At 65.4% G+C, this 112,433-nt stretch carries 111 protein-coding genes and 1 pseudogene (2 of these 112 cut by a window edge); 58 read left to right on the top strand and 54 right to left on the bottom strand.

What is annotated here, in order from left to right; translation table 11 throughout:
• Together QY325_03370 and QY325_03375 are read right to left on the bottom strand one after the other, a co-directional pair.
• Positions 1-14: the start of a PspC domain-containing protein gene (locus QY325_03370; GenBank protein WKZ66972.1), read on the bottom strand. The gene continues 1,717 nt to the left of window position 1, outside the view; only the first 14 of its 1,731 coding nucleotides appear in the window; its start codon is at positions 12-14; the stop codon falls past the left edge of the window.
• 21 nt (positions 15-35) lie between these two features.
• Positions 36-371, bottom strand: a complete 336-nt coding sequence (locus tag QY325_03375; GenBank protein ID WKZ66973.1) for a PadR family transcriptional regulator — start codon at positions 369-371, stop codon at positions 36-38.
• Positions 372-529: 158 nt separating this feature from the next.
• On the opposite strand from QY325_03375, the gene QY325_03380 reads away from it, so the two are divergent.
• The 3 genes from QY325_03380 (at position 530) to ettA (ending at position 4,255) form a co-directional block, all read left to right on the top strand.
• Positions 530-904 carry a hypothetical protein gene (locus QY325_03380; GenBank protein WKZ66974.1) on the top strand — a complete coding sequence of 125 codons (375 nt, stop codon included), beginning with the start codon at positions 530-532 and terminating at the stop codon, positions 902-904.
• A gap of 82 nt (positions 905-986) precedes the next feature.
• A complete protein-coding gene (locus tag QY325_03385; GenBank protein WKZ66975.1) occupies positions 987-2,513 on the top strand; it encodes a glycosyltransferase family 39 protein in 1,527 nt (508 codons plus the stop codon).
• Positions 2,514-2,560: 47 nt separating this feature from the next.
• A complete protein-coding gene (gene ettA / locus QY325_03390) occupies positions 2,561-4,255 on the top strand; it encodes an energy-dependent translational throttle protein EttA (protein WKZ66976.1) in 1,695 nt (564 codons plus the stop codon).
• A 103-nt stretch (positions 4,256-4,358) separates the two neighbouring features.
• Here the strand turns inward: ettA and QY325_03395 are convergent, their stop codons facing one another.
• On the bottom strand, positions 4,359-4,778 hold the full coding sequence (locus QY325_03395; GenBank protein ID WKZ66977.1) for a phosphoheptose isomerase: 420 nt from the start codon (positions 4,776-4,778) through the stop codon (positions 4,359-4,361).
• Between the two features lie 111 nt (positions 4,779-4,889).
• Between QY325_03395 and QY325_03400 the strand changes: the two genes are divergently transcribed.
• Positions 4,890-5,465, top strand: coding sequence for a DUF3365 domain-containing protein (locus tag QY325_03400; GenBank protein WKZ66978.1), 576 nt, complete (start codon positions 4,890-4,892; stop codon positions 5,463-5,465).
• Between the two features lie 6 nt (positions 5,466-5,471).
• Here QY325_03400 and QY325_03405 read toward each other — a convergent pair.
• From QY325_03405 to acs, 3 genes and pseudogenes are all read right to left on the bottom strand, one after another.
• Positions 5,472-5,651 (bottom strand): annotated as a pseudogene (locus QY325_03405) (hypothetical protein).
• Positions 5,652-5,907: 256 nt separating this feature from the next.
• Positions 5,908-6,123, bottom strand: a complete 216-nt coding sequence (locus QY325_03410) for a hypothetical protein (protein WKZ66979.1) — start codon at positions 6,121-6,123, stop codon at positions 5,908-5,910.
• Positions 6,124-6,143: 20 nt separating this feature from the next.
• The gene (gene acs, locus QY325_03415; protein ID WKZ66980.1) at positions 6,144-8,057 is read right to left on the bottom strand and encodes an acetate--CoA ligase; all 1,914 of its coding nucleotides are present in this window, start codon (positions 8,055-8,057) and stop codon (positions 6,144-6,146) included.
• A 165-nt stretch (positions 8,058-8,222) separates the two neighbouring features.
• Here acs and QY325_03420 point away from each other — a divergent pair, with 165 nt between their 5' ends.
• The 9 genes from QY325_03420 to QY325_03460 all read left to right on the top strand — a co-directional run bounded on the left by QY325_03420 (position 8,223) and on the right by QY325_03460 (position 17,356).
• Positions 8,223-8,390 (top strand): hypothetical protein, encoded by a 168-nt coding sequence (locus QY325_03420; protein WKZ66981.1) that lies wholly within the window; start codon positions 8,223-8,225, stop codon positions 8,388-8,390.
• A 135-nt stretch (positions 8,391-8,525) separates the two neighbouring features.
• A complete protein-coding gene (locus QY325_03425) occupies positions 8,526-9,761 on the top strand; it encodes a hypothetical protein (GenBank protein ID WKZ66982.1) in 1,236 nt (411 codons plus the stop codon).
• A 4-nt stretch (positions 9,762-9,765) separates the two neighbouring features.
• On the top strand, positions 9,766-10,833 hold the full coding sequence (locus QY325_03430) for a T9SS type A sorting domain-containing protein (protein WKZ66983.1): 1,068 nt from the start codon (positions 9,766-9,768) through the stop codon (positions 10,831-10,833).
• 67 nt (positions 10,834-10,900) lie between these two features.
• Positions 10,901-12,616, top strand: coding sequence for a M14 family zinc carboxypeptidase (locus tag QY325_03435; GenBank protein WKZ66984.1), 1,716 nt, complete (start codon positions 10,901-10,903; stop codon positions 12,614-12,616).
• Positions 12,617-12,692: 76 nt separating this feature from the next.
• Entirely contained in the window at positions 12,693-13,151 is a 459-nt protein-coding gene (locus QY325_03440) for a hypothetical protein (GenBank protein ID WKZ66985.1), read from the top strand.
• 46 nt (positions 13,152-13,197) lie between these two features.
• Positions 13,198-13,737, top strand: coding sequence for a hypothetical protein (locus QY325_03445; protein ID WKZ66986.1), 540 nt, complete (start codon positions 13,198-13,200; stop codon positions 13,735-13,737).
• 31 nt (positions 13,738-13,768) lie between these two features.
• Positions 13,769-14,518, top strand: a complete 750-nt coding sequence (gene fabG, locus QY325_03450; protein ID WKZ66987.1) for a 3-oxoacyl-[acyl-carrier-protein] reductase — start codon at positions 13,769-13,771, stop codon at positions 14,516-14,518.
• A 118-nt stretch (positions 14,519-14,636) separates the two neighbouring features.
• Complete coding sequence (locus QY325_03455) at positions 14,637-16,721, top strand: hypothetical protein (protein ID WKZ66988.1); 2,085 nt, start codon at positions 14,637-14,639, stop codon at positions 16,719-16,721.
• Positions 16,703-17,356 (top strand): YdcF family protein, encoded by a 654-nt coding sequence (locus QY325_03460; GenBank protein ID WKZ66989.1) that lies wholly within the window; start codon positions 16,703-16,705, stop codon positions 17,354-17,356. The genes QY325_03455 and QY325_03460 overlap by 19 nt, the downstream gene beginning before the upstream one ends.
• On the opposite strand, the gene QY325_03465 is transcribed toward QY325_03460, so the two are convergent.
• The 3 genes from QY325_03465 to uvrB all read right to left on the bottom strand — a co-directional run bounded on the left by QY325_03465 (position 17,357) and on the right by uvrB (position 23,492).
• The gene (locus QY325_03465) at positions 17,357-19,606 is read right to left on the bottom strand and encodes a trypsin-like peptidase domain-containing protein (protein WKZ66990.1); all 2,250 of its coding nucleotides are present in this window, start codon (positions 19,604-19,606) and stop codon (positions 17,357-17,359) included.
• Positions 19,607-19,698: 92 nt separating this feature from the next.
• Complete coding sequence (locus QY325_03470; protein ID WKZ66991.1) at positions 19,699-21,252, bottom strand: trypsin-like peptidase domain-containing protein; 1,554 nt, start codon at positions 21,250-21,252, stop codon at positions 19,699-19,701.
• A gap of 191 nt (positions 21,253-21,443) precedes the next feature.
• Positions 21,444-23,492: an excinuclease ABC subunit UvrB gene (gene uvrB, locus QY325_03475; GenBank protein ID WKZ66992.1), complete on the bottom strand. Its 2,049-nt coding sequence runs from the start codon at positions 23,490-23,492 to the stop codon at positions 21,444-21,446.
• A gap of 38 nt (positions 23,493-23,530) precedes the next feature.
• On the opposite strand from uvrB, the gene QY325_03480 reads away from it, so the two are divergent.
• Positions 23,531-24,556, top strand: a complete 1,026-nt coding sequence (locus QY325_03480; GenBank protein ID WKZ66993.1) for a quinone-dependent dihydroorotate dehydrogenase — start codon at positions 23,531-23,533, stop codon at positions 24,554-24,556.
• Positions 24,544-25,401 carry a hydroxymethylglutaryl-CoA lyase gene (locus tag QY325_03485; GenBank protein ID WKZ66994.1) on the top strand — a complete coding sequence of 286 codons (858 nt, stop codon included), beginning with the start codon at positions 24,544-24,546 and terminating at the stop codon, positions 25,399-25,401. Before QY325_03480 ends, QY325_03485 begins: the two co-directional genes overlap by 13 nt.
• 14 nt (positions 25,402-25,415) lie before the next feature.
• On the opposite strand, the gene QY325_03490 is transcribed toward QY325_03485, so the two are convergent.
• Together QY325_03490 and QY325_03495 are read right to left on the bottom strand one after the other, a co-directional pair.
• The gene (locus tag QY325_03490) at positions 25,416-26,669 is read right to left on the bottom strand and encodes a metallophosphoesterase (GenBank protein ID WKZ66995.1); all 1,254 of its coding nucleotides are present in this window, start codon (positions 26,667-26,669) and stop codon (positions 25,416-25,418) included.
• Between the two features lie 28 nt (positions 26,670-26,697).
• Positions 26,698-28,272 (bottom strand): hypothetical protein, encoded by a 1,575-nt coding sequence (locus QY325_03495; protein WKZ66996.1) that lies wholly within the window; start codon positions 28,270-28,272, stop codon positions 26,698-26,700.
• Between the two features lie 129 nt (positions 28,273-28,401).
• Between QY325_03495 and QY325_03500 the strand changes: the two genes are divergently transcribed.
• From QY325_03500 to QY325_03530, 7 genes are all read left to right on the top strand, one after another.
• Positions 28,402-29,865 carry a hypothetical protein gene (locus tag QY325_03500; GenBank protein ID WKZ66997.1) on the top strand — a complete coding sequence of 488 codons (1,464 nt, stop codon included), beginning with the start codon at positions 28,402-28,404 and terminating at the stop codon, positions 29,863-29,865.
• A 13-nt stretch (positions 29,866-29,878) separates the two neighbouring features.
• Positions 29,879-30,583 (top strand): hypothetical protein, encoded by a 705-nt coding sequence (locus tag QY325_03505; protein ID WKZ66998.1) that lies wholly within the window; start codon positions 29,879-29,881, stop codon positions 30,581-30,583.
• 32 nt (positions 30,584-30,615) lie between these two features.
• Entirely contained in the window at positions 30,616-31,764 is a 1,149-nt protein-coding gene (locus tag QY325_03510; protein ID WKZ66999.1) for a glycosyltransferase family 4 protein, read from the top strand.
• Positions 31,761-32,903 (top strand): glycosyltransferase family 4 protein, encoded by a 1,143-nt coding sequence (locus tag QY325_03515; GenBank protein ID WKZ67000.1) that lies wholly within the window; start codon positions 31,761-31,763, stop codon positions 32,901-32,903. The genes QY325_03510 and QY325_03515 overlap by 4 nt, the downstream gene beginning before the upstream one ends.
• Positions 32,900-33,508, top strand: a complete 609-nt coding sequence (locus QY325_03520; GenBank protein WKZ67001.1) for a WcaF family extracellular polysaccharide biosynthesis acetyltransferase — start codon at positions 32,900-32,902, stop codon at positions 33,506-33,508. The genes QY325_03515 and QY325_03520 overlap by 4 nt, the downstream gene beginning before the upstream one ends.
• Complete coding sequence (locus tag QY325_03525; protein ID WKZ67002.1) at positions 33,505-33,696, top strand: hypothetical protein; 192 nt, start codon at positions 33,505-33,507, stop codon at positions 33,694-33,696. Before QY325_03520 ends, QY325_03525 begins: the two co-directional genes overlap by 4 nt.
• Before the next feature lie 147 nt (positions 33,697-33,843).
• Entirely contained in the window at positions 33,844-34,692 is an 849-nt protein-coding gene (locus QY325_03530; GenBank protein WKZ67003.1) for a glycosyltransferase family 2 protein, read from the top strand.
• 98 nt (positions 34,693-34,790) lie between these two features.
• Here QY325_03530 and QY325_03535 read toward each other — a convergent pair whose 3' ends face one another.
• Together QY325_03535 and QY325_03540 are read right to left on the bottom strand one after the other, a co-directional pair.
• The gene (locus tag QY325_03535; protein WKZ67004.1) at positions 34,791-35,570 is read right to left on the bottom strand and encodes a glycerophosphodiester phosphodiesterase; all 780 of its coding nucleotides are present in this window, start codon (positions 35,568-35,570) and stop codon (positions 34,791-34,793) included.
• A 141-nt stretch (positions 35,571-35,711) separates the two neighbouring features.
• Complete coding sequence (locus tag QY325_03540) at positions 35,712-37,325, bottom strand: M23 family metallopeptidase (protein WKZ67005.1); 1,614 nt, start codon at positions 37,323-37,325, stop codon at positions 35,712-35,714.
• 280 nt (positions 37,326-37,605) lie between these two features.
• Here QY325_03540 and QY325_03545 point away from each other — a divergent pair, with 280 nt between their 5' ends.
• The 5 genes from QY325_03545 to QY325_03565 all read left to right on the top strand — a co-directional run bounded on the left by QY325_03545 (position 37,606) and on the right by QY325_03565 (position 43,003).
• Positions 37,606-37,893 carry a hypothetical protein gene (locus QY325_03545; GenBank protein ID WKZ67006.1) on the top strand — a complete coding sequence of 96 codons (288 nt, stop codon included), beginning with the start codon at positions 37,606-37,608 and terminating at the stop codon, positions 37,891-37,893.
• A 17-nt stretch (positions 37,894-37,910) separates the two neighbouring features.
• Positions 37,911-38,192, top strand: coding sequence for a cell division protein ZapA (locus tag QY325_03550; protein WKZ67007.1), 282 nt, complete (start codon positions 37,911-37,913; stop codon positions 38,190-38,192).
• A 59-nt stretch (positions 38,193-38,251) separates the two neighbouring features.
• On the top strand, positions 38,252-39,793 hold the full coding sequence (gene rny / locus QY325_03555; GenBank protein ID WKZ67008.1) for a ribonuclease Y: 1,542 nt from the start codon (positions 38,252-38,254) through the stop codon (positions 39,791-39,793).
• A gap of 390 nt (positions 39,794-40,183) precedes the next feature.
• Complete coding sequence (locus QY325_03560; GenBank protein WKZ67009.1) at positions 40,184-41,173, top strand: GDP-mannose 4,6-dehydratase; 990 nt, start codon at positions 40,184-40,186, stop codon at positions 41,171-41,173.
• Positions 41,174-41,206: 33 nt separating this feature from the next.
• Entirely contained in the window at positions 41,207-43,003 is a 1,797-nt protein-coding gene (locus QY325_03565; protein ID WKZ67010.1) for an SLC13 family permease, read from the top strand.
• On the opposite strand, the gene QY325_03570 is transcribed toward QY325_03565, so the two are convergent.
• The 12 genes from QY325_03570 to QY325_03625 all read right to left on the bottom strand — a co-directional run bounded on the left by QY325_03570 (position 42,991) and on the right by QY325_03625 (position 53,801).
• Positions 42,991-43,908: a hypothetical protein gene (locus QY325_03570; GenBank protein WKZ67011.1), complete on the bottom strand. Its 918-nt coding sequence runs from the start codon at positions 43,906-43,908 to the stop codon at positions 42,991-42,993. The genes QY325_03565 and QY325_03570 overlap by 13 nt on opposite strands.
• Positions 43,905-44,735, bottom strand: coding sequence for a formyltransferase family protein (locus tag QY325_03575; GenBank protein WKZ67012.1), 831 nt, complete (start codon positions 44,733-44,735; stop codon positions 43,905-43,907). Before QY325_03575 ends, QY325_03570 begins: the two co-directional genes overlap by 4 nt.
• Positions 44,735-45,961 carry a hypothetical protein gene (locus tag QY325_03580; GenBank protein WKZ67013.1) on the bottom strand — a complete coding sequence of 409 codons (1,227 nt, stop codon included), beginning with the start codon at positions 45,959-45,961 and terminating at the stop codon, positions 44,735-44,737. The genes QY325_03575 and QY325_03580 overlap by 1 nt, the downstream gene beginning before the upstream one ends.
• Positions 45,962-45,992: 31 nt before the next feature.
• Positions 45,993-46,841, bottom strand: a complete 849-nt coding sequence (locus QY325_03585; protein WKZ67014.1) for a DUF4846 domain-containing protein — start codon at positions 46,839-46,841, stop codon at positions 45,993-45,995.
• A gap of 37 nt (positions 46,842-46,878) precedes the next feature.
• Positions 46,879-48,324 carry a TonB-dependent receptor gene (locus QY325_03590; GenBank protein WKZ67015.1) on the bottom strand — a complete coding sequence of 482 codons (1,446 nt, stop codon included), beginning with the start codon at positions 48,322-48,324 and terminating at the stop codon, positions 46,879-46,881.
• Between the two features lie 77 nt (positions 48,325-48,401).
• The gene (locus QY325_03595; GenBank protein ID WKZ67016.1) at positions 48,402-48,839 is read right to left on the bottom strand and encodes a (4Fe-4S)-binding protein; all 438 of its coding nucleotides are present in this window, start codon (positions 48,837-48,839) and stop codon (positions 48,402-48,404) included.
• Positions 48,836-49,249 carry an OsmC family protein gene (locus tag QY325_03600; GenBank protein ID WKZ67017.1) on the bottom strand — a complete coding sequence of 138 codons (414 nt, stop codon included), beginning with the start codon at positions 49,247-49,249 and terminating at the stop codon, positions 48,836-48,838. The genes QY325_03595 and QY325_03600 overlap by 4 nt, the downstream gene beginning before the upstream one ends.
• Positions 49,250-49,291: 42 nt before the next feature.
• On the bottom strand, positions 49,292-50,719 hold the full coding sequence (locus QY325_03605) for a nucleoside recognition domain-containing protein (protein WKZ67018.1): 1,428 nt from the start codon (positions 50,717-50,719) through the stop codon (positions 49,292-49,294).
• A 78-nt stretch (positions 50,720-50,797) separates the two neighbouring features.
• A complete protein-coding gene (locus QY325_03610) occupies positions 50,798-51,598 on the bottom strand; it encodes a class I SAM-dependent methyltransferase (GenBank protein ID WKZ67019.1) in 801 nt (266 codons plus the stop codon).
• A 20-nt stretch (positions 51,599-51,618) separates the two neighbouring features.
• Positions 51,619-52,272 (bottom strand): hypothetical protein, encoded by a 654-nt coding sequence (locus QY325_03615; GenBank protein WKZ67020.1) that lies wholly within the window; start codon positions 52,270-52,272, stop codon positions 51,619-51,621.
• Positions 52,273-52,320: 48 nt separating this feature from the next.
• Positions 52,321-53,289 (bottom strand): SIMPL domain-containing protein, encoded by a 969-nt coding sequence (locus QY325_03620; GenBank protein WKZ67021.1) that lies wholly within the window; start codon positions 53,287-53,289, stop codon positions 52,321-52,323.
• Between the two features lie 44 nt (positions 53,290-53,333).
• Positions 53,334-53,801, bottom strand: a complete 468-nt coding sequence (locus QY325_03625) for a methylated-DNA--[protein]-cysteine S-methyltransferase (protein ID WKZ67022.1) — start codon at positions 53,799-53,801, stop codon at positions 53,334-53,336.
• A 68-nt stretch (positions 53,802-53,869) separates the two neighbouring features.
• On the opposite strand from QY325_03625, the gene QY325_03630 reads away from it, so the two are divergent.
• Positions 53,870-54,541 (top strand): DUF2461 domain-containing protein, encoded by a 672-nt coding sequence (locus tag QY325_03630; GenBank protein ID WKZ67023.1) that lies wholly within the window; start codon positions 53,870-53,872, stop codon positions 54,539-54,541.
• 51 nt (positions 54,542-54,592) lie between these two features.
• On the opposite strand, the gene QY325_03635 is transcribed toward QY325_03630, so the two are convergent.
• From QY325_03635 to QY325_03645, 3 genes are all read right to left on the bottom strand, one after another.
• Positions 54,593-55,255, bottom strand: coding sequence for a YceI family protein (locus QY325_03635; protein WKZ67024.1), 663 nt, complete (start codon positions 55,253-55,255; stop codon positions 54,593-54,595).
• Positions 55,256-55,353: 98 nt separating this feature from the next.
• On the bottom strand, positions 55,354-56,511 hold the full coding sequence (locus QY325_03640; protein WKZ67948.1) for a 3-hydroxyacyl-CoA dehydrogenase NAD-binding domain-containing protein: 1,158 nt from the start codon (positions 56,509-56,511) through the stop codon (positions 55,354-55,356).
• A 67-nt stretch (positions 56,512-56,578) separates the two neighbouring features.
• The gene (locus QY325_03645) at positions 56,579-58,474 is read right to left on the bottom strand and encodes an ABC transporter ATP-binding protein (protein ID WKZ67025.1); all 1,896 of its coding nucleotides are present in this window, start codon (positions 58,472-58,474) and stop codon (positions 56,579-56,581) included.
• Positions 58,475-58,660: 186 nt separating this feature from the next.
• Here QY325_03645 and QY325_03650 point away from each other — a divergent pair, with 186 nt between their 5' ends.
• The 6 genes from QY325_03650 to QY325_03675 all read left to right on the top strand — a co-directional run bounded on the left by QY325_03650 (position 58,661) and on the right by QY325_03675 (position 62,587).
• Entirely contained in the window at positions 58,661-59,761 is a 1,101-nt protein-coding gene (locus QY325_03650; GenBank protein ID WKZ67026.1) for a Glu/Leu/Phe/Val dehydrogenase dimerization domain-containing protein, read from the top strand.
• A gap of 24 nt (positions 59,762-59,785) precedes the next feature.
• The gene (locus tag QY325_03655; protein WKZ67027.1) at positions 59,786-60,736 is read left to right on the top strand and encodes a transcription antitermination protein NusB; all 951 of its coding nucleotides are present in this window, start codon (positions 59,786-59,788) and stop codon (positions 60,734-60,736) included.
• A gap of 97 nt (positions 60,737-60,833) precedes the next feature.
• A complete protein-coding gene (locus QY325_03660) occupies positions 60,834-61,340 on the top strand; it encodes a DUF1573 domain-containing protein (protein ID WKZ67028.1) in 507 nt (168 codons plus the stop codon).
• A 19-nt stretch (positions 61,341-61,359) separates the two neighbouring features.
• A complete protein-coding gene (yajC, locus tag QY325_03665; protein ID WKZ67029.1) occupies positions 61,360-61,683 on the top strand; it encodes a preprotein translocase subunit YajC in 324 nt (107 codons plus the stop codon).
• Positions 61,684-61,715: 32 nt separating this feature from the next.
• A complete protein-coding gene (coaE, locus tag QY325_03670; GenBank protein ID WKZ67030.1) occupies positions 61,716-62,303 on the top strand; it encodes a dephospho-CoA kinase in 588 nt (195 codons plus the stop codon).
• A gap of 17 nt (positions 62,304-62,320) precedes the next feature.
• Positions 62,321-62,587: a hypothetical protein gene (locus QY325_03675; protein ID WKZ67031.1), complete on the top strand. Its 267-nt coding sequence runs from the start codon at positions 62,321-62,323 to the stop codon at positions 62,585-62,587.
• A 253-nt stretch (positions 62,588-62,840) separates the two neighbouring features.
• On the opposite strand, the gene QY325_03680 is transcribed toward QY325_03675, so the two are convergent.
• From QY325_03680 to QY325_03715, 8 genes are all read right to left on the bottom strand, one after another.
• Positions 62,841-65,642, bottom strand: a complete 2,802-nt coding sequence (locus QY325_03680) for a M43 family zinc metalloprotease (protein WKZ67032.1) — start codon at positions 65,640-65,642, stop codon at positions 62,841-62,843.
• A 210-nt stretch (positions 65,643-65,852) separates the two neighbouring features.
• The gene (locus QY325_03685) at positions 65,853-67,049 is read right to left on the bottom strand and encodes an aspartate aminotransferase family protein (protein WKZ67033.1); all 1,197 of its coding nucleotides are present in this window, start codon (positions 67,047-67,049) and stop codon (positions 65,853-65,855) included.
• A gap of 28 nt (positions 67,050-67,077) precedes the next feature.
• Entirely contained in the window at positions 67,078-67,584 is a 507-nt protein-coding gene (locus QY325_03690) for a hypothetical protein (protein WKZ67034.1), read from the bottom strand.
• Positions 67,581-68,039: a hypothetical protein gene (locus tag QY325_03695; GenBank protein ID WKZ67035.1), complete on the bottom strand. Its 459-nt coding sequence runs from the start codon at positions 68,037-68,039 to the stop codon at positions 67,581-67,583. Before QY325_03695 ends, QY325_03690 begins: the two co-directional genes overlap by 4 nt.
• 31 nt (positions 68,040-68,070) lie before the next feature.
• Positions 68,071-68,628 (bottom strand): sigma-70 family RNA polymerase sigma factor, encoded by a 558-nt coding sequence (locus tag QY325_03700; GenBank protein WKZ67036.1) that lies wholly within the window; start codon positions 68,626-68,628, stop codon positions 68,071-68,073.
• Positions 68,629-68,650: 22 nt separating this feature from the next.
• Positions 68,651-69,604, bottom strand: coding sequence for a transketolase C-terminal domain-containing protein (locus QY325_03705; GenBank protein ID WKZ67037.1), 954 nt, complete (start codon positions 69,602-69,604; stop codon positions 68,651-68,653).
• A 6-nt stretch (positions 69,605-69,610) separates the two neighbouring features.
• The gene (locus tag QY325_03710) at positions 69,611-71,047 is read right to left on the bottom strand and encodes a VWA domain-containing protein (protein WKZ67038.1); all 1,437 of its coding nucleotides are present in this window, start codon (positions 71,045-71,047) and stop codon (positions 69,611-69,613) included.
• Between the two features lie 78 nt (positions 71,048-71,125).
• Entirely contained in the window at positions 71,126-72,004 is an 879-nt protein-coding gene (locus tag QY325_03715) for a transketolase (protein WKZ67039.1), read from the bottom strand.
• Positions 72,005-72,353: 349 nt separating this feature from the next.
• On the opposite strand from QY325_03715, the gene QY325_03720 reads away from it, so the two are divergent.
• From QY325_03720 to QY325_03740, 5 genes are all read left to right on the top strand, one after another.
• Positions 72,354-72,872, top strand: a complete 519-nt coding sequence (locus QY325_03720; GenBank protein ID WKZ67040.1) for a hypothetical protein — start codon at positions 72,354-72,356, stop codon at positions 72,870-72,872.
• Positions 72,873-72,957: 85 nt separating this feature from the next.
• A complete protein-coding gene (locus QY325_03725) occupies positions 72,958-74,310 on the top strand; it encodes a DoxX family protein (GenBank protein ID WKZ67041.1) in 1,353 nt (450 codons plus the stop codon).
• Between the two features lie 77 nt (positions 74,311-74,387).
• Complete coding sequence (tpiA, locus tag QY325_03730) at positions 74,388-75,152, top strand: triose-phosphate isomerase (protein WKZ67042.1); 765 nt, start codon at positions 74,388-74,390, stop codon at positions 75,150-75,152.
• A gap of 11 nt (positions 75,153-75,163) precedes the next feature.
• On the top strand, positions 75,164-76,414 hold the full coding sequence (locus tag QY325_03735; GenBank protein ID WKZ67043.1) for a DegT/DnrJ/EryC1/StrS family aminotransferase: 1,251 nt from the start codon (positions 75,164-75,166) through the stop codon (positions 76,412-76,414).
• 42 nt (positions 76,415-76,456) lie between these two features.
• Complete coding sequence (locus tag QY325_03740) at positions 76,457-77,539, top strand: iron-containing alcohol dehydrogenase family protein (GenBank protein ID WKZ67044.1); 1,083 nt, start codon at positions 76,457-76,459, stop codon at positions 77,537-77,539.
• Positions 77,540-77,561: 22 nt separating this feature from the next.
• On the opposite strand, the gene QY325_03745 is transcribed toward QY325_03740, so the two are convergent.
• Positions 77,562-78,692 carry a hypothetical protein gene (locus QY325_03745; GenBank protein ID WKZ67045.1) on the bottom strand — a complete coding sequence of 377 codons (1,131 nt, stop codon included), beginning with the start codon at positions 78,690-78,692 and terminating at the stop codon, positions 77,562-77,564.
• A gap of 61 nt (positions 78,693-78,753) precedes the next feature.
• Here QY325_03745 and QY325_03750 point away from each other — a divergent pair, with 61 nt between their 5' ends.
• Together QY325_03750 and QY325_03755 are read left to right on the top strand one after the other, a co-directional pair.
• Complete coding sequence (locus QY325_03750; protein WKZ67046.1) at positions 78,754-79,770, top strand: iron ABC transporter permease; 1,017 nt, start codon at positions 78,754-78,756, stop codon at positions 79,768-79,770.
• Positions 79,767-80,534, top strand: coding sequence for an ABC transporter ATP-binding protein (locus QY325_03755; GenBank protein ID WKZ67047.1), 768 nt, complete (start codon positions 79,767-79,769; stop codon positions 80,532-80,534). The genes QY325_03750 and QY325_03755 overlap by 4 nt, the downstream gene beginning before the upstream one ends.
• A gap of 44 nt (positions 80,535-80,578) precedes the next feature.
• Here the strand turns inward: QY325_03755 and mscL are convergent, their stop codons facing one another.
• The 8 genes from mscL to QY325_03795 all read right to left on the bottom strand — a co-directional run bounded on the left by mscL (position 80,579) and on the right by QY325_03795 (position 88,584).
• Positions 80,579-81,001 carry a large-conductance mechanosensitive channel protein MscL gene (gene mscL, locus QY325_03760; GenBank protein ID WKZ67048.1) on the bottom strand — a complete coding sequence of 141 codons (423 nt, stop codon included), beginning with the start codon at positions 80,999-81,001 and terminating at the stop codon, positions 80,579-80,581.
• A 58-nt stretch (positions 81,002-81,059) separates the two neighbouring features.
• Entirely contained in the window at positions 81,060-81,593 is a 534-nt protein-coding gene (locus tag QY325_03765; GenBank protein ID WKZ67049.1) for a DUF6265 family protein, read from the bottom strand.
• The gene (locus QY325_03770; protein ID WKZ67050.1) at positions 81,590-82,024 is read right to left on the bottom strand and encodes an acyl-CoA thioesterase; all 435 of its coding nucleotides are present in this window, start codon (positions 82,022-82,024) and stop codon (positions 81,590-81,592) included. Before QY325_03770 ends, QY325_03765 begins: the two co-directional genes overlap by 4 nt.
• Positions 82,021-83,757, bottom strand: a complete 1,737-nt coding sequence (locus QY325_03775; protein ID WKZ67051.1) for a DUF349 domain-containing protein — start codon at positions 83,755-83,757, stop codon at positions 82,021-82,023. The genes QY325_03770 and QY325_03775 overlap by 4 nt, the downstream gene beginning before the upstream one ends.
• Before the next feature lie 71 nt (positions 83,758-83,828).
• Positions 83,829-85,271 (bottom strand): PP2C family protein-serine/threonine phosphatase, encoded by a 1,443-nt coding sequence (locus QY325_03780; protein WKZ67052.1) that lies wholly within the window; start codon positions 85,269-85,271, stop codon positions 83,829-83,831.
• A gap of 72 nt (positions 85,272-85,343) precedes the next feature.
• Positions 85,344-86,963, bottom strand: a complete 1,620-nt coding sequence (gene pruA, locus QY325_03785) for an L-glutamate gamma-semialdehyde dehydrogenase (GenBank protein WKZ67053.1) — start codon at positions 86,961-86,963, stop codon at positions 85,344-85,346.
• A 135-nt stretch (positions 86,964-87,098) separates the two neighbouring features.
• Positions 87,099-88,058 (bottom strand): sodium-dependent bicarbonate transport family permease, encoded by a 960-nt coding sequence (locus QY325_03790; GenBank protein ID WKZ67054.1) that lies wholly within the window; start codon positions 88,056-88,058, stop codon positions 87,099-87,101.
• Positions 88,059-88,068: 10 nt separating this feature from the next.
• On the bottom strand, positions 88,069-88,584 hold the full coding sequence (locus QY325_03795; protein WKZ67055.1) for a mechanosensitive ion channel: 516 nt from the start codon (positions 88,582-88,584) through the stop codon (positions 88,069-88,071).
• 76 nt (positions 88,585-88,660) lie between these two features.
• Between QY325_03795 and QY325_03800 the strand changes: the two genes are divergently transcribed.
• Genes QY325_03800 through QY325_03810 form a run of 3 tightly spaced genes read left to right on the top strand, consistent with a single transcriptional unit; the run spans position 88,661 to position 91,733 of the window.
• The gene (locus QY325_03800; protein WKZ67056.1) at positions 88,661-89,359 is read left to right on the top strand and encodes a TetR/AcrR family transcriptional regulator; all 699 of its coding nucleotides are present in this window, start codon (positions 88,661-88,663) and stop codon (positions 89,357-89,359) included.
• Positions 89,356-90,816, top strand: a complete 1,461-nt coding sequence (locus tag QY325_03805; GenBank protein WKZ67057.1) for an NADP-dependent isocitrate dehydrogenase — start codon at positions 89,356-89,358, stop codon at positions 90,814-90,816. Before QY325_03800 ends, QY325_03805 begins: the two co-directional genes overlap by 4 nt.
• Before the next feature lie 38 nt (positions 90,817-90,854).
• A complete protein-coding gene (locus tag QY325_03810; GenBank protein ID WKZ67058.1) occupies positions 90,855-91,733 on the top strand; it encodes a hypothetical protein in 879 nt (292 codons plus the stop codon).
• A 3-nt stretch (positions 91,734-91,736) separates the two neighbouring features.
• On the opposite strand, the gene can is transcribed toward QY325_03810, so the two are convergent.
• From can to apaG, 4 genes are all read right to left on the bottom strand, one after another.
• The gene (gene can / locus QY325_03815; GenBank protein ID WKZ67059.1) at positions 91,737-92,372 is read right to left on the bottom strand and encodes a carbonate dehydratase; all 636 of its coding nucleotides are present in this window, start codon (positions 92,370-92,372) and stop codon (positions 91,737-91,739) included.
• A gap of 17 nt (positions 92,373-92,389) precedes the next feature.
• Positions 92,390-93,949: a SulP family inorganic anion transporter gene (locus tag QY325_03820; protein WKZ67060.1), complete on the bottom strand. Its 1,560-nt coding sequence runs from the start codon at positions 93,947-93,949 to the stop codon at positions 92,390-92,392.
• A gap of 72 nt (positions 93,950-94,021) precedes the next feature.
• A complete protein-coding gene (locus QY325_03825) occupies positions 94,022-94,315 on the bottom strand; it encodes a hypothetical protein (protein ID WKZ67061.1) in 294 nt (97 codons plus the stop codon).
• Positions 94,316-94,387: 72 nt separating this feature from the next.
• Complete coding sequence (gene apaG, locus QY325_03830) at positions 94,388-94,774, bottom strand: Co2+/Mg2+ efflux protein ApaG (protein ID WKZ67062.1); 387 nt, start codon at positions 94,772-94,774, stop codon at positions 94,388-94,390.
• Between the two features lie 197 nt (positions 94,775-94,971).
• On the opposite strand from apaG, the gene QY325_03835 reads away from it, so the two are divergent.
• Positions 94,972-96,009 (top strand): hypothetical protein, encoded by a 1,038-nt coding sequence (locus tag QY325_03835; protein ID WKZ67063.1) that lies wholly within the window; start codon positions 94,972-94,974, stop codon positions 96,007-96,009.
• Here QY325_03835 and QY325_03840 read toward each other — a convergent pair whose 3' ends face one another.
• On the bottom strand, positions 96,010-98,421 hold the full coding sequence (locus tag QY325_03840; GenBank protein WKZ67064.1) for a gliding motility-associated C-terminal domain-containing protein: 2,412 nt from the start codon (positions 98,419-98,421) through the stop codon (positions 96,010-96,012).
• A gap of 70 nt (positions 98,422-98,491) precedes the next feature.
• Entirely contained in the window at positions 98,492-99,370 is an 879-nt protein-coding gene (locus tag QY325_03845; GenBank protein ID WKZ67065.1) for a restriction endonuclease, read from the bottom strand.
• 132 nt (positions 99,371-99,502) lie between these two features.
• On the opposite strand from QY325_03845, the gene QY325_03850 reads away from it, so the two are divergent.
• Entirely contained in the window at positions 99,503-99,973 is a 471-nt protein-coding gene (locus tag QY325_03850; GenBank protein WKZ67066.1) for an Hsp20/alpha crystallin family protein, read from the top strand.
• Between the two features lie 106 nt (positions 99,974-100,079).
• On the opposite strand, the gene QY325_03855 is transcribed toward QY325_03850, so the two are convergent.
• Positions 100,080-100,556 (bottom strand): hypothetical protein, encoded by a 477-nt coding sequence (locus tag QY325_03855; protein ID WKZ67067.1) that lies wholly within the window; start codon positions 100,554-100,556, stop codon positions 100,080-100,082.
• 173 nt (positions 100,557-100,729) lie between these two features.
• Between QY325_03855 and ppsA the strand changes: the two genes are divergently transcribed.
• Positions 100,730-103,102, top strand: coding sequence for a phosphoenolpyruvate synthase (gene ppsA, locus QY325_03860; protein ID WKZ67068.1), 2,373 nt, complete (start codon positions 100,730-100,732; stop codon positions 103,100-103,102).
• Positions 103,103-103,264: 162 nt separating this feature from the next.
• Here ppsA and QY325_03865 read toward each other — a convergent pair whose 3' ends face one another.
• Positions 103,265-103,465, bottom strand: a complete 201-nt coding sequence (locus QY325_03865) for a dodecin family protein (protein WKZ67949.1) — start codon at positions 103,463-103,465, stop codon at positions 103,265-103,267.
• A gap of 115 nt (positions 103,466-103,580) precedes the next feature.
• On the opposite strand from QY325_03865, the gene QY325_03870 reads away from it, so the two are divergent.
• The 11 genes from QY325_03870 (at position 103,581) to QY325_03920 (ending at position 112,115) form a co-directional block, all read left to right on the top strand.
• Complete coding sequence (locus QY325_03870; GenBank protein ID WKZ67069.1) at positions 103,581-104,438, top strand: hypothetical protein; 858 nt, start codon at positions 103,581-103,583, stop codon at positions 104,436-104,438.
• Between the two features lie 54 nt (positions 104,439-104,492).
• Positions 104,493-104,618, top strand: a complete 126-nt coding sequence (locus tag QY325_03875; protein WKZ67070.1) for a hypothetical protein — start codon at positions 104,493-104,495, stop codon at positions 104,616-104,618.
• A 123-nt stretch (positions 104,619-104,741) separates the two neighbouring features.
• The gene (locus QY325_03880) at positions 104,742-105,431 is read left to right on the top strand and encodes an outer membrane beta-barrel protein (protein ID WKZ67071.1); all 690 of its coding nucleotides are present in this window, start codon (positions 104,742-104,744) and stop codon (positions 105,429-105,431) included.
• Positions 105,432-105,438: 7 nt separating this feature from the next.
• Positions 105,439-107,097, top strand: coding sequence for an acetate--CoA ligase (acsA, locus tag QY325_03885; GenBank protein WKZ67072.1), 1,659 nt, complete (start codon positions 105,439-105,441; stop codon positions 107,095-107,097).
• A complete protein-coding gene (gene pdhA / locus QY325_03890) occupies positions 107,094-108,074 on the top strand; it encodes a pyruvate dehydrogenase (acetyl-transferring) E1 component subunit alpha (GenBank protein ID WKZ67073.1) in 981 nt (326 codons plus the stop codon). The genes acsA and pdhA overlap by 4 nt, the downstream gene beginning before the upstream one ends.
• Before the next feature lie 16 nt (positions 108,075-108,090).
• Positions 108,091-108,468: a VOC family protein gene (locus QY325_03895; GenBank protein WKZ67074.1), complete on the top strand. Its 378-nt coding sequence runs from the start codon at positions 108,091-108,093 to the stop codon at positions 108,466-108,468.
• Between the two features lie 25 nt (positions 108,469-108,493).
• Positions 108,494-109,468 carry a pyruvate dehydrogenase complex E1 component subunit beta gene (locus tag QY325_03900; protein ID WKZ67075.1) on the top strand — a complete coding sequence of 325 codons (975 nt, stop codon included), beginning with the start codon at positions 108,494-108,496 and terminating at the stop codon, positions 109,466-109,468.
• 25 nt (positions 109,469-109,493) lie between these two features.
• Positions 109,494-109,904, top strand: a complete 411-nt coding sequence (locus tag QY325_03905) for a TerB family tellurite resistance protein (GenBank protein ID WKZ67076.1) — start codon at positions 109,494-109,496, stop codon at positions 109,902-109,904.
• A 27-nt stretch (positions 109,905-109,931) separates the two neighbouring features.
• Positions 109,932-111,152, top strand: coding sequence for a dihydrolipoamide acetyltransferase family protein (locus QY325_03910; protein WKZ67077.1), 1,221 nt, complete (start codon positions 109,932-109,934; stop codon positions 111,150-111,152).
• A 14-nt stretch (positions 111,153-111,166) separates the two neighbouring features.
• Positions 111,167-111,406 (top strand): acyl carrier protein, encoded by a 240-nt coding sequence (locus QY325_03915; protein ID WKZ67078.1) that lies wholly within the window; start codon positions 111,167-111,169, stop codon positions 111,404-111,406.
• Positions 111,407-111,482: 76 nt separating this feature from the next.
• Positions 111,483-112,115: an alpha/beta fold hydrolase gene (locus QY325_03920; GenBank protein WKZ67079.1), complete on the top strand. Its 633-nt coding sequence runs from the start codon at positions 111,483-111,485 to the stop codon at positions 112,113-112,115.
• Here QY325_03920 and QY325_03925 read toward each other — a convergent pair.
• Positions 112,103-112,433, bottom strand: partial view of a phosphoribosyltransferase family protein gene (locus QY325_03925; protein WKZ67080.1) — the 3' portion only. The gene runs 314 nt beyond the window's last position; 331 of the gene's 645 nt are visible here — the last part of the coding sequence; its start codon lies off the right edge, out of view — the gene reads right to left on this strand; it ends in the stop codon at positions 112,103-112,105. The two genes, QY325_03920 and QY325_03925, sit on opposite strands and share 13 nt — an antisense overlap.

Genomic DNA, 112,433 nt, shown 5'->3' on the forward strand with positions numbered 1-112,433 from the left:
ACGGTCTTCTTCATGGTGGCTGGGGTTGGATCGGCCTAGTTGGTGGTCTTGCGGGTGGTCTTCTTCACGGCCTGCACCAGCTCGTCCCAGGTCTGGTCGAGCTCGGTGAGGAATCGCTCGCCCTCGGTGGTGAGCTTGTAGTACTTGCGCGGCGGCCCGGAGCGTGACTCCTCCCATCGGTAGGTGAGCAGGCCGCTGTCCTTCAATCGGGTGAGCAGGGGGTAGAGCGTGCCCTCCACCACGATCAGCCGCGCATCCTTCAGGTCCGACAGGATGTCCGACGGGTATCGTTCCCCTTTGGCCAGCACGCCGAGGATGCAATACTCCAGGACGCCCTTGCGCATCTGCGCCTTTGTGTTGTCGACCTTCATGATGTGCGGCTTTGGTCCTTGACGTGGCAAAGATGCATGTTTGGTTTGGTACTATGCAAGGCATGGTACCTGTTTATGATGAGCGGTTATCCGGCCGGGGTGAATGGCAGTCCGTCGAATTCCCATGGCCGCCTTAGCTTGCGGACCAAGTCCTTACCATGCGCAAGCACCTGTGGAAGATCGTGGTCGTCCTGCTGGCCGCTGCGGCCGTGTTCGCCTACTTCAGGTACTTCTGGGTCTTTGGCACCGGCGTTAAAGCCGGGGAACTGAATTACGTGGTGCACAAGGGCGTGCTGTTCAAGACCTATGAGGGGAAGATGGTGCAGACCGGCATCCGCAGCCAGGCCGGCACCATGCAGAGCTTCGAGTTCCTGTTCTCGGTGGAGGATGAGCGCGTCGCGCAGAAACTGATGGCCAACAGCGGCAAGCAGTTCAATCTGCACTACCGGGAGTATGTGGCGGCCATACCCTGGCGCGGCCATAGCAGGTATGTGGTGGATAGCATCGTCAGCATGCAGGATGTGAACCGCTGAGCCTGCTCAAGCCTCCTCAGACCAGTCCGTCAGCCACGTGCCAGCCGATCGCCCCCCCCGAAGAGCTTCGAGCGAGGAGCCCATGGAGCGCCGATCCCAGCGGCGGCGCTCGGCTGAGCGTGCGCAGGGCAGCGCCTGGCACTGGTTCAAGCACGACCTGGCCGATGCCCGCGAACGGTACGTGAAGCGCACCTCGGCGGCGCACAAGCGCGTGGTGCTCCTCCTTCTCCTTATCGGTGCGGCACTTCGTCTCTGGTTGGTACTGGAGCCGATTACGGCATCCGAGGCCACGGCGTATATGGCCTTCGCCGTGCAGCCGTTCGGCGAGGCCGTCTCGGACTATTCATTGCCGGTCAATCACATCCTGCACACCCTGCTCACGAAGTGGAGCACGGCACTGCTGGGCGTCAATGCGGTGGGCCTCCGCATGCCGGCCTTCCTGGCCGGTCTGGCTGCGCTGCCGCTCTTCTACCTCTTCGCACGGTCGCTATTCAACCGGTACATCGCCCTCATGGCCCTGGCCATGGCCGCCGGATACCCTGCCCTGGCCGAACTCAGCGCCATTGCGCACGGCTACAGCATCACTTGGTGTGCCATGCTGGCTGCCTTCCTGCTGGGCCGGCACCTGGTGCGCGAGAACAACCCGTGGTCCGCACTGTTCATGGGCCTTGCACTGGCCTTGGGGACCTGGGCCGTTCCATCCATGGTCTTCCCGGCCTTGATGGTGCTGCTCTGGACCCTCTTCAGCATCATGGCCAAGTACGAGCGCTCCTTGAATCAGCGGTTGGCCATGCTCGGGCTCTCCGCGGCGGTCTTCCTGGCCGGCTCCCTGCTGCTCTACCTGCCGGTGGCGGTGACCCATGGCGTGGACCAGCTCTTCCACCACGTCACGGAGGGCGATGCTTCGTGGAAGTCCTTCGCTGCGGGGTATGCCGACAAGGTGCTGGAGCTCTGGGTATGGGTGGTGGACCCCGCTTCCACCGGGGTGGCGCTGCTCGGATTCGCCGGCCTCCTGCATGCCACCTACATCTCGGCCAAGTACAGGGCCATCCTCTTCGCCCTGGTGCTGGGGGCGCTGCCGTTGACGCTGCTGCTGCGCGATGCGGGCGATCCCTGGCAATGGGCCTACATGCTCTTCTTCCTCCACCTGGGATCGGCCATCGCGCTGTTCTACCTCCTGAAGCTGGTCCAGGACAGGGTCTTCCAGGGGTTCGGCAAGCGCACCCGCACGGGTTGGGCGTCCATTGCGCTGGTAGCCGGTTTCGCCAGCGGCACGGGGGTGGCACGCGACCGGGTGGATCATCTGCCGGAGGCTCCGGCCGCTGCGGAATTCCTGGCCGGTGCGCTGGCGCCCGCGGACAGGCTCTGCGTGGACCCGGCCTGGGAGGCGGCCATCGCCTTCAGCCTCCAGCGCCACCGGATCGAAGCCGTGGGCCGGCGCGGGGACCCGCCTCCCGGTGCGCGGCTTTTCGTGGTCGTGGGGTCGCCCGGCGGCCCCGCTCCGGACGAGGCCGTCAGCCGATGCGGGCAGTCCATCCACGGATTCGAGGAGCCGGGGATGCTGAAGGATTGGCCGCGAATGGAGATCTTCGCGGCCCGCAAGCGGTAGCCCGGTCACTCCGACCGTGCCGCGCGCATGCGGACAATCCAAGCGACATGGCAGAAGAAGGCCGCCAGATCATCTTCAACATGGTGAAGGTGGGGAAGACCCTCCCTTCCGGAAAGAAGATCCTCAACGACATCTACCTCGGCTTCTACTACGGGGCCAAGATCGGCGTGCTCGGCCTTAACGGCTCGGGCAAATCCACGCTGATGCGCATCATCGCCGGCAAGGAGAAGAGCTTCGAGGGCGATGTGCACCTCAGCCCCGGCTACTCCATCGGCCACCTCGAGCAGGAGCCCGAACTCGATGAGAGCAAGACCGTGATCGAGATCGTGCGCGAGGGCGTGCAGCCCATCATGGACCTGCTGAAGGAATACGAGGAGGTGAACAACAAGTTCGCCGATGAGGATGTGCTGAACGATCCGGACAAGATGGACAAGCTCATCGCGCGCCAGGGCGTCCTGCAGGACAGAATCGAAGCGAGCGATGCCTGGAACATCGACCAGAAGCTGGAGGTGGCCATGGATGCGCTGCGCTGCCCCGAAGCCGATCAGCCCATCAAGGTGCTCTCCGGTGGTGAGCGCCGCCGCGTCGCGCTCTGCCGCTTGCTCCTGCAACAGCCCGACATCCTTCTCCTTGACGAACCGACCAACCACCTCGACGCCGAGAGCGTGGCCTGGCTGGAGCTGCACCTGCAGCAGTACAAGGGCACGGTCATCGCCATCACCCACGACCGCTACTTCCTGGACAATGTGGCGGGCTGGATCCTGGAACTGGACCGCGGCGAGGGCATCCCCTTCAAGGGCAACTACACCAGCTGGCTCGAGCAGAAGACCGCCCGCCTGGCGCAGGAGGAGAAGACCGAGAGCAAGCGCCAGCGCGTGCTGAAGCAGGAGCTGGAGTGGGTGCGCAGCAACGCCAGCGCCCGCCGCACCAAGAGCAAGGCCCGTCTGCAGAACTATGAGAAGATGCAGAGCGAGAGCGTGAAGGAGAAGGAGGCCAAGCTCGAGATCTTCATCCCCAACGGCCCGCGCCTCGGCGACAAGGTGATCGAGTTCAAGAACGTGAGCAAGGGCTTCGGCGACCGCCTGCTCATCGACAACCTCAGCTTCGCGCTGCCACCGGCCGGCATCGTGGGCATCATCGGCCCCAACGGCGCCGGTAAGACCACGCTGTTCCGCATGGCGATGGGCGCGGAGAAGCCCGATAGCGGCACCATCACCATCGGCGAGACCGTGCAGATCGCCTACGTGGACCAGAGCCACAAGGACCTAGTGGCCGACAAGACCGTGTACGAGGTCATCAGCGGAGGCCTGGAGAACATCACCTTCGGCAACGTGGTGATGAACACCCGCGCCTACCTGTCGCGCTTCAACTTCAGCGGAACGGACCAGAACAAGAAGGTGGGCGTGCTCTCCGGCGGCGAGCGCAACCGCCTGCACCTGGCCATGACCGTGAAGCAGAGCAGCAACGTGCTGCTGCTCGACGAGCCGACGAACGACCTGGACGTGAACACGCTGCGCGCGCTGGAAGAGGCCATTCAGGACTATTCAGGCTGCGCGGTGATCATCAGTCACGACCGTTGGTTCCTCGACCGTGTATGCACGCACATCCTCGCCTTCGAGGGCGACAGCCAGGTGTACTGGTTCGAGGGCGGCTTCACCGATTACGAGGAGAACCGCAAGAAGCGCCTGGGCGGGGACATCGTGCCGCACCGGATCAAGTACCGGAAGCTGGTGCGGGGGTGAGCATTGGCCGCCACTTCATCCGAAAGGAGCCCGGTGCAGCGCCGGGCTCCTTGCTTGATGGCCATTCGGGTACTTATTGAGCGTTTGCCTTCAATGGGCCGCCTTATTCCTCGCCGAACACATCCACGGTTCCCTGCCGCTCCACCAGCTTGGTGAACCGGCCATCGTAGTGCGTGGCGCGCACGATGTGGTTGTCGATCCAGTGGTAGTTCCCGCCGCGCGGCTTGCCGAAGAGGATCGCGTGGTACTTGAAGCCGTGGCGGTCAAGCCATTCGGTGGTCACCGCGCGGTGCTCCTCCAAGCGGCTGGTGAAGAAGGTGATGATGTGCCCTTCGCCGAACCAGCCGTTGCAGATCTCCAGCGCACCCTCGTAGATGGCGGCTGTTACCATGCGCTCAGGCTCCTCGTTGGGGATGTCCTCGCAGATGGTGCCGTCGATATCGATGAGGAAGTTCTTCTTCCCCTCGGGCAGCTTCGGGCTGATGCGCTTGCCGTTCTCGTAGGTCTCGTTGAGTTGTGCCATGCTGTGTTCACCGCAGCCATGTGGCGAGGGCGAGGAACGAAGTTCGCGCTTGTGGCCCTTCGGCCGAGGGTCCCGCAGGTTCGGCCATGCGTGGAGCGCTACATTCGTCCTATGCGCCATCATTTGGTCATTGCATTCGCTATGCTGAGTGCTTGGTCCTGCTCCCCGTCGGTCCCGCCATTCGATGAAGGCGCAGCGATCGAGCACGGGCGGGGCATCGCAGGGACCACCTTCCAGCAGCTTTCCGCTCGTCTGCAAGCAGCCATGGCCAGCGAGGGACCTTCGGGTGCGTTGCAGTACTGCTCGGTGGCCGCGCTGCCCTTGGTCGACTCACTTTCCGTTGCGCAGGGCATCCGCATCAAGCGCACCAGCGACCGGATCCGCGCGCCGCATGATGCCCCCGATGCCGATGAAGAGCGTCGCCTGAACGAAGTGCTCGCCCTGCTATCCGCTGGCACTGCCCCGGCGGACATCCCTCCGCAGGCCGTGGCGCTGGGCGACAGTGTGGCCTACTACCAGCCCATCCTCATCGCCATGCCCACCTGCCTGAAGTGCCACGGCACGGCCGTCACCGATGTGGACAGTCTGACGCTGGCCGCGATCCGCGAACGGTACCCGCAGGACGCGGCGATGGGGTATCGAGTGGGCGACTTCCGCGGGTTGTGGACCATCAGGTGGAAGCGGTGAAAGTGGTCACCCCCTTCCCTCCTTGATCTCCTCCACTACCGCCGGATCCAAGAGGGTGGAGGTATCTCCCAGGCTCCCCAATTCATTCTCCGCCACCTTCCTTAAGATCCGCCGCATGATCTTGCCGCTGCGCGTCTTGGGCGGGCCGTTCACGAACTGGATCTTGTCCGGCTTGGCGATACGGCCGGTCATCGATACGCGTCCTTCCGGTCAGATACCTTTTCGACACGCACCAGCCTGATGGCATCGCCGATGAAATAAATGACGCGGTAGCTGCCTATCCGGATGCGCCATAGATCGTCATGGCCTTTCAGCTTCTTACACCCGGCAGGTCGCGGGTCCTCTGCCAAGCGACCGACCGCCTCAACAATGCGGACCGCAGTTCGTGCTGGTATGGCGTCGATTTCTTTCCGGGCACTCCGGAGCCACTCGATCGAGTAGCTCACTTGCGCTTGGCGCGTTTGTACACGGCCTTCATCACCTGCTCATGGGGGATGCTCGGTTCATTGCGCCGTGCTAGCGCCACAAGCCCATCAAGGTACTCTTCGACCGCCTCGGGTTCCTTGGCCAACGTGACCAGATCGATCTGGACATAGCGCCGGTTCTCGGTCTCGTCAGTGATCAGCTTCACGCCTTTGATGGGGCTTGCGGCTTTCATGCTAACAAAGGTAATTCCTGTCACACCCTCCCCGCCGTGATCTCCTCCACCACCGCCGGGTCCAGCAGGGTGGAGGTGTCCCCCAGGCTCCCCAGCTCGTTCTCCGCCACCTTCCTTAAGATCCGCCGCATGATCTTACCGCTGCGTGTTTTCGGAAGTCCGCTCACGAACTGGATCTTGTCCGGTTTGGCGATGCGGCCGATGCTGGCCACCACGGCCTCAATCACTTCACCGCGCATGTTCTCCACAGCGATGGCATCGTCGGCGGGGATGGGCTTCTCGCAGACCACGTAGGCGTAGATGCCCTGGCCCTTGATGTCGTGCGGGTAGCCCACCACGGCGCTTTCCACCACGCCCTTGGCCTGATTGATGGCGTTCTCGATCTCAGCCGTGCCGAAGCGGTGGCCGCTCACATTGATCACATCGTCCACGCGGCCGATGATGCGGTAGCGGCCCTCGGCATCGCGCTTGGCGCCGTCGCCGGTGAAGTAGTAGCCTTTGTAGCTGCTGAAGTAGGTCTGGCGGCAGCGCTCATGGTCGCCCCAGGTGGTGCGCAGGATGCTGGGCCAGGGGAACTTCATGCACAACAGGCCCTCCACCTCGTTCTCGGTGATCTCCTTCCCCTCGGGCGTGAGCAGCACGGGCTGCACCCCGGGCAGGGGCCACGCCGCGTGCGCAGGTTTCTCGTCGTTCACCCCGGCCATGGTGCTGATGAGGATGCCGCCGGTCTCGGTCTGCCACCAGGTGTCCACAATGGGGCAGCGGTCCTTGCCCACGTGGATCTTGTACCAGTTCCACGCCTCCTCGTTGATGGGCTCTCCCACGCTGCCGATCACCTTCAGGCTGTCCAACGAGTAGGCCAGCACGTGGTCCAGTCCGGCGGCCATCAAGCTGCGGATGGCGGTGGGGGCGGTGTAGAAGATGTTGACGCCATGCTTGTCGATCACCTGCCAGAAGCGGCCCGCATCGGGGAAGGTGGGCACGCCCTCGAACACCAGCGTGGTGGCGCCCGCCAGCAGCGGACCGTAGATGATGTAGCTGTGGCCCGTGATCCAGCCCACGTCGGCCGTGCACCAGTACACGTCGCTCTCCTCGTATTGGAACACGTTGCGGAAGCTGTAGTCGGTGTACACCATGTAGCCGCCACAGGTATGCACCACGCCCTTGGGCTTTCCGGTGCTGCCGCTGGTGTAGAGGATGAAGAGCGGGTCCTCGGCATCCATGATCTCGGCGGGGCAGTGCTTGTCCACGTGCTTCAACTCTTCGTGTAGCCACACGTCGCGGCCTTCCTGCATGTTCACGGCCCAGGCCAGGCGCTCGGTCACGATCACCTTCTGCACGGTGGGACAGGTCTCCAGCGCCTCGTCCACCACACGCTTCACGGGGATCTGCTTGTGGCCGCGGTTCAGGCCATCGCTGGTCAGCACCATGGTGGCCTCGGCATCCTGGATGCGGTCCGCCAAGCTCTGCGCACTGAAGCCGCAGAACACCACGCTGTGGATGGCGCCGATGCGCGCACAGGCCAGGGTGGCGATCACCAGCTCGGGGATCATCGGCATGTAGATGCAGATGCGGTCGCCCTTCTTCGCGCCGTTGCGCTTCAGCACGTTGGCGTACTGGCACACCTTCTCGTGCAGCTCGCGGTAGGTGAGTCGCACGAAGCGCTCCTTCGGGTCGTTCGGCTCCCAGATGATGGCCAGCTTGTTGCCGCGCTGCTTCAGGTGGCGGTCCAGGCAGTTCTCGGTGATGTTCAGCTTGCCGCCCGCGAACCACTTCACGTTCGGCGTCTCAAAGTCCCACTCCAGTGCGGTGTTCCATTTCTGGTGCCACTCAAAGGTGTCGGCGTGCGCCGTCCAGAACCCCACGGGGTCCTTGATGCTCTCGGCGTAGGCGGCGTCGTATTCGGCTTGGGTGCGGATGCGTTTCAGGGCCATGGTGCGGACGAAGTTGGCGGTTCGGATTAAGGAACCCAAGGGGGCGCTGTCAAGCGATTTCGTCGAAAGTATTTCGCGATTCGTCTTGACTTCCGGTGGCTCCGCCTGAAATCTTGCGGCACTCTTCACGCTGACAGCACCCACTCAACACCTCCCGCGCAACCCATGTGGCCTGTTCAGACCCTTACGCTCCTGCTCTGCCTCACCGACGAAGAACAGCTGTTCGCCCAGAGCCTTCCCCGAGAGAAGGAAATGCCGGCCGTGGAGGCCGACGTCCCGGAGCAGGTGCCGCTTGAGCGGTCGGTGGAGCTCTGCATCGAGCCGGCCGCCTGATTGCAACCCCGGACCCGGCCCGCGAGGGCCGAGTACGACGACCCCGGTGCCGCCTGCCCAGGTGCCGGGGTCAACTTTTTCCGGTCGCGCGGCTCCGGACAGGGTAGCTTCGCGGGCTAATCAACCCGCAAGGACATGAAGCAGCTGCTCTCGCTCGCGCTAGCGTTCACCGCTGTCAGCGCATCGGCCGTCGACCGGATCGTGGAGGAGTTCGGCGTTTCGCCGACCTATCCGAGCATCACCGCCGCGGTGGCCGCTGCCGTGGACGGTGACCGCATCATCGTGAAGAACCGTGCCGGCGATATCCCGTGGATCGAGAACATCACGGTGGACAAGAGCCTGCAGTTCCTGAGCTATGCGGACAATGGATTCTTCGTGGTGCAGGGCAACTACAGCATCGCGCCGGCTGCGGGCCGCGAGGTCACCATCATCGGCATGCGCAACACCTCCGGGAACATTCAGGCAGGAGCCGGCACCGGCACCGTTCGGGGTACGCGTGTGCGGGTGGTCGACAGCTTCTTGGTGAGCGGCGGGGTGCAGCTGGCCAGCCAGTATTTCGAGGCGGAGGTGGTTGGCAACACCCTGCAGAATGGCACGGTGGGTATCTGGTACGGCGATGTGATCGGCAACGACATCGATGGCAGCAACCTTACGGATGAAGGCATCAGCGTGACGCCCAACGTCGCCGGCCTTCCCCTGGACACCTGCTCCATCATCGGCAACAAGGTGAAGGGCCGGGTGAGCTATGAGGGGATCTTCGTGAACACGCAGTACCAGGTCGTGCACATCCGCAACAATTACGTGCAGCACGGGTGGATGGGCATTGAGGTGTACGGCGGCAACACGGGCGCGGTGCCCAACCTCATCTGGAACAATACGGTGATCGCCTACACCGGCCAGTTCACCACCTATGGCATCAGTCTCGCCAACACGAACGCCGGGTCCATCTGGGAGATCATGAACAATGCCGTCACCCGCACGTGGAGCGGTGAGAGCCGGGGCATAAACAGGGATAGCGGGAACAGCGGCCAGATCAACGTGTACTTCAATCATGTGCATGCGGGCATGAGCTTCCCGATCAGCGCCGGCTTCACCTTCGAGGGGAGCAATACCACGAATCAATCCATCACGCTCAATGCCGATGGCACATTCGCTAACGCCGTGGCGGCCGTTGATGGCGGCAACCCGGCCGCGCCCTTCTACGACCTGGACCTCACGGCAGGCGATGCGGGCGCTTACGGAGGCAGCTATACGCTGAGCAACTTCCATCCGCTGCACACGGGTGCCGCTCGGGTGTACATGACCGGCCACCCCTTCAACGTGCGGCAGGGCAGCACCCTGCGCGTTCGTGCCACGGCCTTCGACCGCTGATCCCATGGCCACCACCCGCATGAATGCGCGAACCATCCTGTGCGTTGCGCTGCTGCTTTGCTCCGGCATCGCTGCGGCCCAGCGCGTTGACAATGCCGAGTACTTCTGGGACACGGACCCGGGGGCCGGCAACGCACTGCCCATGAGCGCCCAGGATGGCGCCTTCGATGAAGCCGTGGAGGCGGTCTTCCAGGAGACATCCTCGCTCCCCGGCCAAGGGGCGCACACGCTGGGGATCCGCGTGAAGGACCAGAACAGCAACTGGGGGGCCACGTTCACCACGGTCGTGGTGATCGAGCCGCCGGTGGTGACCGCTCCCGAGATCAGCGTCACGCAAGCGGAGTACTTCTGGGACAATGACCCGGGTGCTGGCAGCGGCACGCCCATGCTGGCCTTCGATGGCGATTTCAGCAGCGCATTGGAGGCCATCGCCCTGGAGACCTCGGCGCTGCCGACTGAGGGCGTGCATGTGCTGTATGTCCGTTCGCGGGATGCGAATGATGCCTGGAGCCTGCCATTCAGCGTGGTGGTGGAGGTGATGGGCGGCGTGGTCACCTTCCCGGAGATCCGTGTCTCTGCCGCAGAGTACTTCGTGAACGACGACCCAGGGTTAGGCCTCGGTATGCCCATGCTCGCGGTGGATGGCGATTTCAGCGCGGCCTTCGAGGCGATCAAGGGCGGAGGCATCCCCGCGCCGGTCACCGCGGGCGTGAATGTGCTCTGGCTGCGTGCGCGTGATGCCAACGCGGCATGGGGGCCATCCTTCGGCGTTGTGGTGAACATCGATACCACCATCACCGGCACGGTGGGCCTTGCCGAGGCCGCCACGCCCGGGATTCTGGTCGCCCCCAATCCAACGAGCGCTGATGCTGGCTTCGCCGTGGTCTTCGACCGGCACATAGGCGTTGCGCTCATCCATGTCCGGGACGCCTCGGGGCGCTTGGTGCTGGAGCGCCGCGTACTGAACGAGCGTCGTGTGGAGGTGCGGCTGCCCGGCACCGCCCCAGGCGTCTACACCATCGGCGTCGTCATGGACGGTACGCACCGATGGCAGCGACTGGTGGTCCAGTGACGGCCGGCCATTGAACGGGCCGCCCCCGGCAGCGGTAGGTGGTCATCTTGTTGCGCATCTTCGGGCCATGCGCTTCAGGTTGCTATTGGGATTCCTGTTCGCTGCCTGCGCTGCCTTGGGGCAATGGCGCTTCGAGGGCGACTCCACGGTCACCTGGCAGCAGGCTGTTGCGCGCTATCAGGCGCTCGATGAGCGGCATCGGGGCGCCCGACTGTTCGAGATCGGGGCCGATGACGATGGCTCGCCCATCCACCTGTTCGTGATCGGCGATGGCAGCGGCTTCACGCCGGACAGCATCCGCTCAGCCGGGAAGAGCATCCTCTGGGTCACCAACGGCATCCACCCCGGAGAGCCCGACGGCATCGATGCCAGCCTGCTGCTGGCGCAAGCGCTGCTCGAGAGCGACCAGTACATGGGGCTGCTGGCGAATACCGCCGTGTGCATCGTGCCGGTGTACAACGTCAGCGGCGCGAAGCAGCGCAGCGCTACGAGCCGTGCCAACCAGAACGGCCCCGCCGAGTACGGCTTCCGGGGCAACGCGCGCAACCTGGACCTCAATCGCGATTTCATGAAGATGGATTCGCGCGCAACATGGTCCATGGTGGAGGCGCTCCAGGCCTGGGACCCCGACATCTATTTCGAGACCCATGTGAGCAATGGCGCGGACCACCAGTACGTGATGGAACTCCTCACCACGCAGAAAGACAGGCTCAGCGGAGGACTCAGCGCCTTCATGACCCATACCATGGCGCCAGAGCTGCACGCCTGGATGGAGCGCAGGGGCTTCCCCATGTGCCCGTACTTCGAAACGCGCGGCGCAGTGCCGGAAGATGGGCTTTACGGATTCTACGACGGCCCACGCTACAGCTCGGGCTTCAACGCACTCTTCGACCGCATCGCGATCCTCAGCGAGAGCCACATGCTCAAGCCCTATGATGAGCGGGTGAATGCCACCTTTCAGCTGATGCTCGCCATGCTCGCGGTGATGGACGGCCATGGCGATGAGCTGCTGCGCCGTCGCGCGGAGGCCAGGCACTTCACGGCATCCATGACCGAGCTGGGGATGAACTGGCGCCTGGATACAACAGCATGGACCGAGCTGCCATGGAAAGGGTATCAAGCAAAGCGCGTCGCCAGCGCCGTGAGCGGATTGGAGCGTGTGTTCTATGATCATGACCGGCCGACGGATACGGTGGTCCCCTGGAACGATACCTACCGTGCCTCGATGGTGAAGCGGAAGCCGGCGGGTTACATCGTGCCCGCCGCTTGGCGTGAGGTGGTGGCCAGGTTGAAGGCGAACGGAGTGCCCATGCGCGAGCTGCTGCGCGACTCGCTGCTCCGGGTCGAGCAGGACAGCATCGCCGAGTTCGCCACGGTGCGCTCGCCCTACGAGGGCCGCTACCTCCATCATGGCATCCGAACCCGTCCGTTGGAACTGCCCCTCACGGTGGCCAAGGGCAGCTGGCTTCTCCCCATGGGTCCCCCCACGGACCGCTATGTGATGGAGGTGCTGGAACCTGAAGGGGAGGACAGCTTCTTCGCATGGGGCTTCTTCGACGGTGTGCTGCAGCAGAAGGAGTGGTTCAGCGATTACGTCTTCGAGGACATAGCCGCGGAGCTGCTGCGCAAGGATGCTGCGCTCAAGCAGGAGCTTGATGCCAGACGCGCGACGGACCCGGTGTTCGCTGCCGATGCCTGGGCGCAGCTCTACTTCATCTATCAGCGGTCACCGCATTTCGAGCGGGGCTTCAGGCGGTATCCGGTGCTCCGCTTGGTGCGGTGAACGGGTAGGGGCTGACGTTTGTCTGCTCCGGTGCCCCGATGCGGCCTCTACCTTGTGGCCTCAATCCAATTGAACCATGGACCGTATCGCCACGAAGAAGGCCGTGCTGAAGGCAGCCCGAGCCCGGATGGAGAACACCGCCGCTGAGATCAAGGCGCGCATCCAGGAGCTGAGGGCCGTGACCATCGGCGACGACAATGCAGAGACCGCCAGCCAGACCGAGAGCACGCGCGGCGGTGATGTGGACCTCATGAACTCGCTCGCGGCTCAGCTCGAGCACGTCCTGCTCGACCTCGACCGGCTGAGCATCGTTGCTCCGGAGGCGCCGATGGACAGCGTTCAATTCGGCGCCGTGGTGCACACCTCGGTCCGCAACCTGCTGATCGGCTTCAGCCTTGAGGAGTTCGACGCTGGCGGGCGGCGCTACCTCGGCGTCACCCCCAAGGCGCCTCTGGTGCAGGCGCTCTATGGCCGGAAAGCGGGCGAGGTGGTTACGGTGAACGGCCAGGAGTACCGGGTGCAGGAGATCTGCTGAGGCCGCTTTTCTTTGGCCCCGGGGTGCATCAACGCCCCCTTCAGCCATGGAACTATACGATATCGCCATCGGCGCCCGGGTGAAGCACCCGACCCTCGGCGTGGGCGTGGTCTACGACCTGGATCCGCGCACCGTTCATGTCTTCTTCAAGGAACACGGCGAGCAGCCCGTGAGCCGGAGCTTCGAGGGCCTGGTGACCATTGCGCCCGGCGTGGAGCTCGGCCAGGAGCCGCTCGACCTTGACGCGGTGCGCGATTGCCTGCGAGAGGTGCTCGAGGAGATGCAGGTGCCGCAGCGGCCAGTGGACATGGCCCGGAAATTCGAAGGCGGCACCTTGGCGCTGCGGCCCAAGGACCCCGGCCTGCAGGGCAAGGAAATGCCCATCGACGACTTCTTCCACAAGATCGTGATGATCCGCGACCGCTTCAGGGTGCTGGAGCAGAAGATCAACGCGCACGAGCGGCTCAGCGAGCAGGACAAGGTGGAGCTGCAGCAGTACATCACCCGCTGCTACGGCTCGCTCACCACCTTCAACATCCTCTTCGCCGACAAGGACGATCATTTCGTGGGTCAGAAAGGGGAGTAGGCCTTCCCTCGCGCGCCCGTACTTTCGCCGCATGGCACTATTGAACGGAAAGGCCGCCCTGGTGACGGGCGGATCGCGCGGCATCGGCCGTGGCATCGTGGAGCGCTTCCTCGAGGAGGGAGCGGACGTGGCGTTCACCTACGTGTCCAGCCCCGAAAAGGCGAATGCCCTTGCGGCTGAACTGGCCGCCAAGCATGGCCGCAGGGTGATGGCCATCCAGAGCGACGCCGGGAGCTTCGACGGCGCCCAGGCGGCGGTGGACCGAATGGTGGGCGATTGGGGGCGCCTCGATGTGCTCGTGAACAACGCCGGCATCACCAAGGACCAGCTCCTCATGCGCATGAGCGAGGCGGATTGGGATGCGGTGATCGCGACGAACCTGAAGAGCGTTTTCAACATGACGAAGGCGGTGATGCGCACCATGCTCAAGCAGCGCAGCGGCAGCATCATCAACATGAGCAGCGTGGTGGGCGTGAAGGGGAATGCGGGCCAGGCCAACTACGCTGCCAGCAAGGCCGGCATCATCGGTTTCACCAAGAGCGTCGCCCTTGAGCTGGGCAGCCGCAACATCCGCAGCAATGCGATCGCCCCCGGCTTCATCGAGACCGAGATGACCGGCGCGCTCGATCCCAAGGTGGTGGAGCAGTGGCGCGAGGGCATCCCCCTGAAGCGCGGCGGCACGCCCACCGATGTGGCCAATGCCTGCGTTTTCCTGGGCAGTGACCTCAGCGCCTACATCACCGGGCAGACCCTGCACGTCTGCGGCGGGATGCTGACGTGATCCTACGGCCCGGCCGCGAGAGGGTCAACCCGGCACTGGAGCCGCGCAGGCATTGCACCTGCAGGCATCGGCACCCTGCTCCGGCAGCCTCCGCCTCCCATCTGCACTGCGACTCCCGATGAACCTCACCACCGCCCACACCCTCTGGATGGCTCCTTTGTGCCTGGCGCTGGGCGCTGGCGTGGCCTGGTGGCTCTACCGCCGGCAGCGCGGCAAAGAGGGCTTCACCCGGCGCATGGCCTGGGTGATGGCGCTCCTGCGCGCGGTGGCGGTCTCGCTCATCGCCTTCTTCCTGCTCGAGCCCATGCTGCGGTTGATGGTGAGGGAGGTGCGCAAGCCCGTGGTGGCCATCCTGCACGATGGATCCTCCTCGTTGGTGGCCGCCGGTGATACCGCTGCCCTGCGCACCGCGTATGCTGAGGAGCTGAGGCAGCTGGAGAAGGACTTGGGCGACCGTTACCAGGTAAGGGCCTTCACTTATGGGGCGGGGCTGCGTGAGGGCCTGCTGTTCGACCAGGACGAGCAGTCGACCGATATCTCCGGTGCGCTCCGCGCGGTTCACGACCGACTGAGCGGACCGGACCTCGGCGCCGTGATCATCGATGGCGATGGCATCCAGAATCGCGGGCGGGACCCCCGGCTCGATGCCGACCGCTTGGGCGTCCCGGTATTCGCCATTGCCTTGGGGGATACCACCGTGAAGCCCGACCTGGCCGTGCGCGGCGTGGAGCACAACCGCATCAGCTTCCTGGGCAACGAGTTCCCGGTTCGCGTGCGGCTATCGGCGCATCACCTGCGCGGCGCTCGCACATGGGTGACGGTGAGCCATGCCGGGGCGGACCTGGCCTCGCAGGAGCTGGAAGTGCGCGGCGATCCCTTCCATCAGGAACTCACCTTCCTGATGAAGGCGGACAAGCCGGGTACACGTCGCTTCACGGTGGAGGCACGCCTCATCGACGGGGAGGCGTCAACCGCCAACAACCGGCTGGACTTCTTCGTGGAGGTCCTGGATGCGCGGCAGAAGGTGCTCCTGCTCGGCGCAGCACCGCATCCGGACCTGGGGGCTCTACGCAGCGCCCTGGGCGGCCTGGAGGGCTATGTGACAGAGGTCGCCTATGGGGGCGATTTCAGCGGCGCCCCCGAGGCCTATGACCTCATCGTGCTGCACCAGCTGCCCAACGGCCGGGGCGATGGGCGCGCCGTGATCGATCGGGCGCGCGCCAAGGGGATTCCCCTGCTCTTCGTGCTCGGGCAGGTCACGGATATGGCGGCCTTCAATGGGATGTCCGCGGGGGTCCGGGTGACGGGGACCAGGACAGCCATCACCGATGCGCAAGCCGCCATTGCGCCGGAATTCGCGCTGTTCAGCCTGGAGCAGGACCTGGCCCAGGCCATGGAGCGCTTTCCGCCGCTTCAGGTGCCATTCGGGCAGTACGAGCTGCAGCGCGGTGCATCGGCCTTGGCCCGCCAGCGAGTGGGCGCCATCCGCACCGAGGCGCCCCTTATCGCCGTCACCCAGCAGCAAGGCCAGCGGGCCGCTGTCGTCTGCGGCGAGGGGCTCTGGCGCTGGCGGCTCGCCGATCACCAGGCTTCGGGCTCGCATGGGCGATTCGATCGCCTGGCCCACAAGCTCGTCCAATTCCTAGCGCTGAAGGCGGACAAGGAGCGGTTCAGGGTGGAGCATGCCCCCGTGGTGCTTGGCAACGAACCGGTGCTCTTCACGGCGGAGTACTACAATGCCGCCTATGAGCCCGTGGCCGATGCGGAGGTGACCGCGGTCCTCACGTCGGATTCCGGCGAGGAGTATGCCTTCACTTTCCGCCCTTCCGACCAGGGCTATCGCCTCAATGCCGGGCAGCTGCCGGTGGGGCGCTACCGTTGGAAGGCGTTTGCCGCGCACAAGGGAGAGCGCCTCCAGGATGAGGGCGAGGTGTACGTGCAGGCACTCTATCTGGAGCAGGTGACCACGGTGGCCGATCACGCCCTGCTGGCCGACCTTGCAGCACGCACCGGTGGGCGTTTACTGAAGCCTGGCGCCCTTGCCGGCATCGCGGAATCCATGGAGCAGGAGCGCGTGGCCGTGGCCCGTTCATTCGCCCAACCCCGCTTCTCTGACCTCATTGAATGGCGGTGGCTGTTCTTCCTCATCGCACTGCTCCTGGTGGCAGAATGGAGCCTCCGGCGGTGGAACGGCGCCTACTGATGGCCAAGGGCATGCACCGCGCCGCCTCGCGCCGCTTCGCCATCCTGGTTGCGCTGACGGCCCTGTTGGTGGCCGGGTGGCTTGGCAGGACAACCTTGTTGCGCGCCACTGGCCATTTCCTGGTCCGCGAGGATGCGTTGGTGCCGGCCGATGCGATCTACGTGCTGGGCGGTTCTCCGGAGGATCGCTCCATGGAGGCAATGCGCCTTCAGCGGGAGGGCTGGGCCCCGCGCATCATCTGCACCGGTGAGACGGTGAACGAACTGCTCCTGCTCCACGGCATCGCGCGCAGTGAGGCCGCGCTAGGCAGGGATGTGGCCCGTCGCGAAGGATTCCCCATGGACCGGATCGAGCTGGTCGAACGGGGCACCAGCACCTTCGAGGAGGCCTTGGCTGTGCTCGGGCATGCCCATGGCAGGGGCTACGATACGGTGATGGTGGTGACCACCGATTTCCACACGCGCCGTGTGGGCCAGGTCTTCCGCAAGCGGCTGGAACCGGCCGGAATCACCGTGGTGGTGAGGGCTGCACGCTCCACGCGCTACGATGCCGAGCGGTGGTGGGCCAGCGAGGATGGGCTGATCATGGTCAACAACGAGATCATGAAACTGGGCTGGTACGCCCTGCACCACTGATCACCGCTGGATGGCCACCCGGGCCGCAGCCCGCCCCGCCGCATCCTCGGCCACCACCGTGTAGAGCCCTGACGCAAGGCCTCGCACGTCGATGACGGCCTCGCTTGCGCCATGGATTCCCGCCAGGGCGCCCGCAAGGCGTCCTGTGGCATCGAGCAGCAGCAGGCGCTCCACGCGGCCAAAGCCGCTGAACCGGATGCGGAGCCACTCGGCTGCCGGATTCGGGTAGGCGTATAGCGTGCGGCTGGCGACGATCTCGGCGATGCCCACCACTTCCACGCAGAAGGGGGGATCCGTCTGGAAGGACTCGCCGTACTGCCCATCGCTCTCGGCCAGCACGCTGCCGTCACCGTTGAGGATCACCAGGCTGCCATCGCCCTGCTCGCAGCAGATGCCGTCACCGAAGGCGTCGAGGATGGTGAAGACGTAGCAGTCGTTGGTGAGGCACCAGTGCACCGTATCGGCAGGCCCCTCATCGAAGTCGGGGTAGGGGCCGCCGCTGTAGAGCACGGTGCCTTGGCTGTTGGCCAGCTCCCAGGTCACATCACTGCCGTAGTTGTCCAAAGTGAGCAGCAGCATCACATTGCCCCCCGGGTTGTTCACGGTGAAGGTGATCTCCCAAGGATCGTTCACCGGTACCTGGTCCGTATTGCCGTTGGGCAGGCTGCTGCTCACGGTCAGCGTGTGCGTCCCGGCGGGGGCGATGAATGCGGGAAGCGGCACGTTGACCGTCTGGAGCGGCAGCAGGGAGCCGGTCCAGGTGTGCACGAGGCCCGGCCCGCCGTCGATGGCGTAAGTGAAGGTGACCGATGTGAGCACTACGGTGCCGTTGTTCTTCAGGGTGATGATCGGCGCGATGATTGAATCGCCGCAGATGAGCTCCGGTATGTTGACGATGCTCGTGACGGCGGCATCGAAGTAGATCGGCTCCTCGATGGGGCCACCGTCGCCCAGGCCGGCCAACTGCTCGCCGCAATCGCCCAGGTAGGCCTCCAGCAGGGGCCAGCTCACATCGAGACGCCCGTAGTAGTCATTCACGCTGCTCGCGCAATCCGCCTGTCCGCCATAGAGCTGGCCGATGACGAGCTTGTCCTGGTTCCAGAGGCCGCTGCCGCTGCTGCCCGGCTCGGTGGTGCCCGCATCCCAAACTGTCACCTGCCAGCAGTCGGCAGCACCGGTGCCCAGGTCGATGCTGGCCTGCTGCACGGTGCTGTAAGAGAGGCTGATCTTCTTGATGTCACCGCTGGGATGGTGGATGCCGCACACGGTGTCAGGAGTGGCGCCGCTGCGGTCCCAGCCGCTGTAGAACACCTCATACGCGACGGGGGGGATGTTGTCGAGCTCCAGGAAGGCCATGTCCGTGGCGGAGTTGCTCACGAGCATCACGCACCCGCTCACCGTCTGGTCGATGGGTCCGTTCTCCGTGGGGTCGCAGGTGGGGCTGTCCCAATTGAAGCGGAACACCCAGTTCTCCACATCGGCATCGAGGCAGTGGTTGGCGGTGAGGAAGTAGGGCGTGCTGTCCTGGGCGCAGTTGTTGAGCAGGGTGCCGGTGCAGAAGCCGCTGCCGCCGGTGGTGATGATGGCCACGCTGCGGATCTGATCGCGCCAGTCGTCTCCCTCGGGGCAGATCACATTGATGTTGCAGTCCTCGCTGTCACCGAAGTCCTTCATGTACCGGAACACATCACGGTAGGCGTGCGTCACGCGGTCGATGTGCAGCAGGCCCTGCCCGGCTGCGCTGCGCGGCTCATGATACTCGACGGTGATGCGCTCGCCGGGCACCTGGGTGACGCCGAGGCTGGTCCGCTTCGGTGCGCTGGCCTTGGTGAAGGCCCCGATGTGCTGTCCGGCATCGTTGTACACGAAAACGCGGCCCCCATCGGGCAGTACGAACCGGTCGAAGCGGAAGTTGATGCTGTACGCGCCGGGGCATCGGATGGCCAGGCGCCAGAGGCGGTCGCCGTTGCGCAGGGTTGTCCACGAGCCATGGGATTCGGTGCCGAGGTCCACGGCATGGTTGAAGCCGAAGCGCCACGGGCCCTTGACGCCCGCGGCCCGGTCGGTTTCGTCCTGTGCCATCAGCGCGGCGGCATCAACAGGCGGCAGCTCGACAACGGCCGGTGCCTGCAGCCGGGGGCCGTGGGGCAGCAGGCCGATCGGCCGGCCGCCGAAGGAGACCTGGCCAAAGCCGGTCAGCGAAGCCGCCGAGGCGATGGCGATGGCGAAGAGGCGTAGCGTTCCGCGCATGTGCGAAGGGATTGACCGTGTGAAGATAGACGAGGCGCCTAACGCAGAAGACCGCCGGTGGCCGGCGGTCTTCTGCGTCAGGCGCCTTGGGCTCAGCGGGTGCGGACGAGCCGCTCCACGGTGCGATAGCCATTCGCGGTGGCCTCCACGAAGTAGATGCCTTCGGCATGGCTGCTGAGGTCAAGGCTCAGCCGCTCGGTGCCCCGGCCGATCGTCCGTGCCATCACCTGCTGACCCACGGCATCGAACACCGTGAGCCGTCCTCCGGCATGGAGCGCGGCGGGCAGCGCCACGCTGAACAGCCCTTGGGTAGGGTTGGGAGCAATGGTGAGCCCTTCGTCAACGGCGTTCTCGCTCATCCCCACGGAGGCGAGGGGATAGCCCTGCAGCGTGTTGCCGCAATTGCCCAGCCAGGTCTGCAGGAAGGGGTAGCTCGTGGAGAAGCGGCCGTAGTAGTCGTTGACGTTGTTGCCGCATGATGCCTGGCCGCCGAACAGCTGGCCGATCAGCAAACCGTTCTGGTTCCACAGGCCGCTTCCGCTGGATCCGCCTTCCGTGGTGCCGTCCTCCCAGTTGGCGATGCGCCAGCAGGCAGCACCGCCCCAGTTCGCCTGGGTGGCCGCGTCATCATCGAACGAGATCTTCTTGATGTCGCCGCTGGGGTGGTGGATGGCCGTGCTCGCGGTGGGGGCGGTGCCACTCTTGTCCCACCCGGTGTAGAACACGTTGTAGCTGGCCGGCGGTACGCTGTTGAGCTGCAGCAGGGCCACATCGCTGGCGGCATTGTTCGCGCGGAGCGAGCTGCCGCTAATGGTCTGGTTGGTGGGGCCGTTGGTGGTGGTGGCGCAGGTGGGGCTGTTCCAGTTGAACCGGAACACCCAGCTGTTGTTGCCGCCGAGGCAATGGTTGGCGGTGAGGAAATAGGGCGTGCCGTCGTTGTTGCAGTTGTTGATGAGCTGGCCGGTGCAGATGCCGCTGCCCCCGACGGTGATCATGGCCACGCTGCGGATCTGGTCGCGCCAAGGATCGCCAACGGGGCAGATGACGTTGTTGTTGCACGAGCCGCTGTCCCCCAAGCCCTTCACGGAGCGGAACAGGTCGCGGTATGCGTGCGTCACCTGGCCGATCCGCAGGAAACCCTCGCCACGCACGGCGGCCGGCTCCACGTATTCGATGGTGATGCGGTCGCCGGGCAGTTGCGTGACGCCCAGGATGCTGTGCCCGGGGTTGCTTTCCGCCGTGAATGCGCCGAGGGTCTCGCCCAGGTCGTTGTAAACGAACACCTGCCCGCCATCGGGCACGATGTAGTCATTGAATTCGAAGTTGATGCTGAAGGCACCGGGGCACTCGATCGCCACCCGCCACACGGCATCGCCATTGGGCAGCGTGGTCCATATCCCGTTGCTGGCGCTGGTGATCTCGGGGTGGTGGTTGAAGCCGAACCGGTAGGGCCCTTTGATGCCCTGTTCGGCGCGCTGCGCGTCCTCTGCCATCAGCGCTGCGGCATCCACAGCGGGCATCACGTGCAGCGGCGCTTCCGGCAGATAGGCCCGGCCGAGGCCATAAGGCTCTCCGCCGAAGGAGATCTGCCCGGCGGCCGAAAGAGAGAGGAAGAGGAGCGGAGCGTAGAGTGGGAGTCGAGTCATGGGTGGAATGCTGGTTCTGGTTCCTTGGCTTGTTGCGAAAATAAACCCCTCGTCACGCCGGCCGGCGGTTCATCACAGGCCAATCTGGGAAGCTCAATGTCGGCGGGCATGCGTCGCGGGGCCGTATGTGCCGCATGAGCGGGCGTCAGCCGTCGACGAGCGGGTCGCCATGTGCGATGAATGGCGGATGGTCAGCGGTCGGAACGGGTAGCCGCCCCCTGCTTCCGTTCCTCCAAGAGCTTGCGCATGGCGAACAATTCGTCACGCAGTTGGGCCGCCGCGATGAAATCGAGCTCCTTCGCCGCTTTGCGCATCTGGGTCTCCAGGAGCTGCACGTTCTTCTCGAGCTGGTCGGCGGTCATGTACTGCACGACCGGGTCGGCGGCCAAGCTCAGCTCCTCCGGCTCCACATAAGCCTTCGGCGGTCCTTGGATGTCGAGGACGGCCGTCTGCTTCATGACATCGGCTCGATCGCGCTTGATCTGTTTCGGGGTGATGCCGTGCTCGGCATTGTAAGCCAACTGCTTGGCGCGGCGCCGCTCCGTCTCGTCGATGGTCCGCTGCATGCTCTCGGTCACCGTGTCGGCGTAGAAGATCACCAACCCGTTCACGTTGCGGGCGGCGCGGCCGGCGGTCTGGGTGAGCGACCGGTTGCTGCGCAGGAAGCCTTCCTTGTCGGCGTCGAGCACCGCGACCAGCGAGACCTCCGGGAGGTCCAGGCCCTCGCGCAGCAGGTTCACGCCCACCAGCACATCGATGAGCCCCATGCGCAGCTGGCGCAGGATCTCGATGCGCTCCAGGGTCTCCACGTCGCTGTGGATGTACTTGCACTTCACGCCGTTGCGCCCCATGAAATCGTTGAGTTCCTCGGCCATGCGCTTGGTGAGGGTGGTCACCAGCACGCGCTCGTCGCGCTTCACGCGGTGCCTGATCTCGTCCAGCAGGTCGTCGATCTGGTTCTTGCTGGGACGCACCTCGATCGGCGGGTCCAGCAGGCCGGTGGGCCGCACCACCTGCTCCACCACCACGCCCTCGCTGCGCTGCAACTCGTAGTCCGCAGGCGTGGCGCTCACGAAGATCACCTGGCCGAGCAGGTCCTCGAACTCCTCGAACTTCAGCGGGCGGTTGTCCATGGCGCTCGGCAGGCGGAAGCCGTATTCCACCAGGTTGCGCTTGCGGCTGCGGTCGCCGCCGTACATGGCCTGCACCTGGCTCACGGTCACATGGCTCTCGTCGATCACCATCAGGAAGTCCTCGGGGAAGTAGTCCAGCAGGCAGAAGGGGCGCTGTCCGGTCTGCCGACGGTCGAAGTAGCGGCTGTAGTTCTCGATGCCCGAGCAGTAGCCCAGCTCGCGCATCATCTCCAGGTCGTAGTTCACGCGCTCCTCAAGGCGCTTGGCCTCCAGGTGCTTGCCGATCTCGTTGAAGAAGGCCACCTGCTTCACCATGTCCTCCTGGATGCTGGCGAGTGCCGCGTTCATGGTCTCCCGGCTGGTGACGAAGATGTTGGCCGGGTAGACGGTCACCTTGGGCAATGCCTCCAACGTGCGGCCGTCCAGGGCACCGAAGCGCTCGATCCGCTCGATCTCATCCCCCCAGAAGTGGATGCGGATGCCCTCGTCCGCATAGGCCAGGAAGACCTCCACCACATCGCCGCGCACCCGGAAATTGCCGCGTGCAGGGTCCGTATCGCGCCGGCTGTAGAGCGCCGAAACGAACCGGTGCAGCAGGGCATTGCGCGAGATGCGCATGCCGGTAGCCAGTTCCACCACGCTGTGGCGGAACTCCGCGGGGTTGCCGATGCCGTAGATGCAGCTTACGCTGGCCACCACGATCACGTTGCGCCGCCCGCTGAGCAGGGCACTGGTGGCGCTCAGCCGCAGCTTCTCGATCTCGTCGTTGATCGAGAGGTCCTTCTCGATGTAGGTGTTGGTGGTGGGCAGATAGGCCTCCGGCTGGTAATAGTCGTAGTAGCTCACGAAGTACTCCACCCGGTCGTTGGGGAAGAAGTGCTTGAACTCCCCATAGAGCTGTGCGGCCAGCGTCTTGTTGTGGCTCAGCACCAGCGTGGGCCGGTCCACTTGGGCGATGACATTCGCCACCGTGAAGGTCTTGCCCGAGCCGGTGACACCCAGCAGTGTCTGTGCCGGCACGCCCTGTTCCAGCCCCTCCACCAGCTGCCGTATGGCCTCTGGCTGGTCGCCGGTGGGGGTGAACTCGGAGATGAGCTGGAAAGGCATGGGAACGCGCAAAGGTACCGGCCTACCTTCGCCCGCCGATGTACGCGCTGCTCCGCCCGCTGCTCTTCCTGCTCCCGCCGGAGCGGGCGCACCACCTCACCTTCGGCCTGCTAGAGGCCGCCGCCCGCATCCCGGGGGCGTTGGCGCTGATGGGCGGCGCCAAGCCGCCCGCCGGGGCCGCTGTAGTCGCCATGGGGCTCAGGTTCCCTTCGCCCGTAGGCCTCGCCGCGGGCATGGATAAGGATGCCCGGCACGTGGATGCCCTGGCGGGCCTGGGCTTCGGCTTCATCGAGGTCGGCACCCTCACGCCCAAGCCGCAACCGGGCAATCCGCAGCCCCGCCTGTTCCGGCTGAAGCAGGACCATGCGCTCATCAACCGCATGGGCTTCAATAACGGCGGGGTGGAGGCTGCGGTGGAACGCCTGCGCCACCGGCGGCCGGGCATCCTCCTGGGTGGCAACATCGGCAAGAACAAGGACACGCCCAACGAGCGTGCGCTCGATGACTACCTCACCTGCTTCGATGCGCTCCACCCCGTGGTGGACTATTTCGTGGTGAACGTCAGCAGTCCCAATACGCCCGGGCTCCGTGCCTTGCAGGAGAAGGGGCCCTTGCTGGAGATACTCGCCATGCTGAAGCAGCGCGCCACCCAGCTAGGTGAGAAGCCCATCCTCCTCAAGATCGCGCCGGACCTGACGGAGGGCCAGCTCGAGGACATCGTCGCCGTGGTGAAGGAGAGCGGCATCGCCGGCGTGATCGCCACGAACACCACCGTCGCGCGCGAGGGCCTTCATGCGCCGAAGGCGGAACTGGAGGCCATCGGTGCCGGCGGCCTCAGCGGCGCACCGGTGCGGGTGCGCAGCACCGAGGTGGTCCGCTACCTGCGCCGGCGCCTGCCGCGCCCGTTGGTCATCATCGGCGTGGGCGGCATCGACTCGTGGGCGGCCGCTCGGGAGAAGCTGGAGGCGGGCGCCGACCTGGTGCAGGTCTACACCGGCCTTGTGTATGAGGGCCCTTCGCTCGTGAAGCGCATCAATCAAGCATACGCCGTATGGAGAACGTGAAGCTCGTCGAATGCCCGCGCGACGCCATGCAAGGGCTGAAGGACCTCATCCCCACCGAGGTGAAGGTGCGCTACCTGGATGCGCTGCTCCGCGTCGGCTTCGACACCATCGACATCGGCAGCTTCGTGAGCGCGAAGGCCATCCCGCAGATGGCGGACACCGCAGAGGTGCTCGCGCGCATCGATACGGCCGGGTCGCGCAGCAAGCTGCTGGTCATCATCGCCAACGAGCGTGGCGCGGAGGATGCGGTGAAGCAGGAGGGCGTGGCCTATCTCGGTTATCCGTTCAGCATCAGCGAGACCTTCCAGCAGCGCAATACCAACACGAGCATCGAGGGCTCGTGGGGTCGAATCGCGCGCATTGCCGAGATCGCCCGCGCGTCGGGGAAGGAACTCGTGGTCTACATCAGCATGGCCTTCGGCAATCCCTATGGCGATCCGTGGAACCCCGGAATCGCGCGCGATTGGGTGGATCGCCTGGTGAACGAGCTGGGCGTGCGCACCATCGCCCTCAGCGACACCGTGGGTGTTGCACGGCCCGAGGACATCGCATCCATGTTCTCCGCGCTCATCCCTGCGCTGCCGCATGTCGAGTTCGGCGCGCACCTGCATTGCCGCCCCGACAACTGGAAGGTGAAGACCGATGCTGCCTGGAATGCCGGCTGCCGTCGCTTCGATGGCGCCATCAAGGGCTACGGCGGCTGCCCCATGGCCGAGGATGAGCTGGTGGGCAACCTGCAGATGGAGCTCTTCGTGCGCAGCCTGGAGGAGCGCGGCGTGCGCACCGGCATCGACCTCCACCAATTGGATCGGTGCGTGGCGGAAGCGGCCCGGGTGTTCCCTTAGCGCTTGCCGGCCGGTCAGGCCCGGCCGAGCTCCAGCACGGTGATCTCCGGTGGCATGCCCACGCGCCCCGGGAAGCCGATGAAGCCGAAGCCGCGGTTCACATAGAGCTGCTGGTCGCCCTCGGCGTAGAGGCCCGCCCAGTGCTTGTACACCCATTGCGCAGGGCTGTAGGTGGTGCCGCCCAGCTTCACGCCCAGTTGCGCGCCGTGCGTATGGCCGCTCAGCGTCAGGTCGATTCCCGTGCCTAGCACCTGGTGCTCCCAGTGCGTGGGGTCATGGCTCAGCAGGATGCGGAAGGGCAGGTTCTCGGTCCCGCGAAGGGTCTTCGCAAGGTCTCCGTACTGCTGGAAACGGTGCCCCCAGTTCTGGACGCCGAGCACGGCCAGCTGCTGCCCATCCCGCTCCAGCACCGCGTGCTCGTCGAGCAGCAGCCGGAAGCCCATCTCCGCGTGGATGCGCTTGAGACGCTCGAGGTTGGCCACCTTGGCCTCAGGGCTGTCCCACTTCGGGTAGTCGCTGTAATCGTGATTCCCTAGGATGGAGAACTTGCCCAGCGGCGCCTGCAGTCGCGCGAGCTCCTCGATGAAGGGCTCGGCCTCCTCGGCGAAATCGTTCACCAGGTCGCCGGTGAAGACGATGATATCGGGTTGCTCCGCGTTGATGAGGTCCACGCCGTGGCGCACGATGCTCAGGTCGCCGCCATAACTGCCCAGGTGCATGTCGCTGATCTGGGCCACGCGCAGGCCGTTGAAGGCCTCCGGCAGTCGGCCACTCGTCACCGGCACGCGGGCCAGGTTGAAGTTGCGGCGGCCCTTGGTGACGCCGTAGAGCACGCCGGCGAAGGGCACCACGGAGATGACCAGGCCCAGTTGGCTCAGGAAGCGGGCGCGGCCGATGCCTTCGCCGGGCGCATCCACCGGGCCGGGGGTGAGCTTGTCCCAGGCCCAGCGCACCAGGTGCAGGAGGTCATCGAGTGCATGGAAGACCACCATTACCAGCTTGGGCAGGAAGAAGAGCAGGAAGAGCGCCACCATGCTGAAGGCGAAGCTGTGGTCGCGGCGGGCCTCGGGGTCGCGGAAGTTGAAGCCCACATAGAGGACCATGCCCAGCAGGCCGATGCTGATGACCCAGTAGAGGAAGCGCACGATCCGCCGCAGCACGATGCTGTGCTGGGCGAGCGCCGTATTCACACCTTTGTAGGCATAGAGGTCGATGGCGATGAGCACCAGCAGGAAGACCAGGAAGTTGCGCAGGGCGGCGGGAGACATGGGGGCGAAGGTACCGGCGCGCGAAGGGCTACCGGCTCGGCGGGCGCAGCATCAGCTCGGACCATGCCGGGCCGCGCTCGAAGCGCTTGATGGTGCTGAAGCCTAGCGCCGCCAGTTCCGTGCGCCGCTCGCTGCCCGACGAGTAGTCCACGATGGCGTAGCGGGTATCCGCGTCGAGCTGATTGCTCACGTGGGTGAATGCGCGGCCTTGGCTGAGGTAGCCCGCCAACGGGTCGGAGAGGTAGCTCACGTCCATGAACGAGCCATGGATCGATTCATCCTGCAGGCCCTCCGATTCCAGATAGGCCGCCATCTCCTGGTGCACAGCGATGGCTTCCCGATAGGCTAGCCGGCAATCGCCCACGGCGCCATCGCGGCCGATATGCAGGGCGATGACCAGCACGAACGGCAGCGGCAGCAGGGCTTCAAGCCTGGGCAGCCAGCCGCGCGCGGCGAGCGCGATGGCACCGGTGGCGCCGACCGCGATGAACGGCGTCATCGCCACCAGGTACCGGTCGGTGTAGAAGTTCAAGGCGTTGAAGGACCAGAACGAGACCATGATGAGGAAGCAGGTGCTCACCAGTTCGCCCGCCTGGCCGTAGCGGCGCTGCAGGTGAAGGACGTATGCGGCATAGAGGCCGGCCAGCGCCGCGGCCGCCACCAGCAGCCCGGGGCCGTAAGGCAGGGTCCAGCGTCCGAAGAGGACCTTGATGGCGGCGATGCCGAGGAATGCGGCCAGCAGTCGCCAATGGATGGCCAGCGTGCGGATTAGCAGTGGGGCCGCGAGGCCGATGGCATACGTGAGCCAAACGAAGCCTTGGTCCTCGAACAAGGCCTTGAAGATCAGCTTCGCCTTGTAGTTGATGTGGATCGGCGCCCAGGTGAGCATGCCCGTATGCTCGGGGTAGAGGAACCAGCCGAGCATGATCCGCTGCACGACGAAGTAGAGCAAGGCCGGCGCAATCGGCAGCGCGGCCCAGGCCAGCCAGCGCATCTCCGATCGCTTCATCCCGGCTTCGCTGGCCAGGCAGCGCCGGATCACCTGCTGCGCCACGATTGCGGCCCAGCAGGCCAACGCCGATTCCTTCGTGAGCAGCGCGGCGGTCATGCAGGCCACGTAGGCCCAGGCGCGCCGGCTGATGCAAGCCGTTGCGGCGAGCACGCAGAACAGGGCCAGCAGGACTTCCGGAAGGAGCAGTCCGCTCTGGGCCAGGAAGATCTCCGTAACCGCCACCAGGCAGGCCGCCACCAGGCCGAGCCAGGCCGAGCCCAGCAGCCGGCCCATGCCGAACACAGCGGTCAGCAGGCCGCATGAGACCGCGAGAGGGAAGGCGTGCATGGCGATCCGCCCATCGCCGAAGACCGACATCCATGCGGCGGCCAAGGCATGGAAGAGCAGGGGATGCCCGCGCGAGAGCTCCGGTGGAATGGCATCGGGCAGCAGGCTGATGCCCTGCTCGTGCATGGCGCGAACCGCCTTCGCATACACCCAGGCCTCGTCCCAGTAGAAGGGCAGGTCCAGGTAGGGAATCTTGATGGCGATGAAGACGATGAGCAGCAGCGCGAGGCCGATGACCGGCAGCGGAATCCCTTTCCGGTTCATTCGCGCACCCGGCTGGCCTGGTGATGATCCGCCATTCATGCGCGCGCCGCGAGCGATGCCTCCATCATGGGCGAAAGTAGCCATCGCACGAAAGCTGCAGCTGCGGCGTGCTTGGTACATTTGACCTGCATGCAGGCGCGCGTGGTCCCCTTTTCAGCGAGGCTTATCTTCACCCTACTCCTGGTGCAGTCAGCTACTGGCGTGGCGCAGGTCACCTGGCGCCGCAGCTATGGCGGCACCGGCATCGATGAGGCGCGCAGCGTGCTGGAATGCGCCATGGGCGGATACCTCGTGGCCGGCACCACGGGCAGCTTCGGCAGCGGCAGCAGCGACTTCTACCTGTTGCGACTCGATGGGGCCGGAGCACCGGCATGGTCGCAGGCCTACGGCGGCCCGCAGGCGGATGCTTGCGCCGGCGCGATTGAATCGGATGCGGGCTTCATCGTTGCCGGAACCGCCTCCGATGGCCCCTTGGGCGGGTATGATTTCTCGGTCGTCGGTCTGGATGCCGACGGAGCGGAATTGTGGCAGCGCAGCTATGGCGGTGCCGATTGGGATCTCTGCAACGGGCTCATCGCCCTGCCTGATGGCGCGCTGCTTTTCGGGAAGAGCTACAGCGAGGCTGGGCCGCAGGGTGTGGGCATCGCCATCCGTATCAACATGGAGGGGGAGCAGCTGTGGGAGCTTCGGCATCCGGCCATGGAGGAAAGCGCTTATAGCGGTGCAGCCCTGCTGGGCAATGGCACCGTCGCCATCGCGGGCAGCATCAGGAACGACGATGGTAGCCTGGATGGCCTGCTGCTGGCGGTGGGGCTCGATGGCGAGATCGGCTGGATCGCCACCCAGGGCGGCGATGGCGATGATTGGTTCGAGTCGGTGGTGGGCGATGGAGCGGGGAAGGTGGTGGCGCTGGGTGTCTCCGATAGCGGCTCGGCTATGGAGCGGATCTTCGTCGTGGCCTACGGGCAGGAAGGGCAATTCGCTTGGGAGCATCGGTACGGCAACACCGCTGATGCCGGCGGGACCGCAATCACGACCGCTCACGGCCAGGGCTTCGTGCTCACCGGCTACAACACCTTGAACGCGGGGAATCGCGACATGATCTTCACCATGCTCGATGCTGACGGCTGGTTCCAGAGCGGAAACAACTATGGCAACGGCCGGCCTGCCGATGGGAAGGCCATCGCGCGCGCATCGGACGGCGGTTACATCGTGGCCGGATGGGTCGATGACGTCGGTCCCGGCCCGCGCGCCGCGTACGTGGTGAAGTGCGATGCCCAAGGACAGACCGCAGGATTGGGCGTGGAGGGCTTCGTGGACCCCTTGCCTGTGCCGGAGGTCGCACGCCGCCAGGCCATCAGCCTGGCTCCCAATCCAGCAGGGTCGGGTGATTCGATCGAATTGATCGGCGACCCGACGGGACCGCTTCATTATGCGATCCAGGATCTCGCCGGACGCGTGATCGTGCCTAGGCGCAGGCTTCAGGGGAGGCACCTCCACCTCCCGCCAGGCATTACGGGCCCGCTGCTTTGCGTGCTGGAGGGGCCTTCATTCGGCCGTTTGGCTATTCCGTTCATCATCGCGGATCGCTGAATACGCTTGCATCATGAATCTCCTCCACGCCACATTCGGATTCATCGCGCTGATTGTGGCCCCACTGGCCATGCTCTCGCGCAAGGGCGGCGACTGGCACCGGCGGTGGGGCAAGGCTTACTTCTGGTCCATGTCCGTGGTGGCGGCCACGGCCAGCGCCTTGGGCATCTACCGCTCGAACTGGCTCATGGCCATGGTGGCGGTATTCGCGTTCCACATGATCGCCAGCGGCTATCGGGCGCTCTACCTGAAGCGCCTCCACGAGGGCCAACGCCCCCAGCGGGCCGACCTCATCCTGATGGGCGCTGCAGGCGTCATCAATGGCGGGCTCTTCCTCTGGGGCGCGGTGAACCTGGCCCTCGGCCACCGCGGCAGCGGCCCCATCATCTTCACGGTCTTCGGTGTCATCGGGCTGCTCTTCGTGTGGCGCGACCTCCAGCGGTTCTATCGCAGCAGCCACGACAAGCGGGAGTGGCTCTATGCGCACATGACCGGCTTCCTCGGCGGCTACATCGCCACGGTTTCCGCTTTCAGCGCCGTCAACCTCACCATGATCCAGCCGCAATGGCTGCAATGGATCTGGCCCACGGTGATCGGGGCACCGCTCATCGCCGCCTGGGTGGGCTACTACCGCAGGCGCTTCGATGCCGGCCGCCGCTCGCGGGACCTCTTCGACCTGCGCATCGGCCGTGGGCCGCGCACGCGCCGTGAGGCCTGATCCCTGGCGGCAGGTAGCTTTGGCCGCCTCGCATGGCGGAGAATCACGCCCCCCGCAGCAAGGGCCCCGTGCTGGTGCTCTATACCGAGCTGGCGCCCTATGTGCTGGCCTGCCTCAACTCCTTGGTGGAGCGAACCGGCACCGAGCTGCACCTCGTGCGCTGGCCGGTGAACAGCGAGGCCCCTTTCGCCTTGGAGTTCCATCCGCGCATCACCGTGCATGAGCGGGCATCGCTTTCGGACGATGGCCTCTTGGCGCTGGTCCGTCGGCTGCGTCCTGGCCTGGTGATCACCAGCGGCTGGGTGGACGCCGGCTACCTCAGGGCTAGCGCAGCCGCCAAGCGCGCCGGTGCGGTCTCAGTCATCGCGCTTGACACCGCGTGGCGCGGCCATTGGAAGCAATGGGCCAACGCCTTGGCGGCGCGGTGGAGGCTGCACCGGGCCTTCAGCCATGCCTGGGTCACGGGCCGGGCGCAGGCCCGCTATGCGTTGCGGCTCGGCTTCGCGGAAGAGCGCATCCGCACGGGATTCTACGCAGCCGACACCCCGCTCTTCCTGCCCCTCGGCGAGCGCCTCCTGGCGGAGCGCGCCAGCGGCTGGCCGCACCGCTTCCTCTGCGTGGCGCGCTATATCCCCACCAAGGGCCAGCAGCTGCTCTGCGATGCCTTCGCCGAGCTGTGTGATGCCGGGGAGGCAGGTGACTGGGAGCTCTGGCTGGCGGGCACCGGTGAACTGCACGATCAAGTGGTGGCTTCGCCGTCCGGGCGCCATGCGCGGATCCGCCACCTCGGATTCAAGCAGCCCGGCGAGATGGAGCCGGTAGTGGCGCAGTGCGGCGCCTTCGTGCTGCCCAGCACCTATGAGCCGTGGGGCGTGGTCGTGCACGAGCATGCATGCGCCGGCCTGCCACTGGTGCTCAGCTCCGCAGTGGGCGCGGCCGAGCGTTTCCTGCAGGAGGGGGAGAACGGATTCCGTTTCATCGCCGGCGACAAGGCCACCCTCAAGACCATCCTCCGCATGCTGGTGCTGAGCAGCGATGCCGAGCTGCGCGGCATGGGGCGGCGCAGCCTGGAACTGGGCATGGCCTGGAGCCCCCAGGCATGGGCTGAAACCGCAGCCGATCTCATGGGAGGGGCTACGCACTCCTCCCGCATCATCCCGTCGTCATTGTCCAGCCGATGAACAAGCCCCAAGTGCTCGTTTTCATCGATTGGTACAAGCCCTTCTTCAAGGCGGGCGGACCGGTGCGGAGCATGGTGAACCTCGTGGATCACCTGCACGGCCGGATCGACTTCCACATCGTCACTGGCGACCGCGACTATACCGAGAAGTCGCCGCCGAAGGGAATCATCCGCGATCAGTGGATCTCGGCGGATCGCGGCGAGCGCGTCTGGCATGCCTCACCGAAGCAGCGGACCTTGAAGCAGTGGAGAGCCCTGTTGGAGGAGCGGGCTTGGAACGTGGTGTACATCAACGGCCTTTATTCCAAGTGGAGCACCATCGCGCCGCTATGGATCCTGCGACGCTCCAAGCAGCGACGCATCGTGGCCGTGCGCGGCATGCTGGCACGTGGGCCCATGAAGCAGAGCGCAGCCAAGAAGCGCGCCTTCCTGCTGGCCATGAAGACCACGGGTTGCTTCCGGGGCGTGGAGTTCCAGGCCACGAATGCGGAAGAGGTCGATGACATCAAGCGCTGGATCGGCAAGGAGGTGAAGGTGCACCTGGTGCCCAACCTTGGTCGGAAGCTCGAGCAACAGGAGCCTATGTCGATCGGGAAGAAGCCGGGCGAGCTCCGTTTGGTGAGCGTAGGCCGCATCGCACCGGAGAAGAACACGCTCTTCGCGATCGAGCGCTTGATGAAGCTCGAAGGGAATGTCCGCTTCGACCTGTACGGCACCGTGTATGACCAAGCCTATCACCAACGATGCTTGGAAGCGGTGGCGAAGCTGCCGCAGAACGTTGCCGTGGTCATGCACGGCCACATCGGTCAGGATCGCGTTGCGCATGTGATCGGCGAGGCGCACGCCGTCTTCATGCCCAGCGTGGGTGAGAACTTCGGGCACACCATGCTGGAGGCGCTGGTGGCGGGCAGGCCGTTGCTCATCAGCGATCGCACGCCGTGGAAAGGGCTGGAAACGAAGAGCGCGGGCTGGGACCTGCCGCTGGAAGAGCCGGAGAAGTTCGATTCGTTACTGGCGCAATTGGTCGGAATGGATGGATCCGCCTATGAGGTGTGGGCGTTGGGCGCTTCCGCTTTGGGCAAGCGATATTTGACCGATGCCACGGGCTTGGAACGAAGCCTGGCGATGTTCATGTCATGACCCGTCCCACCGTCGATCTCTCCCGCTTCGACAACTCGAAGACCTTCGATCCCGGAGCAGGCGTTGTGAAGCGCACGCTCTGGTACTTCACCAACGCGCTCTTCTTCCTCAATCCGGGCTTCCCGTTCCGCTCGCCGAAGCCCGCGCTATTGCGCCTGTTCGGTGCCAGGGTGGGGAAGGGCGTGGTGATCCATCCCGGCGTGAACATCAAGTTCCCGTGGAAGCTGCGCATCGGCGATCACAGCTGGATCGGCCAACGCGCCTGGCTGGACAACCTGGACACGCTCACCATCGGCAGCAACGTCGTCATCAGCCAAGGCGCCATGATCATCCAGGGCAGCCACGATTACAAGAAGGTCGATTACCCCACGTACAGCAAGCCGGTGGTGCTGGAGGATGGCAGCTGGGTGGGAGCGGGAGCCATCGTCACATTGGGCGTTACGCTGAAGAGCCACAGCGTACTGGCCGTAGGCAGCGTGGCCACGAAGGACCTGGAGGCCTATACGATCTACCAAGGCAATCCGGCGGCGGCGGTGCGGGAAAGGGTGATCGAGCCGATCAGCGGTCCACATGGAGCCATAAGAGACCAATTCAACCAATCGTGAAGAAGCTCATCAATGCGCCGTTCCCTATCCTCGTCATCGTGGTCATTCTTGGGGGCGCGCTGCTCAAGGGATTCGACTTCGCCACGCTGCGATTCGATCACACTCCGCTGGCCTTGGTCTACATGTTGGCACTTGGAACGGCGCTGTTCTTCATCCTGCGTCGCAATCGGAAGGGGACGAACGAATAACAACGATGCCATCGCTGAGTATCCCAACAGAGCAGGGAGAACCGTAGAGGATCGGGATGGATCTGTTCGGTTTAGCCTGTCCTCGTAGGATGGGTCGTTAACTCGAAGCACCTCCTCAAAGGGTTGACCCGCAGCTTGAATGCATCCATGAAAGTCTCCCTCATCACCGTCTGCCGCAACGTGGCCCCGGTCCTCGCCGAGACGCTCGACAGCGTGCTCGCGCAGTCCCATCCGGACATCGAACTGATCGTCATCGATGGTGCCAGCACCGATGGCACGGTGGAGATCCTGGAGCGGTACCGCAAATCTGCGCCGGGTCTCCCGAGGAACGAGGGGACCCTGCGCACCGAAACCGCAGGGTCCCGAAGCGGAGACCCTGCGGAGGTTTCCGATGCACCCGGCCGGCGCGGCATCGACATCCTCGTGAGCGAGCCCGACAAGGGCATCTACGACGCCATGAACAAGGGCCTGGCACGTGCCACCGGCGACATCATCGGCTTCGTGAACGCCGGCGACCTGCTGATGACGCCAGAGACCATCGCGCACGTGGTGGCTGCCTTCCAACGCAGCCACGCCGATGCCGTCTATGGCGACATCATCATGGTGGACGAGAAGGACATCTACAAAGTGCATCGCACCTGGCTCAGTGGCACCTACCACCGCGAGAACTTCCGCAAGGGCTGGATGCCGCCGCATGTGGGCACCTTCATCCGCAAGAGCGTCTACGACCGCTTCGGCCATTTCAACACCGACCTCCGCATCGGCGCGGATTACGAGATCTTGCTCCGCTTCCTGTACAAGCACCATGTGCCCACGGTGCACCTGCGCGAGGTGCTGGTGCGCTTCCGTCTGGGCGGCATGAGCAACGGGAGCATCAAGCACATCCTGAAGGCCAACCGGGAGGTGCGTGCCTCCTGGGGGATCAATGGTCTGCAGGCCCCGCCGCTGCTGGTCACACGCAAGCTGTGGAGCAAGGTGATGCAGTTCTTCCATTAGGAAGCGCCCCCCGGAGCCTCGGCAGGGCGCCGTGGGCAGGATTCGATTCGGATAGGGGATTGACGCCGGTTTGGCTGTGCCGGTGGCGCCAGGGTCACTCAGCGCGCGAACACCTGCGGAGCATCGGTCTGCAGGCGATCGGGGGACTTGGACAAGGCGCGGCGGTGGCCCCAAGCGCTGTTGGTGCCGAAAAAGGAAACCTGCAGGCCAGCGCCATGCGCGCCTTGCACCTCCTCGGCCGTGGCGCGCGCTTGGTCAATGGTGATGCCCGTGCAGCCCAGGGCCAGGGCGGTGGGGACGGCGCTGGGCAGGTCCGTGGCATAGTAGAACAGGGGCAGATCGGGCCGCTTACCGTGCAGCAGCCGCAGGAAGTCCTCCACCTGGCATTCCACCACCAGGCGGCCGGCCAGCAGACTATCGGCCTGCAGGCGTGCCAGGGCATCGGTATAGGCCTCCAGGTAGGCCCACCAGTCGCCTTCGGCGAAGAGCTTGGCATCAAGCGTGAATTCCGCCTGCGGGTGCTGCGCCGCTGCACCCAGCAGGAAGCTGTCCACCCGCACCACCGGGTGGTGCACGCCGCCATGCTCCACCGCACAGGCCTGCAGCGCGCTCCACGGCAAGGCATTCACCTTGCCTTGGCAGGGAGTGCCTTCCGCCAGGTCCTCGCCGTGGAAGGCCACCAGGACGCCATCGGCCGTCAGCTGCACATCCAGCTCAACGCCATCGACCCCGAGGGAGAGGCCCTCCGCCAGGGAAGCGCCGCTGTTGAGTGGGTGCGACCCGGCCGTGCCGGCCCCGCCGTGGCCGATGATGCGCGTGCTGCCGCGCTCCGGAACGGAGCAGGCCATCAGCAGGGGCAGCCAGAGCAGCAAGCGCATGGCGGGCCGAAGCTAGCGGGCAGGGCGGATGGGGAGGAGGGGGGATCGCCACGCGGGCCGAATCGGACCGTACGGGGGGCTTCCTTGGTTCCAGCCGCTTCTACCCGACTGCATGCGCAGGTTGTTCGGGAAGCCATAGTCTCACCGCTCGAACCGCATCCGGAACCGGCTGGTATTGCCCCGTTCGTCCGTCACCTCCACCACCAGTTCCTTGCTGCCGGGCGCTTTCGTGCGGGCATCGAAGGTGTGGGAGAGGGCCTTGGTCTTGGGGTCGTACTCCATCAGCATCCACTGACCGTTAAGGGAGGCGGTCCACCGCTGAATGCCGCTGAGGTCGTCCGCCACCTTGAGTATGAAGCCCTTGCGCCCGCGCATGTCGGCCCGGAGGTCTGCATTGGTGATGGTGGGCGGCACGGTGTCCAGTAGCACGGTGTAGGCGCCGAAGGCCTTCACGGAAGCGGTGATCCAGCCGTTGGCCCACTGGCCACCCACGGCGGCCGACACCTTGCCCTCCTTGTCGAGGCGCACTACCACGGCCTTGGCGGGCTGTTTGGTCTGCACGGCCAGTGAGAGCTCCCCGGGGGCATGCAGGGGGATGAGCGGGTCGCCCAAGGCATGTACCGCAGTGAGGCTACGGCCCACAGCCGGTTGGCGGGCGTAGGTCACATAGGCATCGTCATAGAGCGCGTTCACAGGCAGGTGGAAGCGGAATCCCTCTTCTTCCACGCGGTTGTCGGTATCGTAGCGGAATAGACTGCCCATGGGCTGTTCCCTGGGCCAGGAACCGGCCTCTTGGGCATCGGCCCCGCGTAGGGTGAACCGCAAACGGCTCTGATTGCCGTTGGCATCGGTGGACACCACCAGCACCTGCCGCCGCTGGCCGGGTGCTAGTTCGATGCGCCCTTGGGCCGCCTCCCGCCCATAGAGCTTCAGTTTGTTGTTGGGCAGCCGGTAGCAGCGGTGGTAGTCCATCTTCTGCCCCTTGAAGAGGGCGTAGTCCACGTGGGCGTTGCAGTAGCGGTTGAGGTGGAAATCCACGTGGTCGAGGGTGGCGGTGAAGTGGGGGATGCTGTCCACCAGCACTTCCAGCTTGCGCACGCCGCATTTGGCGCTTCCGTTATCGTAACGGTCGAGGGTGTTCACAGCCAGGCCCACGGTGCCATAGGCGGCCGGCTCGGCCTTCAGGGTGTAACGGCCGGTGGCGCCTTGAGCGGCGTAGCCCACGGCGCGCTCGGGATAGGGAGCGCACCGCGAAGAGTCGGTGAGCGGATAGAGGCGGATGCCGAGGATCTCCGGCGGCACGCGGTCGGGCACTGCAAAGCCATGGGCCTCAGGGTCGAGTGCATGCTGATCGCCGGTGCGTCGCACCTCGAAGTGCAGGTGGGGGCCTCCGCTGCCCCCGGTGTTCCCGCTGAGGGCAAACTCTTCGCCCTGCTTCAGGGGCAGGGCCCCCTTCTCGGGGGTCCAATCGATGCTGAAGTCCTTCTGGCGGTACTGCTGTTCCAGACAAGCGGCGCCAACGGAGCCGGTGAGCGCCTGCAGGTGGCCGTAGACCGTGGTGTGCCCGTCGGGATGGTCGATGTACACGGCTTTGCCGTAGCCGTAGGGGCTGATCTTGATGCGGCTCACCCAGCCGTCGGCCACGGCGCGCACCGGTATGCCTTCGCGCCCTTCGGTGCGCATGTCCAGGCCGGAGTGGAAGTGGTCGTTGCGGAGTTCCATGAAGTTCCCCGAGAGCTCGATGGGGATGGCCATGGGCGGTATGTAGCGCCCGGATTGAGCACTCGAAAAATGCGATGATAAACCGCAGATAATCAGTATTAAGAACCACGTTTGTTTCAGTGATTGTGCGGGCTCGGTCGGTCGGCGCGGATGCAGCATGGGCATACGGGACAAGTTTACCGCCAGCGGGCGCGAAGCATGCTACCGTGGCCGCTGCTCGGTTAACACCGTGAGGTTCAAACAAACTGACTGCCGCATCGGGAGGCCGGGTTATCTTTGGCCTCGGACCGTACACGGTCTTCCCATTCAGCAGATGCAAACCCTCACGGACCGGCTGCGCATGGTGCAGGGGCAGGTGCACTCCTTGGTGAAGGAGCGCAAGGCCCTGCACGAGCGGCTGGCCGAGTTGGAGCGCAACGCCCGCGAGCACGATCGGGTGAGCCAGGTGCTCAGCCAACGGTTGGCGGAACTGGAGAGGGAGAACGAGGTCCTCCGGACCATGAAGCCGGCCGCATCCGCGGCAGGCGTTCCGGGAGCGAAGGAACGGATCGACCAATTGGTACAGGAGATAGACCGTTGCCTGGGCCTGATACAAGCCTGAGCGCGGCACCGACGACCATGGAAGAACGATCGATCAGGGTGGAACTCGCGGGGCGCGCCTATCCGCTGACCATACAGCAAGCGGAAGAGGACCATGTGCGCCGTGCGGTGGATGAGATCAACGAGAGCATCGACCGCCTGCGGGCGGGATATCCTCTCACCGACAAGCAGGACCTGCTGGCCATGGCCGCGCTGGAAGTGACAGTGCGCGCCCTCAACAGCAATGCTCCACGGCAGGAGGCCGAACTCGGCGCCGTGCTGGAGGAGATCGAACGCTTGCTCGCTGATCAGCAGCCCTGACTCCTGAGCTCCCCGGCGTGGCCGAGGGCGTGTACGGTCCATGAAAAACACATGGACCCATGGACATCATCAGCATCCTGATCGGCCTACTGGCCGGTCTCGTAGGCGGCGGCGCCATCGTCTTCGTCGCCCTCAATAGTGTCATGCGCAGGCGGCGCGAAGGCCTCCTGAAGGAAGCCGAGGCCGAGGGCGAGGCCATCAAGAAGGAGAAGATCCTGCAGGCCAAGGAGAAGTTCCTGCAGATGAAGGAGCAGCATGAGAAGGAGGTGCGGGAGCGCGAGCGCAACGTGGCCCAGGCCCAGGAGAAGGCCAAGCAGCGCGAGCAGCAGCTGAGCCGCCAGCAGCAGGAGCTTGCCAACAAGGAGAAGAACGTGGAGCGGCTGAAGGCCGACCTTGAGCAGAAGCTCAGCGGCGTGGAGCGCCGGCGCGAGGAGACCGAGAAGATGCATGCCAAGCAGGTCTCCCTGCTGGAGAACATCAGCGGGCTCAACGCCGAGGAGGCCAAGAAGCAGCTGGTGGACAGTCTGAAGGACGAAGCTCGCACAGCCGCAATGGCCCATATCAAGGAGGTGCAGGAGGAGGCCAAGCTCAACGCCAACAAGGAGGCCAAGCGCATTGTCATCCAGACCATCCAGCGGGTGGCCACCGAGCATGCCATAGAGAACAGCGTCAGCGTATTCCACATCGAGAACGACGATGTGAAGGGCCGGGTGATCGGCCGCGAGGGGCGCAACATCCGCACGCTGGAGGAACTCACCGGTGTGGAGATCATCGTCGACGATACCCCCGGCGCCATCATCCTGAGCTGCTTCGATGCCGTACGGCGCGAGGTGGCGCGCTTGGCCCTGCATCAGCTGGTGAAGGACGGCCGCATCCACCCGGCGCGCATCGAGGAGATCGTGGCCAAGACCAAGAAGCACCTGGAGGAGGAGATCATGGAGGTGGGCAAGCGAACCTGCATCGACCTGGGCATCCACGGCCTGCACAACGAGCTCATCCGCATGGTGGGCCGCATGAAGTACCGCAGCAGCTACGGCCAGAACCTGCTGCAGCACAGCCGCGAGGTAGCCAACCTCAGCGCGATCATGGCCGCCGAGCTGGGCCTCAATCCCAAGGCGGCCAAGCGCGCCGGTCTGCTGCACGATATCGGCAAGGTGCCCGACGAAGAGCCCGAGCTGCCGCACGCGCTGCTGGGCATGAAGCTGGCCGAGAAGTACGGCGAGAAGCCCGATGTGGTGAATGCCATCGGCGCCCACCACGACGAGATCGAAATGACCACCCTGCTCTCGCCCATCGTGCAGGCCTGCGATGCCATCAGCGGTGCACGGCCCGGCGCCCGCCGCGAAGCGGTGGAGGCCTATATCCAGCGCCTGAAGGACCTGGAGAGCCTGGCCATGAGCTACCAAGGGGTCACAAAGGCATTCGCCATCCAGGCGGGCCGCGAGCTGCGCGTGATGGTGGAGAGCGAGCGCATCACCGACCAGCAGAGCGACGAGCTGAGCATGAGCATCGCCGACCGCATCATGAACGAGATGACCTATCCCGGTCAGGTGAAGATCACCGTGATCCGCGAGAAGCGGAGCGTGGCGGTGGCCAAGTAAGGGCGGAACCCGCATGTACAGCGCAGGGGCGGTCCGCCAAGAGCGGCCGCCCCTGCCTCATTCCAGGCGCCCCGCAGGGCATCATACGACTGGAATCACCGTGCGGGTCCGCGGCGCGGCGCATCATGACGTAGGACCGAGATAGCCGCCGCGCGGCCCCCGCAGCGGCCCGCGCAATCCAACTCCCTACTCCAGGCGGAGTTGCGCACCACGGGCGCCTGTTCGTCAGCCTGGGCGTTGGAGGAGGCCAGGTGCACCGCGCTTGCCTTGCCGTTGCGGCGGTGGGGCGCTTGTGCCCGGACGGGTTGCACACCATGCCTTGCGGCATGGCGAACAAGTATTCGGCGCCCCGGTGCGCGGCGGCCGCTACTTTCGCCGCCCTCCGACCGGATGGACATGCCCCCAGTTCCTGAGCAACGGATCCTCGTCACCGGTGGTGCCGGTTTCATCGGCAGCCATGTGTGCGATGCGCTGCTCGCCGCTGGCTACAGGGTGCGGAGCATGGATAGCTACATCACCGGCAAGCGCGCCAATATCGCCCACCTGCTGGCCCACGAACGGTTCGAGGCCGTGGAAGGCGACATCCGATCGCAGGCCGATGCCGTGGCGGCCCTGCGTGATGCCACTGCCGTGGTGCACCTGGCGGCACTGGGCTCGGTGCCCCGCAGCATAGCCGACCCGGTGACCACCCACGAAGTGAACCTGGGTGGATTCCTCAACATGCTGCTCGCTGCGCGTGCGGCCGGGGTGCAGCGGCTGGTCTTCGCCTCGAGCAGCAGCGTTTACGGCGATGCGCCCGAGCTGCCCAAGCGTGAGGATCGCATCGGTACACCGCTATCGCCGTATGCGGTGAGCAAGTACGGCAACGAAGTGTACGCCGGCCTCTATCACCGACTGCATGGCATGCGCACCATCGGGCTGCGCTTCTTCAACGTTTTCGGCGAGCGGCAGGACCCCGAGGGCCCCTATGCGGCCGCCATCCCGCGCTTCATCAGGGCACTGCTGGCCCACGAGCCGCCCATCATCTACGGCGACGGCCACCAATCGCGCGACTTCACCTACGTGGGCAATGCGGTACAGGCCGTGCTGGCCGCCCTGCGGACCGATGATGAGCGCGCCTTCGGCGAGGTCTTCAATGTGGCCTACGGCGAGCGCACCACCCTCCTCACCCTCCTTGCCGCACTCAAGGAGGAGTTGATGAAGGTGGACCCCGTGGTGGCCGCGGTGGCTGCCGAGCATGCCGAGCCACGCGTGGGCGATGTTCGCGACTCCCTCGCCGACATCGGCAAGGCCCGCACCGTGCTGGGCTTCGCCCCCAAAGTCGACCTGCGTGAGGGGCTGGCGCGCGCCGTGCCTTGGTATGTGGCCCATTGGGGCTGATGCGCGGCGCCCCTTCCCCTACATTCGCCGGCTATGAGTCCGCAGGAGTGGATCGTGCTCGTCATCCTCGCGGTGGCGCTGGTGCTCTTCATCACCGACCGGGTGGGGGTGGACCTCGTGGCGCTGCTCATCGTGGGGGCCTTGGCCATCACGGGTGTGCTCACCCCCAAGGAAGCGCTTGCCGGGTTCAGCGACCAGGCCACCCTCACCGTGGCCTTCCTCTTCGTCCTCAGCGCCGCCTTGCTGCGAACCGGGGCCGTGAGCACCTTGGGACCGCGCCTCAGCGGCCATTTCCGGGAGTCGCCGGCCATCGGCGTGCTGCTCCTCATGCTGGTGGTGGGGCTGGTTTCGGCCTTCATGAACAATACGCCCATCGTGGCGCTGCTCATTCCCGTGGTGGTGCAGATCGCCCAGACCTCGGGGCAGGCGCCCAGCAAGCTGCTCATCCCCCTCAGCTACGCCACCATACTCGGGGGCACCACCACGCTGCTGGGCACCAGTACCAACTTCGTGGTGAGCGGCGTGATGACCGACAGCGGCATGCCGGCGCTGGGCATGTTCGACCAAACGCCAATGGGCTTGGTGTTCCTGGCCGCCGGAGTGCTCTACATGGCGGTGATCGGCCGCAGGCTGCTGCCCGACCGGCGCGCCAGCAAGGACCTGGGCGAGCAGTTCGGCATCCGCGGCTACGTCACCGAGATCGAGTTGCTGCCGGGGGCGCCCGCCGTGGGCCAGCGCATCATGGACAGCGCCCTGGTGAAGGAGCTGGAGATGGACATCATCGAGATCCGGCGCGACGACAGCCGATTCACCCTCCCCGCCGGTGACATGGTGCTGGAGGTCGGCGATGTGCTGAAGGTGCGCTGCGATGTGGCGCGCATCAGGGCGCTGAAGGACCGTGCGCACATCGGCATGCAGCCCTCGCTGCGCGTGGCAAACGACGACTTGCGCTCCCGCGGCACCGCCCTGGTGGAATTGGTGATCACCAGCAGCAGCGACCTGGAGGGCAAGACCCTGCGCGAGGCCGACCTCATCCGCACCTACCGCGCCGTGCCGCTGGCCGTGCGCCATCGCGAGGAGCTGGTGCACGAGCAGCTCTACGAGACGGTGCTGCGGAGCGGCGATGTGGTGCTGGCCGAGGTGCGGTCGCACTACGTGCAGCGCCTCAAGCGGATGGAGAGCGAGAGCGACAGCCCGTTCGTGATCCTCGCTGAGCAGGAGGGCCTGGCCGAGTTCCAGCGCGGGCGCTTCATCCTCACCGGCGCCATCCTGCTGGCCGTGGTGCTGGCCGCGTCGATGGAGCTGCTGCCGGTGGTGCTGGCCGCGCTGCTGGGCCTCATCGCACTGGTGGTCTCCCGTACGCTCTCCATGAAGGAGGTGTACGATGCCATCGAGTGGAAGATCTACTTCCTCATGGCCGGTTCGCTGAGCCTGGGCCTGGCCATGCAGAAGAGCGGGCTGGCCGCGCGCATCGCTGATGGACTTGTGATGGGCCTGCACGACCTGGGGCCGGTGGCCATCCTTTCCGGCATCTACCTGCTCACCTCCCTGCTCACTGAGGTGATGAGCAATACGGCCACCGCTGCGGTGATCACCCCCATCGCCATCGCCACGGCCACGGCACTGGGCCTGTCGCCCACGCCATTCATCATGGCGGTGCTCTTCGGCGCCAGTGCGAGCTTCATGACGCCGATTGGCTACCAGACCAATACCATGATCTATGGCGCGGGGCAGTACAAGGCGCGCGATTTCATGCGGGTGGGGGCGCCCATGCAGCTGCTGCTCTGGGTGCTCGCCACGGTACTCATCCCGCACATCTACCCCTTCTGATCGGCGCCGGACCATCGCACCACGCGACGGTCGTCGCCGGCGCTGATGAGGTCGTAGCCCCTCCATTGCAGCGCATTCACGCTGTGCGCATGCCCGCCGGTGCGCGCATCGAGGCGCCCGAGGGGATCCAGGCTGTCCGCGTGCCAGAGCTTGACGGTCTTGTCCCGCGAGGCGGTGGCCAAGGTGGCGTCCGAGGGGCTGAAGGCCGCCTGATAGATGGTGGACCGGTGGGCAGGCAGGGCGAGTATGGCACGCTGGCCATTCCGCAAGTCCCAGATGCGCAGATGCCCGTCCTTTCCGCCGCTCACCAGGGCGGATTTTCGCGGGTGGAAAGCCAGGGCATGTGCGCCTTCCTCATGAGCGGCCCAGCTGGCGATGGCATTGAGCGTGCCTGCATCGAGCAGGTGCAGCCAGCCATCGCCCGTGGCGGCCCCCAGTGTTGCGCCATCCGGGGAGAGGGCCAGACCGCGCACCTTGGCATCACTCAACGGGATGCGGCGCCGCAGCGCCCAGGGTGCGCCCGTTTCGGTGCGCTCCCACAGCGCCAAGCTGCCGTCGCCGCCCCCGGTCACCAGCGCGCCTGGGTGTGGCCAGGCCAGGGTATACACTCCCATTGCATGTGCCTGCAACGCGTGTTGTTCCCGGCGCTCGCGCAGGTTCAGCAGGTGCAGCGTGCCGGCGGCGCTGCCCAGGGCCAGTTCATCCGGGCCGCCGCGGGCGAGGGCGTAGATGGGGCCGGCGATGCGCGCAATGGCACGGGTGCGATCCGGAGCCGTGGCCTCCCACGCAAGCACCAGGCCATCGCCCCCGGCGCTGAGCAGCTGGCCGTCGTGCTCGGCCAGCGCGTAGATCGCACCCGAGTGGTCCCGGTGCAGCAAGTCCCCGGTCATGGTCCGCTTGGTCATGCGGTGATGCCCAGCGCCTCGAGCCGTCGCCGCAGCTCGGAGCGTCTTGGCAAGGTGAGGTCGGCGCTGCGCCAGGCGCGCATGGGCGTAGGCCCCTGCGGGATGGGCGCGGCTCGTCCCGTCATGTGGTCGCGGATCACCGCGGGGTATTCCCGCAGGATGATCAGCAGGTTCTCAGCGCGCAACCGGTAGGGGTCGCACGGCCATGGGACCTGGGCCGGAATCTGCCGCAGGATGTCCCCTTCATCGACCCGCGGGGTGATGAGGTGGAAGGTGACGCCGATGTGGTCCTTGTCCTGACGGATGCACTGCCAGAATTCCGGCCGCGTGCCGCGGTATTCCGGCAGCAGGGAGGTGTGCGCATTGATGGCGCCTCGCCGGGGCACGCCGATCAAGGGTTCGCGCAGCAGCCGGGTTCCCAGCACGGCCAGCAGGTCCGGCTCTGCTGCGCGCACCCGATCCACCACGGCCGGCTCATTGATGGAATCGACTTCCACGCGGGCCACGCTTGCAGGCCATCCCTTTCCCGCCACGATCGCCGCATAGGCGGGCTGTGCGATCCGGTCGGCCCGTTCCTTCATGGCCTCTTCCCAGCGCAGGGTGGCGCGGTCCTCCTCATGCAGCAAGGCCTGGCCCACCATGTTCATCAGGCGGTGACCCACCAACGCGCGCATCAAGCGCGAGGCGGGGGAGTAGGGCACCTGCACCGGCGGTGCTTCGCACACGATGAGCGAGAGTCGCAGCCCGTCCTGCACCAGTCGCCGGGCCAGCAACTGGCTCTCCTGGGAGAGGTTGCAGAGCAGCACGATGTTCCCTGAGGCCGGCATCAGCTGAAATCAAGGGTGAACCATCCGTGAGCGTGGGCATCGATCCGCGGCTGGAGCGGGCCATCGGGCCCCTGCACGGTCACCTGGCCGGGGTTGATGCCGCGCAGCGTGAAACGATGGCCGCGCAGCGCCGCTGCATCGATGCGCTCGAAGGCGATGCCGTCCGGAACGAACGAAACGGTGCGGGCCTCATGGTCCACGCGGACGTGGTCGCGCAGCACCAGGTAATCCAGGAGGTGCGAGACCGAGGACAGCTGGATGCGGCCCTTGTGCCACCGCTCGGCAAGGCCCCGTAGCGAGGCCATGCTGTGCTCGGGGATGTGCCGGGGCTCGCCCACGCGGTACACGCGTCGCTTGCCCAGGTGGGTGTAGAGGATGCAGGTGCCGCCATGGCGGGCCAGCTGATCGAGCCGCTCGCCGGAGAGCAGCCGCCCCAGGCCGTCGATGTCGGCCTCCTCCCAGGTGCCATGGCGCTGGAAGGTGTAGAGCATGCTGCCATCGGGGAAGCGATGGGGTCGGTAGGCGGCATTGTCGCGGAATTGCGCTCGGAAGCCGGTGCCGACGCCGAGCGCCTTGCTCACCATGTACTTGGTGTAGTTGCTCACCGAGCGCGTGAGCTGGCGGCCGTGCGCACGGTGCACCTTCCAGCGCGAGAGCGGCCTGTCCTGCCCCAGCACCGGTGTAATCGTCCCGTCCCACAGGTACCGGATGCCGGCCTGCCGCACGAGGTCGAGCGTGTAGAGGGGGTTGGGGTACACGTGCCCGGAGGCATCCACGATGCGCGGGAAGGAGCCCTGCCGGCTGTTGTGCAGCATGTTGCCGGGGAACATGCTGTGATCGACCCAAACCCGCGGCTGCAGGCCCAGGCGGCGCATCATCGCCAAGGCTTCCTCGGCATCGGCCCGGTCGAAGGCCTTGGCACCGGCCCACATGTAATCCCCCCAGGTGTGGAGGGTGTCATGAGGGTGCGCCTGCAGGATCTCCGGGTGCCGGTGCGCGTCCACCTGGTCGGGGAGGTTCCGGTTGTACGAACGCAGGAAGACCGTGTCGCCGAAGGGCAGTCCGAGTTCCTGCCAGATGGTGGCGTTCAGCTCGGTCCAATCCGCGATGGTGGTGTTGTCCGGGTCGCTGCTCAGCGCCAACCAGGCCGTGTACGGGTAGGGGTAGGCCCTCAGGTGCCGGTCTCGGAGGCGGGGCTTGGGCTCAGGCTTTGCGCGGGGAAGCATGGATGGCGCTGCGGGCCAAGATAACCGAGGCTCAGGGCCAGCGCCTGCGGTGGCTCCAATCGAAGGTCCACTCCGGGGTGTGGAGCCGCGCCTCGCCGTGCAGGAGATACCAAGCGCCCAGGTCCGGCTGGCGGGCATTGCGCAGTACATGGATCTCCTGCGCGGGCATGTAGCCCTGGGCCAGGAGGAAGGCCAGGCGGCCGTCGGCATGCCGTGCGGCATCCACCACAAGCACTGCGTGGCCAGGCGAGCCCCCTTGGATGAACACATCGCCGATGCGCAGGTCGCCGGCGTCCGGAGGCGCCGGTGACGCGCGCTTGAGCTCGCGGGCCAGCGAGAGGGTCCCCGCGTAGGTGAACACCGCATCGAGGTAACGCATCAGCTGGGCGTGCGAGGAGTCCGGCGCGGCGCCATGCACCCAGGCGCAGCGGTTGCCGGTCACCCGGATCCGCTCGCCGCTGCGCCAGCGCACCCATTCGGCCCTGAATCCGTTGGTGAAATCGAATGCGATGGCATCCTCCTGTCCGGACCGATACAGGTATTCAGCCCGGAGGCGCATCACCGCATCCGCGCATTGCTGCAGGTCCTTCCGCCCCAGCTCACTGTCCACAACGGCGGCATGCACGTCCTGGCGGGCCTTCAGGCGTCCGTCATGGAGGAGCACCGGTGCCCCCTCCGGCTTCAGGGGCAGGTGGCGCAGGTAGCTTCCGAAGGATTCCGCATCGACGGGCAGCCGCTGGAATCCGGAAGGCGGTGCGAAGCGTTGCGCGATGGTGGCGCCAGGGCCTGCTGCACCCCCGCTTCGTCCGGCAGGCTGAGCCTCCACGCGACCCGCAAGGAGCAGGACCGCTCCGATCCATGCCATGACGGACCTGCGCATCACCCACTGCAATTCTGCCCGCACCGGCAGGTAACGCTCAGGCCTTGGCGCCCTCCTGCACCGGCCGGTAGCCGAACAGCTGATTGTCCTTGATCATGTTGTCCACGTAGGGGGGCACCATGCTCTCCCAGCCCTTGTGGCCGCCCCTGATCATGTCGAGCACCTGCTTGCTGAAGATGTGCAGCACGTTGGGGTCGTAGTTCTCGATGTCCACCAGCCGCTTGTTGAAGAGCAGGTAATCGTAGAGCGGGCGCATGCGCGGATGCACCGGCATGTTCACGGTGGTCATGATCTCCGCCGTATTGCTCGGCCGGCTGGGATACACGTAGATCTTCAGGTCGCGGTGGAACAGGATGCCGAAGGCCTCCAGCACCCCGCCGTTCAGGTGGCGGTAGTACTTCTCGTCGAAGACCTCCACCAGGTTGTTCACGCCCATGATCAGGCCCATGCGCGCCTTGGTGTACCGGCTGAAGTACTCCACCAGCTTGTAGTACTCCTGGTAGTTGCTGATCAGCACCGTCTGCCCCAGGGAACAGAGGATGTCGGCCCTGTCGATGAAGTCCTTCTCGTCCACATCGCCGGTGTCGCTCTTCAAGTTGCTCAGGGTGATCTCGAAGAGCACCTGCAGGTTCTGACGGTCTACCTTCTGTTCCTTGATGAACATGTTGTAGCCGTTCATGATCATGTCGATGTTCACCTTGGTGACGGGCCGGAAGCTGCCGCGGATGGCCAGGATGTTCTTCTTGTAGAGCGTCTCGCTGGCCTGCAGGTTCTGCCCATCGGGGCCGAAGAGCACGGCGTCGGTGAAGCCGCGCTTCACCAGCTGCAGGCTGAGCAGCCGGTTGTCCACGGTGCGGAACGCCGGTCCGTTCATCTGGATCATGTCGATCTCCACCACGTGCCGGCTCACATTGTCGTAGAGCGAGTCCATGATCTGGCCGGGCTTGTCCCAATCCGTCACGGCAGCGAAGAGGAGGTTCACGCCCAGCACGCCGATGCACTCCTGCTGCAGGCTGATGTCCGGGTCGTGGAGCCGGAAGTGCAGGATCACGTCGCTGGTGGGCTGGTCTGGAGCGGTCTGGAAGCGCACGCCCAGCCAGCCGTGCCCGCTGTGCGGCCGTTCGAAGGTGCTGGTGGTAACGGTGTTGGCGAAGGTGAAGAAGCGCTTCGAGGGGTGGTCCTGGCGGTTCAGGCGGTCGATGATCAGCCCGTACTCGTGCCGTAGCATGTTCTTCAGCCGGCTCTCACAGACGAAGCGGTTGCCCGGCTCCGGTCCGTAGATGGCGTTGCTGAAGTCCTTGTCGTAGGCGCTCATCGCCTTGGCGATGGTCTGGGAGGCCCCTCCGGCGCGGAAGAAATGGCGCACCGTTTCCTGCCCTGCGCCGATCTCGGCGAAAGTGCCGTACAGGTCAGGGTTCAGATTGATGCGCCTCGCCTTCTGGGCGGGGGTAAGGGGCACGTGCTTCGGGTCCTGGGCGAACATGCGGGAAGTGCTGGGGGCAAAGGTAGCCCCCTCGCGTGCCGGTGTCATGCCGTAGGTCAGTAACCGCCAGGCGGCGGTCAGCGGCCGGCGCCGTCGGAGAAGCCGGTTCGGCGATGGGATCCGTCGCAATAGGGCTTGTTGGCCGAGGCCCCGCACCGGCACAGGGCCGTGTTGCGCTCGCGCTCCTCTGCGCGGCCGTCCGGATGCACCACGGTGCAGGGGCCCTTCACCAGCAGGGGGCCATCAGGACTCACCTCCACACGCAGTGAGGCATCGGACGCGCGCCCCTGGGCCTCGGTGCCATCGCTCATGCGAAAGGTTAGCGCGCCGCTCGGGCAGCGTTCCACCTGTGCGCGGATCGCGTCCGTGGAGGCGCCCTCCGGCTTGATCCACGGACGTTTGCCGGGCTGGAATACGGTGCCCAGCTCTCGCCAGCACCGTGTGCTGTGGATGCACAGGTCCTTCTTCCAGATGATGGTGATCTCCCCGTTGGTGTAGGTGTGCTCCTTGCTCATGGTGTCAGGCTGCTCGTCAGGTGGATGGGGCTCTCCAGCGTGCGGTGCACCGGGCAGGCGCTTGCGATCTGCAGGAGGCGTTCACGCTGGTCCGTCGGCATTTCCCTCCCGAAGCCGATCTCCAGGTGGATCCGGCTTTCCACCGCGCGTCCGGTCTGGGTACGCTCCAGCGTGGCCTGCACGGTGATGCCCCCGGTGTCCCACTGCTTACGGCCGGCGTACATGCGCAAGGTGATGGCCGTGCAGCTGGCGAGTGCGCTCAGGAGCAGTTCATGCGGACGCAGCCCTTGGTCCTGCCCGCCGTGCTCGGCCGGTTCGTCGGCGACGGCGGTGATGCCTCGGGCGGTGAGCACCGTACGGTAGGGCGCTCCATCGAGCACCGCGGTAACGGCGCGTTTCGTGGTCTCCATCCCGCGAAGGTCGTCAATCCTGCCTGCTGCGCCGAGGGCCGGCTAGAGGTAGAGCCGCACCACGAAGATGGCCGTGATCACGCAGACCAGGTCGGCCAGCAGCATGATGCCCAGCGTGTACCGCGTGTCCTTCACGTTCACGCTGCCGAAGTACAGCGCCACCACATAGAAGGTGGTCTCCGCCGCGCCCTGGAAGAGGCAGCTGAGCATGCCGGTCAGGCTGTCCGGGCCGTAGGTCTTCATGGCATCGAGCATGAATCCGCGCGAGCCGCCAGCGCTGAAAGGGCGCATGAGCGCGACGGGTATGGCGTCGATGATCTCCTTGCTCACGCCCGCCCCGGCCATGGCCCACGAGAGGCCGTCCATCACGATGCCCATGAGCCCGCTGTTGCGGAAGATGCTCAGGGCGGCCAGCATGGCGAGCATGTAGGGGAGCACCCGGAGGCCCGTGGTGAAGCCGTCCTTGGCCCCGTGCACGAAGCTGTCGAAGATGTTGGTGCCCTTGTCTCGGAAGTAGCGTTCCACCAGGAATGCGTAGCCCACCACAAGCCCGATGATGGTGAGCAGCATGCCGTTGCTGAGGTTGTCCGTGAAGTGGAACTTGGCGGCGCCGGCCAGCGAGCCGATGTAGGCCATGAGGCCCCCGATGATGGCGCTGATGCCCAGCACGCCCAGCATCACCGGCCAATTGAAGAGGCTGATGCGCTGTCGGGCCGCCACCATGAACAGGGCCGCCAGGGTGCCCACGAAGCTGGTGATGATCGTGGGCACCATGATGTCGGCCGGGTTGGCGGCACCCTGGGCCGCCCGGTAGCCGATGATGCTTGTGGGCAGCAGCGTGAGGCCTGCGGCATGCAGGCACAGGAACATGATCTGGCTGTTGGTGGCCCGGTCCTTCTGCGGGTTGTCCTCCTGCATGCTCTCCATGGCCTTCAGGCCGAAGGGCGTGGCGGCGCTGTCGAGGCCCAGGAAGTTGGCCGCGAAGTTGAGCGTCATGAAGCCGTAGGCCGGGTGGTCCTTGCGGAGGTCAGGGAACACGCGGTGGAAGGCGGGGGAGAGCACATGCGCCACCTTCTCCATGGCGCGCGAATCGACCAGCAGGTTGAGCAGGCCGCAGAAGAAGGTGAGGTAGCCGATCAATGGCAGCCATAGGTCCATGATGGTGTTGCGGCAGGTGGCGAAGAGGCCGTCGGCCGGCTGCTTGCCGCGCGTCACTCTGAGGGTCCCTGTCCCGTTCAGCGCATAGCGGTCGCCCTTCACCTCCAGCCCGGCATCGCCTGCTGCACGGATGGCTGCGAGGAAGGCCGTGCCCTGCAGGGCGGCGGTATCGAGTTCGTTCACCACCAAGGCCTCGCCCTGCTTGCCGTTCACCAGCATGCCCAGGCTGTACTGCCGGCCCATGGCCAGCATCACCAGCACATAGCCGATGCTCAGCACCAGCATGAACGTCCAGAAGCGGCTCAGCGCCATGCGCGCAAAGGAGCGAAGGCGATCGCCGCCGCCGCCCCGCCCGGCGATCCCTTGGCCAACAGCGCGCTGTGGAAGAGCCTAATACGCCTTCGCCGCGCGCAACCCGTACACCATCGGGATCTTCCCTTCCATGTCCTTGATCCGGTACAGCCCGTCGTCGCCGCGCACGGTACCCTGGAAGCAATCGTGCGGCGAGCCATCGAGCTCCGTGAAGCGCTCCGGCACAAGGCCTTCATCGAGCAGCACGGTGAGCACCTCGCCAAGGCTGTGGTTCCAGCTGTAGGAGGTGAGCCGGATGTCCGCGCCCCGATCGGCGTAGGTGCCCTGCTCCTCCTCCACGATCGTCTCGCGGTTGAAGTACGAGTACCGCACGTGGGTGAAGTCATTGTCGAACATCCACACTGCAGGGTGGAACTCCACGAAGACGAAGCGGCCGCCTGGCTTCAGGTAGCGCTTGATGTTCGCTGCCCATGGCTTCAGGTCGGGCAGCCAGCCGATGGTCCCATAGCTGGTGAACACGAGGTCGAACCGCTCATCAAGCTCGGGCACATGCTCCGCCACGTTGCTCAGCACCCAATCGGCCTTCAGGCCGCAGCGCTCGGTGAGCTTCCGGGCCTCGTCCAGCGCGGCATCGGAGATGTCGAGCCCGGTGGCATCGGCGCCCATGCGCGCAAGGCTCAGCGTATCCTGTCCGAAGTGGCACTGCAGATGCAGGATGCGCTTGCCCTTGACATCGCCGAGGAGTTCCAGCTCGATGGCCGTGAGCGGGTTCTTCCCTGCGATGAAGCCATCCATGTCGTACATCCGGGAGGCGAGGTGGTGCGGAACGCGGGCGTTCCAGAGCGCTCGGTTGGCGGCGAAGGCGGACGCGGCATCCATGGAGCGAAGCTAATCCGCGCTCAACGAAGCCCGGAGAGGTCCATGCCGCTGAGCCACGCCCTCATCATGGCATCGCCGAGCAGCTTCCCCACGATGCGGTAACGCGAATGCGCCAGTGGGTTATGGCCATCGAGCGGCTCGCTCATCACGCCCGACCCCGGATGGTAGTAGCTGCTGTGGACGAAGCGCGCCGTTCCGTCGCGCACCACGATGAAGCCCACGTGGTTGTCGAGCCCTACCTTGTACAGCCCGTCGCCCTGCTCGCGCAGGTAGGCTTCCACCTCGCTCACCGGCCTGCTTCGGAAGCGCTTGATCGCATGGCAGGTCTTCACGGTGATCGGCTCGCTGGCCATTTGCGACCACTTGATGCGCGGCAGCCGGAAGCCGGCATCCTGCAGCACCGTGTTCACGAAGTAGCCGCAGGCGATGGCGCCTTGCCCGGGCGTACGCGTGGTGCCGTTGAAATCCCAGCGCGTGCCATGCCAGGCGGGGAGGATGTCGAGCGTGATGCGGTCGAATAGGTAGGCGCGGGCGCTGTCGACCATCCGGGCCTGGCCCGCGCTGTCGGCGCAGGCGTAGCGTTCCTGGAAGGCGCTCCGGCGTTCCTCGATGGAGCGCCTGAGCTGATCGTAGGGTGGGGCAGCGGTGGTGGCGGCGAGGAGCAGAGCGAGCATGCGCGGATTTGTAGGCGAGCAATGCACGTCCCTGCAAAAGGTAACCGATCACAGCTTCAGTTCCTTCATCTCGCCCTTGTCCGTGATCCACACGTACTTCACGATGTCCTTGGCCTCCTTCCTGGGGAATCCCTCAGGGAGCTGGCACTGCAGCGTGAGGTTGTACGTGTACTGCACCGGTGGCTCGGTGATCTCGGCGTGCAGCACGATATCGAACCGCCCATACGGCACCTTGTTGTAGAAGAAGCCGCTCGGCTTGCGCACGTCGTTCACGGCCTGTCCTTTTCGCCTGCTGTTCAGGCTCGTCTGCACCCGGCTCTGGTAGGCGGCATAGCGGTCCAGCGGGAAGTGGGCGCCGTTCTGCTCCGAGGCGAGCCGATGGCTCTCGCCCACCTTGAGCCCGAGCTTGGCGAACTGATCGATCTTCTGCTGCATCAGCCGATTCGCGAACAGCCGCAGCGTATCGTAGCAGGCGCTCTGGTCGGCCACGAAGAAGTCCACCTTCACCAGGTCGTAGATCTCCTCCTTCGCGGCGGCCGTCACGAGCTTGTCCAGTATTCGGGCATCGCGGAACCGGATGTGGATGTTCTTCTGGATCTCGAAGCCCGCCGGCACTTCTTGATAGGTCTTGCTGAAGAGCTTCCGTGTGGCCTCCAATTCGTACACGGGCACGAAGGAGAGCATGTCGGTGAAAACGTCGGCTTCCTTCACGCCGTGCTCCTTCACCCGTTGGACCATGGCTTCGACGCGCGCGGTCATCAGGCTGTCGGCTTCCTCGGCGCTCTGCCCGAGCTGGGTAACATGGAAAATGGCCAGATAGCTGTCGGCGCGCATGTTCATCATGGCATTCACCTCGAGCACGAGCAGATTTCCCTGGATCGAGGCCCTCACGGGCTGCTCGGCCTGCTGCAGCCACATGCGGCTGGCTGATTCGTACATGAGGTTGCCCATGGCCTGGGGGCGGGCAGGATGGGCGATGGCGAAGGCGAGCAGTGGCACAAGGCGGCGTCCGGTCATGGCAGCGATTTTGGCCAAGCGGTACACGCACCCCCGTGGATGGTTCATTGCGGGCCGTCGAAAAGACCCGCAGCAATCGCCCCCTCGTGCCGCAGCAGCCACTGCTTCCGCCCTAGTCCGCCCACGTAGCCCGTGAGCCCGCCCGATCGCCCCACCACGCGATGGCAGGGCACCAGGATCGGCAGCGGATTGGCGCCGTTCGCTGCGCCCACGGCACGGGCGGCGGTGCTTGCCCCGATGCGTTCGGCCAGGGCCCGGTAGCTCAGCGTGGCACCCCAGGGAATGGCCGCCACCGCTTGCCAGACGCTTCGCTGGAAGGGTGTCCCATATCCGGCCAATGGCAGTTCAAAGGAGCGGAGGTGACCGGTGAAATAGGCGTGCAGCTGCCGCTCCGCCTCGCGCAGCAATGGCGTAGGGTAGGAAGGAAGGGCCTCCGCTGGATCGAAGACGAGCTGCGTGATGCATCGGCCATCGCTGGCGATCCACAGCACCCCGATCGGTGAGCTCATCATCAGCCCGTGCGGGGTTCGGTCCGGTTCGTGCATCGCGGCGCCTCTAACTTGGTGGCAAATCTCCGACGATGGCCTGGTTCACCGCCGACTTCAACCGGTTCTTCATGGATCTGGCGAAGAACAACAACAAGGAGTGGTTCGATGCCAACCGCAAGCGCTACGAGCAGGCCGTGAAGCAGCCCTTCGAGGCCTTCGTCGCTGAGGCGATCGCGCGCATCGCCAAGCTCGATAAGTCCGTGGCGATCTCACCCAAGGAGGCCATCTTCCGCATCAATAAGGACATCCGCTTCAGCAGGGACAAGACGCCATACAAGCTCGAGGCATCGGCCATCATCTCATCCGCAGGCCGCAAGGACCATTCGGTGCCGGGCCTCTACTTCGCCTTGGGGCCGGAGAGCGTCAAGTTCTACGGCGGCTCCTACATGCCCGACAAGGAGCAGCTGCTCGCCATCCGGGAGGGCATCGCCAGGGATGGGAAGGGCTTCCGGAAGGCCATCAGCGGAAAGCCGTTCCTGGCGCTGTTCAAGGAGGTGCAGGGCGAGGCGAACAAGGTGCTGCGGGCCGAATTCAAGGCGCTAGCGGCAAAGGAGCCCCTCATCGCCAACAAGCAGTTCTATGTGGCCGCAGAGCTGCCCGCCAAGCGGGTGACCGATGCCAAGCTCATGGACGACCTCATGGCGCATTGGCAGGCCATGCGGCCCTTGAATGACTGGCTGGCCAGGGCCATCGGCCAGGGCTGAAAAAGAGAAGCGCCCGCCTTGCGGCGAGCGCTCCCCTCTTTCACCAACCGGTTACTGGGCGGCCTTGCCGTTCAGTTCAACGGCCAGTTCGATGTTGTCCGCCAGGATCGCATCCTTCATGAAGTGCTTCCAGGCCACGCCGTACTTCTGGCGGTCGAACACCAGCTTGCCGGTGGCCTTCACAGAGCCGTCGGCATTCTCGGTGATCACGATGTCGGTGATGGTCTCCGAGTTGGTCGTGCCGCGGATCGTCAGGTCGCCCGTGGCGGAGTTGCCGCTGCCGCCGGTGATGGTCAGCTTGGCGGTGGGATGATTGCCGCTGTCGAAGAAGTCTGCGGTGCTCAGGTGGCCGATGAGCTGGCTCTTGGTGCCCTGCTTGGAGCCCTCCGGTTGGTAACCATCGTCCATGGGGTTGATCGAGGTCATGTTCACCTCGAAGCTCCCGGCCTTCAGCACGCCGCCCTGCACGGTGAACTCACCGCTGTTCAGGCTGATGGTGCCGAAGTGGCCATAAGGGGCCGGGCCCGTGACATTGCCCGCCCAGTTGATCACGCTGTTGGCAGCATCGACGATGTATTTGTGCTCGGCAGCTGCGGCTGCAGCGATGCTGTCAGCGATGGCCTTTTCACGGGCGGCCTGCTTCTCCGCTTCGGAGGGGCCGCACGCTACGAACGCGGTCGCAATGGCGACCAAGGGGAGGACACGGAAATTCATGACGGTGTTTGGGGTTGGATTTGGGGTGCGAAGTTAGCCAGATGAATTCCATGGAAAATAACTCGGTGGAAAAAATTGTGAAAGGGCGGATTGCCGGTTCAGCTATGGAACCGGCCCCCTGCATGGGCGAGCCGTCGGAGCAGGGGGGAGGGACGGTAGCGTTCCTCGCGGTATTCCGCCTGAAGGCGCTCCAGTACGGTCAGCCAGTGGGCAGCGCCCTGCTCATCGGCCCAGACGAGGAGCCCCTTGGGGTAGTTCACCCCCTTGGTCATGGCCATGTCGATGTCCTGAGCGGTAGCGACGCCCCAGAATAGCGCATCGGCCGCTTCGTTGATGAGCATGGCCACCACCCGCTCCACGATGGCGTTCCCCAGCCCCGGGTCCACGGCGGGCGAGGGTGTGGTGGTGCCTTCCGCATAGCTGTAGTAACCCTGGCCGGTTTTCCGGCCCAGCCGGCCGCTTTCCACCTGTCTTTGCTGCGTGAGGCTCGGCTTGTACCGCGGCTCGTGGAAGAAGGCCTGCCACACCGTCCTCGTCACGGTGAAATTGACATCGTTGCCGATGAGGTCCATGAGCTCGAAGGGCCCCATGCGGAAGCCGCCATAGGTCCGCAATGCCGCATCGATGGTGGGCATATCGGCAACGCCTTCCTCGAACAGCCTGATGCTCTCCCCGTAATAGGGGCGAGCCACCCGGTTGACGATGAATCCCGGCGTGTCCTTGCAGGCCACGGGCACCTTGCCCCAGCCGTGCATGAGGTCGACTGCCTTCGCCGTTATGGCCGCGTCCGTGACCAGTCCGGGTACGACCTCCACAAGGGGCAGGATGGGAGCGGGGTTGAAGAAATGCAGGCCGATGATCCGATGCGGCCATTTGCTTCCGCCCGCGATGGCGGTCACCGACAGCGAGGAGGTGTTGGTGGCCAGCACGCAGGCGGGATCGACGATGGCCTCCAGGTCCGCGAACAAGCGCTGCTTGACACTGAGGTCCTCCACAATGGCTTCGATCACCAGCCCGCAGCCCCGCAGCTCCTTCAGGTCGGAGGCGGGTAGGATGCGTGCGTGGATGCCCTTGGCCTGCTCATCGGTGAGCCGGCCCTTCTCCACCAGTTTCCCGAGCGATGTGCGCAGGGCGGCCAAGGCCTTGTCAACGGCTTCGCGCCGGGTATCATAGAGCACCACCGGGTGACCGGCTTGAGCAGCGACCTGGGCGATTCCGCTGCCCATGGTGCCGGCCCCGATCACCCCAACCTTCATCGCATTCTCCATGGCTTTCCCGCCCTGCCTGGTGGCCAAGGCGATGGGGCGAAGATCGCAGCACGGGTCATTCGGCGCGCCCCGACAGCGTGCGGGCCTCCTCCAGGAGCTGCTCCTCGTGCAGCTTGCGGTAGATGCCGCCGTGGGCGATGAGCTCGGCATGCGTGCCCTCCTCTGCCACCCGGCCATGCTCGAGCACCAGGATGCGGTCCGCATCCCGCACCGCGCTGATCCTATGGCTGACGATGACGGTGGTGCGTCCCCGCATCACGCCGCGCAGCTCGCGCAGGATGGCCTCCTCGGTGGCGGTATCCACAGCGCTGAGCGCATCGTCAAAGAGCAGGATGCGCGGCCGTCCGATGATGGCCCGCGCGATGCTCACGCGCTGCTTCTGGCCGCCGCTGAGGGTGATGCCGCGCTCGCCGAGCACGGTGCCATAGCCCTTCGGGAAGCCCAGGATGTCCTGGTGCACCTGGGCGGCCCGTGCGGCCTGGGCCACGCGTTCATCCACCGCATCATCCTCGTCCAGCCGGAAGGCGATGTTGTTCCGGATGGTGTCGCTGAAGAGGAAGACATCCTGCGGTACGCTGCCCAGCTGCTTGCGCAAGCGGTCCAGGCGGATGCGGCGTGCGTCCACGCCATCGATCAGCACCTGGCCTTCGCTGGGGTCGTAGAGGCGTCCGATGAGGTCCATGAGCGTGCTTTTGCCGCTTCCGGTATGACCCACCACGGCCAACGTGCCGCCCGCTGGCACATGGAAGGAGACCTCGCGCAGTGCGGTGATGCCCGTGTCAGGATAGGTGAAGGTGACGTTGCAGAAGGTGATGGCGCCCTGCACCTCCTTCAGTTCATCCGCGTCATCGACGATGACAGGGGCCGTGCGCATGAACTCGTCGATGCGCTCCATGCTGGCCGACGCCTGCTGGATCAGGGAGGTGACCCAGCCCACCGAGGCAAAGGGCCAGGTGAGCATGTTCACATAGATGACGAATTCGGCGATGTTGCCCACGCTCACCGTGGGGTCGCCCTGGATGAGCTTCAAGCCGCCGATGAGGATGGTGAGCACGGTGCTCAGGCCGATGAGCAGCATGATGGCAGGCATGAAGAGCGCATCCACCCTGGCCTGTGCCAGGCTGCGCCGACGGTATTCCGCCGCCGCTTCGCCGAAGCGCCCCACGGCCATGGGCTCCTTGGCATGGGCCTTCAGCACCTGGATGCCGCTGAAGCTCTCCTGGGCCAGGGTGCTCAGCCTGCTCTGCTGCTCCTGCACCTCCGTGCTGCGGCGGTTGATCACGTCGCTCACGTAATAGATCACGATGCTCATCAGTGGCAGCGGGGCCAGCGTCCAGAGCGTGAGCTCGGCATTCACGTGCAGCATGAAGCCGATGCACATGATGAACAGGACCACCAGGTTGATCGTGTACATCACGGCGGGACCCAGGTACATCCGCACCTTTCCCACGTCCTCGCTGATCCGGTTCATGAGGTCGCCGGTGCTGTTGCGCTTGTAGAACGAGCGGTCGAGCCGCTGGTAATGGGCGTAGACATCGTTCTTCATGTCGTATTCGATCCAGCGGCTCACCACGATGATGGTCTGCCGCATGAGGAACATGAAGAATCCCTTGAGCAGTGCCAGCGCCAGATAAAGCACGGCCAGCACGGCCGAAAGCCAGGCGATGGTGCTGGCGATCTGCCCACCATCGCCCAGCTGCTGCACCCGGTCGGCCAGGTCGATGCCGGTCCAGCCCAACCAGCGCTCCAGCATCCTCGGCACGGCCAGTGAACGCTGGTCCACCGGCAGCTCCATCTGGCGGAAACCGGCCGTGATGAGGTCGATGGCCTCCCGAACCACCTGCGGGGCATACACGGCGAAGAGGTTGCTGAGCGCGATGAAGGCGGTTCCCAGCACCAAGTGCCAGCGGTACTTTGCGAAGTAGGGATTGAGCTTGAGGAGCGGTCGCATCGCCTCGGGTGGGAACTTCCTACTTTTGGCCGCCTTCCAGCAGCGCCCGGTCAAATCAAAGGGCGCCAAAGGTAGGCGGCGGGGGAAGGGCGAAGGGGTGCTTTGACCGGTTGACCGGACCCATCAAGGGCATTCTGCTCCCTGTACTTCCGCCGGATCCAATCCAAACGCAGTCCCGCAACTAGCATGGTCACCACCGCAACCAAGTCCTCGGCTCACCAGCTGGTGCTGAGCCGGATGGAGCAGCACGATCACGAGGAGGTCCTCTTCTGCTACGATCGCGCCACCGGCCTGCGCGCCATCATCGCCATCCACGATACCACCCTAGGCCCCGCGCTCGGCGGCACCCGCATGTGGCCCTACACCACCGAGGCGGAGGCGCTCAACGATGTGCTGCGCCTCAGTCGCGGTATGTCGTACAAGAGTTCGCTGGCCGGCCTGGACCTGGGCGGCGGCAAGGCCGTGATCATCGGCGATGCACGCACTCAGAAGACGGAGGCCATGTTCCGCCGCTTCGGCCGCTTCGTCGAGAGCCTCAATGGCCGCTACATCACAGCGGAGGATGTGGGGATGAGCACCACGGAGATGGTGAACATCCTCAAGGAGACCAGGTACGTGGCGGGCCTTCCCGAGGAGATGGGCGGCAGCGGCGACCCTAGCCCCGTTACCGCCTATGGCGTGTATTGCGGCATGAAGGCCGCGGCCAAGCAGGCCTTCGGATCCGAGGAACTCAGCGGCCGCAAGGTGTCCGTGCAGGGCGCGGGCAATGTGGGGCGGTACCTCGTCGGCCACCTCGTGAAGGAGGGCGCCAAGGTGTACCTCACGGATATCCACGACGACAAGCTCGCAGCGATCAAGGCGGAGCACCCTGCCGTGGAGATCGTGGCCTCCGACTCGGTGTACGACCTCGATGTGGACATCTATTCGCCATGCGCCCTCGGTGCCACGGTCAACGACGGCACGCTCAAGCGCCTCAAGTGCAGCGTCATCTGCGGGGCCGCCAACAACCAGCTGGAGGATGAGGGGGAGCACGGCAAGGCAGTGATGGAGAAGGGGATCCTGTACGCCCCCGACTTCCTCGTGAATGCGGGCGGAATCATCAATTGCGCCTGGGAGCGGAAGGGTTACAACCGCAAGGCCGCCCTCCGGCAGACCGAGGGCATCTACGATACCGCCCGGCGCATTTTCAAGGCCAGCGCCGAGCTCGGCATCCCCACTTACCTGGCCGCCAACCAGGCCGCGGAGCATCGCATCAGCAGCATGCGCGAGGCAGGCCTCCGATTCTGAGCCACGCATCGCGGGTCCATCAGCATGCTCAACCGCCGTTATCTGCGCATCAAGGTCTATCAGGCGCTCTATGCCTACTGGCAGGGCGACCCGGCGACCACTTCACGCTTGGAGAAAGAGCTCTACCAGGGCATCGACCGGGTGCACGACCTGTACCTCTCCCTGATGCTCGTCCTCGGTGAGCTGCGGCACGTGGCTGAGCTGCGCATGGAGGAGCGGAGGAAGAAGCGGCTGCCAACGCCGGAGGACCTCAATCCCAACCGGCGTTTCGTGGAGAATGCCCTCATCACCGGGGTTGCCGAGAGCGAGGCGCTGCGGGCGGAGTGCGAGAAGCGCAGGATCAGCTGGGTGGGCCATCACGAGCTGTTCATGGCCTTGTTCAAGGCCATCGAGGAGAGTGAAGCCTACAAGGCCTACATGGCGGAGCCGGCCACCTCCTTCACCAAGGACAGGGCCTTCGTCGTGGAACTCTTCAGCGAGCAGGTGGCCAACAGCGAGTCCCTGCAGGATGTATACGAGGCCAGGAGCATCTATTGGCTCGAGGACCTGGACCTGGCCGCAGGCCTCGTGAAACGGGTGCTGGAGCAGTGGCGCCAGGATGGCGGTGGGCCCCAGGCCTTGAGTGCCATCACCCAGGACCCCGCAGAGGAGCGCGGCTTCGTGAATGATCTTTTCCGCGCCAGCATTGCATTCAGTGACGAGCATGAGGCCCTCATCGCGGCGAAGGCGAGCAATTGGGAGGCCGACCGCATCGCCTACACCGACATGATCCTCATGAAGATGGCGCTCGCGGAGGTCCGCACATTCGACCAGATCCCGGTGAAGGTGACCCTCAACGAGTATATCGAGATCGCCAAGGCATACAGCACCCCGAAGAGCAAGAACTTCATCAATGGCGTGCTCGACAAGCTGTTCGTCGAGCTCAGGGCTGACGGTCGCATACGGAAGGTGGGCAGAGGGCTGCTGGAGAGCTGAACCGATGAAAGGGTCATCCATGCACGCGTGCAAAGCCGATCGCCAGCATCGCCTGGGACCCTTTCCCGCGGGCGGTCCGCTGGGTTTCCTCGCGTGCATGATCGGCCGCGTGCACGGCGGAGCGGGCATCTTGGCAGTGCTGCTGGCTGCGCTCCTCAGCGGCTGCTTCCTCACCGATCACAGCGAGCGAGGCGAGGTCACCACCGAGGACCTCAACTTCCCGGCATCGGGCTACGAGAAGCTCGATGCGGAGGACTACCCCCGCATCACCTTCGATGCCACGCAGGCCGACATGGGCAAGGTGGTGCAGGGCGCCAAGGTGCAGCAGCGGTTCACATTCACCAACACGGGCGGCAGCCCTCTGGTGCTCTCGGCCGTCAACAGCACCTGCGGCTGCACGGTGGGCAAGGATTGGCCCAAGGCGCCGATACCGCCCGGAGGTTCCGGCAGTATTGATGTCACCTTCGACAGCGCGGGCAGGACGGGCATGCAGCACAAGACCGTGACGGTGGTGAGCAATGCGCTGCCGGCCAGCACCGTGCTCACGATCACCGGCGAGGTGGTCGGCCCCGATCCCCAGAAGCAAACACAGCTCGGCAACTAGCACCTGAACCATGACGACGATGAGCATCCTACTCCAAGCGGCACAGCCCGGCGGCGGCGGCGGCCCCCAGTTCTGGATCATGATGGGCCTCCTGATGGTGGTCTTCTATTTCTTCATGATCCGCCCGCAGCAGAAGAAGGCCAAGGACGCCAAGAAGTTCCGCGAATCGCTCCAGAAGGGGGCGAAGGTGGTCACCATCGGCGGCATCCATGGCCGGATCGCCGAGGTGAATGACACCACCGTCCTCCTCGAGGTCGACGGCAGCGTCAAGATCCGCTTCGAGAAGTCGGCCATCGCCATGGACGGCACCATGCAGCTGACCGAGGCGGCCGCCAAGGCTTAGGCGAGCCCGGAAGCGCCCTTCCCCGACCCGTCATGCTCCGCGTTGGTTTGACCGGCGGCATAGGCAGCGGCAAGTCCGTGGTGGCCCGGCTGCTCCAATTGCTGCGGGTACCCGTCTATCCGGCTGATGCACGGGCCAAGGAGCTCATGGAATCGGATTCGCATGTGCGGCAGGCCTTGGTGGAGCGTTTCGGAGCGGATCTCTTCGCAAGCGGCCGCTTGGACCGCCAGCGATTAGCAGCGCGCATCTTCACCGATGCCGATGCCCTCCGCGCGGTCAATGGAATCGTGCATCCGGCGGTCCGCGCCGATTTCGAGCGGTGGGCCTCCGCGCTCGATTCTCCTTACGTGGTGATGGAGGCAGCGGTGATGGCCGAGAATGAGGGATGGCGACGGTTCGATCGGGTGGTGGCCGTGGCATGCCCCGAGCAGGAGCGGGTCCGCCGCGTGATGGCCCGCGACGGGGCATCGGAGGCGCAGGTCCGCGATCGGATCGCCAGCCAGGCCACGGAGGAGCAGCGCCTGGCCATTGCGCATCACGTGCTCAATAACGATGGCGCCGTGCTGCTTATCCCGCAGGTATTGGCGCTGCACACCGAGCTCATGCGACTGGCATCATGATCCAAGGGGAGAGGTCCTTGCCGCTCAGCACCGTGGCGCTCGTCTTCGGTGCGCTCAGCCTTCCCTTGGCCTTCGCGCGGCACCTATGCTCTTTGGCGGTCGTACTGGCCTTCTACGGCCTGGTCTTCGGCCTCTGGGGGCAGCGCCGAGCGGCCCGTCATCTGCTTCGGTATACCGCCAAGAGCGTCAGAAGGGCGCAATGGGGACTTCGGCTATCAGCGGTCGGGCTGCTTGCCGCGCTGCTGATGTGGGCCCTCTGGGCTTCCGGAGCCTTGCTGTCATAGCCGGCGCGCGTTGACCCCTTCCCGATGCCAGCCACCCGCATCGGGCTCCGCTCCTGCAAGCGTTTCGCATCACGCCGGCATGCAATCGCTTTGTGGGGCGGTGCGGTCACCCGGCGGTTGGGTGGGCCTTCCGGCTGCGATCCATGACGTCACTCAGGTCGCGGGCGGATCGTCTTCCTCCCATGGCGGTCCAGCCCGAACGAGAAGAGCCGCCCATCGGGCGGCTCTTCTCTATGAAAGGTTGACGATGCGCTCAGCGTTCCATCACCAGTTTCTGCACGCTGCTGCCAAGGCTGTTGCTGGCACGCACCAGGTACATGCCCTCGGCCAAGCCGATCGTGCGACCGCCGATCTCGATGTTGGCACCGCCCATGGGCTGGAACTTGTTCTGGTACACCACCGCACCGCGCATATCCGTGATGGTGATCTCGGTGGCTTCGGTTGACATCCCCGCCACCTGAAGGGTGAAGTGGTCGTTGGCGGGATTCGGGAACACGGCGATGAAGCTTGCGCGCGTCACCTCATCCATGCCCACCCAGGATCCGAAGTTGATATCGTCGATGTACAGGTCGTTGGAGTAGCCGCTGCTGATGAAACGCCAGCGGAAGCGCATGTTCGGACCGGTCATCGAGCTTGACAGGTTGAAGGTCTTTAGCTTCCAGCCATCCTGTGCCGGGGCTTCGCCGGTATTGTTGCCGTTGGTCACCAGCGCAGTGCCCGTGATCGTGTTGTTGGGGAAGTCGTTCCACGTGCGGCCGCAGGTGTTGCTGTACTGAACCACAAGCCGCTCGGTGATGTTGTCAACCACATTCGTATTGCTGCTGTAGGCATAGCGGAAGCTCAGCGTCGCGAAAGGCGCGTTGGACATGTTGATGTGCGGCGAGACCAGCTCATCATAGTCGCCGATGTTGTCAGGGCGGAGCAGATCAAGCGGGTTGCGGTCGCCGCTGTTCAGCCGTGCGCAGGCGTTGCCCGAATAACCGCCGCCGACATGGCGCGAGAAGGAGCTGAAGTTGTTCTCATGATTGGCCGACACGAATGGGAAGAGGTTCTCGCCCTGCTGGGTCTCGAAGCTCTCGAAGAAGGGACCGGTCTCCTGGCTCGACTCGCCCACATAGACGGCGAATTCATTGGTCTTCGAATCCGAGCCCTGGTCATTGGCCACGGTCAGCGTCACGGTCTTCCAGCCGCGCGAGTTGAACTGCACGATCGGGTTGCGCTGATCGGAGGTCGCGGGATTGCCGTCCTGGAAGGTCCATGACCAGGAAGTGGGGAATGCGCGCTGGCTGTTGTCCATGAAGCGCACGTTCTGGCCGGTGCAGGTCATGGGCGTGTAGGGGATGCTCGGCCCGCCGCCTGCGAAATCAACCTGGGCATAGAAATCGGCGATCGGGGCGCAGGTCTGCTGGAACCCTTCGGCAACGCCGGTGGCCTGCAGGTTGGATTCGGTCCAGAGCAGGTCGCGCTGGTAGGTGGGCGAGTTCAATGCAGCACGGGCCCGGTCGCGCTGGCCGGGGGTGAACATCTTGGAGCAGTACGAATACTCCATGTAGTTCTCCACGTTCTCGATGGTGGCGGAACGCCCGGCGATGTTGACATCGTCAACGACGAATGCGCCGGTGCCATCCTCGCTGTTCCAGCCATAGATGCGGAAGGTGACAGGGCCTTCCAGGTTGATGAATCCGCTGGTGGGGACGGTCACCTGGACCGTGGCCTCATCCGTGTTGTCAGGCAGGAACCCCACATTGGTGCCCTGCACGGTGAACCCGTTCCCAGCGATGGTCAGGTTCGAACCGTAGTTGTTGGTGCTCGCACGCACCGCGAAGGTGCGGGGACCTTGATCGTTGCGTGACGCCTTGAAGCTGATGCCCAGGATGGTGGCCTGGTGCGTAACCTCGGGAGCGACGGAGAACTGGTAGTACTTGCCGGTATTGATGCTGCCGGAGAGGTTCGCGTAATCCGTCTCGCCGTCCGTCGCGCCTCCGTCCCAGTTAACGAAGGCGAAGCGGCCCGACTGGGAGGAGTTGGCCGATACGCCGACCGCGGTGGCGGCATTCCCTTGGGCGCGCGGCGTGGTGAAGGTGATGGAATCGACCACGACGATGGGGCCGCCAGGGGCGGTCGTCCCGGAAGAGGTGGTGACGCCATCGAAGTTATGCAGGATACCATCCACGTAGCTGTCTCCGACCGGCGTGCGGAACCGCTGGCGGTCGCAGTCGGCCCAAGGGCGGCTTGCGTTCGTGGAGGATTGGCAGGCGCTCCATCCGCGGGTCAGCGGGGTGTCCTCCACGCCATCATCGCCGCAATCCGATTGCATGGCCCAAATGGGCGTGTTCGGATCGGGCACGCCATTGTTGCTTCCCCAGATGTGGGCCAGGCTCAGGTAGTGGCCCACCTCATGGGTCAGCGCGCGCGAGGAGAATTCAGCGCTCGTGCCGATGGACCCCAAGTAATTGTGCAGGAGCATGATGCCATCGAGCACAGACCATGGCCCGTAGGTGAAATAGCCGGCCGCTCCGCTGAGGATGCCGTTCACCACCCATACGTTCATGTACTTCTCGCGCGGCCAGGGCTTGAGCTTGCTCGTGGATTCACCGCGGAAGGTCTCGGTGCTCCGGTGCCGGACGATGCCATTGGTGCAGTTGCCGGCAGGGTCCTTCGTAGCTAGCGCGAACTGGATGCGCATATCGGCAATACGCTCTTGGAAGGAGGGATGCACCGTTGCCGTATCGTCGTTCAGCTTGGCATAATCCCGATTCAGGATTTCCATCGCATCGAGGATCTGCTCGTTGCTGATGTTCTCCCGGCCACCGAGGTGGAGGATATGGAACACCACCGGGATCACGTAGACCTCGTCGCCATCGCGCTGGGTTGCGGCGCTGGCCATCAACTGGCGCAGTTCCTCCTCGAAGGCGGCTTCGCGCTGCAGATAGGTGGGGTCATTGGCAATCTCCCAGGCACGGCGCTCATCGGTACCGCAGCGAAGCGGTTGCTGAGCCATGGCGGGCGCAGCCAAGGCGAACAAGGTCAGACTGGCGAGTAAGGAACGTTTCATGGGTCCTCTATTGGGGTCGGATTGAATGGCTCGTTTAAGCGGACGCAAGATAAACGCGGAAGGGCACCGTCTGTTCCGCCGTTGGCTGGTCCACTGCTACCGCCGCCCGTGCCGGTCCGATGGTTCACCGGCCGTAGCCCTTGATGGGGCTGGTTTTCAGGAGGACAGGTGAGCGGTCTCCGGCCGGTCGGGATTGTAAGAACAGTGCAATCATTGAGGCCGGGAGGTCTCATCCAGCGCCATCAGGATGGCTTCGCACGCTCGATCGACCTCGTGGTCGGTGATGACCAGCGGGGGGGCGATGCGGAATGCGGTGGGGCAGCTCAGGAACCAGAATCCCAGCACGCCTCCGCGCAGGCAGTGCTTCACCACCCGTTGGACGGCATCGGCATCACCCAGGTCAACGGCTAGCATCAGCCCGGTCCCCCTCACCTCACGGATGGCAGGATGCACCAGCCGCTCACGGAAGCGGGCCCCCATGGATCGTGCGCGCTCGGCGAGCCCTTCGCGCTCCAGGACCTCCAAGGCCGCCAAGCCTGCGGCGCAGGGGAGGGGATGGCCCCCGAAGGTGGTGATATGCCCTAGCACCGGGTCATGGGCCAGCAGGCGCATCAGGTCGGCGGAGCTTACGAAGGCCCCCATCGGAAGGCCGCCGCCAAGGGCCTTCCCGAGGACCAGGATGTCCGGTGTGATGCCCATGTGTTCGAAGGCGAACAGCTTGCCGGTGCGGCCGAATCCGGTCTGCACCTCATCCAGGATGAGCAGGGCCCCAACGCTGCTGCAACGCTCGCGCAGGGCCCGCATCCACGCCGGGTCCGGGATTCGCACGCCCGCATCGCCCTGGATGGGCTCCACGACCACTGCCGCGCACCGCTCATCGATCCGGTGGAGGTCATCCGGGTCGTTGAATGCGAGGTGGTCGACATCCGGGAGCAGGGGCAGGTTGCGCTGCCGCTTGGCGGCATTGTCCGTGAGGCTGAGCGAGCCGTGGGTGCTGCCGTGGTAGCTTCTCCGGAACCCGATGAGCCGGGTCCTACCGGTGGCCCGCTTCGCCAGCTTCAATGCGCCTTCGATGGCCTCGGTGCCGCTGTTGACGAAGTAGGCGCAGTCGAGCCCTTCGGGCAGCAGCGCCGTGAGCCGTTCGGCGAACCGCACTTGAGGCTCCTGGATGAACTCGCCATAAGGGATCACGTGCAGGTACCGGTCGCACTGCGCCTTGATGGCAGCGACCACTTCCGGGTGCCGATGCCCGACATTGGCTACGGCAAGGCCCGCAACCAGGTCGAGGTATTTCTTGCCCGAGCGGTCGGTAAGCCAGCAGCCCTCCGCATGCACGATGTCCAACGCCAAGGGGGTCGGGCTGGTCTGCGCCAGATGGGCCTCGAATGCGCGTCGCAGGTGGGTCATCACGGCCTGCGAAGATCGGCCATGGGTATCAACGGCGCCCCGGGGGGGCGGGGCGGCCTTCGCGTCGCTCCTCCATCCGGTCGCGCAGGCGCCGCAGCACCTCCCGATTGAAATCGCGCTCCGCTTTGTGCAGATCAACCACCTTCACCGCACCGATCGCCTTCACGAAGCGATCCTGGTAGTCCCGCTCAAGTTCCAGTTCCTGCTGGCGCAAGGCCTGACCCTTGCTCAGGATCTGCCGAGCCTCCGCGTCGGTCAGTGCCGCACCGCCCTGCCTATGCGGGCGCATCAGCTGGCGCAGGTCCTGCCGCAGCTTGGTGCGGGCCTCATCGAATTCATTGTACACCGGCCAGAAGACCTGGGCCTCCTCGCTGCTGAGGTCGAGCTTGGTGGTGAGGTAGGCGGTGCGTTGCGCCTTCACCTCCTTCACCCGCTCGGGCGGGATGGGGGGAAGGTCATCTTCCTGGGCCCAGGCGCGCGATGGCAGGGCGAGGACCGCAAGCAGGGTGCAGAACAGGGTGGTCAGCGTCTTCATAGCTCTTCGATGATCATCTCAAAGGGCAGGTCCTCCTCTTCCAGGTAGGTGGCGAGCGCGTCGTCATCCACCCCTTCGCCGACGCGTGGTGCCAGCGCGGGGATCTCTGCCACCATGGCCAGCACTTCAGGGTCGTCCCACCCCAGCATGACCCCGTCTGACTCCAGCGCGTAGGTATCCGTCGGAATCGGCGCCTGCGCCCCCTCGGAGAGGATGAACCGGCCGCCCAGGAAGGCCACCAGCACCGCTGCGGCCGCCAGCGCCAACTTCGGCCCCCACGGGAGCAGCCTTGCGACAGGCCGTTGTGCAGCCTGGCGCTGTATGGCCATGGACTGCACCCGATGGGGGAAGCGATCGAAGAATCCGTCAGGGACGCTGAACGGTGTTGGCGCGCCATGCAGCGAGCCCAGCTTCGGGGCCTCATCAAGCGGGTCTTTCTCAGCCAGGGGTCTCATTGGAGCACTGCGGGTTGGACGCACCATCCGCCTATTTGGTTTGATCGATGGCCAGCATGGCCTCGATCTTCTTCACCGCTATGTGGTAGCTGCTCTTCAGGGCTCCCACGCTCGTACCGGTAATGCCGCTCATCTCCTCGTACTTGAGCCCATCGAAGTACTTCATGGTGAACACCGCGCGCTGCTTGTCCGGCAGGCGCATAACCGCGGCCTGCAGCTTGCGGGCGATGAGGTCGCCGCTGAAGTGCTCGCTGCTGTCCAGGCTGGCGGTGAGCCGCTCGATGACCGCATCGTTGCTGACGAAGAGCCCGCGGCGGAGCTTGCGCAGGTGATTGAGGCATTCGTTGTGCGCGATCCTGTAGAGCCAGCTGAACAGCTGCGCGTCGCCCCGGAAGGAATCCAGTCCGTTCCAGGCCTTGATGAAGGTGTTCTGCAGCACGTCCTCCGCCTCATCATGGTCGGTGACCATGCGGCGGATGAAGGCGTAGAGCCTGCGCTGGTACTGGTTCACGAGCAGATTGAACGCGCGATGCCGGGTGCCTTCGTCCCGGAAGAGCGCCAGCAGCTCGGCATCGGTGAGGTCGCTCATGCTGCCGGCCGGCCATTGCCGGTCATTTCCGCGCCATCACCCGCTGCGCGGCCCGCACGATGTCCGGGACGTCCAGCCCGTATTTCGTCATGAGCTGATCGGGCGTCCCGCTCTCCCCGAAGGAGTCGTTCACGGCGACGAATTCCTGCGGGGTAGGCCGGTGCAGCGCCAGCACCTGGGCCACGGCATCGCCGAGGCCTCCGTAGCGGTTGTGCTCCTCGCAGGTGACCGCGCATCCCGTCTTCGTTGCTGATTCTAGGATGGCCGCCTCGTCCAAGGGTTTGATCGTGTGCACATTGACCACCTCGGCACGGATGCCTTGGGCCATCAATTGCTCAGCGGCCTGCAGGGCGCGCCACACCAGGTGCCCGCACGCGAAGAGGCTGACGTCCGCGCCCTCGATCAGCCGTTGCGCCTTGCCCAGGATGAAAGGCATGCCTTCGGGGATGAAGACGGGCCATTTCGGCCGGCCGAAGCGGAGGTACACCGGGCCCTCGTGATCGGCGATCGCGATGGTGGCCTGGCGGGTCTGGTTGTAATCAGCCGGCACCACAACGGCCATGCCGGGCAGCATGCGCATCAGACCGATGTCCTCGAGGATCTGGTGGGTCGCCCCGTCCTCGCCGAGGGTCAGCCCGGCGTGACTGGCGCATAGCTTCACGTTCTTACCAGCATAGGCGATGCTCTGCCGTACCTGGTCATAGACCCTTCCTGTGCTGAAGTTGGCGAAGGTGCCCGTGTAAGGGATCTTCCCTCCGACGGTGAGGCCGGCGGCGATCCCCATCATGTTCGCTTCCGCGATGCCGACCTGGAAGAACCGATCGGGAAAGGCCTTCTGGAAGGCATCCATCTTCAGCGAACCGGTGAGGTCGGCGCAGAGCGCCACCACCTGCGGGTTCGTCCTGCCGAGTTCCAACAGGCCTGCGCCGAAGCCGCTTCGGGTGTCCTTCTGGTCGAGTACGGGATAGGGGTTCATGCGGGGCTAGAAGTTGAGGTTCACGCTGCGGCCGCTCTCGATGAGGGCCTCCTTCACAAGGCTCAGCTCCGTGCGGCGGGCCGATCCGCTGCGGTAGGTCACTTGATAGGTGCCGGGCTGCAGCCGGAACTGGTTGCGGGGCGATGCCGGGTCGAGATCGGCCACCCACTGCAGCTCGTCACCGGACCTGAGGAACACGGAGCCCGGACCGGCAGCGGAGGCGGTCACATTCAGCACGCCGGCACGCGGCACCGTGATGTCGGTGGTCTTCCCTTGCTCCACGCGCACATCCGGAATGAGGGTGCGGGGCAGCGTTAGGACCTCCAGGTCATAGGCGCCCACGCGGTAGCGCTGCTGCGTTCCCATCGGCTGGGCCTGGAGCGTGGCCATTTCGCCCTTCCTGCGCACCACGCACGAGACGGGATGCGCGTCCAAGGGCCCTGTGCCCGTGCGCAGGTTCAGGATGCCTGTGCCGGCATCGACGGCGATGATGGTATGGGTCCCGGGCCTCACGGTGACGTTCTCCCGTATCGAGGCCGGCAGCGTGTGGGCCACCACCCGGTAGGTGAACACCGGGTCAAGCGCGAGGGTGTCGGGGAGGCCGCGTTCATTCATCGTGTGCACCAGATGGTAGCGGACCTGGCCGGTTTTCTGGTCGTAGAGCGTCACCGGCACGTCCGTCTCGGAAGGCTGGCCATCGGTGGTCATCAGGCTGATCTGGGCCGTGGTGGTATTCAGGGCCTGGGTGACCACCACCTTCAGCACATGCTCGAAGAGCTCAGGGGTGCTGGCATCGAAGTAATTGCCCACGCACTGCAGCGCGTAGCGGTCATTCTCGGTGAGGCCCACCCCGATGACGAAGGGCTTCAGCACGATGCCTTTCGCCTGCAGGGCACGGCTCACTGCGCAGGGGTCCTCGTCGCAGGCCTCGATCCCATCGGTGATGAGGATGATGACGTTGCGGACGCCGCGGGTGCCTTTCTGCTGGTCCGTTTCGGGGAAGTCCTTGGCAGCTTTCTCCAGCGAGCGGGCAATGGGCGTGGTGCCCAGGCACCGCACGCCCTGCAATGTCTTCCGCATCGCGGGGATGCTGTTGCTGCTGAAGGGAACCTCCAAGCGGGTGTCGTCGCAATCCTGCTTCCCGGGCTGGATGGGCGTCTGGTGGCCGTACAGCCGCAAAGCCAGTTCCAGATCGGGCTGGCCTTCGAGCTCCTTCAGCGACTGCAGCAGGAGGTCGCGCGCCGTCTCGATCTTGGGCCGGTTCCCCCAGAATGCATTCATGCTGTTGCTCGCATCGAAGACGAACAGCATGCGCGTGAGCGGGGGCTGTTTCAGGGCCTGCGCCTCCTGGCTGTGCGCAGGTTGCGCTAGCGCGATCAGCGCCGCGCCCAGCAGCATCAGGCCTATCGGCCACCTGCGCACATGCGGGCGGGTCGTTCCCATGGCCAGGCACCTGTCCAAGGGCGTGCCACGGAGGGCTCGGACGGGCCGGATGGGCATTCCGTGCGCCTTGGGCATGGCTCAGTAGTCGCCCAAGGTCTCCTCCAACTGGCCCAATGCGCTCTTCAATTGGGCATCGTTGGGGGCGATGCCATGCCATGCATGGCTGTTCATCATGAAGTCCACGCCTTGGCCCATCTCCGTGCGCATGAGGATCATGATGGGCTTGCCCTTGCCCGTCATGCCCTTGGCCGTGCTCAACGCGCCGAGGAGCGAGGCCATGTCGTTGCCGTTGGTCTCCAGCACCTGCCACCCGAAGGCCTCCCATTTCGCACGGAGGTTGCCCAAGGGAAGCACATCATCCACATCGCCGTCAATCTGGCGGCCGTTGTAGTCGACTGTGCTGATCAGGTTGTCCACGCCTTTGGCAGCGGCATACATGGCGGCTTCCCAGATCTGCCCTTCCTGCAGTTCACCGTCGCCATGCAGGCTGTAGACGAGCGTGGCGTCGCCGTTCAGTCGCTTTGCGAGGGCCGCCCCGATGGCTACGCTCAACCCCTGGCCCAGCGATCCGCTGGCCATGCGCACTCCCGGCAGTCCCTCATGGGTGGTCGGGTGCCCCTGCAGGCGCGTATTGATCCGCCGGAAGGTGGCCAGTTCCGCAATGGGGAAATACCCGCTGCGGGCCAGCACGCTGTACCACGCTGGACTGATATGCCCGTTGCTCAGGAAGAAGAGATCCTGTCCGTGGCCATCCATGTCCCAATTCGCCGGATCGTGCCGAAGCACTTGGAAGTAAAGGGCTGTGAGGTAATCCGCACAGCCCAGTGACCCACCCGGGTGGCCGCTCTGGGCGGCATGCACTTGGCGGACGATGTCGCGCCTGACCTGGCTGGCGATGCGCTGAAGTTCTGATACCGAGGGCTTGGCCGTGGCGGCCGGGAATGGGGAATCGGTCATGCCGGAAGCGGATGGTCAAAGGTAGACGGCCTGCCGGGCAGCCCCCGGAGCTGTGGATAACTGCTGAAAAAGGGCATCGGGGATGGCGCGCCGCCCAGGTCCGAACGTTCCGGCACCTTCCAGGCAACGTGCGGCAGGGGTGGACCTGTCTTGGGGCTATCCGGTGCTTCTGGTTTTGGACCGGTTCGTCATGAGGAGCGGGGGCCTTGGGGGTCCCCGCTCTGCTTTCTCTACCCATCGACCCAAGCCGGCCCAGTGAGGGAGCAATCGGGCATCCACTGCATGTCATGGGACTGTCATTACCTTGAACCCGGCGCACCAGAGCGCCTCAGGGATGCGTCTCCACGGCATGCAGTTGATTCCATGGGACCAGCGCCAGCTGGCGTATGGCCGCGGGTTGGAGGACCTGCCCCTGCTGCTCGAGCGCATGCGCGGAACACCGGCACGGCTTGCCTCGCTGATCCGCCATCACCCACTTGAGCGGCTCCTGTTGCGCCGGCAGGGCAACTGGAGCGCCATGGAGCATATCGCCCATCTGCTGCTGCTCGACCAGCGCCTGCAGGCTCGGGTGGATGATTTCGTGAGCCGCCGGCCCACGCTCTGCACTATCGACTTGGGCGATCAAGCCGAGTGCCTGGCCCAGCAAAGGCACCGTGCCCCCGGCGATCTGCTGGAGGAGTTCCGTCTCTCCCGCATGCTGCTGGTGAACCGGTACTGGGACATGGATGAGGCCGCCTTGCGCCACCAAGCCCAGCACCCGTGCCGCGGCATCCGCATGAGCCCGGCCGATATGGCGCTTTACGTGGCTGAGCACGACGACCACCACCTGGTGCGCATCCGCGGGCTCTTGGGAGCCTTCCCCGATTGACGCGGTTGTTGATCGGTTGTTAAGGCCGCCGGACGGGCCGAGCAGGTGCCGCTATCTTCGGCGCCGCCCCAAAATGGCCCATTGCATGCGCGCCTTGGTACTGCTATCACGCCTCATCGTCGGGTCCTTGTTCATCGTCAGCGGCCTCATCAAGGCCAACGATCCGCTGGGATTCTCCTACAAGCTGGAGGAGTACTTCGCCGAGAGCGCGCTCAACCTCCCCTTCCTGGAGCCTTATGCGCTGACCCTGGCCGTCCTGGCCTGCCTTGCGGAAGTGGTGCTGGGCTTCGCTGTCCTGTTCGGCGGAAGGCTCCGGCTCGCCGCCGTGGCCCTCTTCGTCCTCACCGTCTTCTTCGGCTGGCTCACCCTCTACACCGCCACATGCGACCCGCAGGCCACCTACACGGTGGTCGTGAATGGGGTGACCGAGGAGCGGAGCGTTACCTGCGTCACGGATTGCGGCTGCTTCGGCGATGCCATGAAGGGCAGCATCGGCCGCAGCCTCACCCCTTGGGAGAGCTTCTACAAGGATGCCATCCTCTTCGTGTTCATCCTTCCCATCCTCGCCTACGCCTTCCGGCGCAAGGAGACGGCCTGGAACAGCAGGATTGATGACCTGATCCTCCTTCCCGGGGGATTGCTGCTGGTGGCGGTCTGGAGCTGGATCTTCACCTGGTGGGGGCCGGTCTGGTTCACGCTGGCCGGCTTCCTGGGCTATGCGGTCATCAAGCGCGGCATGCAAGGCGTCCGCGCCGAATGGATCACCGCTGCATGGGTGTCCCTCATCACGCTGGCCTTCACCGGCTGGTGCTACACCCACCTGCCCGTGCGTGACTACCGTCCATACGCGGTGGGGAAGAGCATCCTTCAGCAGATGCAGGAGGCCAAGCCTCCAGTGAACAAGGTTTTCCTGAGCTACCGCAACACCGCCACCGGCGAAGTGAAGGAATACGACACCAGCGGACCCTACCCGTGGGACGACCCCGCCTATGAGCTCGTTGAGAACAGCAACCGCGTGGTGGAAGTGGAGCCGGGCATCCAATCGCAGGTGCAGGACTTCCGGCTCACGGACCGCGATGACTACGACCTTACCGCGGATGTGCTCAATGAGCCATCGCCGATCCTGCTGGTCACCGCCTACAACCTGCGGAAGACGGACACGGGCAACATGGCTGCCATCGCCCGGTTGGCACAGGAGGCGCAGGCGGCCGGATGGTACGTGTATGGCATCACCACCAACAGCTGGGAGGAGGTGGAGGAGTTCCGCCACGCGCATCAGCTGCCCTTCGAATTCGTGCGGTGCGATGAGAAGGTGATCAAGACCATGGTGCGCGCCAACCCCGGGGTGATGGTGCTCCAGAACGGCGGCGTGAAGGGCATCTGGCACGGCAATCATGCACCCACCCTGACCGAGGCCCAGGCGGTGCTGAGTCGTTGACCGGGCTGAAGCCAGGGCCTTTCGTAACCGGTACCCATCTTTGCCTCGCCCGGCTTCAGTTCCGCCGGCCCCCACGCATGCGCACCATCGTTGCCGGAAACTGGAAGATGAATACCGACCGGGACAGCGCCGCGGCGCTGCTCGCGGCCATGGTGGAGGCATCGGATGCCTTCCCGCGCCATGTGGACGCCATCGTGGCCCCTCCGTTCCCTTTCCTGGAGATGGCCGTTCGTCTGTGCGCCGGCACACGCATCGCCGTGGCGGCGCAGAATTGCCATCAGGCGGACAAGGGGGCATTCACCGGTGAGGTGAGCGCCGCTATGCTCCGCAGCCTGGGGGTGCAGGCCTGCATCGTAGGCCACAGCGAGCGGCGCCAGTACTTCGGGGAGTCCGATGCCTTGATCGCGGAAAAGGTGCGGGCGCTGCTGGCGGCAGGCATCACGCCCATCCTCTGCTGCGGTGAGCGGAGGGAGGAGCGCGAGAGCGGCCGCCATTTCGACGTGGTGACAGAACAGCTGAAGGGGGCCTTGGATGGTATCGATGAGGCCCTTACGGCGCGATTGATCATCGCCTATGAGCCGGTTTGGGCGATCGGCACAGGGCTCACGGCCACCAAGGAGCAGGCGCAGGAAATGCACGCACGCATCAGGGCGCTGCTGCGCACGCATGCCCCCACCGCGGCGGAGGCCTTGCCGCTGCTCTATGGCGGCAGCTGCAACCCGGCCAATGCCGAGGGCATCTTCGGGCAGCCCGACGTGAATGGGGGGCTCATCGGCGGCGCCTCGCTCGATGCCGGCCAATTCACGGAGCTGGTCGGCATCGCGGGCCGGTGCAAGCCCTAGTTTAGCCCGCAATGCCACCCATCGGCGATGACCGTATGATCCCCTTCTCACCGCCGCGCATCGACGACCGCACCGTGAAGGCGGTAGAGGAGGCCCTGCGCAGCGGCTGGATCACCACGGGGCCGCGCACCAAGGAGTTCGAGCGGCAGCTGGCCGCGTATTGCGGCGTGGAACGAGTGCTGGCGCTCAACAGCTGGACGAACGCCTGCGAGCTCGTGCTGCGCTGGTACGGCATCGGCCCCGGCGACGAGGTCATCGTGCCGGCCTATACCTATTGCGCCACCGCCAACATCGTGATGCACGTGGGCGCAAAGCCGGTGCTGGTGGACGTGCTGGATGACTTCACCATCGACCCGGAAGCCGTGCGGAAGGCCATCACCCATCGCACCAAGTGCATCATTCCGGTGGATATCGGAGGCCTGCCTGCGCAAGTGGGCCGCATCATGCGGATCGCAGAGGAGGCCTGCGGGCTCTTCACGCCCAAGGTGAACCTGCGCGTGGATGGAACCAACCCCCAGATGCGCTTGGGACGGGCGCTGGTGCTGGCAGACGCAGCGCATTCCTTCGGGGCGCGCATCGCCGGCCAGCCGGTGGGCGGCCAGGCGGACATCACCGGATTCAGTTTCCATGCCGTGAAGAACCTGACCACGGCTGAGGGCGGTGCGCTGGCCTTTCACCTGCCGGAGCCCTTCAGCAGCGAGGAGCTCTATCGGTACTTCAATGTCCTGAGCCTCCACGGCCAGAGCAAGGATGCCCTGGCCAAGAATCAACCCGGCGCGTGGCGCTACGATGTGGAGTTCCCGGGCTACAAGTGCAACATGACCGACCTGCAGGCGGCCATCGGCCTGGTGGAGCTGGGGCGGTACGATGGCGAGACCCTGCCCAGGCGGAAGGCCATCTGTGCGCGGTACCATGCCGCCTTCGCCGGTGACGACCGCTTCGTGGCCCCGGTGCTCGCCGATGAGGGGCGCGAGGGCAGCTATCATCTTTACATGCTCCGCATCGCAACGGCCTCCGAGGAACAGCGTGATGCCACCATCGCGGCCATCGCCAAGCGCGGGGTGAGCGTGAATGTCCACTTCATCCCCTTGCCGCTGCTGAGTCTCTACAAGGGCCAGGGCTACCTCATCGGCGATTTCCCGAGCACCTATCGGCAGTACAGCCGCGAGATCAGCCTGCCGGTGTACTTCGACCTCACGGACGATCAGGTGGACGAGGTGGTGAAGGCGGTGAAGGAGTCGGTGCGGGAGGTGATGGGCTGACCAGGCCGGGGTGCGTTCCTTTGCAGGCAGCTACTCCTGCACATGCAACTCTTCCGCAACTTCAAATCCGTCACCAAGACCTGCTACGGCCGCGGCAGCTTCGGCAAGCTGGGCGAAATCCTGGAGCCCCACCGCGGCGCGGGCAAAGGCTTCATGGTCTTCCTCGTCGACCACTATTTCGAGGGCAAGGCCGACCTCATTGCGCGTATCCCGAAGCAGGCGGAGGACGAGTTGATCTTCTGCAGCACGAAGAGAGAGCCCAGCACGGAGCAGATCGACGGCCTGCGGGACGACATCCTTGCACGTCGAGGGCTGCCTGCCGGTGTGGTCGGCATCGGCGGCGGCAATGTGATGGACGTGGCCAAGGCGCTCTCCCTCATGCTCACCAACGCGGGCAGCAGCGTGCAGTACCAGGGCCTCAACCTCATCAAGAAGCCCGGCATCTACCACTGCGGCGTGCCCACCATAAGCGGCACCGGCGCGGAGGTGAGCATGACGGCCGTCCTCACAGGCCCGGTGAAGAAGCTCGGCCTCAAGTGCGATTGGACCGTCTTCGACCAGATCGTGCTGGACCCGGACCTTATCGCCAGCGTGCCCACCGACCAGTGGTTCTACACCGGCATGGACACCTACATCCACAGCGTGGAGGCCATCACCGGCACCAAGAAGAACACCTTTGCCGAAGCCTACAGCGAGAAGGCACTCGACATGTGCCGCGAGGTGTACCTGAAGCGCGACCGCAGCGACCCCAAGAGCGACGAACTGCTGATGGTGGCCAGCTACATGGGGGGGCTCAGCCTCACCTACAGCGAGGTGGGCGTGTGCCACGCGCTGAGCTACGGTCTGGGCAAGGTGCTGGAGATGCACCACTGCTTCGCCAACTGCGTGGCCTTCAATCAGCTCGAGGACGTGTATGGCGATTATGTGCAGGAGTTCAAGCACATGGTGAAGGAGCGTGGCGTGCATATCCCGGCCAACCTGGCCAAGGAATGGGATGAGGCCACCCTCGATGCCATGGCCGAAGTGGCCTACAACCTGCCGCACATGTGGGACCACGCATTCGGTCCCGATTGGCAGCAGGTGTTGGACCGCGAGCGGATCAAGGGATGGTACAGGAGGATGTAACCCCGATGCCCGGCGCTGATGGTCAGCGTGCAGTAGGGTCGAAGCCCTGAACCCGCTCCGCGATCCGGCGGGCGGCGATGCCCACCAACTGCGGGCGGGCAGGGCCGCGCTCAAGGTCATCCTTGCCCACGCGTATCACCTCGGAGGCGTGGATGCGACCGGTCTCCGTTTCGATGAGCTGCATTTGCAGCTCAAGGTTCCGAGACAGCACATCGTCGTAACGGAGGATCCTGCCGGTGAGCACGAACCGTGCGCCCAGAAGTCGGCCTGCCTTCACAGCGCCCTGCTCATCGAACGAGCCATTCATCTGCCGGCGCTGCTCCGCAAGGATCGCTTCCGTGTGGTCGCGGTCGACGAGCAGGGCGAAAGGGTCCTTGAGGTCGAGGATGGCCGCCTTCACATTGGCGGCCAGCTGCGATTCCAAGGAACTCGATTTCGTGAGCGAGAGCAGCTCCATGTACAGCCCCGGGTTGAGGATGGGCAGGTAGGAGAGGGTGTAGCTCGCCTTTTGGCGGCACTGCTCCCGGCGTTCCAGGGCATCCTTGTGGGCTGCATCCATGGCTACCACCCGGTCGAATCGCCGGTAGGCCTCCCGCCAGATGCCCAATGCCTGGGCCCGTGCGCCTTCCTGATAGATGGGCTCCACTCGGGCAAGGGTCATGAGGTGCTGGGCATCACGTCGCTCGGGGTCGAGCCGGGCGCTGCGCGCGGCCAGGTCCTCCGCCTCGCCGTATCGCCCATTCCTGAAGCTGGCCTCGGCCTCGGTGAAGAGCCGCGCGGCCTCCTGGCGTATCGCTTCCTTGCGCTGCATCTCGAAGAGGGCGTCCCATTCCACGTGCAGGCCCCGATTGCGCAGGTCCGTCCGGTAGCGCTCGGCTTCATCGCGTGTCGCATCTCCCGCGCTGAGGTCGCCAAGGCGATAGGCGGCGAGCGCCTTGTCCTGGAGCCGATTGAAGAGCCCCTGGGCGGTGCGCTGGGCGCCCGCGAGCGCCTGCATTTCCCGCGGCCGTTGGGCGCGGATAGTGAGGTACTCCTCCATGGCCTGGCTCAGCAGGCCCTCCTTCTCCAGCGCTGCGGCGTGCTCCAGCTGCTTCCGGGTGCCTGCGCAACCGGTCAAGGCCAGGATGATCAGGAGGAGGCCGGCGCAGCGCATGAGCAGAGGGGGGCGAAAATACCCGCACAAGCCCCGTGCCGTCCCCAGTTATGTTTGCCCGATGCGCGCACGCACCACCGGGATCCTGCTGCTGCTTGGCCTGATGGTGCCGGCCTTGCTGCTCCTGGAGCTCGCATGGGGCTCCACGGCGGTGCCTTTCCCGGAGGCGCTGGCGGATCTCGTCCACGGAAGCCGGGGCGGGGGTATCTCCATCGTGCGCGACCTTCGGTTGCCGCAGGCGCTCACCGCGATCATCGCCGGGGCTGGATTGGCCGCTGGCGGACTGCTCATGCAGACGGTATTCCGCAATCCGCTCGCCGGGCCGTCCATCCTGGGTGTGAGCTCGGGTGCCGGTCTTGGCGTGGCCTTGGTGATGCTCGCCTTCCCGCTCTGGTCGCCGCTCCGGCTGCCTGCGGATCTGGCATTGCTGGCGGCGGCCCTGGCCGGGGCGCTGGGAACGCTGATGGTGGTGATGGCCGCCGACCGCCGGGTCGGCCATCCGGCCACGCTGCTCATCGTGGGCCTGCTCCTCGGCTACCTGTGCAGCGCGCTCGTCAGCGTGCTGGAGGCGGCGGGCACTGCCACCGCCGTGCACGGGTTCGTGCTGTGGGGGATGGGATCCTTCGCGGGGGTGGGGATGGACCGGGTGCCTTGGCTCGCCGTGCCCGTGGTGGTGGGGCTGGTCCTTGCACTTGCCGCCATCAAACCGCTCAACGCGCTACTGCTGGGTGAGGCCTATGCGCACACCATGGGCGTTGATGCGGTGCTGGTACGGAGGGCGCTGCTGTGGTGCACAGGCGTCATGGCTGGTGCCATCACCGCGTTCTGCGGCCCAATAGCCTTCATCGGCCTGGTGACGCCGCATCTGGCCCGTGCGCTGCTCCGTACCAGCCACCATGGCCTCCTTCTGCCGGCCACGATCCTGCTCGGTGCATCCCTTGCCATGGCTTGCGACCTGATTGCACGCATCGGCATCGCGGGCACGGTGCTGCCGCTGAATGCCGTCACCTCGCTCTTGGGCGTTCCGGTGGTGGCTTGGGTGCTCTTCGCCGGCAAACGATGGTCCAGCGCGGCATGACTTCCTTGTTGAGCATCGATCGGCTGACCATCGGGCATCGGGGCCATGCCTTGCTCTCCGATGCGACCTGCGCCCTCGAGGCCGGCCAGATGGCCGCGCTCATCGGGTTGAACGGGTCGGGGAAATCCACCCTGCTGCGGGCGCTGGCCGGGCTGCATCCGCTCATGCAGGGCCGGGTGCTGCTGGAGGGCAAGGACCTGGGGGGCCATGCGCGCCGCGACCGGGCGCAGCGGCTCAGCTTCGTCCTCTCGGGCAGGCCGCGCATCGGCCTAATGGATGTCCGTGCGTTGGTGGCCATGGGCCGCCAACCGTGGACCGGTGCCTTCGGTGGATTGGGCGCATCGGATCAGCGGCAGGTGGAGGAAGCGCTGGAACGGACGGGCTTAAAGCCGCTCGCCGACCGCCAGTTCGACTCCCTCAGCGATGGCGAGGCCCAGAAGGCGATGATCGCCCGTGCCATCGCGCAGGACACGCCGGTGATCCTCCTCGATGAGCCCACCGCCCACCTCGATGTGCTCAATCGGGTGGAGGTGCTACGCCTGCTGCGCGGTATCGCAAGGGACCAGCAACGGTGCGTGCTGCTATCCACGCACGACCTCTCCACGGCCCTTGACCTCTGCGACCGGGTGCTCCTGCTGCATCAAGGCGCATTGTGGTGCGGCAGCCCGCATGAGGCGCGCTCCAGCGGCCGCTTGGCCGCCGCATTCCAGCAGGAGGGCCTGCTCTTCGATCCCGTGGCGGGAATCCTTCGCCCCATGGAATGACGAAGCCACCATCGCCGGGCGAAGGGGCTTCGAACCACGGAGGGCTATTTCCTCAGCGCATCCCGGATCTCCATGAGGAGCTTCTCCTCGTTGGTGGGGCCGGGGGGGGGCGGAGCAGGCTCGGCCTTCTTCATTCGATTGATGGCCTTGATGACCATGAACATGACGAAGGCGATGACCAGGAATTCGATCGTCATGGTGATGAAGGTGCCCCACTTCACGGCCACCTCGGTCACGGCGGGTTGGATCACGGCACCCGATGCATCCTTCACCTCGGCTGCTGCTTTGGTGAGCACGAGCTTCTTGTCGTTGAAGTCCACCCCGCCGGTGAGCTGTCCGACGAGCGGCATCACCATCCCGTCGATGAAAGCACTGGTCACCTTACCGAAAGCGGCCCCCATGACGAAGGCAACCGCCATGTCGACGAGGTTGCCCTTCATAGCGAACTCCTTGAACTCCTTCATCATGCCCATGGTGCGGGGTGTTTGGTTTCGACGAATATAGAAGCCTCTTCCGGAACGGGGGTCAGGGCGCCGGCTTGAAACGGTAGCTCAGCGTGCGGGGCGAACCGTCCTTTCCGGGACCGGACACTGTGGCGTACCAAGTGCCATCGTGCTGCAGCGCGTAGGCGATGCGCCGGGGGAAATCGTGCATCGGGTTCTCGAATACCATGCTGTCACCCGCGCACTCCGTCAGGGAGAAGGCTACCGGTGCACCGGCATCCTGCGATGGCACGCGTACGTTGTAGGCGATGGCCCCCATGCTGTCTGATGCGACCCACAGGTGCTCGATGAACACCGTGTCCTTGTCGGCCATCACGAAGCCGATGCCGGAGTAGGTTCCGTTGCCCGTCGGCTTCCAGCGCTCATGAATGACAGCGCCGGGCTCGCTCTCGGCGTCGATCCAATCGCCCATCAGCTTGGGCATGAGTTCGCCGAATCGGTTCACCCGGCGATCCGCCGGTGCGGGGCCGGTCGCGGCATCCGTGTCCGGTGAGGCCGTAGGCGCCCCGCAGCTCAGGATCAGGCCTGCGGCGCCGAGGAGGAGGGCGTGCTTCATCCTGCGAAGCTAGGTCCCTGAAGCACAGCGATGGCCTCGCGGACCGCCACGGGAACTGCGGTCTTCGCTGCCGCGCGGTAGTCGTACATGACCTGCACGCTGGTGCCGGTGGCCACCACCGCGCCTTGCTCGTCGGTGATCTCGTACGTCATGGTGAAGCTCGTGCGCCCGATGGCGGTGCAGCCGGTCCTTACGGTGAGCCGCTGTGGCCATTGCACAGGGCGCCTGAAGTCGCAGGTGGTACTGGCCAGGATGACGCCGACGCCGTGCTCGTCATGCGACCGGAGCACGCCGATGCGCTGGAGGTAGTGCATGCGTGCGCTCTCGAAGTAGCGGAAGTACACCGTATTGTTCACATGGCCGAAGGCATCCTGCTCGCCCCAGGCCACGTCCACCGGCAAGCTGACGGCATAGGGGGAGGGGGTGCTCACCGCAGCTCCTTCAGCAATTCGCGGTGCTGGCCCTTGAGGCGCTCCACATCGCGGCCCAGCTTATCGATCTTCTTCTGCATCTCGCGCTTCATCTCCTCGCCGCTGGCGCTCTTGAAGTTGAACATGCCCATGTTCCTCTCCATCTGGCGCATCTCGCCCTCGAGCTCCTCGATCTTCCGCTTGATGAAGCGGCTCTCCCGTTCGATGCCATGCTTCCCGTCGGGACCGCTCTTCAGCTCCTCCAGGTGGTCCTGGAAGCGCATGCGCTGGCGCTCATCGGCCTCCACCTTCAGCTGGCCGTAATGCTTGTCGAGCGCCGCACGGTACCGCTCGTTGAGCGCATCGAAGACCTTGGGGGATACGCGCCCGGTGCTCATCCAGCGTGCGCTGAAGGCCCTTAGGGCCTCCATGTCCTTGCTGCGCTCCCCGGTGTGCTGATAGGCCTCGACCTCGGCGATCAGCGCTTCCTTGGCCTGCACGTTCACGGCCTGCTCGGCATCCTGCTTCTCGAAGACCGCCTTCCGGTTCTGGAAGAAGGCGTCGCAGGCCTCGCGGAAGCGGGTCCATAGCTTGTTCTCGTCTCGCGGACCGGCGCTGCCGGCTTCCTTCCACTGCTGCTGAAGCGCCTTGAGCCGGTCGGCGGTCTTCCTCCATTCGGTGCTGTCCTTGAGCGCGATGGCCTCGTTGAGCAGGGCGTTCTTCCTGTCGCGGGCGGCCTTGTACTGGTCCTTGAGCTGGTCGAACCAGTCCCGCTTGGCCTGGAAGAAGGCGTTGCACTGGTCGCGGAACTCCTTCCACACGCGCTCGTTCTCCTTCTTGGTGGCGAATCCGATGGACTTCCAGGCGTTCTGCAGCTCGATCACCTGGTCGGTGAGTTCCTTCCACTCCTTGGCGCTCTGCGCCTTCAGTTCGCCGGTGAGCGCCGCCACCTTCTCCACCAGGGCCTGCTTGGCCAGCAGGTTCGCCTCATGCTCGGCGCGGCGGGCGCGGTAATGCTCGTTGATCTTGTCGTACACCACGCGCGTGGCGTTCCAGAACCCGTCACGGATGGCTTCCCATTCCTCCTTCACCACAGGGCCGATCTGCTGCCACTTCTCCTGGTAGTCGCGGATATGATGCTCCAGCTCCTTCACGCCGTCCTTCTGGGCCAAGGACTGCACATCGGCCACCAGGGCCTGCTTGAGCGCGGTGTTCTTGCGCAGGTCGTGATCGCGCAGCTCCTTGTAGATGCGGATGTGATAGAAGAACTCGTCGAGCAGGTGGCTGTAGTCCCGCTGGAGGTCGCGGTAGGCTTGGCCGGGCACATTGCCGATGGCCTTCCATTTCTCCTGCAGGTCCTTGAACCGGTTGAACGCCGACCCGATGTTCTCCTCGCTGGCGATGAGGGCCTTGAGCTCCTCCATCACCGCCTGCTTGGCCGCCAGGTTGTCCGCTTCTTCCTTGGCCTTCTTGCGCCGCAGGTCGTTCACCCGCTGATTGAAGGCGTCCAGCAGTTGCTTGAACCGTTTGTCCTCCTCATCGAGCAGGGGCGCGGATTCGATGGCGACCGGTCCTTCCGGAGCGCTTTCACCCTCCGACGCACCGCTTTCGGGCTGCGGCTCCGACTGCTGCTGGGCGGCTACCAGGGCCTCGTAGGCCTCCTTTGTCACTTCCACCGCCTCGGCGGCGGTTTCGACATCCTCCTGTGAGGCGAGTTCCTGGAGCCGGGCGAGCAGCTCTGCTTTCGTGGCCATGCGTTGGTCGTTGAGGCCTTCGCGGCCGTCCGCCCAAATATAGAGGGATGCGCTGCGACAGCCTGTTAGGACTAGACGGCGATGCCCAGAAGGCATACATCGTCCACCTGCTCCTCGGCCCCCTTCCAGGCGAGGAAGGCCTGCTCAAGCAGTTCGGCCTGCCGGTCCATGGGTTCCGCCAGGTTGCGCTCGAGGAGCTGCTGGAGGCGGTCGCTCATGAACCGTTTGCGCTCGGGTCCGCCGAACTGGTCCACGTAGCCGTCGCTGAAGAGGTAGATGCGGTCGCCTGGGGCATAGGCGAGGCGGTGGCAGGTGAAGCGGCGGTCGAGTTCGTGGTGCGCGCCACCCACCGGTTGGCGGTCGCCATTGATCACGGACAACTGGCCGTCATGCAGCCAGAAGAGAGGCCGGAACGCGCCGGCGAACAGGATCTCGCGCTGCGCACGGTCGATGCGGCACAGGGCGATGTCCATGCCGTCGCCCCCCCCGCGCCGCTGCCCCTGCTGGTGCAGGGTGGTGACCACCCGGGTGTTGAGCATGCCGAGGATCTCGGATGGGTCCTTTTCGGCATGGGCGGGCACGATCTCGTTCAGGAGTGAGCAGCCGATGGCGGCCATCATGGCGCCAGGCAGGCCGTGGCCGGTGGCATCGGCGGCCGCCACGAAGCAGACGTCGGGGCTGACGCGGTGGCACCAATGGAAGTCGCCGCTCACCAGGTCCTTGGGCCGGTCGATGATGAAGGCGGCGTCGAAGAACTCGCGATAGGCCGAGGCCGGGGGCACCAGCGCCCGTTGGATGCGGCCGGCGTAAGCGATGCTGTCCGAGATGTCGAGGTTGCGCGCAGCCAGGGCGATCCGGTCCGCTTCGTTCTGCCTGACCCAATGGCCGACGGACCGCAGGAGGAAGAGCCCGGCCAATCCGAACAGGAGCAGCGCCACCACGATATGGCGCAGCAGCGCTGCAAACGCGCCGGCTTCAGCCTGGGTTACGGGCATGCGGGCGAGGACCTGCGCATTGACCGCGCCTCGCTCATCGATGATGGGCTCTGCCGCAAGGATCCACTGGTCATCCATGCGCCGCACGGCCTCCGTGCTGAGCCTGTCGGAGCCCCAAGGCGCCGCTGGCTCCCTGAATCGCGGCTGCTCCTCGGAGGTGGCGATGACCACCATGCGGCCGCGCTCATCGGCGGCCACCACCAGCAAGGGCGCTTGAAGGCCATTGCGCAGAGCGGCCTTTCTGAGCTGCTCATGCACCAGGAAGTAGCGGGCATCCTGCGTGGGGCGGATGATGAGCCCGGCAGCTCCGTACTTCTCCATCAGCAGCGACGGGTGCCGCGCCGGGATCTGGTCGGCCAGCGTGGCCGCCACGGTGCCCAGCCGGTCCAGGGCCTCCTGGCGCTGGCTGCGCAACTCGTGCCAGTGGGCCGCACCGATGAAGGCCGCGCAGAGCACCACGAGGGTGCCATAGAGGAGGCGCAGGATGCGGCGCGAACCGGCTTTCTGGGCAGCTTGCAACGGGAATCCGCCGGAGGGGCTTCAGGCTCCGGCGGACGTTCCTACGGGAATGGGACCGAAAAGGTGACCGAATCAGCCCAGGAACGGGTACCTGTGGTCCGTTGGCGGTACGAAGGTCTCCTTGATGGTGCGGGGGCTAACCCAGCGGATGAGGTTGAGGTAGCTGCCCGCCTTGTCGTTGGTGCCGCTGCCGCGCGCGCCGCCGAAGGGCTGCTGGCCCACCACCGCACCCGTGGGCTTGTCGTTGATGTAGAAGTTGCCGGCCGCGTGGCGCAGCACCTCGGTGGCCTGGATGATGGAGGCTCGGTCGTTGCTGATCACCGATCCGGTGAGGGCGTACTCGCCCGTGCCATCCACCAGCTTCAGGGTATCCAGCCACTTGTTCTCCGGGTAGACATGGATGGTGAGCACCGGCCCGAAGATCTCCTCGCACATGGTGACGCTACGGGGGTCCTTGGTCACGGCCACGGTGGGCTCGATGAAGTACCCGGTCTTCTTGTCGCCCTTGCCGCCGGCGATGATCTGGATGTTCTTCTTGTCCTGCTTCAGCCCGGCGATGTAGCCCATGATCTTGTCGAAGGACTTCTCGTCGATCACCGCGCCTATGAAGTTCGAGAAGTCGCGCGGGTCGCCCATCTTCATGTCGGCAAGGTCGGCGAGGAGTTCCTTCTTCACATCGGGCCACAGGTTGGCCGGGATGTAAGCGCGGCTGGCGGCGCTGCACTTCTGCCCTTGGAACTCGAAGGCGCCGCGAGAGAGGGCCGTGGCGATCACCTTGGGGTCGGCGCTGGGGTGCGCCAGCACGAAGTCCTTGCCACCGGTCTCGCCCACGATGCGCGGGTAGCTGCGGTACTTGGGCAGGTTGTTGCCGATGGTCTGCCAAATGTTCCGGAACACGCCGGTGCTACCGGTGAAGTGGATGCCCGCGAAGTCCTTGTGGTTGAAGATGGCATCGCCCGCCACCGGCCCGCTCACGTGCACCAGATTGATGACGCCCGGCGGCAGGCCGGCGGCCATGAACACCTCCATGAGCACCTGCGCGCTGTAGGCCTGGGTGTCGGCGCACTTCCACACCACGGTGTTGCCCATGAGGGCGGCGCTGCTGGGCAGGTTGCCGGCGATGGCCGTGAAGTTGAAGGGCGTGAGGGCGAACACGAAGCCCTCGAGCGGGCGGTAGTCCAAGCGGTTCCACACACCGGGGGAGGAGATGGGCTGGTCGCGGTGGATCTGCTGCGCATAGGCCACGTTGAAGCGCAGGAAGTCAATGAGCTCGCAGGCGCTGTCGATCTCGGCCTGATAGGCGTTCTTGCCCTGGCCGAGCATGGTGGCGGCATTGATGCTGGCGCGGTAGGGGCCGGCGATGAGGTCGGCGGCGCGCAGGAAGATGGCGGCCCGCTCCTCGAAGGGCATGAACTCCCAATCCCGCTTGGCCTTCAGCGCCGCATCGATGGCCGCCCTCACATGCTTCGCTTCGCCATGGTGCGAATGGCCCAGGAGGTGGGCATGCTTGTGCGGAGGGCTCATCTTCCGCGCATCCTTGGTCTCGATGGCATGGCCGGCGATCCACATCGGTGCGTCGATCCGGGCGCGCAGGCGGCGATCCATCTCGGCCTGCAGCGCGGTGCGCTCCGGCGTCCCGGGGGCATAGGACAGCACAGGCTCATTCTTGGGAAGGGGGACGTTGTAGCTCATGGTTGTACGGCTGGGGCCTCCTGCCTTGCGGTCACCTGCCTGCAAGACTGCCAAGGAAGCCCGACGGCGCGCGACGAAGATATCCCTGATGGGCGTCAGTGGTCGCCGCCGATTGTCGCCGCGCTCATGCGGCGGCTATGCGGCCTGCACGATGGCCAGGTAGAGCGGCATGCCCACCGTGATGTTGAAGGGGAAGGCGACCCCCAGCGCCATGGGGATGTAGAGGCCCGGGTCGGCCTTGGGAGCCGCCAGGCGCATGGATGCCGGCACGGCTATGTAGCTGGCGCTGGCGGCAAGGATGGCGAACATGAACCGGTCGCCCGGCGCCGGGGTGATGAAGCCGCTGAGCCAGGCCACCGCACAGCCGTTGACGAGCGGGGCCAGCACGGCGATCGCGCTCACGAAGAGCCCGTAGCGGCGGAAGGCACCGAAGCGGGCGGCGGTGACCATGCCCATCTCCAGCAGGAAGACCGCCAGGAAGCCCTTGAAGATGTCCGTGGTGAAGGGCTTGATGCCCTCCGCCTGCTTCGTATCGGCCACCATGCCGATGATGAGGCTGCCGATGAGCATGAGCACGCTGCCATTCGTGAGGCTGTGCTTGAGCATGCTGCCCAGCGTGGGGCGCTCGCCCCCCTTGTCATACCGCATCAGGAGCACCATTCCCACGATGATGGCCGGACTCTCCATCAGGGCCATGATCGCCACCATATGGCCGCTGAAGGGCAGATCCTTCGCCTCCAGGAATCCGCTCGCCGCCACGAAGGTCACCGCGCTCACCGACCCGAACGCTGCCGCGATCGCGCCGGCATTCTGGACCCCCAGCTTGCGCTTCAGCAGGAAGAAGACATAGACCGGGATGGCGCTGGCGATGGCCATGCCGAAGACCAGCTCGCCCATGAACTGGGCCGTGAGGTGCTCGTGGGCCAGCTCCTGCCCTCCGCGGAAGCCTATGGCGAACAGCAGGTAGAGGGAGATGAACTTGATGGTGGTGGGCGGTATCTCCAGGTCGCTCTTCACCAGGAAGGCGACGATGCCCAGCACGAAGAAGAGCAGGGTGGGATTGGTGAGGTTGGAGAGGAGGACGGAGAAGTCCATGGGGCGCGACCTAGGGCCGATCGGGTTCGGTGACGGTGAAGGAGGACTTCAGCAGCACTGAGTTGGGCACCGTGGTCATTGCGCCGTGATCCTGCCGGATGAAGGTGAAAAAGTAGGAGATGTCCGTGAGTACTCCCTCTACATCCTGTTCGCCATCCTTCAGCCGGATGCGGTCGCCGATCTTGACCGGGTGCTGGAAGAAGAGAACCAGGAAAGCCGTGATGTTCGACAGGATCGACATCTCAGCGAAGAAGGCCACGCCCAGGACCGTGAACGCAGAGGCCGCGAACAACAGGATCTCGTTCTGCTTCACGCCCCAGATGGCGGTGAGCACCACGGTGATCAGGAGCAAGAGCAGCAGGCGGATCAGGCGCATCACCTCGCGCTCCTCCTTGACCTTGTAGGCGAGCTTCAATACGGCGCTGCGCACAAGCCAGCGGGAGACGGTCTTCAGGAAGAGGAATGCCGCCAAGGCGATGGCCGTCTCGATCAGCTGGATCCGATGGCCTGAGATGAATTCGTCCATGCGTGGGGCTTCCTCCGGCGGGGCGAAGTAAGTGAAACTATCCGGAAGGTTAAGTAATACTATATTCGCCCCCGCAATGGCCGCCGCGCGCCTCCACCTCCGCCCCGATACGGCCTTGTCCCTCAAGGATCCCGAATCCACGGAGCTCGGCCAACGCATGCTGGAGGAGGGGCTTGGGCTCATGAACGAGCTCGGTCTGGAGGCCTTCACCTTCCGGAAGCTCGCGGACCGCATGGGCAGCACGGAGGTCACGCTCTACAAGTACTTCCCCAACAAGCAGCGGCTCCTCCAGTACTACTACCAGCTCTATTGGCTCTGGCTGCGGCAGGTATGCGGCCGCATCGCCGAGCGCGCGCGCGACCCGCGTGAGGCACTGGAGGAGATCGTGGAGGCCATCTGCGGCGTCTGGCCCAAGCCACTGCCGCCGCTCCAACTCGACCCGCACGCCCTGCGTCGCCTGGTGATCGAGGAGGGCATGAAGAGCTACCTGCACAAGAATGTGGATGACGACAATGCCCGGCGCCTCTTCATGCCCTACAAGGAGCTCAGCGCCTTCATGGCCGAGCGCTTGGTGGCCTGCCGCGCCGATGTGCCCTGGCCGCGCTCCTTCGCCACCACGGTGATCGAGATGGCGCATAGCCTGCCTTTCGCCATGGAGCACCTGCCCTCGCTCACCGAGCTCAGCAGCCGCAAGGACCTCAAGCAACTGGCGCAGCATCTCCTGCACCGCACCATCACGTACCTGGACCACGCACAACCCCTGAAGAAGAAATGAGCCTGACGATCACAGTAGCCAAAGGCGATGGCATCGGCCCCGAGATCACCGATGCCGTGCTCCGCATCCTCGATGCCGCGCAATGCGGCCTCACCTACGAGCACATCGAGGTGGGCGAGAAGGTCTACCTCTCCGGCAACAGCAGTGGCATCCCCGCCGAGGCCTGGGCCGCGCTGCGCCGCAACCCCGTGTTCCTCAAGGGCCCCATCACCACGCCACAGGGCTCGGGCTACAAGAGCCTCAACGTCACCATCCGCAAGACGCTGGGCCTGTACTCCAACGTGCGCCCGTGCCGCAGCTTCCACCCGTTCGTGCGCACGCAGCACCCGGGCATGGACGTGGTGGTGGTGCGCGAGAACGAGGAGGACCTCTACGCGGGCATCGAGCACCGCCAGACCACCGATGTGTTCCAATGCCTCAAGGTGCTCAGCCTGCCCGGCACCGAGAAGATCATCCGCTACGCCTTCGAGTACGCGCATGCCAACGGCCGCAAGAAGGTGACCTGCCTGGTGAAGGACAATATCATGAAGCTCACCGACGGCATGTTCGCCGACATGTTCCGCCGCGTGGGCAAGGAGTATCCCGGCCTGCAGCAGGAGATCCAGATCATCGACATCGGCACCGCGCGCGTGGCCACGCAGCCCAACCGCTATGATGTGATCGTGACGCTGAACCTCTACGGTGACATCATCAGCGACGTCACCGCAGAGCTCACCGGCAGCGTGGGCATGGCGGGCAGCGCCAACATCGGCGACCGCATCAGCATGTTCGAGGCCATCCACGGCAGCGCCCCCGACATCGCCGGCCAGGGCATCGCCAACCCCAGCGCCATGCTCAACGCGGCCTGCATGATGCTCGTGCACCTGGGCCTGCCCGAGAAGGCGGAGGCCATCCAGAACGCCTGGCTCTGCACGCTGGAGGATGGTCTCCACCCCGGCGACATCTTCCAGGAGGGCATTTCGAAGAAGCGCGTGGGCACCACCGGGTTCGCCGATGCGGTGATCGAGCGCCTGGGCCGCAAGCCCAAGCAGCTGAGCAGCGTGGAGATGAAGCACGGAACGGACCTCAAGTTCGTCTACGACCGTCCCGCGGTGAAGCGCGAGCTCTGCGGCGTGGATGTGTTCGTATGCGACCCCTCAAGCAAGCCCGACGAGCTGGCGGCGCGGCTGCAGAAGGCGTCGCACGGCATGCTGAAGCTGAAGCTGATCACCAACCGCGGCGTGAAGGTGTGGCCCGAGGGCTTCCCGGAGACCTTCTGCACCGACCACTGGCGCTGCCGCTTCGTGGGGCCCGATGTCGCCATCGATGACAGCAAGGCCACGTACATGCCCATCGGCCAGCGGCAGGTGGTGCAGCTGCTGCACCTGCTCACCGAGGCGGGCATCGATGTGGTCAAGACGGAGAACCTCTACCTCTTCGACCACGTGCGGGGCTTCTCGCTGGGGCAGGGGGAGTGATGCCATGGCCCTCACGGGCCTGAACCCTTGCCACGCTGATGCGCGCCGACGCCATGCAGAACAGCCTTGACCGCTTCGCCGGGCGCACGCTCGGGGTGGCCACCATGCACGGCAAGGAGCAGGTGATCGGCCCCGCGCTGATGCGCGTGCTGCCCATCGACGGGGCCGTGGCCATCCCGGATGTGGACACCGACCGCTTCGGCGCCTTCAGCGGCGAGGTGGCGCGCGACCTGGATCCCGTGGAGGCCTGCATCGCCAAGGCGCGCCATGGAGCGGAGGCCAGCGGGATGGACCTGGTGGTGGCCAGCGAGGGCTCATTCGGTCCGTATCCGCCGGCGCCCTTCATGCCCTGCGACGAGGAGTTCCTGGTGCTCTACGACGCGCGCGACGGGATGGTCTTCACGCACCGGCATGTCTCGCTGGAAACGGTCTTCGGCGGCGAGGAGGTCCGCGATGAGGCCGGCGCGATGGCCTTCGCGCAGCGGTTCCGCTTCCCGGAGCATGCCTTGGTTGCGCGGCCCCGCGAGCATTGGCGCCCCGGCGATCCGGTGCACAAGGGCATCACCGATCCGCATCGGCTGCGCGCCCTGGTCTCCACGCTCGTGGAGGCGCATGGGTCCTGCTGGTTGGAGACGGACATGCGTGCGATGATGAACCCCACGCGCATGCGGGTGATCGGCGAGACGGCGGAGCGCTTTGCCGATGAGCTGTCTCGCTGCTGCCCGGTGTGCGGGGCCTGCTGGTTCCGCATCACCGGCACGCGGAGCGGGCTGCCCTGCGCCCTATGCGGATGGCCCACGGAGAGTGTGCGCAGCATGGAGCGCGGTTGCTGGGCGTGCGGCCATGTGCAGTTCGAGGGCCGTCCGGACGGAAGGGTGGAAGAGGATCCGCAGCACTGCGCACACTGCAACCCCTGAGGCTCAGTCCAGGTTGTCGAACCGGTAGATCGGGTCGATCTCAGCACCGGCCTCCATCTCGAAGACGGTCTTGACCAGCCCGTCGCTCAGGCGATAGACCCATCCGTGCAGGTGCGGGCCGCCGCGCTCCTTCCAGGCTTTCTGGATGATGCTGGTCTTCGAGAGGTCGAGCACCTGCTCCTGCACATTGAGCTCCACCAGGCGGTCGAGGCGCGACTGCTCATCGGGTTGCGCGTCCACCTCCGCCTTGTGCAGGCGATAGACGTCCTTGATGTTGCGCAGCCATTTGTTGATGAGGCCCAGCGATTGATGGGTCATGGCCGCCTGCACGCCGCCGCATCCGTAGTGGCCGCATACGATGACGTGCTTCACCTTCAGGTATTCCACGGCATACTGGAGCACGCTCAGCAGGTTGAGGTCGGTGTGCACCACCATGTTGGCGATGTTGCGGTGCACGAAGATCTCTCCGGGCTGGGTGCCGGTGATGTCGTTGGCGGGCACCCGGCTGTCGCTGCAGCCGATCCAGAGGAATTCGGGGCGTTGCACCTTTTCCAGCCGGTGGAAGAATTCAGGGTCACGGGTAACCGTGTCCTCGGCCCAGGCCTTGTTGTTGAGGAGAAGTCGGCGGTAGCTATCCATGGTTGTTCGGGTTTCGTTCATTGAGGGTCGGCCAGCATCGTGCCCGGTCGGCGCGCTTCCCCGGGCTTGGGCGGGAAGTTCATGAGCTGCACCCGTATGCCGCGGTCCGGTGCCGCCAGGGTGAACTCCTCGATGATCTCGCGCACGTCGGGATCGAGGTCCAGCGATCGGCCGGCATCGATCACAACCCGGGCTTTGTCAGGCAGGGCATGCAACGTGCGCTTGATTCCAGCCTTGTTCAGGAAGGTGACGTCCTCACTGAGCGTGATGTACACCGGCATGCCCGGCTTGTAACGGTTGGGGTCGAAGTGGAAGGGCACCTTGTAGTTCTTCCAGAGGATGTGGATGAACGCCACGATCAGGCCGAGGATGACGCCTCGCAGCAGATCGTTGGTAACCGCCATGAAGCCCACGGTGATCAGGAAGGGGAGGAACTGGGGCAGCCCTTGCTTCCACATGGAGGTATACAGGGAAGGCTTCGTGAGCTTGTAGCCTACGAGCAGGAGGACCGCCGCGAGGCTGGCCAAGGGCACGAGCCGCAGTAGGCCGGCGATGGTGAATACCGACACCAGGAGCCAAGCGCCGTGGAGGATGGCCGAGAGCTTGGTCTGGCCGCCGCTCTGGATGTTGGCCGAGCTGCGGACCACGACCTGCGTAAGGGGCAGACCGCCCAGGAGTCCGCTGAGCATGTTGCCGGCTCCTTGGGCGAAGAGCTCCCGGTTGGCCGGTGTGATGCGTTTCTGCGGGTCCAGCTTGTCCGTGGCCTCCACGCACAGCAGCGTCTCGATGCTGGCTACAACGGCCAGCGTGAAGGCAATGCGCCAGAACGCGGGATCGGCGATTCCGGAGAAGGATGGCAGCACGTATGACCCCAGGTCCGTGAGGTCGGGCAGCTGCACATAGTGTCCGGCATCGATGGCCAGTGCGGGGATTCCGCTGAAGCCCAGTGCCATGAGGATGCCCAAGGCCACCGCGAGCAGCGGGCCCGGTACATAGCGCAGCACCTGGTTCCGCTGGATGGCGGGCCGTTCCCAGAGCAGCATGAGCCCAAGGCAAGCGAGAGTGATGAGCAGTGCTCCCCAGCTGGGGTTCTGAAGGGCCACGCCGATTTCCTGGAAGGTATTGAGCTTGTCAGGCTGCTCGAAGCTCTCGTCGCCCATGGGGTCCTGGTCATCCCCAAAGGCGTGCGGGATCTGCTTCAGGATGATGATGACGCCGATGCCGGCCAGCATGCCCTTGATGACGGAACTCGGGAAGTAATAGGCGATGATGCCTGCCCGCGCGGCACCGAGCCCAAGCTGGATGGCACCGGCCACCACCACGGCACCCAGCAGGACCTCGAAGGAGCCGAGTTCCGTGATCCCCATGGCCACGATGGCCGTGAGCCCGGCGGCTGGGCCGCTGACGCCCAAGGGCGATCCGCTCATGGCCCCCACCACCAGCCCGCCGATGACCCCCGCGATGATGCCCGAAACGGGCGGTGCCCCGGAGGCCACGGCGATGCCCAGGCAGAGCGGAAGCGCAACGAGGAAGACGACCAGCGATGCAGGAAGGTCCTGCTTCAATTTCGAGAGCATGCGAAATAGGATATGGCAACAACCGTCGACGGATGCCGGATGCGGACCCCGGCTACTGGCACAGCGCAGGTATCAACCGCGCTTCGGCGGCGGTACGGCGACCTGGCTGAACATGCGCACGGGGCATCCCCAGTCCGCCGTTGGCGGATGCAGGTCATGCTCATCACGGCCTGAGCAGTCCAGGCAAACGTGGAATTCATGCGTGTGCTTAACCACCTCCTCTTCCAGCAGCGGGGCGGTCTGCATCCCAAGGTCGCTCCATTCCGTTGAGCACATCGCACCCATGAGCTGGGGCGTGAAGAGCAGGAAGGCGCTCAGCAACAGGGCCTCGGCCCACCGCGTGGCGGTGCGCTTGAGTGCACTCATTCCTGTCCTGCTCGGGCTCATCTTTCGGCCGCGAAAATAGCGGCCCATGCCCAGCCCGCAGGGGGCATCGGGTCAATTAGCAGAAATTGGCGTAAGCAGCTGCATCACCGGGATTGCCGCACGGAAAACCTGTCCGCCCGGCACGTACCGCATGAGGTAGGTGCCCTCCATGCGCCCGAATGCGCTCCGCAGGTCGCAGGCGCTGCTGTAGCTGTATTCTTCACCGGGTTGGATCACCGGTGTTTCACCCACCACGCCCGGACCCTCTACTTGACGGGGCGCTGCCAGACTGTCCCTGATGATCCAATGCCGCCGCAGGAGCTGCACGGCCTCCTTGCCGCGGTTGGCGATCGTGATGCGGTAGCTGAAGATGAAGCGTGCCGCTTTCGGATCGCTGTGCGCAGGCTCGAATCGGGCCTTGGCCGATACGACGACGCCCCGGGTGGCGACGGTTCCCATGATGCAAGGTTAACGCGCCGGCGCCCGGGATCGTGCGGCCCTGTGCATCTCATCACCATCAGCCCTGATGCGGGGCAGCCTCCGCCCGCAGCCGGTCGGATCCCGGTGGGCGCACAGAGGGCCTGTGGATAAGTCCGTCGGATCCCTGAGGGCACCGATTCGGCAATCGCCTACCGTTGCAGCTGAAGCCCACCCCCATGCGCTCGAGCCTCCTCTTCCTGCTCCTCACCGCCGTGCCTGCTGCGGCCCAGTACAATGGGCCGGAGAGTGTGGAGTATGATCCGGTGGGCGATCGCTACTTCGTGAGCAACACCGCTGCGTCGGTGATCCGGGTGCGCAGCCAGGCCGGTGACGTGAGCGATTTCGCGAGCGTGAGCCCGGCACCCTATGGACTGGAGATCATGGGCGATGTGCTTTACGCCTGCAGCGGCGGAAGCGTGAAGGGCTATTCCCTCGCCACCGGCGCGCAGGTCTTCAACCGGAGCCTGGGAGGCAGTTTCCTGAACGGGATCACCACCGATGGTCAGTACCTGTACGTGACCGACTTCCCGGCAGCAGCGCAGCGCATCTACAAGGTGGATCCCGTGGCGAATACGCATACCACGCTGGTGGCCAATACCGGAGGGCAGCCCAACGGCATCGTGTGGGACTCTGTGGGCAATCGCTTGGTGGTGGTCTTCTGGGGCGCCAATGCACCGATCAAGTCGTACGATCGGGACACCGGAGCATCCGCCACCCTGGTAGCCAATACCGGCCTCACGCAGATCGATGGCGTCACCATCGATTGCCTGGGCCGGTTCCTGGTGGCCTCCTGGTCGCCCGACCGCATCACGCAATACGAGCCCACCTTCTCCGCGCCGGGAGTGGACCTCGCCGTTCCGGGATTGAACAACCCGGCTGACATCGACTTCGACGCGGTGAACCATCGCGTTTGCATCCCCAACAGCGGCAACAACACGGTGACGCTGTTCGACATCGACTGTTCGCTGGGCGTTGATCCCGCGCCGCGAGGGGGGGCGCTCAAGGCCGTGCCGAACCCCACCATGGGACTCGTTCGCATCGAGCCGGCCCTGCAGCGCGATGAGCCCTACCTGCTCCTTGATGCGCGCGGATTGCTGGTGGGGGGCGGTACCATCCGTCAGGGCGCGATGCTGGACATCAGCAGGATACCGGCTGGCCTTTACACCATCGAGTTCACCCGGTTGAAGCAGCGCATCCGGGTCTTGAAAGAGTGATCAGCGGATTAGGGTCACGTGGCCGGTGCGCTCGTGGCGCTTCCCCAGCGTATCCCTGATCCAGAGCCTCCACACATAGAGGTCATTGGGGGCATCGCTGCCGTCCCAGCCGATTACCGGCGAGGTGCTCGTGAAGATGCTGCGCCCCCACCGGTCGAATACGGACAATGTGAATTCCCTGGGCTGCGCCACGCTGGTGACCGCGAAGAACGTGTCGTTGAACCCGTCGCCGTTGGGCGTGAAGGCGTTGGGCACCCACAGGAGGAAGGGGTCCTCGATGCACACGGCGCCGCTGGCCTCAGCGATGCAGCCATGCGTGTTGAGCGCTTGCAGGCGGATCGGGTAGCAGGCCACGGAATCGAGCCTGAAGGCGGGGGAGCGCTCAGTGCTCACCGCCCAGCCATCGCCGAGGGTCCAGGTCAGCGAATCGGCGCCAACAGAGCCGTCGATCAAGCGAATGTCTGGTTCCTCGATGGTGGTCACCGGCGGCGAAACGGCGAAGGCAGCGGTTGGAGCCGGCCAAGCATCGATCGGGACGGGCAGCGACCAAGTGGCCGGGCAAAGGCCGGCGTAGCCATTCGGTGCGGCACTGAGCGAGACCGTGTACGCACCTGCGGCGAAGCAGTGCTCAGCCGACCCTCCGGTTGCGGTGCCGCCGTCACCGAAGGTCCAGGTGTAGAGGGCGTCCTGCTGTTGGTCAGCCGTGAAGCGCACGCAGAGCGGTGCACAGCCCTCCGAAGCATCCGCGGTGAATACCGGTGCGAACGACTCGCCCTGAGCGACGGTGACGGTGGCCGTGTCGCTTCCGCACGCATCCGCGACCACCACGGCGTAGCTGCCGGGCTGGTAGGCCACGGCCGATGCCGTGGTCGCCCCGGTGGACCAGGTGTACGTGGCCCCGCCGCTCGCCTCCAGAGTGAAGGGCTGTCCCGGGCAGGCCGTGGCGGGCCCTGAGGCCTCGGCCACGGGCGGCGGCAGCACGGTGATGGTGATGCTGGCCTCCGATGCGCCGCAGGCACTGGTAACCGTAACCGAATAAAGCCCCGACTCCTGCGCCATGATCGATGCTCCGGTGGCGCCGGTGCTCCATAGGTAGCCCGTTCCACCTGAGGCGGTGAGCAGGACGGCTTGGCCTGCACAGAAGGTGGTGGGGCCATCCGCAGCGATGCCGGCGGCCGGATCCCCCTGCACCGTGAGGGTGAAGCCGGTGCATACCGTATCGCCGCAGGCGCTGACCGCGCAGAAGGAGAGCCCTACATCACCGGACTCCTCCGGCCCCGGCGCATAGGTGGCCCCGGCGGCAGACACATTCGACCACGCTCCGGCCCCACCGGACCAGAAGGTGCCTACGGCCGACCCCGTCACCTCGCCGATCATCGTGGCCGCTCCGTCGCAGGCAATGGAAGGGGGTGCCGAAACGATGGCCGGAACCGGTGCGGGATCCACGGGTATCTGCACCTGGTCGCAGAGCGTGTCGCCGCAGATGCTCACCGCGCAGAAGCTCAGGATGGCGCCGTTGGTCTCGGCGACGTCCAAGGTGTAGGCGGTGGCGGTGCCGTTGGGGTCGGAGTACGTGCCTGCACCTCCGGTCCAGAAGACCGACGCGATGTTGCCCGATGCGGCGCCTACCAGCGGCACCGTGGCCCCGCAGGGCACAGGCACTGGATCGCTCAGGATTTCCGCCGTCATCGGCACGATGGGCGCCTGGCACCCTTGGTTCATGTAGCTCAGCTGCGGCACCCCCGGCCAGCTGGCCGCCACGGTGCTGCCATCGTTCTGGGCCCAGTTCCCCCCATAGGTTCCGACCTGATTCACCAGCAAAGCCTCGTTGTAGGTGACGGAATCACTGCACGAGGTGGAGCCGGATGCCTGGAGGATGAAGGTGCGGAAGCTGTTCGTGCCCGTGGGATTCGGGGTGATGGCGTTGCTGTTGTTCGTGTTCTTGAAGTGCCCGAAGGTGTTCCCCGGGGCTTGGTAGATCACATACAGGGTGTCGCTCAGGCCAGCGAGCGAATTGCCGTTGATGCACATGGCGGTGCTGGTGATGCCCAGCACGCGGCGGCCCGGGGGGATGACCCCGTTCGGCGGCTCCAGCAGCCAGCCGCAATTGGTAATGGTGGCATTGAGCTGGGCCGTGAGGCTGGCAGTGGCGGCATTCTGCACCCAGCCGAGGAATGCGTTCTGGGTGGCCCAATCCGCTGCGAGATTGCTCAGGGCGATAGGCGATGGCCCGGTGATGAACCGGAACATCTCGTTCTCTCCCTCCTGGGCCCCAGGGCAGTTGTTGTTGCAGGCATCCACCAGCACGCTCTCGATCTCGAGGCATTTGGATGGCACTTGGCCGAACGCTCCCGCCGAGCCGATGAGGGCCAGGGCGGGAATCGAGAGGCGCAGAAGAGCGGAGCTGGACATTTGCCGATGGCGGGGCGCAAAGGTCGGTGGCCGGGGCGCACCGGATGGTCACGGACTGTTAAGGATCCGCTCACGCCGCCCCTCTGCCTTTCGGTCCACCGCCCTGCGGCGCCCCGGCGCAGAGCGATTCGGCCTCCTCCAGCACGGCCTTGACCCGCGGGCCACGAACCAGCGCCTCGGCGAGGTGGGCTGGGGCTTCGAGCACATCGCGGGCCAGCACCAGCCCATTGGCCAGCATCCGTTCCTTCTCCGCGTGGGTGATGCTGCTGAGGCAGGTGAGGGGGTAGAGCCCGGAGCGGTCGATGCGGTCCTTGAGGCCCCCTCTGGCGGGATGGTCCCAGCCCACCATGCGCAGGCCGGCGCACTCCCCGTATTCGATGGCATCGGCGGTGAATCGCGTGTTGGTGACCAGCCAGCCGTGCGTGAACCGATGGCCGTTCCCCGGCATCCCCTTCCACTGCTCCAGCACATCATCGAACCGGGCCTTGATGTACAGGGGCACCTTCACATCGCACACCCGTCCCGGGGTGTTGTGGTACTTGCATTCCACCAGGTAGTGCTGGTCGGCCTTATCGGCGACCACGTCCACCTCATGCGTCACGCATCGGCCTTGCACCAGCACCCCCACCTGCACGCGGTATCCATCATGCTCCAGGATCCGGCCGATGAACCGCTCGAAGGGGAACCCAGATGGGCCGAGGTCCAGGATCGCCTGCTTCAGGCGGTAGCGCGCGGCCACCCGCTTGGATTTCTTGCGCAGCATCCCGAAGGCCATCCGATAGATCCGGCGCGTGCTCATGCCCGGCTTCACCAGCGGGCCGATGTCCTCGGCGATGCGTGCGCTCACTTCGGGCGACGCACCCGACCGCTCCAGCGAGGCCTGCAGGCGTGCACGATCGAATTCGGCGACCTCGCCGCTGGCCTTGGTGATGAGCACGGGAGCCGGCATCCTGCAAGGTTAGTGTATGGCTTCACTGGTGCTTGAGGGTCGGCACCGGATGCAAGACCGCCGGGCTGACCGAAATCATGGATTGCGGCGATTAGGATGAGTCACTTCGGGGTGTAACAAAACCGAAATGCCATGTCAACCCTTCTTCCCGCCCGCCGCTCCCTGCTGTCCAAGTTCTTCGATGACGATGTCTTCGGATTCCCTGAAGGCCTGCTCGATGACGACCGCTTCAAGCCATCGCGCCTCTTCGACCGCGCCTTCTTCAAGGGAGGCGAGTTGCCGGCCGTGAACATCAAGGACAACACGGACCATTTCGCCATTGAGCTGGCGGCCCCCGGCTACAAGAAGGACGATCTGAAGGTGACGGTGAAGGATGGCATCCTGACCATCGCCAGCGAGAAGAAGTCCGAGAGCGAGGAAGAGAAGAAGGGGTATACCCGGAAGGAGTGGAGCTATTCCTCCTTCAGCCGCTCCTTCGTCCTGCCGGAGCATACCGATGCTGACAGCCTGCAGGCGAAGTTCGATGAAGGCGTGCTGCGGCTCACGCTGAAGAAGACCAAGGCTGTCCCTGAGGGGAAGCCCAAGGAGATCAAGATCGACTGAGCGAGAGCCCGGGCTTTCGTCCGGTCGCGGAAGGCGGAACGCGGGAGCGCTCCGCCTTCTCTTTCCGATTCTCGCTCCGGAAGCGGGCGGTGGCCATTAGGGTGATTCAGCCGGGCTTCGGTCGGACCAGTTCAACCTTCATGTGTGACAGCCGCTGGTACAGGCGGCCTTTCCGGCGCAGGGGCCACCAATCGTAAAGGTAGAGCTCCAGCGGCCTCCACATGGCCACCCATCCGGCGATCACCAGGCTCTCGCGCAGGAAGTTGACCAGCGTATTGCCTTCCTCCGGCAGCAGGTATCGGCTCACCACCAGGCAGGCGGCGAGGAAGCTGAGGCCGATAAGCAGGCTGGTACGTGCTTGCCGCATGAGCTGGCGGAACTCACGGCTGAGCAGCTTGCTGCGATAGGCGAAATAGTTGCGCACGGCATCGCCGAGCAGGCCCATGGCGTCGGCCTCCGACGGTTCCTCCAGATGCACCCTGAGCACCAGTGGCGCATTCATGGGGTGCTCACGCGCCCAACTGACGATGAACTCCTCCGCATCCGCATCGAGGTCCTTCTCCTGGAAAGGGGAAGGGTCCATGGAGTTGAACAACGCCATGGCATTCCGCAGGCGCAACTCGATGCGATGGGGTTTCGGGGCGGATGCGGCCATGCAGGAATGCCCTGCGAAGTAACCACACAGCGGCCCGGCCCGGTGGATGGTCACTGACGATCAGCAGGGAGGCGGTTCGCCCAGTGCGGTAGATTTTCGCCATGAACGACTTCGTGAAGGACCTCGCCGCCGTGCGCAATACCGATGTGGCGCAGGTGGGCGGCAAGAACGCCTCGCTCGGTGAGCTGATCGGGACATTGTCCGCCCAAGACATCCGCGTGCCCGGCGGCTTCGCAGTGACCAGTGCAGGCTACTGGCACTTCATCGATGGCAACGGTCTGCGCGCACCGCTGGAGGCGCTCATGGCACGGCTCGATCGGAATGGGCTATCCAACCTGGGCGCGATCGCGGAGGAGGCCCGTGCGCTGATCCTCGCCGCACCCTGGCCGAAGGACCTGGAGGATGCCATCCGCGCTGCGTACCAAGGGATGGGCGGACCTCCCGTGGCCGTGCGCAGCAGCGCCACCGCCGAGGACCTCCCCACCGCCAGCTTCGCCGGAAGGCACGAGAGCTTCCTCAACGTGCGCGGCGCCGAGGCGTTGCTCGATGCCTCCAAGCGCTGCTATGCCTCGCTCTTCCTGGAGCGGGCCATCAAGTACCGGCAGGATATGGGCTTCCCGGACATGCACGTGGCGCTGAGCATCGGTGTGCAGCGCATGGTGCGCAGCGATCTGGGCAGTGCGGGCGTGTGCTTCACGCTGGAGCCCGAGAGCGGCTTCCGCAACGTGGTGCACATCGCCGGCAACTGGGGGCTGGGCGAGAACGTGGTGCAGGGCGCCGTGGTGCCCGATGAGTTCCAGGTCTTCAAGCCCACGCTCCGCGAAGGGAGGATGGCCATCCTGCAGCGCAGGCTGGGCGCCAAGCAGAGCACCATGTCCTATGCCGAAGGCGGCGGCACGGTGAACCTTGACACGCCGGAGGAACAACGCGACCGCTTCACCCTGAACGATGAGGAGGTGCTGCAGGTGGCGCGCTGGGCTCTGGCCATCGAGGACCACTACGGCCGGCCCATGGACATCGAGTGGGCGAAGGACGGGGAGGACGGCCTGCTCTACATCGTGCAGGCCCGGCCGGAGACGATCCACTCCGGGCGTGATCCTTACCGCCTCACCACCTACTCCCTGCCGGAGAAGGGCACGGCCCTGGTGAAGGGCAGTGCGGTGGGCAGCGGCATCGCGGCGGGTCGTGTGCGCATCCTGAAGAGCCCTGCGGAAGGCGACCAGCTCCAGCCCGGCGAAGTGCTCGTCACCGACATCACCAACCCCGACTGGGATCCGCTGCTGAAGCGCGCCGCGGCCATTGTCACCAACAAGGGCGGGCGCACCAGCCATGCCGCCATCGTGGCGCGCGAGATGGGCACCGTGGCCATCGTGGGCGCGGGCGATGCCACCACCAGGCTGAAGGACGGCCAGGAGGTGACCGTGAGCTGCTGCGAGGGCCGCACCGGCAAGGTGTACGACGGCCGCGTGGCCTGGCAGGAACATGCCGTGGACCTGCGCACCGTGAAGCCCTCGCGCACGCCGGCGATGCTCATCGTGGCCGACCCGGAACAGGCCTTCCGCCACAGCTTCCTGCCGCACCGGGGCGTGGGCCTCATGCGCCTGGAGTTCGTCATCAACAACGCCATCCGCATCCACCCCATGGCGCTGGTGCGCTACGATGCGCTGGAGGACGCCGCGGCCAAGGCCGAGATCGCGCGCATCACCCGCCACTACCCGGACAAGCGCCAGTACTTCATCGACCAGCTGGCACAGGCCGTGGGCACCATCGCGGCGGCCTTCCACCCGCACGACGTCATCGTGCGCATGAGCGACTTCAAGACCAACGAGTACGCCAACCTCATCGGCGGCAGGACCTTCGAGCCGGAGGAGGAGAACCCGATGCTGGGCTTCCGCGGCGCCTCACGCTACTACAACGAACGCTACCGCGAGGGCTTCGCGCTGGAGTGCGCCGCCATGAAGCGCGTGCGCGAGGACATGGGCCTCACCAACGTGAAGCTGATGATCCCCTTCTGCCGCACGGTGGAGGAGGGGCGGAGCGTGGTGGAGCTGATGGCGGAGCTCGGGTTGAAGCGCGGCGACCACGGGCTGGAGGTCTACATGATGACCGAGATCCCGAGCAACGTGATCCGTGCCAGGGAATTCGCCCAGCACTTCGACGGCTTCTCCATCGGCAGCAACGACCTCACGCAGCTCACCTTGGGCCTCGATCGCGATTCGGCCATCGTGAGCGAGCTCTTCAACGAGAAGGACCCAGCGGTGATGGAGCTCATCGCCTCCGTGATCGCGTCCGCCAAGGCCACCGGCACGCGCATCGGCCTCTGCGGGCAAGCGCCCAGCGACATGCCCGAGTTCGCGCAGTTCCTCGTGGAGCAGGGCATCGACAGCATCAGCTTCAACCCGGATGCGCTGCTAAAGGGCATGGAGAACATCCGGCTGGCCGAGGAGGGCTGGCGCGGGAAGCATGATGCATGAACCGGATGTGCGCCACGCCATGCGCCAAGCCCATCTTGGCTACACCATCTTTCGCATGTCATCCATTGCCGCGCCTCCCTTGGCCGGATGAATGGACAATAATCGCCCCTTCCCCCGCCCTTGAGCGCTTGCACGCAATCCGGCAGGCCGGGGCCGCAGGCCTCACTCCAGCTCGAACGTCACCTTGGCCGTGATCCGGTACTCCGTGATCCGGCCCTTCTCCACGGACGCGCTCTGGTCCTGGATGTAGATGGAGCGGATGTTCTTCAACGTCCGCGTGGCCTTCTTCACAGCCTGCTGTGCGGCATCCTCCCAACCCACTTTGGAGTTCGCGAGGACCTCGATGACCTTCAGTACGCTCATGGTGATGGGATTTGTCGGATGAAGGTCCATGCGATCCGCGCGATTCCAACTGACCTTCATCAGGATGCGTCGGGCCATCTTCGTTGAAATTCATTCTGGTAATCCCTCGCGCACCATGGAATTCAGTGGCATCATCGCACGATTGAAGCAATACGGCGCGGATCCGTGCATCTCCATCACCACGGCCAAGGCTTCGGGAGACGCCACCCGCTTGCACCGGCACTTGGAGGACGCCTTGGGCGAGGCCATGCTGCTGATGCGCCCGCACTATGGCGACGACCGTGCGGAAGCGGTGCTGCAGCGGGCGCGCCAGGAGCTCGACACCCTCGGCGCACCCGATGAGCGGCCCGGGCTCGCGCTTTTCGCCAGCGCGGCGCATGCCGAGCTCGTGCGCTTGCCTTTCGCCGTGCCCGAGCGCGTCACCGTGGGCAGCAGCTTCTTCACCCGCGACCTGCTCCGCAGCGGATTGGATACCATCCACCATCATGTGCTTGTGCTGTCATGGGACCGTGCGCGGCTGCTGGAGGCGCAGGATGCCTTCCTCATCGGCGAGCACGGCGGCGCCTTCCCGCTAAGGATGGATGCCACGGGTGCTGACCAAGCTGCTGAAGGGGAGGACCCGGACCAGCGCTTCCACCGCCGAGTGGACGAGGCCGTGCGGCGCGCCATCGGGAAGGATGCCACGGTGGTGCTGCATGCCCCTGCAGACATTCAGCGCCGGTACATCGCAGTGGTGCGCTATCCCGGCATCTACGTGGGCAAGCTCGAGCCCGGCGAGGTGGACGTATCCGATGCCGAACTGGTGGGCTTTGCCTGGCAGGTGGCCTACGTGGACCGGAAGCGCCGCGACCTCTCGGACTTCGCGCGCATGGCGCAGTCAGCGCCGCGGATCACGGCCGCGCCCGATGCCATCTGGACAGTGGTGCAGGACGGCAACCCCGGCGTGCTCTTCGTGGAGCGCGACCTGCACTAGGCTGCACTGCTCGACAATGCCCACCCCACGCTCTTCGCGGAGCGCACGAATCACGTGCCCGGCATCGACCTGGTGGACGCCATCATCGAGGAGCAGGTGGCACGGGGCGGCGAAGTGCGCATCGTGCCCAATGGGACGCTGCGGCCGTTCGGCGGAATGGCCTGGAAGCCTCACCCTTGAAGCGGCCCGGGACCGACTACAGGCGTGATTCAGCAGAATATGACCACCGGCATCCTTCATCCGCAGTCTCGTCGCCAGGCTTGCGATGCACCAACAAGGAACAGCATGATCACGAATCAACCAATGATCGCATCGACCTGCGCGCTTATCCTCGCCGCAGGACTTTCGGCGCAGGACAAGGGTTACGTGGCTGTTTCATTGGGCCCGTCGGTCCCCTTGGGCGATTTCGCCAGCGACTCCTTCTCCAACCAGAAGGCGGGCCTGGCGCGGACCGGTGTATTCCTCGAGGCCACGGGCGGGTACCGCGTGGTGCCTGCCTTCGGGTTCATGGGCACCATCCGGGCCGCAGCCAACCCCGTGGATGCGCAAGCCCTTGCCGATGCGCTGGCGTCGAGCGTAGGGGGCACGGTGCGCGTGGAGGCCAGGCCATGGTCCACGTCGAGCGTCATGCTGGGCATCTTCACCGCCATCGACCTTTCGGACAACATCGTCCTTGAGGCGCGGCTGCAGGGAGGCCTGGGCGTGGCCAGCTCCCCGGAGGTCAGTGTCGATGCTTCGGGCAGCAAAGTGAAGGAGACCTCGGCGAGCGGGGCGGCCTTCACCTTGGCGTTGGGCGGCGGGCTGCGGTTCGGCTTGTCGGAGCGGCTCTGCCTGCTCACCAGCATCGATTACCAGGCGATGGAGCCGGAATTCACCGGTGGCGAGTCGACCGGCTCAATGGGCACCCAGAAGTTGCAGGCGTTCAAGCAGCCCATGTCATGGTTGAGCATCGGCATCGGGTTGGGTGTGCGGCTTGCCGGGAAGGATTCATGATGCCAACATGCAGGAGCAAGCCCATCTGAACGGCCTTCCCGAGGGCGCCCTCAACATCGCCCACGAGGCGGTGGACCGCCATGCGGACGGCTCCTTGCGCGATGCCATCGCCCTGCGCTGCATCCGCCGCGATGACCGCATCACCGAACTGAGCTACGGCGAGCTGCGTGCGCGCAGCGACCGCTTCGCCCACGTGATCAAGGCGCTGGGCCTGCAAGGTGGCGAGCGCGTATTCAACCTCACCGGCCGCATCCCCGAGCTCTACGTCAGCGCCATCGGCACGTTGAAGGCGGGGGCGGTGTTCTGCCCGCTCTTCTCGGTCTTCGGCCCGGAGCCCATCTACCAACGCCTTTCGCGTGGCGATGCCCGCGTGCTCGTCACCACCACCGAGCTCTACAAGAAGAAGGTTGCGCAGCTGATCGACCGCTTGCCCGCCCTGGAGCACGTGCTGCTCAACGATGCGGCGCAGGACCTCGACCACCGCGTGCGTTCGCTGCCCATGCTGATGGCCGCTGCACCGGGCACCTTCGCCATCGTGCACACGCGGCCGGAGGATCCCGCCCTGCTGCACTTCACCAGCGGCACCACGGGCATGCCCAAGGGCGCCCTGCACGTGCACCGCGCCGTGGTGATGCACGCCATGACCGGCTGCGCCGTGCTCGACCTGCATCCCGGCGATATCTACTGGTGCACCGCCGATCCCGGCTGGGTCACGGGCACCAGCTACGGCATCATTGCGCCGCTGGTGCTGGGCGCCTGCATCGTGGTGGACGAGGAGGAGTTCGATGCCGCACGCTGGTACCACATCCTCGCGGAGCAGCGTGTGAACGTGTGGTACACGGCGCCCACCGCCATCCGCCGGTTGATGCGCCTGGACATCGACGTGCGGGGTACCCACGACCTCTCCGCGCTGCGCCTGATGCTCAGCGTGGGCGAGCCGCTGCATGCCGAGGCGGTGGTGTGGGCCCAGCGCACCTTCGGCGTGCCGGTACTGGACAACTGGTGGCAGACCGAGACGGGCGGCATCATGATCAGCAACACCAAGGACATGCCGGTGAAGCCCGGCTCCATGGGCAAGCCGCTGCCCGGCATCACCGCCGAGGTGGCCGATGTGGACGGCGACGGCGTGCGCATCCTGCAAGGCCCCGAGCGCAGCGGCCACCTGGTGCTGAAGCGCGGATGGCCCTCGCAGTTCGTCACCTACCTGCACGAGGAGGAGCGATACGCCAAATGCTTCCGTGGCGACTGGTACCTCAGTGGCGACCTGGCGCGCATCGATGCCGATGGCTACTTCTGGTTCGTGGGCCGTGCGGACGACATCATCAAGACCAGCGGCCATATGGTGGGCCCCTTCGAGGTGGAGAGCCGCCTGATGGAGCACCCCGCGGTGGCCGAGGCGGCGGTGATCGGCAAGCCCGACCCGCTGATCGGCGAGTTGGTGAAGGCCTGCGTGGTGCTGAAGAGCGGGCAGGCGGCGGGTGAGAAACTGCGCATGGATATCATCGGCTTCGCGCGGAAAGCGCTCGGACCGGCCGTGGCGCCGAAGGAGCTCGCCTTCGTGGACGACCTGCCCAAGACGCGCAGCGGCAAGGTGCTGCGCCGGCTGCTGAAGGCCCGCGAACTGGGCCTGCCGGAAGGGGACCTCTCAACACTGGAGAAGACATGAGCGCATCCACCATCACCTTCGACCGGGCCACGGGCCTGAAGCACCTGGAGCGGATGCTGCTGGTGCGCCGCTTCGAGGAGGCCTGTGCCGAGCAGTACACCAAGGGCCACATCCGCGGCTTCCTCCACCTGTGCATCGGGCAGGAGGCGGTGAACGTGGGCGTGCTGCAGGCCCTGGGGCCGCAGGACAACATCCTGAGCACCTACCGCGAGCACGGGCATGCGCTGGCGCGGGGCATCGCTCCCGATGCGATCATGGCCGAGCTGTTCGGCAGGCAGGAGGGCAGCAGCAGGGGGCGCGGCGGCTCCATGCACCTGTTCGACAAGGCCGCACGCCTCTTCGGTGGCAACGCCATCGTGGCGGGGCACCTGCCCGTGGCCGTGGGACTGGCGCTGGCCGCCAAGCGCCTCAAGGAGTCGCGCATCACCTGCTGCATCTTCGGAGAGGGTGCCGCGGCGGAAGGCGCCTTCCACGAAGCCATGAACCTCGCCTCGCTGTGGCAGCTGCCGCTACTCTTCGTCTGCGAGAACAACCGCTACGCCATGGGCACCGCGCTGCACTATTCGCACGCCGTGGAGGAATTGGCGGGCAAGGGTCCGGCCTACGGCATCGCCAGCGCCAGCATCGACGGCATGGACCTGTCAGCGGTGATCGCCGCGGCCAACGAGGCCGTGCGCCACATCCGCGACACCGGCAGCCCCTACTTCCTGGTGTGCAACACCTACCGCTTCCGCGCGCATTCCATGTTCGATGCAGAGCTCTACCGCGACAAGGCCGAGGTGGAGGAATGGAAGAAGCGCGACCCGATCCCCGCCTTCCGATCGCTGCTGATCGCACAGGGGGGCATCACCGAGGCCGATGTGAAGGAGGCGGAGCAGCGGGTGGAGGACACCGTGAAAGCCGCCGTTGCCTTCGCCGAGCGCGGCACCTGGGAGCCGGTGGAGGAGCTTACCCGCCACATGACCAGCGATCACTGACACACCACGAGCCACCATGGCCACCATCACCCACTTCGACATTGGCGCGGACGACATGAAGCGTGCGCGCACCTTCTATGAGCAACTCTTCGACTGGACCTTCACCGAGGTGCCGCCCCCGATGGACCACTACCAGCTGATTGCCACCACCGGACTGGACGGCAAGCCGGGCGTGGGCGGTGGCTTGATGAAGCGCGACGCGCAGGGGCGCACCGGCATCACCAACTTCATGGGCGTGGCCTCGGTGGACCTGGCGCTGGCGAAGGTGAAGGAGCTGGGCGGTCAGGCCTTGAGCGGCAGGCTCACCGTGCCCGGCTTCGGCTACATGGCGATGTGCCTGGACACCGAGGGCAATCCCTTCGGCCTGTTCCAAGATGATCCGCAGGCGCAGTGAGGGGCAACAACGAAACCGGCGAAGCATGAAGACCACCTACCGCGAGTGCATCAAGCAGGCCATCCGCGATGCGATGCGGGCCGACGAACGCGTGTTCCTCGTGGGCGAGGACGTGGGCCGTTACGGCGGTGCCTTCGCCGTGAGCAAGGGGCTGCTGCAGGAGTTCGGCCCCGAGCGCATCCTCGACGCGCCGCTCTCCGAGGCGGGCTTCACCGGTGCGGGGATCGGCGCGGCGCTGGGTGGTATGCGGCCCATCGTGGAGATCATGACGGTGAACTTCAGCCTGCTGGCCATGGACCAGCTGGTGAACAACGCCGCCACGCTGCGGCACATGAGCGGCGGGCAGTTCAACGTGCCGGTGGTGGTGCGCATGAGCAGCGGCATCGGCCGGCAGCTGGCCGCGCAGCACTCGCACAGCTGGGAGCCGCTCTACGCGCACATCCCCGGCCTGCGCATCCTGAGCACCGGCACCCACGAGGATGCGCGCGGCATGCTCATCACCGCACTCCAGCAGCCCGATCCGGTCATCGTCTTCGAGTACACCGCCATGCTGAACCTGGAGGCCGAAGTGCCCGATGACGCCAGCGCGGTGGACATCACGAAGGCGAGGGTGCGCCGCAGCGGCACGGACCTTTCCATCATCACCTACGGGCCCGGCGTGTACAAGGCGCTGGAGGCCGCGGAGGCACTGGCGCAGGAGGGCATCTCCGCCGAGGTGCTGGACCTGCGCGTGCTGCGCCCCTTGGACGACGAGGCCATCCGCGCCACCGTGGCGCGCACCCACCGCGTGCTGGTGGTGGAGGAGGCTTGGCGCTCGGTGGGCATCGCCGCGGAGATCAGCGCGCGCATCACGGAGCAATGCTTCTACGACCTGGACGCGCCGGTGCGACGGCTCTGCGGCGTGGAGGTGCACATTCCCTACCCCAAGCACCTGGAGGACGCCTCCATCCCGCAGGTGGCAGACATCGTTCGGGAGGCGCGTCTGCTCCTGGCGAAATGAGCTACCTTACGGGCACAGGAACACCATGAGGACCCATTATGAAACCGTCTATGCCGCGCTGGGACGCCTGTTCCACGCCGTGGCGGCCTGCGACGGGCGCGTTGCGCCCGAAGAGCAGCGAAGCCTGAACGAACTGATCAAGAAGCGCTGGCTGCCCTTCGAGGGCAGCATCGACCGGTACGGGACCGATGCCGCGCACTATATCGGCTTCGCATTCGACTCGGCGGCGGCCAGCCATGCACCCGTGGAGGAGGACTTCAGCGCGTTCAAGGACACACTGCGGGAGCACGCATCGCTGTTCACCGATGAGCTGCGCACCTTGATCTGGGAGACTGCGCACGAGGTGGCCAAGGCCTATGGCGGCGAAAGCGATGCCGAGCAGGAACTCCTGGCCCGCTTGGGCCAGCTCCTCCACGGCAAGCAGATGCCCGCCTGATCGGAGGCATCGCGTTCCCCCGCTGCCATGATCGCATTCCGCATGCCTTCCCTTGGTGCCGACATGGAAGATGGCACGCTGCGTGCCTGGCGCGTGAAACCCGGCGACACAGTCAAGCGCGGCGACATCGTCGCCGATGTGGAGACACAGAAGGGCATCATCGAGGTGGAGTGCTTCGACGAGGGCGTGGTGCATGAGCTGCTGGTGAAGGAGGACGAGAAGGTGCCGGTGGATACCGCGCTGGCGCTGCTGCGTGGCGAAGGGGAGGCGCTGGGACCCGCGGCCCCAGGCGCCGCACCGGTGAAGAAGCCGGTGGATGGGAGACCGGTGGAGCACGTGGCACGGCGTGAAGGGCCAGGCGCCCCGGCGGAGCGCGTGCGGGCCACGCCGCTGGCGAAGCGCCTCGCCCAAGAACAAGGCATCGACCTCGCCACGCTCACCGGTACCGGTCCCGATGGCGCGATCAGCAAGGACGACGTGGAACAGGCCATCTCGGCCCGCATGGCCCCGCCGCATGCCGCGAAGGACAAGCACCACGCCTTCGTGGAGATGATCTCCGGCGCACCGACAGCACCGGTGGATGCGGCGGCGGGCATCCGCCAGGCCGTGGCCGCCGCCATGGCGAAGAGCAACCGCGAGATCCCGCACTACCACCTGGAGGAGCGCATCGATCTGCGAGCGGCCCTGCAATGGCTGGCGGAGGCGAACAAGGCACGCCCGGTGAAGGAGCAGTTGCTGCCTGCCGTGCTGCTGATCAAGGCCACCGCACTGGCGCTGCGCAAGGTGCCCGACCTCAACGGGTGGTGGGTGGACGGCGCCCTGCAGCGCAAGCCGGAGGTGCACCTGGGCTTCGTGGTGTCGCTGCGCACCGGCGGTGTCGTCGTGTCGGCCATCCATCGCGCGGACCAGCTCGGCCTGGATGAGCTGATGCGCCACCTGAACGAGCTCATCCCCCGCGCCCGTGCGCTGAAGCTGCGCAGCTCGGAGCTGTCCGAGAGCACCGTCACGCTCACCAGCCTGGGTGATCGCGGCGCGTCCGTGGTGCACGGGGTGATCTATCCGCCGCAGGTGGCGCTCGTGGGCTTCGGCGGCATCAGCGAGCAGCCCTGGGCGGAGAACGGGGTCATCGATGCGCGGCCGGTGGTCACCGCCACCCTTGCGGCCGACCACCGCGCCAACGACGGCGCCACGGGCAGCCGCTTCCTGCGCACCCTGTCCGACCTGCTGCAAACACCGGGACAGCTATGAACGAAGCCGAGATCATGGAAGCCTTGCGCGCCATCATCCGGCAGGTGGCGCCGGATGCCGACTTAGGCACGCTCGCACTCGATGAGGACTTCCGGCGGGCCTTCGACATTGACTCCTTCGATCATCTGCGCATCATGACCGCCGTGAGTGAGCGCTTCGGGTCGGAGGTTCCGGAGGAGCAGCAGGGCCGCCTGGTTACGCTCCGCCGCCTGGCGGAATGGGTCATGGCAGGGGAACGAAAGCCGAGCCCATGATCCGCTGCGCATCCGAAGGGGGCAGGCCGATAGGGAGGCCCCTTTGCCGGTTGCCGCATCCCATCCGCGAACCATTATGACCGGGCAGGAAATCACCATCGATCTCACCGGCGCAAGCCTCCAAGGCACCCTCACGGTTCCGGCACCGGCCAAGGGCCTCGTCCTCTTCTGCCATGGCAGCGGCAGCAGCCGGCATAGCCCGCGCAACCGCTTGGTGGCCGCCGCGCTGCAGCGCGAGGGCTTCGCCACCTTCCTCTTCGACCTGCTGATGCCCGAGGAGGATGAGGACCCGGAGGCCCGCTTCGACATACCGCTGCTCACGCAACGGCTCATCGCCGTGGTGCGGTGGACCACCGAACAAGCCGCTCTGGCATCGCTGCCCTTGGGCCTGTTCGGTGCCAGCACGGGCGCGGCCTCGGCCTTGGGCGCTGCGGCAGCCCTGCCCGGGGTGGTAAAGGCCGTGGTTTCGCGCGGCGGCCGGCCTGACATGGCCGAGGCGGTGCTGCCGATGGTGGAAGCGCCCACCCTGCTGGTCGTGGGCGGCTGGGACGAACCCGTGATCGGCTTGAACCGCTTCGCCTTTGACCGCCTTCAGGGCGTGAAGGAACTGGTGATCGTGCCGGAGGCCACGCACCTTTTCGAGGAGCCCGGCAAGCTGGACGAGGTGGCCCGGCTGGCTGCGGCCTGGTTCGCGCGCTATTTGCGCTGACCGGTGCGCGCTTCACGCCGCGCGGCTTTATCGAGCAGTGCAATCACCTCCGCGTCGCTGGTCTGGGCGAAATCCTCGTAGTGCGCACCGATGGCGTAGAGGTCGTCGGGGGTTTCCGCGCAGACCACCTCATCGGCCAGCTCCTGCAGCTGTTCCACGGTCTGCACGGCGGCCACGGGCACGGCCACAACCACGCGCTTCGCCCCGGCCTGGCGCATCAACTCGATTGCCGCCCGCACTGTGCTGCCGGTGGCGATGCCGTCATCCACGATGATCGCGGTGCGTCCTCTCACGGTCAGCGGCGGCCGGCCTGAGCGG

The sequence above is a fragment of the Flavobacteriales bacterium genome, from assembly GCA_030584065.1.
Classification (GTDB): domain Bacteria; phylum Bacteroidota; class Bacteroidia; order Flavobacteriales_F; family PHOS-HE28; genus PHOS-HE28.

Excerpts from the sequence above, each read along its gene's own strand:
- QY325_03375 (WKZ66973.1), bottom strand. The coding sequence starts at position 371 with ATGAAGGTCGACAACACAAAGGCGCAGATGCGCAAGGGCGTCCTGGAG.
- QY325_03380 (WKZ66974.1), top strand. The coding sequence starts at position 530 with ATGCGCAAGCACCTGTGGAAGATCGTGGTCGTCCTGCTGGCCGCTGCG.
- QY325_03385 (WKZ66975.1), top strand. The coding sequence starts at position 987 with ATGGAGCGCCGATCCCAGCGGCGGCGCTCGGCTGAGCGTGCGCAGGGC.
- ettA (WKZ66976.1), top strand. The coding sequence starts at position 2,561 with ATGGCAGAAGAAGGCCGCCAGATCATCTTCAACATGGTGAAGGTGGGG.
- QY325_03395 (WKZ66977.1), bottom strand. The coding sequence starts at position 4,778 with ATGGCACAACTCAACGAGACCTACGAGAACGGCAAGCGCATCAGCCCG.
- QY325_03400 (WKZ66978.1), top strand. The coding sequence starts at position 4,890 with ATGCGCCATCATTTGGTCATTGCATTCGCTATGCTGAGTGCTTGGTCC.
- QY325_03410 (WKZ66979.1), bottom strand. The coding sequence starts at position 6,123 with ATGAAAGCCGCAAGCCCCATCAAAGGCGTGAAGCTGATCACTGACGAG.
- acs (WKZ66980.1), bottom strand. The coding sequence starts at position 8,057 with ATGGCCCTGAAACGCATCCGCACCCAAGCCGAATACGACGCCGCCTAC.
- QY325_03420 (WKZ66981.1), top strand. The coding sequence starts at position 8,223 with ATGTGGCCTGTTCAGACCCTTACGCTCCTGCTCTGCCTCACCGACGAA.
- QY325_03425 (WKZ66982.1), top strand. The coding sequence starts at position 8,526 with ATGAAGCAGCTGCTCTCGCTCGCGCTAGCGTTCACCGCTGTCAGCGCA.
- QY325_03430 (WKZ66983.1), top strand. The coding sequence starts at position 9,766 with ATGGCCACCACCCGCATGAATGCGCGAACCATCCTGTGCGTTGCGCTG.
- QY325_03435 (WKZ66984.1), top strand. The coding sequence starts at position 10,901 with ATGCGCTTCAGGTTGCTATTGGGATTCCTGTTCGCTGCCTGCGCTGCC.
- QY325_03440 (WKZ66985.1), top strand. The coding sequence starts at position 12,693 with ATGGACCGTATCGCCACGAAGAAGGCCGTGCTGAAGGCAGCCCGAGCC.
- QY325_03445 (WKZ66986.1), top strand. The coding sequence starts at position 13,198 with ATGGAACTATACGATATCGCCATCGGCGCCCGGGTGAAGCACCCGACC.
- fabG (WKZ66987.1), top strand. The coding sequence starts at position 13,769 with ATGGCACTATTGAACGGAAAGGCCGCCCTGGTGACGGGCGGATCGCGC.
- QY325_03455 (WKZ66988.1), top strand. The coding sequence starts at position 14,637 with ATGAACCTCACCACCGCCCACACCCTCTGGATGGCTCCTTTGTGCCTG.
- QY325_03465 (WKZ66990.1), bottom strand. The coding sequence starts at position 19,606 with ATGCGCGGAACGCTACGCCTCTTCGCCATCGCCATCGCCTCGGCGGCT.
- QY325_03470 (WKZ66991.1), bottom strand. The coding sequence starts at position 21,252 with ATGACTCGACTCCCACTCTACGCTCCGCTCCTCTTCCTCTCTCTTTCG.
- uvrB (WKZ66992.1), bottom strand. The coding sequence starts at position 23,492 with ATGCCTTTCCAGCTCATCTCCGAGTTCACCCCCACCGGCGACCAGCCA.
- QY325_03480 (WKZ66993.1), top strand. The coding sequence starts at position 23,531 with ATGTACGCGCTGCTCCGCCCGCTGCTCTTCCTGCTCCCGCCGGAGCGG.
- QY325_03485 (WKZ66994.1), top strand. The coding sequence starts at position 24,544 with ATGGAGAACGTGAAGCTCGTCGAATGCCCGCGCGACGCCATGCAAGGG.
- QY325_03490 (WKZ66995.1), bottom strand. The coding sequence starts at position 26,669 with ATGTCTCCCGCCGCCCTGCGCAACTTCCTGGTCTTCCTGCTGGTGCTC.
- QY325_03495 (WKZ66996.1), bottom strand. The coding sequence starts at position 28,272 with ATGAACCGGAAAGGGATTCCGCTGCCGGTCATCGGCCTCGCGCTGCTG.
- QY325_03500 (WKZ66997.1), top strand. The coding sequence starts at position 28,402 with ATGCAGGCGCGCGTGGTCCCCTTTTCAGCGAGGCTTATCTTCACCCTA.
- QY325_03505 (WKZ66998.1), top strand. The coding sequence starts at position 29,879 with ATGAATCTCCTCCACGCCACATTCGGATTCATCGCGCTGATTGTGGCC.
- QY325_03510 (WKZ66999.1), top strand. The coding sequence starts at position 30,616 with ATGGCGGAGAATCACGCCCCCCGCAGCAAGGGCCCCGTGCTGGTGCTC.
- QY325_03515 (WKZ67000.1), top strand. The coding sequence starts at position 31,761 with ATGAACAAGCCCCAAGTGCTCGTTTTCATCGATTGGTACAAGCCCTTC.
- QY325_03520 (WKZ67001.1), top strand. The coding sequence starts at position 32,900 with ATGACCCGTCCCACCGTCGATCTCTCCCGCTTCGACAACTCGAAGACC.
- QY325_03530 (WKZ67003.1), top strand. The coding sequence starts at position 33,844 with ATGAAAGTCTCCCTCATCACCGTCTGCCGCAACGTGGCCCCGGTCCTC.
- QY325_03535 (WKZ67004.1), bottom strand. The coding sequence starts at position 35,570 with ATGCGCTTGCTGCTCTGGCTGCCCCTGCTGATGGCCTGCTCCGTTCCG.
- QY325_03540 (WKZ67005.1), bottom strand. The coding sequence starts at position 37,325 with ATGGCCATCCCCATCGAGCTCTCGGGGAACTTCATGGAACTCCGCAAC.
- QY325_03545 (WKZ67006.1), top strand. The coding sequence starts at position 37,606 with ATGCAAACCCTCACGGACCGGCTGCGCATGGTGCAGGGGCAGGTGCAC.
- QY325_03550 (WKZ67007.1), top strand. The coding sequence starts at position 37,911 with ATGGAAGAACGATCGATCAGGGTGGAACTCGCGGGGCGCGCCTATCCG.
- rny (WKZ67008.1), top strand. The coding sequence starts at position 38,252 with ATGGACATCATCAGCATCCTGATCGGCCTACTGGCCGGTCTCGTAGGC.
- QY325_03560 (WKZ67009.1), top strand. The coding sequence starts at position 40,184 with ATGGACATGCCCCCAGTTCCTGAGCAACGGATCCTCGTCACCGGTGGT.
- QY325_03565 (WKZ67010.1), top strand. The coding sequence starts at position 41,207 with ATGAGTCCGCAGGAGTGGATCGTGCTCGTCATCCTCGCGGTGGCGCTG.
- QY325_03570 (WKZ67011.1), bottom strand. The coding sequence starts at position 43,908 with ATGACCAAGCGGACCATGACCGGGGACTTGCTGCACCGGGACCACTCG.
- QY325_03575 (WKZ67012.1), bottom strand. The coding sequence starts at position 44,735 with ATGCCGGCCTCAGGGAACATCGTGCTGCTCTGCAACCTCTCCCAGGAG.
- QY325_03580 (WKZ67013.1), bottom strand. The coding sequence starts at position 45,961 with ATGCTTCCCCGCGCAAAGCCTGAGCCCAAGCCCCGCCTCCGAGACCGG.
- QY325_03585 (WKZ67014.1), bottom strand. The coding sequence starts at position 46,841 with ATGCGCAGGTCCGTCATGGCATGGATCGGAGCGGTCCTGCTCCTTGCG.
- QY325_03590 (WKZ67015.1), bottom strand. The coding sequence starts at position 48,324 with ATGTTCGCCCAGGACCCGAAGCACGTGCCCCTTACCCCCGCCCAGAAG.
- QY325_03595 (WKZ67016.1), bottom strand. The coding sequence starts at position 48,839 with ATGAGCAAGGAGCACACCTACACCAACGGGGAGATCACCATCATCTGG.
- QY325_03600 (WKZ67017.1), bottom strand. The coding sequence starts at position 49,249 with ATGGAGACCACGAAACGCGCCGTTACCGCGGTGCTCGATGGAGCGCCC.
- QY325_03605 (WKZ67018.1), bottom strand. The coding sequence starts at position 50,719 with ATGGCGCTGAGCCGCTTCTGGACGTTCATGCTGGTGCTGAGCATCGGC.
- QY325_03610 (WKZ67019.1), bottom strand. The coding sequence starts at position 51,598 with ATGGATGCCGCGTCCGCCTTCGCCGCCAACCGAGCGCTCTGGAACGCC.
- QY325_03615 (WKZ67020.1), bottom strand. The coding sequence starts at position 52,272 with ATGCTCGCTCTGCTCCTCGCCGCCACCACCGCTGCCCCACCCTACGAT.
- QY325_03620 (WKZ67021.1), bottom strand. The coding sequence starts at position 53,289 with ATGACCGGACGCCGCCTTGTGCCACTGCTCGCCTTCGCCATCGCCCAT.
- QY325_03625 (WKZ67022.1), bottom strand. The coding sequence starts at position 53,801 with ATGATGAGCTCACCGATCGGGGTGCTGTGGATCGCCAGCGATGGCCGA.
- QY325_03630 (WKZ67023.1), top strand. The coding sequence starts at position 53,870 with ATGGCCTGGTTCACCGCCGACTTCAACCGGTTCTTCATGGATCTGGCG.
- QY325_03635 (WKZ67024.1), bottom strand. The coding sequence starts at position 55,255 with ATGAATTTCCGTGTCCTCCCCTTGGTCGCCATTGCGACCGCGTTCGTA.
- QY325_03640 (WKZ67948.1), bottom strand. The coding sequence starts at position 56,511 with ATGAAGGTTGGGGTGATCGGGGCCGGCACCATGGGCAGCGGAATCGCC.
- QY325_03645 (WKZ67025.1), bottom strand. The coding sequence starts at position 58,474 with ATGCGACCGCTCCTCAAGCTCAATCCCTACTTCGCAAAGTACCGCTGG.
- QY325_03650 (WKZ67026.1), top strand. The coding sequence starts at position 58,661 with ATGGTCACCACCGCAACCAAGTCCTCGGCTCACCAGCTGGTGCTGAGC.
- QY325_03655 (WKZ67027.1), top strand. The coding sequence starts at position 59,786 with ATGCTCAACCGCCGTTATCTGCGCATCAAGGTCTATCAGGCGCTCTAT.
- QY325_03660 (WKZ67028.1), top strand. The coding sequence starts at position 60,834 with ATGATCGGCCGCGTGCACGGCGGAGCGGGCATCTTGGCAGTGCTGCTG.
- yajC (WKZ67029.1), top strand. The coding sequence starts at position 61,360 with ATGAGCATCCTACTCCAAGCGGCACAGCCCGGCGGCGGCGGCGGCCCC.
- coaE (WKZ67030.1), top strand. The coding sequence starts at position 61,716 with ATGCTCCGCGTTGGTTTGACCGGCGGCATAGGCAGCGGCAAGTCCGTG.
- QY325_03680 (WKZ67032.1), bottom strand. The coding sequence starts at position 65,642 with ATGAAACGTTCCTTACTCGCCAGTCTGACCTTGTTCGCCTTGGCTGCG.
- QY325_03685 (WKZ67033.1), bottom strand. The coding sequence starts at position 67,049 with ATGACCCACCTGCGACGCGCATTCGAGGCCCATCTGGCGCAGACCAGC.
- QY325_03690 (WKZ67034.1), bottom strand. The coding sequence starts at position 67,584 with ATGAAGACGCTGACCACCCTGTTCTGCACCCTGCTTGCGGTCCTCGCC.
- QY325_03695 (WKZ67035.1), bottom strand. The coding sequence starts at position 68,039 with ATGAGACCCCTGGCTGAGAAAGACCCGCTTGATGAGGCCCCGAAGCTG.
- QY325_03700 (WKZ67036.1), bottom strand. The coding sequence starts at position 68,628 with ATGAGCGACCTCACCGATGCCGAGCTGCTGGCGCTCTTCCGGGACGAA.
- QY325_03705 (WKZ67037.1), bottom strand. The coding sequence starts at position 69,604 with ATGAACCCCTATCCCGTACTCGACCAGAAGGACACCCGAAGCGGCTTC.
- QY325_03710 (WKZ67038.1), bottom strand. The coding sequence starts at position 71,047 with ATGGGAACGACCCGCCCGCATGTGCGCAGGTGGCCGATAGGCCTGATG.
- QY325_03715 (WKZ67039.1), bottom strand. The coding sequence starts at position 72,004 with ATGACCGATTCCCCATTCCCGGCCGCCACGGCCAAGCCCTCGGTATCA.
- QY325_03720 (WKZ67040.1), top strand. The coding sequence starts at position 72,354 with ATGCAGTTGATTCCATGGGACCAGCGCCAGCTGGCGTATGGCCGCGGG.
- QY325_03725 (WKZ67041.1), top strand. The coding sequence starts at position 72,958 with ATGCGCGCCTTGGTACTGCTATCACGCCTCATCGTCGGGTCCTTGTTC.
- tpiA (WKZ67042.1), top strand. The coding sequence starts at position 74,388 with ATGCGCACCATCGTTGCCGGAAACTGGAAGATGAATACCGACCGGGAC.
- QY325_03735 (WKZ67043.1), top strand. The coding sequence starts at position 75,164 with ATGCCACCCATCGGCGATGACCGTATGATCCCCTTCTCACCGCCGCGC.
- QY325_03740 (WKZ67044.1), top strand. The coding sequence starts at position 76,457 with ATGCAACTCTTCCGCAACTTCAAATCCGTCACCAAGACCTGCTACGGC.
- QY325_03745 (WKZ67045.1), bottom strand. The coding sequence starts at position 78,692 with ATGCGCTGCGCCGGCCTCCTCCTGATCATCCTGGCCTTGACCGGTTGC.
- QY325_03750 (WKZ67046.1), top strand. The coding sequence starts at position 78,754 with ATGCGCGCACGCACCACCGGGATCCTGCTGCTGCTTGGCCTGATGGTG.
- QY325_03755 (WKZ67047.1), top strand. The coding sequence starts at position 79,767 with ATGACTTCCTTGTTGAGCATCGATCGGCTGACCATCGGGCATCGGGGC.
- mscL (WKZ67048.1), bottom strand. The coding sequence starts at position 81,001 with ATGATGAAGGAGTTCAAGGAGTTCGCTATGAAGGGCAACCTCGTCGAC.
- QY325_03765 (WKZ67049.1), bottom strand. The coding sequence starts at position 81,593 with ATGAAGCACGCCCTCCTCCTCGGCGCCGCAGGCCTGATCCTGAGCTGC.
- QY325_03775 (WKZ67051.1), bottom strand. The coding sequence starts at position 83,757 with ATGGCCACGAAAGCAGAGCTGCTCGCCCGGCTCCAGGAACTCGCCTCA.
- pruA (WKZ67053.1), bottom strand. The coding sequence starts at position 86,963 with ATGAGCTACAACGTCCCCCTTCCCAAGAATGAGCCTGTGCTGTCCTAT.
- QY325_03790 (WKZ67054.1), bottom strand. The coding sequence starts at position 88,058 with ATGGACTTCTCCGTCCTCCTCTCCAACCTCACCAATCCCACCCTGCTC.
- QY325_03795 (WKZ67055.1), bottom strand. The coding sequence starts at position 88,584 with ATGGACGAATTCATCTCAGGCCATCGGATCCAGCTGATCGAGACGGCC.
- QY325_03800 (WKZ67056.1), top strand. The coding sequence starts at position 88,661 with ATGGCCGCCGCGCGCCTCCACCTCCGCCCCGATACGGCCTTGTCCCTC.
- QY325_03805 (WKZ67057.1), top strand. The coding sequence starts at position 89,356 with ATGAGCCTGACGATCACAGTAGCCAAAGGCGATGGCATCGGCCCCGAG.
- QY325_03810 (WKZ67058.1), top strand. The coding sequence starts at position 90,855 with ATGCGCGCCGACGCCATGCAGAACAGCCTTGACCGCTTCGCCGGGCGC.
- can (WKZ67059.1), bottom strand. The coding sequence starts at position 92,372 with ATGGATAGCTACCGCCGACTTCTCCTCAACAACAAGGCCTGGGCCGAG.
- QY325_03820 (WKZ67060.1), bottom strand. The coding sequence starts at position 93,949 with ATGCTCTCGAAATTGAAGCAGGACCTTCCTGCATCGCTGGTCGTCTTC.
- QY325_03825 (WKZ67061.1), bottom strand. The coding sequence starts at position 94,315 with ATGAGTGCACTCAAGCGCACCGCCACGCGGTGGGCCGAGGCCCTGTTG.
- apaG (WKZ67062.1), bottom strand. The coding sequence starts at position 94,774 with ATGGGAACCGTCGCCACCCGGGGCGTCGTCGTATCGGCCAAGGCCCGA.
- QY325_03835 (WKZ67063.1), top strand. The coding sequence starts at position 94,972 with ATGCGCTCGAGCCTCCTCTTCCTGCTCCTCACCGCCGTGCCTGCTGCG.
- QY325_03840 (WKZ67064.1), bottom strand. The coding sequence starts at position 98,421 with ATGTCCAGCTCCGCTCTTCTGCGCCTCTCGATTCCCGCCCTGGCCCTC.
- QY325_03845 (WKZ67065.1), bottom strand. The coding sequence starts at position 99,370 with ATGCCGGCTCCCGTGCTCATCACCAAGGCCAGCGGCGAGGTCGCCGAA.
- QY325_03850 (WKZ67066.1), top strand. The coding sequence starts at position 99,503 with ATGTCAACCCTTCTTCCCGCCCGCCGCTCCCTGCTGTCCAAGTTCTTC.
- QY325_03855 (WKZ67067.1), bottom strand. The coding sequence starts at position 100,556 with ATGGACCCTTCCCCTTTCCAGGAGAAGGACCTCGATGCGGATGCGGAG.
- ppsA (WKZ67068.1), top strand. The coding sequence starts at position 100,730 with ATGAACGACTTCGTGAAGGACCTCGCCGCCGTGCGCAATACCGATGTG.
- QY325_03865 (WKZ67949.1), bottom strand. The coding sequence starts at position 103,465 with ATGAGCGTACTGAAGGTCATCGAGGTCCTCGCGAACTCCAAAGTGGGT.
- QY325_03870 (WKZ67069.1), top strand. The coding sequence starts at position 103,581 with ATGGAATTCAGTGGCATCATCGCACGATTGAAGCAATACGGCGCGGAT.
- QY325_03880 (WKZ67071.1), top strand. The coding sequence starts at position 104,742 with ATGATCGCATCGACCTGCGCGCTTATCCTCGCCGCAGGACTTTCGGCG.
- acsA (WKZ67072.1), top strand. The coding sequence starts at position 105,439 with ATGCAGGAGCAAGCCCATCTGAACGGCCTTCCCGAGGGCGCCCTCAAC.
- pdhA (WKZ67073.1), top strand. The coding sequence starts at position 107,094 with ATGAGCGCATCCACCATCACCTTCGACCGGGCCACGGGCCTGAAGCAC.
- QY325_03895 (WKZ67074.1), top strand. The coding sequence starts at position 108,091 with ATGGCCACCATCACCCACTTCGACATTGGCGCGGACGACATGAAGCGT.
- QY325_03900 (WKZ67075.1), top strand. The coding sequence starts at position 108,494 with ATGAAGACCACCTACCGCGAGTGCATCAAGCAGGCCATCCGCGATGCG.
- QY325_03905 (WKZ67076.1), top strand. The coding sequence starts at position 109,494 with ATGAGGACCCATTATGAAACCGTCTATGCCGCGCTGGGACGCCTGTTC.
- QY325_03910 (WKZ67077.1), top strand. The coding sequence starts at position 109,932 with ATGATCGCATTCCGCATGCCTTCCCTTGGTGCCGACATGGAAGATGGC.
- QY325_03915 (WKZ67078.1), top strand. The coding sequence starts at position 111,167 with ATGGAAGCCTTGCGCGCCATCATCCGGCAGGTGGCGCCGGATGCCGAC.
- QY325_03920 (WKZ67079.1), top strand. The coding sequence starts at position 111,483 with ATGACCGGGCAGGAAATCACCATCGATCTCACCGGCGCAAGCCTCCAA.